We start from the raw sequence: 108,602 nt of genomic DNA, 5'->3' as shown, positions 1-108,602 counted from the left end.
CTTCGTGTATGTGCTGTCCGCGCCGGTGTTCATCATCGAGCATCTCGGGCTCGGTAGCGGCGGCTTCATCTGGCTGTTCGGCCCTGCGGTGGCCGGGATGATGATCGGCTCGCTGCTCTCCGAGCGTGTCGCAGGCCGGTGGTCACAGGTCCGGACCGTGGCGACCGGCTTCGGGCTGATGTTCGTCGCGGTTGCGCTTAACCTGGCAGTTTCCGCGATGCTGCCCGCGGGCGTGCCGCAATCGGTGCTGCCGATCGGCCTGTTCGCCTGCGGCATGTCGATCGCCATGCCGGCGATGAGCCTGCTGGCCCTGGACCTGTTCCCGGCTCGCCGTGGCATGGCTTCGAGCTGCCAGAGCTTCATGCAGATCGGCCTGAACGCAGTGACGGCGGGGATGACCGCGCCCTTGCTATGGTCGAGCACCCTGAGTCTTGCCGGTGGAATGGCCGTGTTCGCCGCCTGCGGACTGCTCACCTGGGTCGTCTGGAGACGCCTGCCGGCGGCCCTGCGCTGATCGTGGCGGACCTGCTCAGCACTGCTCCCAGGGCAGGCCGTCGTGGCGCCAGCCATTGACCGAGTTGCGATGGTGCTGGGTGTCGAGTTCGCCCTCGAAGCCATACAGGACGTTGTAAACGATGGAGAAGCCGGACTCGAGCAGCGCCTTGCCAGCGACCTCCGAGCGGTTTCCGGAACGGCAGATCAGCACCAGCGGCCGGTGTCCGCCATTGCCCGCGAGCTTCTTCACTTCGCCGATGAAGTTCGGGTTCACCTCCCAGTCCGGGCCATCGTTCCACGATACGTGGATGGCACCGACCGGATGGCCCACGAACAGGTATTCGATCTCGCTACGGACATCGATCAGCAGGGCGTCGGGATTCGACTGGAGCAGTTCGAACGCCTCGGTCGGGGTGATGTGCTTCATGCGCTGTCTCCTTCTTGTTTGGCGCGGAATTATATTCGGATTAGCCGATGCCTTCCGCTCCCTGCCCTTGCCGCCGTGTAGTGGTTGGCCCTGATGTCTGTGCGCCAGCGATTCGACTAATCTTGCGCGACATTTTTCCAATCAACATCCCGCTGTCCAGTTCGCCGCCGGGGCCGGACGGTGCGATGCGGCGCCGGCGCATGCCGGCCATGTCCGGTGCAAGGAAACCCGACGCTATGCTTGAAGTGGATGGGCTGGTCAAAGCCTTCGGCGGCTTTCGTGCGGTCGACGGCTGTTCCCTGAGGGTCAGGAAAGGCGAGATTCTCGGCCTGATCGGCCCGAATGGTGCTGGCAAGACGACGCTGTTCAACCTGGTCGCCGGCGCCTTGCAGCCGAGCGGCGGCGCGATCCGCTTCCTCGGTGAGGACATCACCGCCTTGTCGACCGATGCGCGCTTTCACAAGGGGCTGGTGCGCACCTTTCAGATCCCGCACGAATTTCACAACCTCACCGCGCGGGAGAACCTCATGATGGTGCCGCCGCAGCAGCCAGGCGAGAACCTGTTCGCGAACTGGTTTTCGGCTGGCAAGGTGCGTGCGGCGGAAGAGGCGGTGCGCAGGAAGGCTGACGAGACCCTCGCCTTTCTGGAGCTGGAGCACGTCGCCGACGAGCGTGCCGGCAATCTTTCGGGGGGGCAGAAGAAGCTGCTCGAGCTTGGTCGAACCATGATGACCGATGCAAAGCTGGTGTTGCTCGACGAGCCCGCAGCCGGCGTCAACCGTACGCTGCTGCGCAAGCTCGAGGAAAAGATCCTCATCCTCAACCGCGAGCGCGGCTATACCTTCATCCTGATCGAGCACGACATGGAGATGATCGAGAAGTTGTGCCATCCGGTGGTGTGCATGGCCGAGGGCAAGGTGCTGATCGAGGGCGACTTCCTGCGTGTGCGCTCGGACGCCCGGGTGCTCGAGGCCTACCTTGGCGAAACGCCGACCGCGATCGAGCGCGAGGCCGCCGAGCACGATCCCCAGGTCGAGGCGCTGCGTGAGCAGGAACTGCACAGGGAGGATCTGTGATGGCGCTGCTCGACATGAAGGAAGTGCGTGGCGGCTACGGCGACGCCGACATCCTGCACGGGGTGTCGATGACAGTGGGCGCGCGCGAGATCGTGGTGATCGTCGGCCCTAACGGCGCCGGCAAATCCACCGCGATGAAGTCCGTGTTCGGGCTGCTCGCCATCCGTGGCGGCAGCATCGTGTTCGACGGCGAGGACATCACCGGCTGGGCGCCCGACCGCATCGTGCAGCGCGGCATCTGCTACGTACCGCAGGTGGACAACGTGTTCCGCGAGATGACGGTGCACGAGAACTTCGAGATGGGCGCCTTCCTGCGCCGTGGCGATCTCTCTGCGGCCTACGACCGCGTGTATGGGCTTTTCCCCGACCTGAAGGCCAAGCGACGCAATCTCGCCGGCGATCTCTCCGGAGGCCAGCGCCAGATGGTGGCGATGGGCCGCGCGCTGATGCTCGATCCCAAACTCCTCCTCCTCGACGAGCCGACCGCAGGCCTGTCGCCCAAATACATGGAACAGATCTTCCAGATCACCCGCGACGTGCGCGACGCCGGTGTTTCCATCCTGCTCGTCGAGCAGCACGCCAAGCAGGCGCTCGCCTTCTGCGACCGCGGCTATGTGCTCGCCACTGGCGCCAATCGCCACGAGGGCACGGGCCAGGCCCTGCTCGCCGATCGCGAGGTGGCCGAAATGTTCCTCGGCGGCTAAGGGAGCCCGGCACACATGAGTTTCATGGATTTCCTCAACTTCCATCTCGTGCCCGGTGTCGTGCTCGGCTCGATCTACGCGGTGGGTGCGATCGGCATCACGCTGGTGTTCGGCATCCTGCGCTTCGCCCACTTCGCCCATGGCGACATGGCCACGCTCGGTGCCTTCGTCGCGCTTGCGCTCGTCACCGCCGGGATGACGCCGTGGTCCGCGCTGCCGATCGCGATGGCGGTCGTCGCGGTGGTCGCGATCGTGATCGACAAGCTGTTCTACGACTACCTCAAGGCGCGGCCCAAGATCATGACCGTGATGGCCTCGCTCGGTGTCGCGCTGATGCTGCGCGCGGTGGTGCAGGTCGTCTTCGGCGTCGATCCGCGCACCTACGCCAGCGGCATCGTTCGTCCGGACGACTACTTCGGCATCCTGTTGCGCGACCGCGAGCTGTACACGCTCGCCGCGGTGGTGCTGATCGTCGTGGGGCTCACGCTGTTCCTGCGTCATTCGCGCTGGGGCAAGGCGATGCGCGCGATGTCGGACAACCCCGATCTGGCAAGGCTTTCGGGCGTCGATAACCGCAAGGTCACGATGCTGACCTGGGCGATCGTCGGCGCCTTGTGTGCGGCCTCGGGCTTCATGCTGGGGATCAACAACGAACTGCAGTCGATGATGGGCTGGCAGGTGCTGCTGCCGATGTTTGCTGCCGCCATCCTCGGCGGGGTCGGACGGGTCGAGGGTGCGGTGCTCGGCGGCCTGATCGTGGGTGTCGCCGAGGAGATGTCGATCTTCATTCTGCCGGCGCAGTACAAGGCGGCCACTGCCTTTGCCCTGCTGCTGCTGATCCTGCTCGTCCGCCCGCGTGGCCTGCTCAACGGGAAGGTACTCTGATGGATCTGCTCGGACTCGCCAACTACGCGGTCTTCATGGCCATCCTGATCGGCATCTATGCGCTGCTCGCGCTCGGGCTGAACATCCAGTGGGGCTTCACCGGCCTTTTCAACGCCGGCATCGCAGGCTTCTTCGCGATCGGTGCCTACACCTCGGCCATCCTCACCAGCCTGCCTGCGAGCGGACGACTGGGCGGCTACGAGCTGCCGCTGCTGGTCGGCTGGGCGGCGTCCATGGCGGCCGCGGCAGCGATCGCGTGGCCGATCGGCAAGGTCTGCCTGCGCTTCCGCTCCGACTACCTCGCCATCGCAACCATCGGCATCGCGGAGATCATCCGCCTGGTGATCCGCACCGAAGGCTGGCTCACCGGCGGCGTGCGTGGCGTGACCGGCATCCCGCGCCCTTTCGGCGACCTCGACTACATGCCGTCGCAGGTCGCCTACCTCGCGATCGTGGCCACCCTGGTGCTGATTGCCTACCTGCTCGTGGAGCGTCAGGTGAAGGCGCCGTGGGGACGCATGATGCGTGCGATCCGCGACAACGAACTCGCCGCCGCGGCGATGGGCAAGCAGGTCGAGGCGCGCCGGCTGCAGGCCTTCGTATTCGGCTCCGCGCTGATGGGGTTGGCGGGTGCACTGTTCGTGCACTTCAACCGCTCGGTCACGCCCGAGGCGATCGATCCGATGATTGCGACCTTCCTGATCTGGATCATGCTGATCCTCGGTGGCTCGGGCAACAACCGCGGCGCGATCCTCGGCGCAGCGGTGATCTGGATCATCTGGTCGGTGTCCGAACTGCTCACCGATCGTCTGCCCACCGAGATCGCGGTGCAGGCCAAGTACGCGCGCGTGTTCATCATCGGCCTTACGCTGCAGCTGGTGCTGCGCTTCCGCCCGGAGGGCATCCTGCCCGAGCGCCGGGTGGGTTCGCCGCCGCATCGCTGAGGGCTCGTAGCGCGGACACGGGAGAATCCGGCAAGGGCCCGCAGGGCCCGACTCAACCATCAGGTGCTTCGGCACATTCAGGAGGTGACAAGGTGAAGAAGAAGACAATCGCAGGTGTGGTGGGTGCGGTGCTGGGCGCCGCGGTCGTTGCGGCTCCGGCCCATGCGCAGGACGTCAAGATCGGCCTGATGGCGGCGATCTCCGGGCCGATCGCGGCGCTTGCGCCGCCGATGGCAGCCGCTTCGAAGCTGGCGGTGGCGCATGTCAACGAACAGGGCGGCATCCTCAAGGGCGGCAAGCTCGAAGCCGTGCTCGGCGACAGTGCCTGCAACCCGCAGAACGCGACCGATGCAGCCACCAAGGCGGTCAACATCGACCGTGTGGTCGCCATCGTCGGCCCGGCCTGCTCCGGTGCGGTGCTCGCTACGGCCAACTCGGTCGCCATCCCGGCCGGCGTGCTGATGATCACGCCCTCGGGGACCTCTCCCGAGATCACCAAGCTCGCTGACAAGGATCTCGTCTATCGCACCCTCCCGTCCGACGACTACCAGGGCCGGGCGCTGGCGCGCACGCTCAAGGCGCGCGGCATCGACAAGGTCGCGGTCGCCTACCTGAACAACGACTACGGCAAGGGCCTGGCCGAGTCCTTCAAGGCGGAGTACGAAGCCAATGGCGGCACCATCGCCGGCTACTCGGGGCATGAGGAGGGTAAGGCCTCGTACCGTTCCGAGCTGGCCGCGCTCTCCCGCGGCGGCGCCGATACGCTGATCATCTTCGACTACGGTGACGGCACCGGCCTGACGATCCTGCGCCAGGCGCTGGAGAACAACTTCTTCAAGACCTTCGTCGGCGCCGACGGCATGAAGTCCGAAGGCCTGGTGAAGGCGATCGGTGCGCAGAACCTCGAGGGTTACTTCGTCTCCGCCCCGGTGGGTGAGGCCTCGGCATCGCTGGACAATTTCAATGCCGCGTTCAAGGCGGCTGGCGAGAACACCGATGCGGTGTTCGCCACCACCTCATACGACGCAGCCTTCCTTGTCGCACTGGCGATCGAGAAGGCGGGCGGGGACAAGGCGAAGCTGTCGGAGTCGCTGCGCGCAGTGGCGAGTGCGCCGGGTGAGCCGATCATGGCGGGGGAGTGGGCCAAGGCCAAGCAGCTGATCGCTGAAGGCAAGGACATCGACTACAAGGGTGCCGGGGGCGACCACGAGTTCGATGCAGCCGGTGACGTGCCGGGCAGCTATGCCTTCTTCAAGGTCAGCGGCAGCGGCTACGAGGCGATCGGCGACATGCAGTGATGGAGAGTGTGCGTGGCCGGCCGCGTGCCGGCCTGCCGCTGTAACTCGAAGGGCCGGACAGGACGCTTCCTGTCCGGCCCTTCTTGCTTTGATGATGCGCCGCCGCCGCGTGCCTCGGCGCATTGCAAACGCTCACGCTTCGGGCATTGCAAATCCGGCGGCCATGGCGGATCCTCGGGGCATGCCGCGCGCGCCGCGGATCGGCCCTGTCGCCGCAGTCCGGTGGTTGTATTGCGCGCTCATGGTGCGGTGCTCGGGAGGGACGGACATGAAACGCTTCATTGCCTGGCTTTGTGGCCTGCTGTCGGCGATCGGCATCACCGCCTGCGACTACATCAACATGCGCGAACTGCAGCCCGGGGTGTCGACCGCTGCCGAGGTGCGCGAACGCTTTGGTCCGCCGCACATGGAGTGGCGCAACGAGGATGGATCCCTGACCTGGGAGTTCAGCCGTCAGCCCGAGGGGATCGAATGCTTCATGATCACCATCGGCTCGGACCAGATCCTGCGCAGCATCGACCAGGTACTGAACGAGCAGACCTTTGCCAGGGTCGAAAAGGGCATGGATCCCGATCAGGTCCGGCGACTGCTCGGCAAACCTGCGTCCAGCCAGTTCTTCGCCGTCAAGCAGGAAACCGTTTGGGACTGGAAGTACTCGCACGGATTCGCCGGCACCAACGAGCCCGAATATTTCACCGTGTCGTTCAACGTCGATGGCCGCGTGACGGGGACCGGGCGATACACCCTTCACCGCGGCCGTTGATACGGAGGCGGTCATGACGTATCCGATTTCGCATCGCTGGCGGCTTTTGGCGGCTGCGCTACTGGTGCTCGCAGCCTTGCAGCTTCAGGGTTGTGCCAGCTTCGAGCCGCCACGGCCCTTCGCCACCGAAGCCGAGGCCCTGGCTGCGCGGGGGGAGCCGACCCGGCGCTGGAGCAACGATGACGGCACCACGACGCTGGAGTATTCCACCCAGCCGAATGGCCGCAGTTGCCTGATGGTACACGTCGATCAGGGCGGCATCGTATTGCGCCAGTGGGACGCGCTGGCGCCGGATAACCTGGCGCGTGTGGAGCGTGGAATGGACAAGGAGCAAGTCTCCCGCCTGCTCGGCGCCCACCGTTCGGAGCAGCGCTTCAGAAACTCGGGCGAAGAGGTCTGGGACTGGAATGTGCGCAATGACGGCCCGGGCGTCGCAACCTTGTTCAACGTTCACTTCATCGATGACAAGGTGGTCCGTACCAGCCAGACCTACGTCTATCCGCGCGAGGGCCCGGGATGGGGCGCTTGGGGAGCCTATCCTCCCTACCCCTGGGGCTGGGGGCCGGGTTTCTGGGGCTATCCGCGCCCCTTCGCGCACCCTTGGTTCTGGTAGGGCCACCCCGCTTTCCCCGTGTCCGGATTGCGTTCGGTGCGGAGGCGGCAGCGTGGGGACTGCGGCGCGTCAGCCCGGTGCGTCCAGCAGCCGTTGCTGGAAAGCCTCGGCGGGCTCCGGGCGGCCGAAGAAGTAGCCCTGGAATCGGTCGCACCCGGCGTCGGCAAGGAACGCGAACTGCGCGGGCTGCTCGACGCCTTCGGCGATCACGATCAGATCCAGGGTCCGGCCGAGCGCGATGACGGTACGTGCGATCGCCGCATCGTTGGGGTCCGTCATGACGTCGCGCACGAAGGACTGATCGATCTTCAGATTCGTCAGCGGCAGGCGTTTGAGGTAGGTCAGAGAAGAATAGCCCGTTCCAAAGTCGTCGAGCGCGAAGCCGACCCCGAGCGCCTTCAGCGCCTCCATGCGCGTGATCGCCGATTCCACGTCTTCGAGCAGCAGGCTCTCGGTCAGCTCGAGCTTGAGGCGTCCGCGCGGGATGTTCGCGTGGCGTACGACGCTGGACACCATGTCGGCGAAGCCCTCGTGGCGGAACTGGCGGGCGCTGACGTTGACCGCGATCTCGATCGGCGGCAGACGTGGATCGCTCGCCCATGCGGCCAGTTGCGCGCATGCGGTTTCCAGCACCCAGGCGCCGAGCGCGATGATGAGGCCGCTTTCTTCCGCGATGGGGATGAACTCTGCAGGCGAGATGGGGCCGCGCTGGGGATGCGTCCAGCGTAGCAGCGCCTCGGCGCCGACGATCCGGCCGGAAGCGTCGACCTGGGGCTGGTAGTGCAGCGCGAGGCTCCCGCCCGGCAGTGCTGCCCGTAGCTCGGTTTCGAGCTGGGTACGCTCGGAGAGCGCCTGCTCCATCTCTGGGCCGAAGAAGTGCATGCAATTCCGGCCAGTCGCCTTGCTCCGATACATGGCCATGTCGGCATGCTTGAGCAGTGCATCGGCGCTGTCGGGGGCGCTACCGAACAGGGTTACGCCGATGCTGGCGGAGATCCGCGTCTCGAAATGGCCCGAGCGGTACGCGTGCTCCACGGCGAGCAGGATCTTGTGGCCGATGGCCTCGGCTTGCGCCCGTGCTTCCTCGGGGTCCGTGCCCAGGTCCTCGAGCACCACGACGAACTCATCCCCGCCCAGGCGTGCCACGGTGTCGCACTTGCGTGTGCTGCGGGCGAGGCGCTCCGCGATCTCGCGCAGCAGTTCGTCGCCGTGGTCGTGGCCCAGGGTGTCGTTCAGGGTCTTGAAGTTGTCGAGGTCGAGCAGCAATAGCGCGCAGTGCGTGCCCCGACGTTGGCTGCTCGAGATGGCGTGATTCACCCGGTCCATCATCAGGCGCCGGTTGGGCAGATGGGTCAGCGGGTCGTAGTAGGCGAGCGCGTGGATGCGCTGCTCCGCTGTGCGCAGCTCCTCAACCTGGGCTTGCAGACGGATCGACTGCTGGTCGAGTGAAGCCTGGTTGTTGGCGAGCCGGGCACGCATGTCGCCAAGTACGCGATCGAGTTGTGCGATCTCTTCGATGTGCGTGGATAGCGGGGGTGTCGGCGAAAAGTCCAGTTTGCCGATACGCTTGCCGGTGGCGGCGAGTGCTTCGAGCGGTGCGGCGATGCGGCGCGACACGCGCTGCGCCACGGCCGCAGCAAGGATCATCAGCACGGTAAGGGCGAGTGCCGTGCCGAGCAGCACGCGTGACCAGGGCGCAGCGAACTCGGCGGCGGGCGCCAGGGTGAGCACCCACAGGCGCTGTTCTCCAAGACGATGCTCGTGCATGGCGGCGAGCCATGACTCGCCGCCACTGTCAATGCGCCGCTCCGAGTACGCGGTGCGTCCGGCTTGCCGCCACGCGACCAGCGCCTTGTTCACGCTGTCTAGACCGAGTGCACTCGCCGGCAGGAGCAGGCTGCCGAGCCATTCGTCCGAGGAAACGCCCTCGGGGCGCCGGGGCAGGCCGAGCACCCGCTCGTCGCTGGTGAGGATCAGGGCCAGCCCGCTCTGTCCGACGCGCGCCTGCTGCGTGGAGATCGACAGGTCGCGCAGCATGATGTCCAGGCCGAGGATCGCCTGCGTCCCGTCGCCAAGCTGGAAGCGCCGCGAGGTGGTCACCCCCGGGTCTCCCGTGGTGAAGAAAGTGTAGGGGGTTGTCCAGTGCGCCGCGCCGTCCGCGTTCGATTTTGCGCCGAGGTACCAGGGACGGGTGCGGGCATCGTAGTCGAAGCGCTCCAGCGCCTCGCTGCGCTCGCCTTCCGGCGTCTCTTCGATGATCAGGTGCATGTCGCCCCAGTTCGCCCGATTCGTGACCCGGCTGCGCCAGCTGCCATCCGGCAGGCGGATCAGCATCCAGCCCCTGCCGTCTTCGGTGCCGAGCACGACCGAGCTGAGGTTCGGAACATGGGTCAGCAACGCCTTGAAGCGACGCTCGATCTTGAGCGGGTCGTCGAGTTCGGGCGGCAGATCCGCGATCCAGCTCGTCGACGGTGCGAGCAGGGCGGCAGGGAACGAAACCGTCTGCTGCAGGGCATTGCGCACGCCATCGGCCACCCGGGTGAATTCCTTGGAGGCGAGAGTGTCGTGCAGGGGCTGCAGGCCGAAGATCGCGAACCCGAGCGCAAGCGCTACCACCGCGCTGCCGACGAGCATCATCAGGCGGGTGAAGAGGACGCTGCGAAGTGTGGTGCGTTGCTGCATCTCGAGGGTGGGTGTTCCGGGTGCGGTCGTGGCGCTCTATGCTGCCAGTTGAGCGTCGCGTGGTGTGTGACATTCGTCATTGCGGACGGCAGAACGAACAGTGCGGATCCGCGCTGACAGCGTGCCCGTGCGGTGATGGCGCTCGTCCGGACGAGGCCTGGGGCGTCTCCGTGTGGCGAGATTTCCTCGCCATTCTGCCTTGGCAGCGTTTTGCGCAGGGACTAGAATCCAGGGCTTGCCGAGGAGCGCTGCGACCCACCGAACCTGTGCGGGCCAGGCTCGGCAACCGATCAACGGCGCTCACAAACCTTCAGCCGGTTTGTGGCGCCGTTCGCTTTTGTGCGTGGCGTTGCCCGGCGACCGTCGAACGACCGAGGACCCAGCCATGCAATCCGATCGCAGTACCGAACTTCGCCAGCTTCTCGCCGACCGCATCCTGATCCTCGACGGCGCGATGGGCACGATGATCCAGCAGGAAAAGCTGGGCGAGGCGGACTACCGCGGCGATCGCTTCCTCGACCATCCGAAGGATCTCAAGGGCAACAACGACCTGCTGGTGCTCACGCGCCCGGACGTGATCGTCGGCATCCACCGCGCCTATCTCGAGGCCGGCGCGGACATCATCGAGACCAACACCTTCAACGCCACCCGCGTGTCGCAGGCGGAGTACGGGCTTGAGGCGCTGGCCTACGAACTCAACGTCGAGGGCGCGCGCCTGGTGCGCGAGCTGTGCGACGAGTACACCGCGAACAACCCCGCCAAGCCGCGCTACTGCGCCGGCGTGCTCGGACCGACCTCGCGCACGCTGTCGATCTCGCCCGACGTGAATGATCCCGGCTTCCGCAACATCAGCTTCGATGCGCTCGCCGACGACTACTACGACTCGGCCAAGGGGCTGCTCGAGGGCGGTGCCGACATCCTGCTGATCGAGACCGTGTTCGACACGCTCAACGCCAAGGCCGCGGTGTTCGCGATCGAAAAGCTGTTCGACGAGATTGAGAAAAGCGGCGGCCAGCGCGTGCCGGTGATGATCTCCGGGACGATCACCGATGCCTCCGGCCGAACGCTGTCGGGCCAGACCGCGGAGGCGTTCTGGAATTCACTCAGCCACGCGCAGCCGATCAGCTTCGGCCTCAACTGCGCGCTCGGCGCCGACCAGCTGCGCCAGTACGTCGAGGAACTGTCCAACGCCTGCGACACCCACGTGTCCGCCCACCCCAACGCCGGCCTGCCCAACCCGCTGTCGCCCACCGGCTACGACGAAACGCCCGAGCACCTCGCCAGCCAGATTCGCGAGTGGGCGCAGAGTGGCCTGGTGAACATCGTCGGCGGCTGCTGCGGCACCACGCCGGCGCACATCGCGGCGATCGCCGAAGCCGTTGCGGGCCTCGCGCCGCGCGTCGTGCCCACCATCGAGAAGAAGCTGCGCCTGTCGGGCCTCGAGCCCTTCAACGTCGGCGGCGACGCGCTGTTCGTCAATGTGGGCGAGCGCACCAACGTCACTGGTTCCAAGGCCTTCGCGCGCATGATCCTCGAGGGCCGCTTCGACGACGCGCTCGCGGTGGCGCGCCAGCAGGTCGAGAACGGCGCCCAGGTCATCGACATCAACATGGACGAGGCGATGCTCGATTCGGTCGCCGCCATGGAGCGGTTCTGCAAGCTCATCGCTACCGAGCCCGACATCTCGCGCGTGCCGATCATGCTCGACTCGTCGAAGTGGTCGGTTATCGAGACCGGCCTCAAGTGCATCCAGGGCAAGGGCGTGGTCAACTCGATCTCGATGAAGGAGGGCGAAACCGAGTTCCTGCGTCAGGCCCGCCTTGCGCGCCGCTATGGCGCGGCGGTGATCGTGATGGCCTTCGACGAGCAGGGCCAGGCCGATACCTTCCGCCGCAAGACCGAGATCTGCGAGCGCGCCTACAAGCTGCTCACCAAGCCGGTGGCCGAAGGCGGCGCCGGCTTCCCGGCCGAAGACATCATCTTCGACCCCAACATCTTCGCCATCGCCACCGGCATCGAGGAGCACGACAACTACGCGGTCGATTTCATCAACGCCGTGGCTTGGATCAAGGAGAACCTGCCTTACGCCAAGACCTCGGGCGGGGTGTCGAACGTGTCATTCAGCTTCCGCGGCAACGACCCGGTGCGCGAGGCGATCCACACCGTGTTCCTGTATCACGCGATCAAGGCCGGCCTGTCGATGGGCATCGTCAACGCCGGCCAGCTCGGCGTGTATGACGAGCTCGCGCCCGAGCTGCGCGACAAGGTCGAGGACGTGGTGATGAACCGCCGTCCGGGCGCGGGCGAGGCGCTGGTCGAGTTCGCGCAGACGGTGAAGGGACAGGCCAAGGAGTCCGCGCAGGATCTGGCTTGGCGCGAGTGGCCGGTCGAGGAGCGTCTGAGCCACGCGCTGGTCAAGGGCATCACCGAGTTCGTTGTCGCCGATACCGAGGAGGTGCGTGCCAGGCTCGAGGCCGAGGGCAGGCCGCCGCTGGCGGTCATCGAAGGCCCGCTGATGGCGGGCATGAGCGTGGTCGGTGACCTCTTCGGCGCGGGCAAGATGTTCCTGCCGCAGGTGGTGAAGTCGGCGCGCGTGATGAAGCAGGCCGTCGCCCACCTCATCCCCTACATCGAGGCGGAAAAGCTGCGCACCGGCGCCACCAGCAAGGGCCGCATCATCATGGCCACGGTCAAGGGCGACGTGCACGACATCGGCAAGAACATCGTCGGCGTGGTGCTCGGCTGCAACGGCTACGAGGTGATCGACCTCGGCGTGATGGTGCCTGCGGCAAAGATCCTCGAGGCGGCGAAGGAACACGGCGCGCAGGCCATCGGTCTTTCGGGCCTCATCACGCCGTCGCTGGAGGAGATGGCCCACGTTGCCGCCGAGATGAAGCGCCAGGGCTTCGAGGTGCCGCTGCTCATCGGCGGCGCCACCACCAGCCGCAACCACACCGCGATCAAGATCGCGCCGCACTACGACCAGCCTGTCGTGTACGTGCCCGACGCTTCGCGCGCGGTAGGCGTGGTCACCGCGCTGCTGTCGGAGGGGCAGAGCGAAGCCTTCAAGGCCGAGGTCGCCGCCGACTACGAGAAGATCCGTGCCCTGCATGCCGGCAAGAAGGGCATGCAGCTGGTGAGTGTCGAGGCGGCGCGCGCCAACGCCTTCCGTACCGATTGGACGGCCGAGCGCGTGGCCGCGTGCAGCACTGCCCACCAGGCCGGATTCACGCCCTACCAGCCCCCGCGACCCAACATGCTCGGCGTGCAGGCGATCGATGTCGAGCTGGGCGAGCTGGTGAGCTACATCGACTGGGGCCCCTTCTTCCAGACCTGGGACCTCGCCGGCCGCTTCCCCGCCATCCTCGACGACGAAGTGGTGGGCGAGACCGCGCGCAACGTGTTTGCCGACGGCAAGGCGATGCTGGACAGGATCGTCGCCGAGAACTGGCTGCAGGCCAAGGCGGTGTTCGGCCTGTTCCCGGCCAATGCGGTCGGCGACGACATCGAGATCTACACCGGCGAGGACCGCAAGCACCTGGCCATGGTCTGGCACGGCCTGCGCCAGCAGCACGAGCGCCCGGCGGGCAAGCCGCACTGGTGCCTGACGGACTTCGTCGCGCCCAAGGAATCGGGCGTGCCGGACTGGATCGGCGCCTTCGCGGTGACCGCCGGCCTGGGCATCGAGGCCAAGCTCGCCGAGTTCGAGGCGGCGCACGACGATTACCACGCGATCATGCTCAAGAGCCTGGCCGACCGCCTGGCCGAGGCCTGCGCCGAATGGCTGCACGAGCGCGTGCGACGCGAGTGCTGGGGCTACGCCGCCGACGAGGCGCTCGACAACGAGGCGCTGATCGCCGAGCGCTACCGCGGCATCCGCCCGGCGCCGGGCTACCCGGCCTGCCCGGATCACACGGTCAAGGGGGCGTTGTTCGAGCTCCTCGATGCGCGGCACAATGCGGGCATGGATCTAACCGAGAGCTATGCGATGACGCCGGCTGCGGCGGTGAGCGGTTTCTACTTCGCCCACCCCGAAAGCCAGTACTTCGCCATCCCGAAGATCGGCCGCGACCAGCTCGAGGACTGGGCCCGTCGCACCGGCATGGAGGTGGATGAAGCGGCGCGCTGGCTCGCTCCGCTGCTGTGACCGGGGCGACCCGGGGCACACCGTCGAGGACGGTGGTCGCCGCCCGGGTCGCGATCCTGTGGACGCTGTTTCAGCTGTGGGTGGCGTCGCCGCTGCCGGTGGCGCTCGGCGTCGGCCAGTTCGCCGTGGGGCAGACGCGCTCGATCCATCTGGCCTTCGCGCTGCTGCTGTGCTTCCTGCTCGTGCCCGCGACGTGGCGCGGGCCGGCGCGGGTGGTGCGCCTGATCGACCCGATGCTCGGCGTGCTCGCCGCTTTCTGTGCGGGCTATGCCTTCATCTTCTACGCCCAGCTTTCCACTCGGCCAGGTGATCCGTGGGCGATCGACGTCGCCATCGCGCTCGCCGGGCTGCTGCTGCTGTTCGAGGCCGCGCGCCGCCTGCTCGGCTGGCCGCTCGTGATCTTCCTGCTCGGGCTGCTCGCCTATGTCCTGCTCGGCCCGCTCGCGCCTGACCTGATCGCGCACAAGGGCGCCTCGCTTGCGCACATGATGGACCGGCTGTGGCTGGGAACGGACGCGGTGTTCGGTGTTGCGCTCGGCATCTCGGCGGAGTTCATCTTCCTCTTCGTGCTGTTCGGCGCGCTGCTCGAGAGCGGGGGCGGCGGGGCGTATTTCGTGCGCAGTGCGCTTGCGCTCGTCGGGCACATGCGCGGCGGGCCGGCGAAGGCGGCGGTCGGCGTGTCTGCGGCGACGGGGCTGTTCTCCGGGGCGTCGGTGATCAACGTGGTGTCGACCGGCCCGCTCACCATCCCGCTCATCAAGCGCATCGGCTATGCCCCCGACAAGGCCGCGGCGATCGAGGTGGCGTCCTCGGTCAATGGCCAGGTGATGCCGCCGGTGATGGGCGCAGCGGCTTTCCTGATGGTGGAGTACGTGGGCATCCCCTACACCGATGTGCTGCGCCATGCCCTGATCTCGGCGCTGGTCGCCTATGTCGGGCTGCTGATCATCGTGCACTTCGAGGCGGTGAAGGCGGGCATCGAGGGCCTGCCCCGCGAGCCGGTTCGCTGGCAGGCGTCGCTGCGCCGCCTTCTGCGCGGCCTGGTAGGCATGACGGCGGTGCTGGCGCTGCTCGCGGCGCTGGTGCCGTTGGCCAGGGTGTGGGTGCCGGCGGCGGGGCCGCTGGTGGTGGGGGGCTTGCTGGTGCTGGCCTATCTGCTGCTGCTGCGCTTCGGTGCGGCGAGCGCGCTGGAGGACCCCGGGGCGGGGCTGGTCTCGGAGCTGCGCACGCGGCCGGGTGAAGTACTGCGGGCCGGCCTGTACTTCCTGCTCCCGGTCGGGCTGCTGGTGTGGAACCTGATGGTTGAGCACGACGCGCCCGCATTCGCGGTGTTCTGGGCACTCGTGTTCCTCGCCTTCATCGTGCTCACGCAGCGTCCGCTGCTGGTCTGGCTGCGCGGCCAGCCCCGCGCGGCGCTGCGGCCAGCGTGGCGGCAGGGCGTCGAGGACCTGGCGAACGGCGTGCATGCGGGTGCGCGCGGCATGCTGGTGGTGGCGGTGGCGACCGCTGCGGCCGGGGTGGTGGTCGGGGTCGGGTCGCTGACGGGCATCGGGCTGGTGATGACCGAGGTCGTCGGCGTGCTCGCGGGCGGCTCCATGCTGGCGATGCTCGCGCTGGTGGCGCTGGTCTGCCTGATCCTGGGCATGGGTCTTCCGACCACCGCGAACTACATCGTCGTGTCCGCGCTGATGGCGCCGGTGATCGTGACCCTGGGCGCAGAATACGGCCACCCGGTGCCGCTCATCGCCGCGCATCTGTTCGTGTTCTATTTCGGCCTGCTTGCCGACGTGCTGCCGCCGGGCGGGCTTGCCTCGCATGCCGCGGCGAGCATCGCGGGCGCCAATCCGCTGCAGACCGGCGTGCGCGCGTTTCGCTACTCGATGCGCATGGCGGTGCTGCCCTTCATGTTCGTGTTCAACCCGCAGTTGCTGCTGATCGGCGTCGATCATCCGCTGCATGCGGTGCTGACCGTCGCGGCCGCCACCGCGGGGGGCTTCGTGTTCATCTGCTTCAACCAGGCCTGGCTGCTGATGAAGACCACGCTTCCGGAGCGCCTGACCCTGCTCGTGGCCTCGTTCATGCTGTTCAACCCGGCGATGTTCGTGAATCCGTTCTGGCCTCCCCACCAGCGCGTCGACGGCGAGGCAATGACGGCCGCGATCGAGGCGGCGCCAGCGGGCGAGCAATTGCGACTCGTCTTCGTGCGTGTGCGTGAGGCGACGCCCGGGGAGCGGGTGGTGATGCTGCCCATCGCGGCGGGTGCGCGCTGGTCATTGCGCTTCGAGGCGATCGGCATGCGGCTGGTCACCGAGGCCTCGGGTGCGCGCGTGGCGGAGGTGAGCTTCGGCAGCACTGCGGAGCGAATCGGGGTGCTGGCTGGCGATCGCCTGGTTGCGCTCGAACGCGACCGGCATGGGCCTTCGGCGCAGTGGCTGTACCTGCCCGCGCTCGCCTTCGTGGCCTGGGTGTGGCGGCGACAGTGCGTGCGCCGGCGGGCTGCGTGAGCGCACCGCAGGGCCTGTCGGGGCCTGGCAGCAAGGTTGGCGCGGGCGGTGACCGTGCCGGGACAGCGTGCGGTACCGGGTGTATCATGAGCCGTCACTAATATTTCCCTGGGGCACACATGGCAACCCTCGAACTGACCTCCGACAACTTCAACGAAACCGTCGAGAAGAATCCGATCGTCTTTCTGGACTTCTGGGCGGCTTGGTGCGGTCCCTGTCGCAACTTCGCGCCGACCTACGAGGCTGCGTCCGACGCCCATCCCGACATCGTCTTCGCCAAGATCGACACCGAGGCGCAGCAGGAACTCGCAGCCGCCTTCCAGATCCGCTCCATCCCCACCATTGCGGTGATCCGCGAGGGCGTGATGGTGTTCCGCGAGTCGGGTGCGTTGCCGGCGAGCGCGCTGACCCAGGTGATCGAGGGGGTGCGTGGCCTCGACATGGATCAGGTCCGTGCCGAGATCGCCCAGCAGCAGGCGGGCCAACAGGCCGGCTGATCCGGTGCGCGCCGGCCAGTGCGCCGGCGGAGTTTGTACCAACGCGGATGTCGACGGCATGCGCGTTTGAAGGTCAGCCCATTTTCCCGGCCGCTTCGTGGATCGCCTGCATGGCCGGGTGCGACAGACGGCGTTCGGTGGTGATTGCGTACACCTGGGTGGTGACGCCGGTGACCTCACCCAGCGCCTGCACGCCGTACTGCTGGCAGACGTAGTCGGCGATCATCGTTGGCGCTGCGAAGGCGCCTGCACTGGCCTGGCCAAAGGCCTTCATCAGTGCGCTGTCGTCGAATTCGGCCACGATCGAAGGCTGCACGCCATGTGCATCGAACCACTGCAGCAGTCCGGCGCGATGGGTGACGTCCTCGCCCGGCAGCAGGAAAGGCGCGCCGTCGAGGGTGGCGGGAAAGCCGTTGGCGAGGCGGGCAGCCAGCGCCGGTGCGGCGAACATCGTCAGCGCGCTCTCGCCGAGCAGGGTGCTGTGGCCGCGCACGCTGACGGTGGGCGGGATCGGCCGGTCGGCGATGATGAGGTCGAGCCGGCGCACCGCGAGCTCGGCCAGCAGCTCGGCGAGCGGCGCCTCGCGGCATACCAGGCGGCCGGGGCGTTCGGTGTGCAGCGCGGGTTCGATCAGCCGATGCACCACGGATTTGGGCATCGCGTCGGGAATGCCGATGCGGAAGGGCAGGCTACGGCGCAAGCTGTCCTCGCGCACGCTTTCGAGGATGTGGTCGCCGAGCGCGAAGATGCGCTCGGCGTCGCCGAGGATCCGCTCGCCGGCCTCGGTCAGCACTAGGCGGCGCCCGCTGCGCCGGAACAGGGTCACGCCGAGCGCACCCTCGAAGGTAGCGAGTTGGGCGCTGATCGAATGCGGCGCCAGTCCCAGCAGGCGTCCAGCTTCCGCGATGGTGCCTGCACGGGCGACCGTCCAGAAGTAGCGCAGGTGCTTGAAGTTGAGTTCGCTGGTCGCCATGGCGCTTGGTTCCGTCGAAAAAATCGATTTCTAGACTAATCGTAGTCGACTTTTTAAAGGATAGCTGCTGCCGTAGTCTGCACCTGTCGCCGCAACGCACCCCCACCAGGACGGTGGCGGCCGACGAGACCGCATACAAAAGGAGACCACGCCATGCGCCACTACGAAACCGACAGCACCCCGGCGGCTGCCCGTCTGCTCGCCCTCACCGTGCTCGCCGACGGCGGGCTGGACCGCGACGAGGTCGAGGCCATGATGCACACCGACCTTGCGCGTCGGCTCGGCATCGGCAGCGTCGAGTTCGAACGCATCCTGCGCGAGTACTGCGAAGACCTGCTGGCGAGCGCCCACCACATGGACGGCCTGCGCCTGAAGCTGGCCGACGAGGTTCTCGACCTCCTGCTGGAGGACATCACCGACCCAGCGCTGCAGCAGGCCATGCTGCGCGCGATGCAGGAGATCGTCAGCGCCGACGGTGTGGAAACCTCGACCGAGGTCGAAGTGCTGGCGAGGGCACTCGAGAAGTGGAGCAGGCGCCCGCACGCGCGGGCGCTCAACTGATGGATCGCTGGCGGCCAGGTTCGGGACTAGGGCGTGACCGCCAGCCCTGCGGCAAGGGAGGTCAAGATGGACAGCAGCGGGATCAAGCAGGAGCGGGAGCGCGACAACCACCTCGGCGAGCGCGTCGACGACCCGCTGATCGATCGCCTGCACTGGATCATCCGGCAGGCGATCCGCGTGCTCGCGGTGCTGATGGTGGCGGTGATCCTGTGGACGGTCGCCGACGTCGTGCTCGTGCTCCACGAAAAGCTGTCCGCCCCGCCCTTCCTGCTGCTCGACCTCAACGACATCTTCGTGGTCTTCGCGGCCTTCCTGGCCGTGCTGATCGCGATCGAGATCTTCGTCAATATCACGCTCTACCTGCGCGATGACGTCATCCACGTCAAGCTGGTGATCGCCACCGCACTGATGGCGATCGCGCGCAAGGTGATCGTCCTCGACCTCAGCACACTGGAGCCCATGTATCTGTTCGCGATCGGCGTCATCGTGCTCGCGCTCGGCGTAACCTACTGGCTGGTTTCTGCGCGGCCTGCCGAGTAGGCGGTTGTGGACGGGGCCGAAAGCCCCGATCCGCTAGAGGATGAAGCGGCTGACCTGTTCCTGCATGCGCGCTGACATTTCCATCAGCCGTCCCGTTGCCGCAGAGGTTTCCTTCGTGACGTTGTGTATGTCGTCGGCACTTTCGGCGATCCCCTCCACGCTGCGGGCGACCTCGGTCGAGGCCGTAGACTGCTCGCTCAGGGCGAGATCGATGTCGTGGATGAGTTCGGCGACCCGACGCGCGATCTCCAGCAACGATTCGATGCTCTGCCCGGCTTCGTTGGCATGCTCTACGCTACGGCCGACTGCGGATACGCCCTCATCGATTCGTGTGACGACCTGTGTGGTGGAGTGCTGGATCGAATCCACCATGGAGGTGATCTCCCCGGTGGACTGAGCGGTTCGTTCCGCGAGCTTGCGGACCTCATCCGCCACGACGGCGAAGCCGCGCCCCTGCTCGCCCGCGCGTGCAGCCTCGATTGCCGCATTGAGTGCGAGCAGGTTGGTCTGGTCGGCGATCTCCTTGATCACGTTCACGATCTCGGAAATCTTTCGCGATTCGTCGGCGAGATTGCGGATGCCTTCGGATGCGGTGTTGACGACCACCGAAACCCGGTCGATCTCCTGCTCGAGCTTTTTCAGTACGCTGCGCCCCGTGCGCGCTTTCGCATCCGATTCCTCGGCCGCCTTCGAGGCTTCGCCCGTGCGCGTGGAGACTTCGTTGATCGAGACGGTCAGCTCTTCGATACTCGCCGCGATGCTGGACGCCGCGTTGCTCTGCGCGTCTGCGCTTCGCTCGAGCTGCCCGATCCCGTCGCCCAGGTCTTTCGCAGCATCGCCAAGGGTCGAGGAGGAGGTGCGCGTCTGGCCGATCGTGTCGCGCAGCGAACTGCGCATGGATTCGACCGCCTGGAGCAACTGGCCGATTTCGTCGCGGGTCCGCGCGATCGCCGGCCCGGATGCGGGGACCAGGCGCCCCTCCGCGATATCGTTGGCGGCCGAAACCACGTGCCGAAGCCGCCCGCTGATTCGCCCCGCCAGCAAGATCGACAGCAGTGCCGCAAGAATGCTGCCGGCCACCAGCGCGATGATCGCGATCTGTTTGGCCTGCTCGGCTGCAGCCGTGCTCGCGTCACGGATCTGCTTGCCGCGTTCGTTCTGCTGCTTGACCAGTGCGGATGTGGCGTTGGCCACCTGGGTGCCTGCGGCGAGCCATTCCTCCTTCTGGAGCCGGTCGGCTTCGAACCTGTTCCCCTGACGCACAAGATCCACCGCCTTCGTGACCGAGTTCTCGTACGCAGTGGTCGCAGCGATGAATGCCTCCAGCAGGGAAGCTTCTTCTGCCGTGCTGACGAAGCCCCGGTACTCGGCAATCTTCTCCGACAAGGTCGCGGCAATGCTCTGGAGCGATTTTTCGGTCTTCTCCCTTTCGGTGTCGGACTCCGCGAGCATGAACTCGAGGCTGCGAATTCGATAGCGCATCCGTGTTTCGCTGAGCGTTCCAGCCAGCGCGAGCGCGGGCATCGTTTGCGCCGTGATCTCGGTCGTGCGCTGCTGGAGCCTGTCGATCTGAACGTAGCAGACCAGAATCGCCAGAATCAGCAAGCTGCCAGATACGAAGAAGTTCACCACGAGCTTCGCTCGCAGGCTGAGGTTGTCGAACCAGTTCATCTCGGTCTCCAGGGGGCTGGTTTTTTAATGTTCGTATAAACAGTGAACCTGGTTTAACGACTGAACGCCCTCGGCCTTGAGAGAATTTGACCACGGTCCGTCGGCATGGCGCCCGCCCGTAGAATGCGATTGTTCTATTCGAACAGGGCGCCCACGCTCTGGCCGCTGTGAATGCGCTCGATTGCGGCGGCGAAGAGTGGGGCGACGTTCAGCACGGTGAGCTTGTCGAAGCGCTTCTCTACCGGCAGGCTCACGGTATTGGTGACTACGATCGAATCGATCGCGGCCTCGCGCAGGCGCTCGATCGCCGGCCCGCACAGCACGCCGTGGGTGGCTGCGGCGTGGATGCTGCGTACGCCGGCCGCGCGGAGCGTGTCCACCGAGGATACCAGCGTGCCGGCGGTGGCAATCTCGTCCTCGAAGATCACGATGTCGCGACCTGCAACTTCGCCGACCACGTAGCCCTGCTTCACCTGCGTGTCCGACACCCGGCGCTTGTCGATGATCGCCATCGGAATGCCGAGCCGTTCCGAGAAGCGGCCGGTGCGCTTGGCGCCACCGGCGTCCGTGGCGACCGCCACCATGTTCGACAGGTCGTAATTGCTGCGGAAATGTTCGGCGATGATGGAGACGGCGGTCAGGTGATCGACCGGTACGCTGAAGAAGCCATGCACCTGGTCGGCGTGCAGGTCCATGGTAAGCACGCGGTTCGCGCCTGCGGTCTGCAGCAGGTCTGCGATCAGCCGGCCGGTGATCGAGATGCGCGGCGCGTCCTTCTTGTCCGAGCGCGCGTAGGAATAGTAGGGGATGACTGCGGTGATGCGCAGCGCGGAGGCGCTGCGCAGGGCGTCGAGTGTAACCAGCAACTCCATGATGTGTTCGCTCACCGGCTCGGTGAAGGACTGCACGACGAAGACGTCACGCTCGCGTACGTTCTCGTGGATCTGCACGCGCAGGTTGTCGTTCGAGAAGCGCGAGATATCGATCTGTCCAGGGCGCAAGCCCAGGCGTTGGCTGATGTCGCAGGCAAGGTCGCGGCTGGCGTTGCAGGCGAAGATCTGAAGGCCATGCTTGATCATCGGGGCGTGTCTCCTGTGCTCGGGGGCTGCATGCGGAAGGGAGGGCGTGCGCCGCTCGCGCGCAGTCCTCATGCTACGGGAAGTTTTCGCGTGCAGGCGTGTCCTGACCGCTTGCGCGGCAAGGTTTTTTCCCACATCTTTCCGGTCTGAGGGCGGACCGGCGAGATGACGCACAAAAGAATGCGCCGCGGCCTCCATCGCCACACCGGGAGACGTGCATGGGGGATCTGGGTAAGGCGTTCGGGCGCCTGCGCGGCGATTTCTTCGGCGGCCTGACGGCTGGGGTGGTCGCGTTGCCGCTGGCGCTCGCCTTCGGTGTGGCCTCCGGGGCTGGCGCTGCGGCGGGGCTGTACGGTGCGATCGTGCTCGGTCTGGTTGCGGCCCTGTGCGGCGGCACGCGCACGCAGATCTCGGGGCCAACCGGGCCGATGACGGTCGTGTTCGCGTCCGCGCTGCTGGCGGTGGGGGGCAACATCGGCCTGGCCATGGCCGCGGTCCTCGTCGGCGGTCTGGTCCAGATCGCGCTTGGTCTGCTGCGTGCAGGCGGCATGGTCCGCTTCATCCCCTACCCGGTGGTTTCCGGCTTCATGAGCGGCGTGGGCGTCATCATCGTGCTGCTGCAGACCGCGCCGCTGCTCGGGGCGACGCCGCAATCCTCGCCCCTGGGTGCCGCACTCGCGCTGCCGGATGTGATCGCGGCGTTCAACGGGCAGGCGCTGCTGCTCGGCTTCCTCACCCTGCTGGTGGTCTTTCGCATGCCGATGGCGGTGAGCCGGATCGTGCCGGCGCCTCTGGTGGCGCTCATCGCCATGACGGCGCTATCGGTCGCCGCCGGTTTCACCGTGCCGGTGATTGGAGACATCCCCGCCGGGCTGCCCGATCTCATGCTTCCCTCTGTTTCGCTGGAGACGTGGACGACCGTGCTGGTGCTCGGCATCACTCTCGGCATGCTGGGTGCGATCGACAGCTTGCTCACTTCGCTCGTGGCCGACTCGATCACGCGCACCCGCCACCAGTCCAATCGAGAACTGATCGGGCAGGGACTGGGCAATCTGCTGTGCGCCTTCGTCGGTGGCCTGCCGGGGGCAGGGGCGACCATGCGTACCGTGGTCAACATCAAGTCCGGTGGCCGTGGGCGCGCATCGGGGGTGATGCATTCACTCTTCCTGCTCGCGCTGCTGTTGGGGCTGGGGCCGCTCGCGAGCGAGATCCCGCTCGCGGTGCTGGCGGGCATCCTGATCAAGGTCGGCATCGATATCCTCGACTACCGCCTGCTGCGCCTGCTGCGCACCGCCCCGCGCACAGACGTGGCGGTGATGCTTGCGGTGTTCGTGCTCACCGTGCTGGTGGACCTGATCGTGGCGGTCGGGGTGGGGGTGGTGTTGTCGATGGCGCTGATCATTCATCAGCTCGTTCGCCAGGCCCGCTTCAATGTGCGTCCGCTGCCGCATGCCGAACGCGTGCTCGAGGGGGACGGTGGCGCGGACCTGGAGAGCGGTATCCGGGTGATCGAGATCGACGGTGCGTTCTTTTTCGGGTCGGCGAGCCAGTTGCTTGACCGTGTGGATCAGGTCATCGGAACCCGCATTGCGCTCTTCGACTGCAGTCGGGTGCCCTTCATGGATCTGTCGGCGCAGTTTGCGCTCGAGGAGATGATCGAGCGTCTGCGCGCGCAGGACATCGAGACGCTGGTGGTGGTGCCCACGGCCATTCTCCCGCAGCTGCAACGCCTGCGCGCGCCCTGCCTGCCGGTGGCGATCCTGCGCGACGATCTGCCCAGTGCGCTCGCCGAGGCGCGACAGCGCGTGGCGGCTCAGGCCGGATAGCGCAGAAAGGGGGCGCGGGCCTGCTCCCACGCCGCTTCGTCGGCGCGCGCTGCTTCGTCCAGTGCTTCCGCGGGTGCGTGCGGATCGTCCACCCATTCGCGCAGTAGCGGCGAGCCGTTGATCAGGTCGATTGCGAGCCGGTCGAACTCGTACTCGTAGCCGAAGTCGCGCCACAGCGGATATTCGGGCCACAGGCGGCGGATGGCCTTGAACGCAAGCGCCTGTACCCGCCAGGGGCGGAAGGTGGCGTGGTCGTAGTGCGCGGCATCCTCGACGTGGATCTGCACGCCTGCGCACAGCTTGCCCGCATGCTTGTGGAAGGTGGGCTCGAACCAGCAAGTGCGCAGCAGGCAGCCTTTCAGCCAGTTCGGGGCGAGGGCGCGCATCTCGGCGATGAGCGCGCGCGCGTCGAGGTCCGGGGCGCCGAAGAGCTCCAGCGGGCGGGTGGTGCCGCGGCCTTCGGACAGTGTCGTGCCCTCCAGCATCACCGTGCCTGCGTAGGCGCGCGCCATCCACAGGTTGGGCGCGTTGGGGCTGGGGTTGATCCAGGTCCGCTCGCCCAGCGGCCAGCCATGTCCGGGCGCGACGCCCGGCTGCCAGCCCTCCATGTCGATCACATGCAGGTCCACATCCAGCCCAAGCGTGGCCACGAACCAGTGTGCGAGTTCGCCCATGGTCAGGCCGTGGCGCATCGGCAGCGGGCCGGCACCGACGAAACTCTCCCAGCCTTCGCGCAGCAGCGTGCCCTCGACCGGCCTTCCGGCGGGGTTGGGGCGGTCGAGGACCCACACCGACTTGCCATGCAGCGCCGCCTCTTCCAGCACGTAGCGCAGCGTGGTGATGAAGGTGTAGATGCGGCAGCCCAGATCCTGCAGGTCGACCAGCAGCACGTCGAAGCTGTCCATCATCGCCGCGGTGGGGCGGCGCACCTCGCCGTACAGGCTGAACACCGGGATGCCGAGCAGCGGGTCGGTGTAGTCGGGCGACTCCACCATGTTGTCCTGCTTGTCACCACGCAGGCCGTGCTGGGGACCGAACGCCGCAGACAGGCGGATGTCCGGCAGGGTGGCGAGCGCATCGAGGGAGTGGGTCAGGTCGCGCGTGACCGAGGCCGGGTGCGCAAGCAGCGCGACCCGGCGTCCGGCCAGCGGGCGGCGCAGGGCAGGCTCGGCGAGGAGACGGTCGAGGCCGAAGCGGACAGGGGGGGCCATGCCTTCAATCCGCCTTGTCTGCGCCGACCGTCAGGCTCAGGACGAACGTATCCCGGGCGTGGAAGTCGGGCTGGTCGGCGGTGTGACGCAGCGCCCAGTACTCGAGCGGGCCGTCCCGGCGCTCGATCACCGCGGCGAGGCCAACTTGCAGGTCGCTGCCATCGCCTGTGTCCGGCAGCAGCGCTGCCGGGACATGGGCTTCGAGCAGCAGCGTTCCATCGTCCTGCGTGCAGTGGATCTCCGGTGGGGTGGCGGGGCGGTAGGCCTCATCGCGCTCGCGCGGTGCCCGGAACCCATATACCGCCCACTGTCCCGAGGGCGAGAAGTTGTACTCGCGGTAGGCGGACTCGCCGGGTCGGCCGAGGAACGCCTCGAAGCAGGTGTGCTCCCACAACGCCTCGGCTGCGGCGGGGCGACGCGGTGCCGGGATGACGAGCTGATCGAGGGCGCCGCCTTCGATACGGAACTCGAAGACGGCGCCGCCTTCCGGTAGCGCGTACATCGTCGCCAACAGACGTCCCACCGGACCCTGGCCGGGCGTGCCAGCATCCGGACTGGTGGGGTGCGGGCGCAGGCCGACGGTGATGACGGGGACGCGGGGACGTTCGGTAAGGGGCTGGATCACGATCTGGGCTGGCAACGGAGGGCTGACGATGGGGGCGGGTACGGCTGCCGGACGGGGTGGGGCGCGCACGCGGCATGGGAGGTGCGATGTTAACCGGTTCGGGCGGCCGCGCCCATGGTGCCGCCGCTCGGGCGCGCCGCGCTGCGTGCTGGCCTGGGTGTCCCGCGCGAGGGATTTCCCCGCTTGAGCCCCTGCACCCGGCATCGCACACTGCGGTGCCATGCGTGCACCTCCGCTTCTCCTCATCGTCCTCGCCCAGCTCTTCGGTACTTCGCTGTGGTTCTCCGCGAACGCCGCCGGCGAGGATCTCCTGCGCACCTGGGGGCTGCAGCCAGCCGACATTGGCCGGCTGACGATCGCGGTGCAACTCGGCTTCATCGCCGGCACGCTCGGCTTTTCACTCAGCGGGCTGGCCGACCGCTTTGCGGCGAGCCGTATCTTCGCCGTCTGTGCGGTCGCGGGGGCGATGGCCAACGCCGGCTTTGCCTTGCTTGCCCAGGGCTTGGGCGAGGGCCTGGTATGGCGTTTTGCGGTGGGACTTGCGCTCGCCGGAGTGTATCCGCTCGGAATGAAGCTGGTGGTGAGCTGGGTACCTCAGCAGGCGGGGGCTGCGCTGGCGTGGCTGGTCGGCATGTTGACCCTGGGCACGGCGCTGCCGCACGGCGTGCACATGCTCGATTCCGGTTGGGGCTGGCAAGCCACGCTGCTGGTGTCCTCGCTCCTCGCGCTGCTGGCGGCGGGAATGATCTTCTCGCTCGGGGACGGCCCGCATCTCCCCCGCCGTGCCGGTGCGCCGAAGCTGCGCCTGGGTGAAGGGCTGTACGCGCTGCGGGTACCGGACTTCCGTGCTTCTGCCTGCGGCTACTTCGGGCATCAGTGGGAGTTGTACGCCTTCTGGACGCTGGTGCCGCTGCTGGTGAGCGCAGCGCGGGGGGGCGAGGCCGGGGCGCCTTCCGGGCCGGCCTTCGCGGTGATCGGCATCGGTGCCGTCGGCTGCGTGCTCGGTGGCTGGCTCAGCCGGCGCATCGGCAGCGCGCGGGTGGCCGCGGTGGCACTGGCGGTGTCGGCGCTGTGTTGCGCGTTGTATCCCTTTGCCACCGCCTGGCCGCCGCTGGCGCTGGCGGGACTGATGCTGCTGTGGGGCGCAAGCGTGGTGGCCGATTCGCCGCACTTCTCCGCCCTTTCCGCGCGCGCGTGCCCACAGGAAAGCGTGGGCAGCGCGCTCGCCTTCCAGAACGCGATCGGATTCGCGATCACCATGGCCTCGATCGAGCTCACCACCGGGCTGTGGCCGCTGATCGGCGAGCGCGTGGCGTGGGTGCTGCTGCCCGGACCCTTGCTCGGCCTGCTGGCCTTGCGCCCGCTGTTGCGGTCATCGTAGCTCCGCGTGCGGCTCCGGAAGCCGATCCCGCGTCGATGGCGGGCTGCAGCGCGTCCAGCACGGGCATAACGATCTGCTTCGTAGCGATCTGCGTCTTATCCCTGCTCGCCGAAGTCGTTAAACTCGCGGTCCTTGTCCAGTTTGAGCCGGAGCGATCCATGACTGTCCAGCGCGTCCTCACCGGGATCACCACCTCGGGCACACCCCACCTTGGCAACTACGCCGGTGCCATCCGTCCGGCGGTCGCTGCCAGCCGCCAGCCGGGGGTGGAGAGCTTCTACTTCCTGGCCGACTACCACGCGCTGATCAAGACCACCGACCCGCTGCGCGTGCAGCGCTCGACGCTGGAGATCGCCGCCACCTGGATCGCCGCCGGGCTGGACACCGATCGCGTGTGGTTCTATCGCCAGTCCGACATCCCCGAGATCCCCGAGCTCACCTGGCTGCTCACCTGCGTTTGCGGCAAGGGCCTGCTCAACCGCGCCCATGCCTACAAGGCGGCGGTGGACCGCAACACCGCCGAGGGCGTCGACCCGGACGCCGGCGTAAACATGGGCCTGTACATGTACCCCGTGCTGATGGCGGCCGACATCCTGATGTTCAAGGCGCACTCGGTGCCGGTCGGACGCGACCAGATCCAGCACATCGAGATGGCACGCGACATGGCGGGCAGCTTCAATCACCTGTACGGCGAGCATTTCGTGCTGCCCGAGGCCGCCATTGACGCCTCGGTCGCCACCCTGCCCGGGCTGGACGGCCGCAAGATGAGCAAGAGCTACGACAACACCATCCCGCTGTTCGCGCCCACCGCCGATCTGAAGAAGCTGATCTTCTCGATCGTCACCGACTCCCGGGCGCCCGGCGAGCCCAAGGACGCCGACGGCTCGGCGCTGTTCCAGCTCTACCAGGCCTTTTCCACCGCAGAGGAGACGCGCACGATGCGCACTGCCTTCGAGCAAGGGATTGCCTGGGGTGAAGCCAAGCAGGCGCTGTTCGACAGGATCGAGGCCACGGTCGCGCCGATGCGCACGCGCTACGAGGCCCTGATTGCCGAGCCCGAGCGCATCGAGAAGCTGTTGCACGAAGGGGCCGCCAAGGCTCGCGCGATCGCCACGCCCTTCCTTGGCGAGTTGCGCCATGCCGTCGGCCTGCGTCGGCTCTCCACAGTCGCCGGCGCGGCGAAGGCGGAAAAGGCTAAGGCTGCACTGCCGCAGTTCAAGCAGTACCGTGAGGCGGACGGGCGTTTCCACTTCAAGCTCGTCGACGCCGATGGCCGCCTGCTGCTGCAGGGCGAGGGCTTCGCCTCGCCGCGCGAGGCGGGTGCGGTGGTGGCCGCGCTCAAGGCGGGCGACGCCTTCGAGATGAAGGAGGCGGCGCTGTGGCTGGCAGGTGCGCAGGTCGCGGCGCTTGCGGACGGCGTGGACGAGGCGGCGCTGCGCGCGGCGCTGGCGGCGTTCGCCGACGGAGGCGCGTAGCGGGTCGTGCAGTTCCGCGTACGGGAAACCCGTTTGCCGGGCGTCCGACTCACCGGGCGCCCAGCTTTGGCATCGGCGCCCGGCTTCGTTACCATCGGCGGTTCGTGTGCCGCTCCGCGCAAGGGGCGTGGCACAGTCTTCATCGCATTCGTCGAGGAGTCCCACTCATGATCGTCTTCGTCACCGGCGCCTCTGCCGGCTTCGGCGCCGCCATCGCGCGCAGCTTCGTCCAGGGAGGGCACCGCGTGGTCGCCACCGCCCGCCGCAAGGATCGACTGGATGCGCTCGCCGCCGAGCTCGGCGACGCGCTGCTGGCGGTGGAGCTCGATGTGCGTGACGCTGATGCGGTCGCTGCCGTGCCGGCGGCGTTGCCGGCGGGTTTCGCCGAGGTGGATGTGCTGGTCAACAACGCCGGGCTCGCGCTCGGCCTCGAGCCGGCGCACCAGGCCTCGCTGGACGACTGGCACACCATGATCGATACCAACTGCACGGGGTTGGTGCAGGTGACGCGGGCCTTCCTGCCCGGCATGGTGGCGCGCAATCGTGGTCACATCTTCAACCTCGGCTCCATCGCCGGGCGCTGGCCCTACCCGGGTGGCAACGTGTACGGCGCGACCAAGGCCTTCGTGCGCCAGTTCAGCCTCAACCTGCGCGCGGACCTGATCGGTACCGCGCTGCGCGTGACCGACGTGGAGCCGGGCTTGTGCGGCGGCACCGAGTTCTCCAACGTGCGCTTTCACGGCGACGACGACAAGGCGGCGAAAGTCTATGCCGACGTGCAGCCGCTGACCGCCGAGGACATCGCCGACTCGGTGTACTGGATCGCCACCCGGCCGGCGCACGTCAATATCAACACCATCGAGCTGATGCCGGTGGCGCAGGCCTTCGGTGCGCTGCCGGTGCACCGCGGCTGAGAGTCGGGGCAGGGGCGGGGTGTCGAAAGGGGCGCCCCGTGCTCAGGGGTGGAAGGGCCAGAACAGCGGGATCAGTGCGCTGCACAGTAGCCAGGTGAGAAGGTTCATCGGCAGGCCCAGGCGCGCGAAATCGGTGAAACGGTAGTTGCCTGCGCTGTACACCAGGGTGTTGGTCTGGTAGCCGATCGGGGTTGCGAAGCTGCAACTGGCGGCGAACATCACACCGACGACGAAGGGGCGCGGGTCCACGCCCATCTGCTGCGCCAGCCCGATCGCCACCGGGGTGAAGAGCACCGCGATCGCGTTGTTGCTCAGCGCTTCGGTCGCGATCGAGGTGATCAGGATCATCAGTGAGAGCATCATCCACGGCGACAGCCCGTCGCCGAACTGTGCGAGTTGCCCGGCAAGCATCTGGTCCAGTCCCGAGTTGCGCATCGCGATGCTGATCGCGAGCATGCCGAAGATCAGCACCAGGATCGGCCACTCGATCGATTTGTAGGCTTCATCGCTGGTGACGCAACCGGTGGCGATCACCACCGCGGCACCGATCAGCGCGAGGCCCTCGATCGGCATCACGTTCAGCGCGGCGAGCAGCATCACGCCGGCGAGGGTGGCCAGCGCGATCGGCGCCTTGTGGCGGCGGCTCGCCATCTGGCGGCCCTCGGTGATCGCGAACAGGTCGCCGTTGTCGCAGAAGCGCTTGATCTGCGCAGGCGTGCCTTCCACCAGCAGCACGTCGCCGCTCAGGAGCTGGAAATCGTCGCCGATCTGCGCGAACGAGGCGTCGCGGCGGTGCACGGCGACAAGATGGATGCCGTAGCGCGCAAGCAGATCCAGGTCGCGGATCGGGCGCTGAATGTAGCGCGAGGTCTGGCCGACGATGGCCTCGACCATCACCACGCCATGGCGGCGCAGCGTCTCGATGTCGTGCCCCGCGTCGGCCTGTAGCCCGACGGCGTCGGTGCAGCGCAGCGCGATCATTGCGTCGCTACGGCTGTGTACCACAACGCGGTCGCCGACCGCGATCCGGGTCTCAGGCGCCGGATCCTTCAGCTCCATGTCGTTGCGCACCAGGTTCAGTACCTTGATGGTTCCATTGGACAGGCGCGCTTCGCGCAACGTCTTGCCGGCCAGGTGTGAGCCCTCGGGTACGAAGAGCTCGGTCATGAACCAGCGCTCTGCGCTGCCGAACTGCTGGCTCAGGGTTTCGCGCACCGGGAGCACGCGCGGGGCCAACACCAGCATGAAGACGCTGCCCACGAGTGCGATCAGGATCGCGGGCAGGCTGATCTCGAACATCGAGAACGGCGCCAGCCCCTGCTCGCGCGCTACGCCGTCGACCAGGATGTTGGTCGAGGTGCCGACCATGGTGATCAGCCCGCCAAGGATGGTGGCGTAGGAGAGCGGGATCAGCAGGCGCGAGGGCGCGAGGCCCTGGCGGGCCGCTACAGCGATCACCGCAGGGATCATCACCATCACCACCGGTGTGTTGTTGATGAAGGGCGACACCGCCACGCAGGCCACGATCAGGGCCAGCAGCAGCCGGCGCTCTCCACCGCCCGCTGCCGCCGCCAGCCACTCGCCGAGCTGGTCGACGCAGCCGGTTCGCGACAGCGCCGCGCTGAGGATGAACAGGCAGGCGATCGTGATCGGCGCACTGTTGGAGAACACGCCGAGCACTTCTTTCGTCCCCAGCACGCCCGCGGCGAGCAGCACCGCGACCGCAGTCATCACTGCCACGTCGGGCTTCACCCATTCGCGCACGAAGGCTGCGAACAGGGCGACGAGGACGAGGCCGACAAGAAGCGGGGCGTGGATCTCCGGGATCAGCATGAGACGGGGAGAGGTTTGCAGAAGACGCAGCTTATCCCGGCCTTTATGCTTCACAAAGACTAAATTGCGCAGAGGTTATTCAAAAAGGTAATTTGAAGGCAGTTGCGCGCTCGACGTGAAACCCAGGGCCTAGCGCCGTGCAGCGGCCAGCCGCGCCTGTGCGGTGCGGTCCAGCTCGGCGGCGCGCTCGCGCAGGAAGCCCAGGAAGGCTCCGGCGAGCGGGGTGAGCTGCTTGCCCGCCGGGTACACCACCTGCCACTGTGTCTGCAGGGGGGTCTCGTTCACGCGCAGGACGGCGATGCCTTCGTCTGCAGCATGGGCAAGGGCGTGGGCGGATAGCAGGGAGAGCCCGAGCCCGCCGGCCACCGCCTGTTTCACCGCCTCGTTGCTGCCGAGTTCCAGACGGGGGCGTAGCACGAGGCCGTGCGCTGCGAAAAACTGCTCTGCGGCCTGGCGCGTGCCCGAGCCGTGCTCACGCAGCACGAATTCTTCTGCTGCGAGCGCCTCGATTGGAAGCCGCTCGCGGCTCGCCAGCGGATGATCGGCGGCCGCGACGACGACGAGGGGATTGGACAGGAAGGGCGTGGCGACCACCGGTGGCGCCTGGGGCGGGCGGCTCATGATGTACAGGTCGTCGAGGTTGTCGGTCAGGCGGCGGATCACCGCGTCGCGGTTGAGAACCACGAGCGAGACCTCGACGGCCGGTCGTTCGCGGCGGAAGTCCCCGAGCAGGCGCGGGATGAAGGTCTCCGCGGTGCTCACCACCGCCAGGCGCAGGCGCCCGACCACGTCACCGCGCAAGCCGGCGAGGCGTTCGTCGAGGGTCTCGAGCTCCTGCTCCAGGCGTTCCGCGGTTTCCACCACGAGCTTGCCTGCGGCCGTCAGGTGCAGGCGCCGGCCTATGCGCTCGAACAGCGGCAGCCTGACCTGGTCGGCGAGTTGGCGCAGCTGCGCGGACAGGGTGGGCTGGGCAAGGTGCAACCGCTGCGCCGCGCGGGAGACGGTGCCTTCGCGCGACACGGTGAGCAGCAGGCGCAGCTGATGGAAGGTGAGACGCATCGATGGAGAGGTAAAAGCGTAGATATAGAGAAAAGTCTATTTACATTGCAACAATAAATCATTTTTCTGCATGTGTGCGCTGCGGCAGAATCTACGCGTCCGGTCGTAAAGGCCCCGTCGCAAGAACCTCCCCGCAAGGAATCTCACATGGTCGATGCAGTTCCCTTCTTCTTTGCCCTCGGTGCCGTCGCCTCCCTGGCCCGCTCCGGGCTGCGCCTGCCTGCAGCGGTCTTCGAAACCCTGTCGATCTATCTGCTGCTGGCGATCGGTCTGAAGGGGGGCGTGGAGATTGCGCGCTCGGAGAGCGCGACCCTGTGGCTGGATGCCCTGCTCGCGATCGGGCTGGGCGCGGTAATTCCGCTGTTCGTGTTCCCGCTCTTTCGCATGCGCTTCTCGCGTGCGGATGCGGCGTCGCTGTCTGCGCACTACGGCTCTGTGAGTATCGTGACCTTTGCGGTTGGCGCAGCAGTGCTGGCCGGACGCGGGGTCGAGGTCGAGGGGCATCTCGCCCTGCTCGCCGCGCTGATGGAAGCGCCAGCCCTGATCGTCGCCACCCTGATCGCCCGCTGGGGCGTGAAATCCGCGGATGGCAGTTCCACCGCGGGCGCGCTCGTGCATGAGGTGTTCGCAAACAAGAGCGTGGTGCTGCTTGGCGGCGGCATCCTGATCGGCTGGATCGCCGGGCCACAGGGGCTGGAGCCGCTGTCGCCGCTGTTCGTCGATCTGTTCAAGGGCGCGCTGTGCCTGTTCCTGCTCGAGATGGGCCTGATCGCGGCCGACCGATTGCCCGACCTGCGTCGCGCTGGTTTCTTCCTGGTGGCCTGCGGGCTTGCACTGCCGCCGGTGCTCGCGCTCGGAGGCTGGGCCGTGGCGCAGGCAATGGGCCTGGGGGTGGGCGGAACGGTGCTGATGATGACGCTCGCCGGCAGCGCTTCCTACATCGCGGCGCCGACCGCGATGCGCATCGCCGTGCCCGAGGCCAATCCCGCACTCGGGGTGGCCGCGGCGCTTGCGGTCACCTTCCCCTTCAATCTGCTGCTCGGGATTCCGCTATACCTGTGGTGGGCGCAGAAGATGGCGGGGGTTTGAGCAATGCGCCCGGGTCGCGCTCGCCGGATGGCGGCGCGGCCTGCGCCGCTGAGCCTTCGGCGTCTGCGCCCTCGTGCGCCAGATCGACGCCAGCCGGGAGCGTCGGCGGTGTCCCGGTTCGATCCTCGGAGTCCTCTGCGCTGAATGCGGCCGCGGCCTGGGCTGCGCCGGGCGCTGGAGCGGCTTCCGGGGCCAGAATCGTCTGTGGCTCCTCGGTATCGCCGTCGGCCGTGAGCGCTTCGTCCGGGGAGGCGTCCTGCGCGGTGCGCGGGCCCTGATCCTCGACCTTGTCTTCAACTGCTTCGGGGTCCTGAGCGCTCCCGGCGTTCTCGTCCGGTGTGACCATCTCGAGCACCTCCGGCGAGGTGCGCATCATCGGCGTGAACTGCGCGGGTTCGTCGACGATCTCGTCGGTGGTGCGACGCGAAAGGATGATCGCGAAGATCGCCAGCGGCACGAACGCCAGGCCCAGGTGCAGCGGTAGCGCGATGGCGCCGAAATGGCCCATCAGTGCGCCCGCGATGGCCGGGCCGGCCGCCGCGCCCACGCCGTGCAGGAACAGCACGCCGGTATTGCCGGCCAGGATCTCGTCCTGGTGCAGGTGGTCGACGAGGTGGGCCACCACGATGGGATAGACCGCGAATGCAGCGCCGCCGAACAGGAAGAGTCCGGCCAGGGTCACGTATTCGATGTGGCCGAGGAGTGCGACCAGGGTGCCGGACACCACGGCGCCGGCTGCTGCGACGCCGAGCACCAGGCGGCGGTCGCCGGAGTCCGAGAAGCGGCCCATCGGCCACTGCAGCACGGCGCCGCCGATGATTGCGGTGGTCATTAGTAGGCCGATGCCGGCCGCGTCCAGGCCGATGCGCTCGCCGAACACCGGCGTCAGGCTCCAGAACGCGCCCATCGACAGGCCGGACGAGAGTGCGCCGACGAAGGCGGCAGGGGCCGCACGCCAGATCATGCGCAGATTCAGGCGCGGGCGGCTGCCGATCTGTGGCTGTGGAAAGCGCGTCATCGTGACCGGCAGCAGCGACAGGCAGACGAACACCGCGGCGATCGCGAACAGGGTGAAGTTCTGCGGTGAATCCAGGCGCAGCATCTGCTGCGCAGCCGCCAGCGCAGCGAGGTTCACCACCATGTAGATGGCGAACACCTGGCCACGGCGCTCGGGCGCGGTCTGATCGTTGAGCCAGCTCTCGATGACGGCGTAGAAGCCCACCAGGCCCACGCCGGTGAATACCCGCAGGCCCATCCAGAACCAGGCATCCACGACCACCGCATGGAGCAGGATGCAACTCGCGACCGTGGCGCCGAAGAATGCGAAGGCGCGGATGTGGCCCATGCGCCGGATCAGCCGCGGCGCGACGAAGGTGCCGAGGAAGAAGCCGAGGAAGTAGGTCGAGCCGATGAGGCCGAGGGTGTTGTCCGAGAAGCCTTCCAGGCTGCCGCGCAGGGAGACCACGGTGTTGAGCAGCCCGGAGCCGAGCAGCAGGAGGGCGATGCCGGTGAGCAGGGCGCCGATGGGGACCAGGGTGCGGAGCATGGGCATTGCGGACACGACTGTCCGCCCCGTGTGGGGGCGGTCGCTGCGCCCGTGGAAGGATCGTCGGTGTCTGAATTCTAACAGGCGCGCCCAAACATGCCCCTGCGCGGGCCGTTTCAGCGTGGCCGGCGGGGGTGGGCGCAAGTCCGGTGCGCGGGATTGTGCGGGTGTTGCGGCGCCGCATACCTTGCCAAGTGGCGGGGGTCTTGCAAGAATTGTGCGCGGCGCCAATCACGCGCCGTCTGCTTTACCCGGACCGACGCGGGGACGACCCCGCCCGCCATGCGCATGCACGCGGCGAACGTCGGCCTTTTTTTGCGGGACGACCCGCTGGATGAGGGTGTGCGCGAGAGATGCGTCCGCCCGAAGGGTTTCCCCTTGTCTGCCAAACCCAAGCTTCGCTCCTTCCCGGATCGCCTGCGCCAGATCGCAATGTTCGAGCTCGGCGGCCTGGTGCTGATCACGCCGCCCTTCGCCTGGGCAAGCGGGGTCCCGCTGACCGACTCCATCGGCTTGCTGGCACTGCTGGCCCTGGTCGCCGCGATCTGGAACGGCTGCTACAACACCAGCTTCGACTGGGTGGAAGGTCGACTTACGGGTCGCACCGCCGACCGTCGTCCGTTGCGGCTGCGCGTACTGCATGCGGTCGGTTTCGAGTCGGGTCTGCTGGTGATGACCCTGCCGGTCATCGTCGCGTGGACAGGCATGGGCTGGGTCGATGCGCTCATCGCGGACATCGCGCTGGCGATCACCTACACCTTCTACGCTTTCGTATTCAACCTCGGCTATGACCGCTTCTTCCCGATCCAGCCGGTCCGGGACAGGCTGCCGGACCCGGTGTCGGCGGAGCGCTGAGAAATGGCTCCATCGAACGGTCTGGATACGCTCGGCGCCGTTGCCGGAGCAGACCTCAGCAGGCTGAACACCTTCGGCCTGCGCGCGCGCGCCACGTGCCTGGTCAAGGTGCGCAGTGTCGCCGACGTGCGCGCGGCCATCGCCACGCCGCAGTGGCGTACGGGGCGCCGACTGGTGCTGGGGGGGGGCAGCAATCTGGTGTTCACCGGCGATTTCGACGGCACGGTGCTCAAGGTCGAGATCCCTGGTCGACGCCTGCTGCGCGTCGATGACGAGGGTTGGACGATCGAGGCCGGGGGCGGCGAGTGCTGGCACGACTTCGTGCGCTGGACGCTGGACCAGGGCTGGCCGGGCCTGGAAAACCTGTCGCTGATCCCGGGTACGGTCGGCGCCGCGCCGATCCAGAACATCGGCGCCTACGGCCTGGAGTTGGCCGATCGCTTCGAGTCGCTCGATGCGGTCGATCTCGATACGGGTGCCCTGCGGATGTTCGACCTGGCGGCCTGCGGGTTCGGCTATCGGGACAGCGTGTTCAAGCGCAATCCGGGTAGGTGGCTGGTGAGTACGGTGCGCTTTCGCCTGCCGCGGCCATGGCAGCCGCTCACCCGCTACGCAGACCTCGCGCTCGAGCTTGCGGCGCGCGGTTGCAGCGCACCTGAGGCCCGGGCCGTCTCGGACGCGGTGATCGCGGTCCGGCGCCGCAAGCTGCCGGACCCCGCCGACATCGGCAATGCCGGCAGCTTTTTCAAGAACCCGGTGGTCGACGCAGAACGATGCGCCCGGCTGCTGGCCGCCCACCCGGGCATGCCACACTACCCCCAGGCCGCCGGGCAGGAGAAGCTCGCTGCTGGCTGGCTGATCGAGCAGGCTGGCTGGAAGGGGCGAAGCCTAGGGCCGGTAGGCAGCTATTCCCACCAAGCTCTGGTGCTGGTGAACCACGGTGGCGCCACGGGGGGCGATGTGCAGCGTCTGGCGCAGGCCATCATGGCCGATGTGGAAGCACGCTTCGGCGTGTGCCTCGAGCCCGAACCCGTCTTCGTCTGAAAGGGCGTGTTGTCGCCAGTCCCGGCTCCCGCCCGCTACTTTCCCGCTCGTATAGATGATGCCCAAAAACGAATCCGCCGCTCGACTCTCCGCCCTCGGTGCCTCCCCTTCTCTCTCTCCCCCAGCCTCTGCGCCCGTGCTCGCAGCGTTGCGTGCTGAGTTCGGCACCGAAGTGCTCTCCGGTGCCGAGGTCGACCCCCGACACCGCACGGACTGGAGCGCCTTGCCGGGTGGCGAGCCGCTGGCCGTGCTGCGCCCGCGCAGCACGGACGAGCTTGCACGCATGCTTGCGCTGTGTAACGCGCATGGTCAGGCCGTGGTGGCGCAGGGTGGGCTCTCGGGGCTGGTGGGGGGGGCGGTGCCGTGCGGGGGCGAGGTCGTGATCTCGCTCGAGCGCATGAACCGGATTGAAGCGATCGACGTGGATTCCGGCACGGTGACCGTGCAGGCGGGCGCGGTACTGCAGACGGTGCAGGATGCGTGCCGTGACGCAGGTGCGCTGCTCGCCATCGACCTCGGTGCGCGCGGTTCGTGCCAGATCGGTGGCAACGTGGCGACCAACGCCGGCGGCAATCGCGTGATCCGCTACGGCAATACGCGTGACTCGGTGCTGGGGCTGGAGGTCGTGCTGGCGGATGGCACCGTGCTCGACATGATGAACCGCATGGTCAAGAACAACGCCGGTATCGACCTGAAGCACCTCTTCATCGGCAGCGAGGGGCTGCTCGGTGTCGTCACGCGTGCGGTGCTGAAGCTGCAGCCCTTGCCGCGCGCCACCTGCACCGCGCTGGTGGCGGTGCCCGACTTCGATGCGGCGCTACGCTTTCTGCGCCATGCGCAGCAGAGTCTGTCCGGGCAGGTGAGCGCGTTCGAGATCATGTGGCGCGACTACTTCGAGGCCGCGCTTGCTGCGACGGGTAGCCGGCGACCGCTCGGGGACGACCACCCGGTCCTGGTGCTGATCGACATGCAGGGTGGCCAGCCGCAGACGGACACGCGACGTTTCGAGGCAATGCTGGAAGAGGCGCTGGCGGAGGGGTTCCTGCTCGATGCGGCGCTGGCGCAGTCGGTGGCCGATGCCGAGGCGCTGTGGGCGATCCGCGATGGAATCGCCGAGATCGTGCGCGACTACGCGCCGACGCTGAACTTCGACGTCTCGGTGCCGGTGGCGGAGATCGGCGCCTGCGCACAGGCCGTGCGCGAGAACCTGCAGGCCGGCTGGCCGGCGCTGCCCGCGCTGTTCTTCGGTCATGTGGGCGATGGCAACCTGCATGTGCTGGTGGGCCGTGTGCCTGCGGACGCAGCGACACGGCATGCGATCGAGGAAGCGGTCTATGGCGTAGTGCGCCGCCGCCGCGGATCGGTGTCTGCCGAGCATGGCATCGGCGTGCTCAAGCGCGACTGGCTGCACTATTCGCGCAACGAGGCCGAACTGGTTCTGATGCGCAGCCTCAAGGCGACGCTGGACCCGAAGGGTATCCTCAACCCGGGCAAGATGCTGTGAGCGCGATCGGGGCTAGATGACCTGGCGGGGGTGCTCGATCACTATCTGATAGACGAGGCTCTTGATCTGCATGCGGTCGGTGGGTGACAGATCACGGAAATCGACGCCATATTGGTACTCGACGTCGTCCTCGCCCTCCGCCGCGCCTTCCTGAACGTTGCGGATGTCCGCCGCCACGTCGATGACCGACTCCACATCATGGAGCTTCGTCTCGAAGCGCAGCCGCACCAGCCCGCCCTCCTCGCCGAGCGGGACGAGGCTGTGGATCAGGGCGCCGGTGGCGCTGAGGTTGAGCAGGGTTCCCTGAGCCATTTCGCCGCCGTCTCCCTTCCCGACCTGGGCGGGAATGCTGGTGCGCACCCGCATCGCCTTGCGGATCAGCGTGCCCTGGGCCTTGGTCGGAAAGCTCAGGTGCAGGTAATCGAAAGGCAGCTTGCACGCGCGCAGTACCGAGGCTCGGAAGGCGAAGGCGCTTTGGCGCGAGAAGGCGCGCACGATGACCAGGTCGTTCTCGATCAGTGCGATCCGGTTCCGCCCCGCGGCCGGTGCCGTCACCATCAGGCTGACGCCTTCCAGGTAGCCCAGTACGCGCACGAAGGCGCGCTGCATCCCGGTCGAGGCGGAGCACTCGATCTGCAGCCGGTCGCCAACCGCCAGGCGCATGTCTTCAAAGCTGAAACTGCTGCTCGCTTCTTGTCCTTTTTCGATTGTTTGCTCGGTCATCGTAGTCGCGCTGCAGAAAGGAGTGCGGGAAAGGTCAGAGGTTTGCCGCGCCTCGCATTGAATCGGTCGAGGCCCGAATGCGCAAGTGCATATTGCGCATTTCGGATACTGCGGGCGGATAGCGGCTGGAAAAGCCGGACACCTGGAGCGTCCGGGCGATCTGAATGTGCATTGCGGTGATGTATGATCCGCGCTCTTCTTTCGTGCCCGCTCTCCGCCTGGCGCCGATTCGCATTGTTTGGTGCGTCGGCTGGAGACGCTGCGCAGGACGGCATTTTTGGGCAGTTGAACGATCACCCTGGACCGCAGGTACCGCATGAGCACGGCTCCCTATCCCCTGTTCCTCGCATGCGCCGCTGTGCTGGCGGGAATGCCGATGGCGACCCAGGCCGCGAACTGGTACGACAACGCCGTCACCTACGTCCGCGGCACCGAGTTTACCGAGCCAGGCAACCGGCGCGAGGTGCGCAAGGACATCGTGCAGTTCACCCATGCGAGTGGCTACGCGCTCGGACAGAATTTTCTCAGCCTCAAGGCCCTTCGCTCCGACGCGACCGACCCGAAGAAAGGGCACAGCCGTGGCGCGACCGAGGTATATCTCGCCTACCGTCACCAACTCCACCTGGGCAAGGCGTTCGAGCGCAGCTTCGCGTTCGGGCCGGTGAAGGAGGTGGCCCTGAGCGCTGGCTTCGACCTCAACACCAAGGACACCGCGTTTTCGCCGCGCAAACGCTTCGTCGTGGTCGGCCCCACCTTCAAGTTCGACGTGCCCGGCTACCTTGACCTGAGCCTGATGGTGGGCAAGGAGTGGAACCGCTGCCGGCTCGACGCGCCGGTCTGTCCGAAGCGCGAGATCGGCTTCGATCCGCAGTGGGTGGTCAATCTGGTGTGGGGTATTCCGTTCCGGGCCGGCTCGGTGCCGCTGCAGTTCGAAGGCTTCCTCGCCATCAACGGCGAGAAGGGGCGTGACTACGCCGGCACCCGCACCGGCACCGAGACCCTCATGCGTACTGCGCTGATGATTGATGTCGGGCAGATGGCCTGGGGCCGGAAGAAGTCCCTGCTCGTCGGCATCGGCTATGAATACTGGCGCAACAAGTTCGGCAATCAGACGTATCCCGATGGGCGCCCGCTTCCGGGTATCGACACCGACGCGCCGACGCTGCAGGTCGCCTGGCATTTCTGAACGCCGATGTCCGTGTCTGGCGCCGCTCCGTCTTGCCCGGCCTGCCCGGTGTGTCTGGACCCCGCGCCGCGACCCTTCATCACGGTGGGTGGGCGTGACTACTGGCGCTGCGAGATCTGCGAGGCAACCTTCCTCGTGCCTGCGCAGCGACCGGCGCAGGCCGATGAGCGGGCGGAGTACCTGCTGCATGCGAACGATCTTCAGGACATCGGCTACCGGCGCTTCCTGTTCCGTCTGGCCGAGCCCTTGCTGGTGCGCCTGCCGCCGGCTTGTGACGGACTTGACTACGGCTGCGGGCCTGGGCCTGCGCTGGCGACCATGCTGCGCGAAGCGGGGCATCGGGTGGCGCTCTATGACCCCTTCTTCGCACCTGATGCAGCCGTGCTCATGCGCCGCTACGACTTCATTACCTGCACCGAGGTGGCCGAGCACTTCCATGATCCTGCGACCGAGTTCAGCCGCTTTGACCGCATGCTGCACCCCGGGGGCTGGCTGGCGCTGATGACCTGCTTCCAGACCGACGATGCGCGCTTCGCGAACTGGCACTACCGGCGCGACCCGACCCACGTGGTGTTTTACCGCGAGGCCACCTTCCGCCACATCGCCCGCCTGCTCGGCTGGCAGTGCGAGATTCCGTGCAAGGATGTGGTGCTGATGCAGAAACCCGGCGCGGCGCATGCAGTTTAGGCGCGTTGCGCCGCTACGGTATGGGTGGGCGCTTACTCCGGAACGCAGATCTTCCCTTTCGAGGCGGCCGCCAGCGTCTTCACGCTCAGCAGCGCCACGACTGCGGTGAGCACCGCGAGCAACAGCCAGGCGAGCGAGGTGTAGAAGCCCCGCCCGCTGCGCACGCCCATCTCGAAGCTCGCCAGCGTCATCGCCGCGAGCGGGAAGGAGTAGGCCCAGCCCGAGATCGCGAACGGCAGGCGGAGGAAGCGCAGCGCGTTGCTTGCCAGCAGCAGGGTGAGGAAGAGCGCGGTGAAATAGAGCACGCGGGCAAAGACGTCGAGGCCGTCGATCAGCGCCACGTAGGCGAGGAAGCCGGCAGCCGGCGGCGCGATGAGGATGAACAGCGTCGGCGCGAGGCGGGCCGGCAGTGGCTCGTTGAAGAACAGGCGGTGCAGGATGATGGTCATCAGCACCAGCCAGAAGACCACTCCGATGCTGAAGAAGAACCAGCTCACATCCACTGGTGCGAAGCCCACGCCAGCGATCGGCACCAGGATGTTGCCCACCACCGGGATGAACCAGGCCGGGTTGGCGTGCTCGAGCTTGTAGCGAGGGTGGTGGATCCAACTGCTCATCGCGGCGAGCGTGAACGCAAGGTGCAGCGCCGCCCCGAGGCCCCAGATCCACGCGGCCGTACCCGGCATGTCGCGCCCCCAGGCCACGGAGAGCAGGATCAGGCCGATGGATATGGCGGGGAAGAAATTCAGTTTCACCGGATGCATCCAGTCGGCTCGCACCGCCTGAGGGCGGCGCAGTAGCTTGCTCGCATACACCGCGAGCAGGAACAGGAAGATGCCTGAAGCGAGCAGGCGCAGCAGGTCGCCGATGGCTTCGGGGGCGCCCGATACGTGGTGGGCCTTGATCCAGGCGAGAGCGAGTCCGGCGAGGCCCATCACGATCGAGAACAGGGCGACCGGAAAATGCGTCAGCCGGTCAAGGGGCTCGGCGGCTGCAGATGTGGATGGTGCGGGCGCAGCGGGGGCGGACGGAATGGCGGACGGAACAGGGGCGTTCATCGTGAGGCTCCGGCTAGCGAAGTTCGGGGTAGGTCTTCCTGAGTTGGCCGTCGGCGAAGAATGCGCCGAGCGGAAGCAGCGCTCCGATCAGCAGCATTGCACCGAGCGAAGGCTTGAGCGCGCCGCGAACGAGTGCTGCGATGGTGCTGATCGCCAGTGACAGGAACAGCACGCCGTGTACGGGGCCGAGGAGCTTTACGCCGATCGGCTGGTCCAGCATGTACTTCACCGGCACCGCGACGAAGACGAGCATGAGCAGGGCGATGCCGTCGGCGAAGGCCAGACGGTGAATCAGTTTGCGATGCGTGGACACGGGTACTCCTGTTACGGAAATGGGTGCCGCGCTATCGCCGGCGGTGTGGTTCCATTGGAACGTCCGTCAGCTGGCGCGGCCTGGGGTGGGGGCGGTGGATCACGACTCGCCGAACCTCGCGGTGCGGATGGAGACGCAAACCTTGCGCTGGGCCGACTATGTTGTCGGCTTCCTGCGCGCTTCCACACGCAAGCCGCGTGCCAGCAGTTGAGGTTTTCCTGGGCGGCGCTCGCACACGATGGTGTGGCTGGGGTTTTGCGTGGCAGGGCCTGGCAGGCAGTAATGGCAGTCTGCCGAAGGCAGACAAATTTGACGTAGCCATGACGCAGTCTGACGCAATGCGTGGCAGTTGTTTGCTGCGATCCTGGCTGAGGCGCTGAAAACCGGCCACGTTTTCACGGGTTTCGTGGCACCCAAATTGCTTCACTCCGGACATGAACGACAACCGCACTCGACCCCTCGTTTTCCGGGCCACCGGATTGATCTCCCTCGCATGTGTCGGGATGCTCGCCGCGGCCGGTGCCGTGGCGAGCGGGCCGGTGCCCGCCGAGAGACTCGCACGCGCGAAGTACTGCATGACCTGTCATGGCGTGGGCGGCACCATCATCGGACCTGGCTACCGCCAGATTGCGGCGCGTCGGGCTGGCGAGCCAGATGCGGAGTCGTTCATCGCTGCGCGCATTCTGAGCGGGAGCGCGGGGCAATGGGGCAGTGCGGCCATGCCGCCCAACGCGGTGAGCGAGGACGAGGCCCGGTTGCTGGCGCGCTGGATCCTCTCCATGGCGCCATCGGACGCAGCGGCGCAGGACGAGGAGCGGCGCGATGAAAGCGCCCGCTGATCGCCCGGCCGACCGCCCCAAGGCGCAGCAGGGCGCCGTGCAGCGCACGCTGCGCAACTTCGCCCAGATGCTACCGGCGATGCTGGGTACGCTGCTGCTGAGCAGCCTGATCCTAGCCTGGTTGCCGCATACCGGGCTGCTGTCCTGGTTCGGACGTCACGCGGTGCTCGACGTGCTGCTCGGGGCCAGCGTCGGCAGCGTCGCGATGGGGCATCCGGTCGCGGGTTACCTGCTGGGCGGCGAACTGCTCGATGCCGGTGTCGGGCGGCCCGCGGTGACGGCGCTGGTTGTGGCGTGGGTGACCGTGGGCGTTGCCCACGTGCCTGCCGAATCGCTCGCGCTGGGCAAGGGCTTCGCGTTGCGGCGCCATGCGCTGAGCTTCGTGTTCGCGCTCGCGATCGCGGGGCTCGCCGAGCTGCACGCCCGCAGCATGCGCACCGCCCTGCTTGCGGTGGTGCTGTATGCGCGAGCGATCAAGCTGCCCTTGTTGCCACTGCTGGCGCATTATTTTGGCATGTCTTACATGCTGGTGCTGTCGGCGCTGATCGCCCTCTTCGCTCTGCTGGGCGGGCTGGTGATGGAGCGCATCGCACTGGCTTCGGAGCACGAATGAACGCGATCTCCCTTTCTCCCCTGGATCGGCTGCCGGTCCATGCGCGCGCGGTGGTGCGCGAGCTGTCCGGCGGCAACGAGTTCGCCAGCCGGCTCGCGGCGATGGGCATGGTGCTGGGCGCATCGGTCGAGGTGATGCAGAACAGCGGCCGCGGCCCGATGCTGGTGCGCGTGCGCGACACCCGGCTTGCGCTCGGTCGGGGCGAGGCCAACAAGGTCCTGGTCGAGGCGTGCCCGACATGAGCTCAGCGGCAAGCGGACGCGAGCGCGTGCTCATCGGCCTCGCCGGACAGCCCAATGTCGGCAAGACGACGGTGTTCAACCTGCTCACCGGGCTCGAGCAGCACGTCGGCAACTGGGCCGGCAAGACCGTGGAGCGCGCCGAGGGCACCGTCCGCCACGAGGGCGTCGAGGCCACGCTGGTGGACCTGCCCGGCACCTACAGCCTCACCGCCAATTCTCCCGAGGAACGCGTCGCGCGTGATTTCCTGATCTTCGAGAAGCCCGACGTGGTGATGGTGATCGCCGACGCCTCGGCGCTCGAGCGCAGCCTCTATCTGCTCGCCGAGCTGCTCGCGCTCGGGCTCGATACGCCGATCGTGCTCGGACTCAACATGACCGACGTCGCCGCCTCGCAGGGCATCGACATCGACCCCGGGGTGTTCGCGGCGGCGCTCGGCCTGCCGGTGGTGCCGCTGGTTGCGCGGCGGGCGCAAGGCGTGGCGGTGCTCGTCGGCACCGCGTTGCGTCTGGCCGTTGACCCATCGGCATGCAAGCCGGTGCGTCCGGAGATCGCCGCGCCGCACCGCGAGGTGCTCGCCGCGGTGCATGCACTGCTTGAGGGGCACGTGCCCGCCCCCTATCCGGCGCACTGGGTGGCGATGAAGCTGCTCGAGGGCGACGGTGAGCTCATCGACCTGGCACGCCAGCGGGCGCCCGAGCCGGTGTGGGCGCAGATCGAGGCCCTGCTCGGAGAGCACGAGGACGCGGTGCTCGGCATCGCCGCGGGGCGCTACGAGTGGATCGAGCGCATGGCGCGCGCCGCGGTGCGACGCCCCCGCCTCGGCCAGGTGAGCCTGACCGACCGGCTCGACCGCATCGCCCTGCATCCCGTGTGGGGCCTGGTGCTGCTGATGGGCGTGTTCGCGCTCATCTTCGGGCTCACCTTCGAGCTCGCCGGGCCGGTGCAGGACTGGCTCGAGGGCGGGCTGATCGAGCCGCTCGGCGTCTGGCTGGGCGAGCGCCTGGCGAACGCACCGCCCTGGGTCTCGGGCCTGCTCGTCGACGGGGTGCTCGGCGGCGCCGGTACGGTGATCACCTTCGTGCCGCTGCTGGCGGTGTTCTTCGCCGCGCTCGCGCTGCTCGAGGACACCGGCTATTTCGCCCGCGCGGCCTACGTCATGGACCGCTACATGCACCGCATGGGCCTGCACGGCAAGAGCTTCCTCCCGCTGTGCCTGGGTTTCGGCTGCAACGTGCCGGCGGTGATGGGCGCGCGCGTGATCGACTCGCCCAGCGGCCGCCTGCTCACCATCCTGCTTGCGCCGCTGGTGCCGTGCAGCGCGCGCCTGCTGGTGCTCGCGTTTCTCGCACCGGTGTTCTTCGGCGATGTGGCGCTGGCGGTGACGCTCGCCTTCATCGGTGTGAACCTGCTGCTGGTGGCGGTGGCGGGGAGCCTCTTCAACCGCTCCCTGTTCCGCGGCAAGCGCGTGTTCTTCATCATGGAGATGCCGCTCTATCACGTGCCCAGTGTGCGTACCATCGTGCGCTTCGTGCGCCGGCACGTGATCGCCTTCCTGCGCAATGCGGGCAGCCTGATCCTGATCTTCTCGGTGGTGCTGTGGGCGCTCGCCTACTTCCCCGGTGAGGGGCTGGAACAGAGCTGGCTCGGCCGCTTCGGCCAGGGCATCGCGCCGGTGAGTGAGCTGCTCGGCCTCGACTGGCGGCTCATCGTCGCGCTGCTGGCGAGCTTCGTCGCCAAGGAGAACGCCATCGCCGCACTTGGCATCCTGTACGGTATCGAGGGCGAAGGCCAGGCGCTGGCCGAGGTGCTCTCGGCGAGCATCCCGGTGGGTTCGGCGCTGGCCTTCCTCACCGCGACCATGTTGTTCATCCCCTGCGTGGCCACGCTGGTCGTGATGCGTACCGAAACGGGCAGCTGGCGCTGGCCGATGGTGAGCGTGGCACTACACCTCGCGTTGTCGATCGCGGGCGCAATGGCGGTGTATTGGGGGTGGATGGCGCTGGCCGCGGCCTGAAGGCCGGGCCGGTCCCACGGCGGGGCTGGTGTCCTGCCGGTTCAGACGGTCCGGTGGTGCTCAGCCCACATGCGAGCGCGCCCAGCGCACGATGTCGGCGGCGGCCATGGCGCCCGCCTGGCGGGCGATCTCTCGGCCGCCACGGAACAAGGCCAGTGTCGGGATGCTGCGGATGCCATGGCGTGCGGCGATGGCCTGGTGGGCTTCGGTATCCAGCTTGGCAACGCGGAACTGTGGCTCGAGCATGCTCGCCGCCTGCGCGAAGGCGGGCGCCATCATGCGGCAGGGGCCGCACCAGGGTGCCCAGAAATCCACCAGCACCGGGATGTCGTTGCGGCCGATGTGGCGGTCGAAGTGGGGGCCGTCGAGCTCGAGGGGCTGGGCGGTGAAGAGCGGTTGCCTGCACTGGCCGCATGCTGGGTTTTCGCCCAGGCGCGCGGCAGGAACGCGGTTGACCGCGTGGCAGTGCGGGCAGACGAGGTGCAGGGCTTCGGACATGACAGGCGCTCCGTAAAAGTCAGCCTTTGCTCATATCGGTGCGGGGCGCCGCAAGTTCAAGCCGTCCCGTTCTTGTTTGCCTTTGCGGGCCGCTGGGGAGGCGTGCCCACGCCATCCTGCTCCATCTGCATGCGCAGGTCATGTGCGTGCGCACGTGCCCGCCTGAAGACGGCGTCGGCCTCCTCCGGGTCGAAGTCGCTCGCATAGCGCTTCTTCACCCCCTGCTCGTTGAGCAGCAGGTGGATCGACGGTGCTACGCCGCGCTCGGTGAGGCTGCTCTTCGTGCATTCCAGCGCACAGCCGTCGAGCGCCAGGATGGGGCGGCCCGAGCGTGCAATCTTGACCAGCGCGGGCACGTTGCCGCCGACGCCGGCGATGCACGACATCTCCGCCTCGCCTTCATGGTCCAGGCGCAGGGCGACGTGGTTCGCCATCTGCGCGGCGCTGGAGCAGCCCGAGCAGGCGTAGACGAGCGGAAGGTTCTTCTTGCGGCCGGCCATGCGGCAGTCCTCGCGGAGAAGTTGGATGCGGTGGAAGTGTACGCCCACCGGCTGTGGGTACCAAGCCTGGGGATGGCCCACAAGGCGCAGGCAGGCAGCATGCGACGCGGGGGTTACAATTCGACCATCATCTGCTCATCCATTCCTATCCGTGCCCTCAAGACGAAAGCTCTATCGCGGGCGAAACCCTGCACGTGCCCAGAGCATCGCCGAGCTGCGCGCCATGGCGGAACATCGGCTGCCGAACTTCTGCCTCGAGTATGTCGAGGGCGGCGCCGACGACGAGCTCACGCTGGCGCGCAATCGCAGCGCGCTCGATGAGGTTTTGCTCTTGCCGCGTACGCTGGTCGATGTGTCGCAGCGCTCCCTCGCAGTGCCGCTGTTCGATGTGGACATCGCACTGCCCGCGATCATCGCGCCGACCGGTTTCAACGGGCTGCTGACGCACGCAGGCGACCGCGTGCTGGCCGAGGCGGCGAAGGTGGCCGGCATTCCGTTCTGTCAGAGCATGGTATCGACGGTGGCGCTGGAGGAGATCGCCGAGATCGGCGTGCGCCACTGGATGCAGATCTACCCTTTCAAGGACCGCGACAACCTTGCTGCGGTAGTGAAGCGGGCCGAGCTCGCTGGCTGCGAGGCGATCGTGCTTACCACCGACGCTTCGGTGTTCGGTAACCGCGAGTGGGACCGGCGCAACTACCGAGCGCCGATGAAACTCAGCTGGGGCAACGTGTTCGATGTGGCCCGGCATCCAGCCTGGGTTTGGGATGTGCTCGTGCCGCACGGCATGCCGCGCTTTCGCAACCTGGGCGACTTCCTGCCGCCCGGCATGGACAGCGCGAAGAACGCCGCAGCCTTCCTCGCCGCGCAGATGGATACCTCGCTCACCTGGGAGGACGTGTGCTGGCTGCGCGCCCTGTGGCCGCGCAAGCTGCTGGTGAAGGGCGTACTGCTGCCTGAGGATGCGCTGCGGGCGAAGGAGGCGGGCGCGGACGGTGTGGTGGTGAGCAACCATGGCGGCCGGCAGCTCGATGGTGCCCCGGCGCCGATCGAGACACTAGCTGCGGTGCGTCAGGCGGTGGGCGCGGAGATGACGGTGATCGTGGACAGCGGTTTCCGGCGCGGCAGCGATTTCGTCAAGGCGCGCGCGCTCGGCGCGGATGCGGCGATGTCAGGGCGTGCGACGCTCTACGGACTGGCTGCGGCGGGCTCGGCCGGTGCTGCGCGGGGGCTGGACATCCTGCGCAGCGAGATGGAGCGCACGCTCGGTTTGATCGGCTGTGCGCGCATGCGTGAGGTGGACGCGCGCTTCGTCGGCCGCGGCTGACGTCCGTGGGAGCGGCCATGGCCGCGAAAACTGCCGCAAGAGGGTGGATGTCCGCAGGCAAGCCCGCGCCCACGGTGAAATCGGCCGTCGGCTCCCGCGGACAGTTGCCTGCACTGGCGCGTGGGTGCGATGGCGAGTCTCAGACGCCCCAGACCACCGGGGCTTCCTCGTGCAGCGACGCTTCCATCATGTTCAGCAAGGGCCAGGCGCGCTGGGCGAGCCCGACGGGTGCGGCCATGCCCGCGTGACCGGCTTCCTTCTCCGTCTGCTCGTGGTCGGGGTTGCGCTGGCGTTCGAGCTCGGCCTCACGGGCGCGGTCTTCCTCGATCGCGGCCTTGAGCCGTGCGATGGCGTCGGGCAGTTGCTGGGCGGTGATGATGCCCTGGGCGTCGAGCGGATCCTTGCCGACGATCTTGATGAGTTTCTTCGCAGCATCGCCGAACATGATGACGTCTGCGCTGGCGTGGGACTTGAAAGTAACGAGCATATCGATCTCCCTTGGGCTCAGAGGCCCTTGACGGCGTAGATGCCGGGCGCGTTGCGCCAGTAGCCCTTGTAATCCATGCCGCAGCCGAACAGGAAGCGGTCCGCGATGTCGAGGCCGGAAAAGTCCGCGCGCATGCCCGGGGCGGCCTTGCGCTCGTGCAGCTTGTGCACCAGCACCGCGGACAGCACCTCGGCGGCGCCTTCTTCCTTCAGGTGTTCGATGATGGCCTTGAGCGTGTGGCCTTCATCGAGGATGTCGTCGAGCACCAGCACGGTGCGTCCGCGCAGGTCCTGCGTGGGGCGTACCCGCCAGTCGAGCAGTGTGCCCTGCAGCGCGTGGCCGTAGCGGGTGGCGTGCAGGTAGGCGACCTCGAGCGGGAAGGGCAGGCGCGGCAGGATGCGGCCGGCGAGGATGAGGCCGCCGTTCATTACCGCATAGACGAGCGGGTTGGTGCCGGCCAGGCGCGCGGTGATCTCCACGGCCATGCGGTCGAGGGCGGCTTCGACGGTGCCTGCATCGGCGAGGCAGTCGGCTTCGTCGAGGGCGCGGCGGATTTCTTCGAGGTCGAGAGACATGGGCTGAATCCTGCAGGCGTTCGAGCTGCGTTCAATTCGGCCCCGCATTTTAGCCGTTTGCAGCGTCGGGGTGCTTGTGCGCCATGCGACGGCGCGGTAAAAGAAGGCGCATCATCGCTGCCGCCCGGAAACCGCCATGCCCATCCACGAAATCCGCCATCCGCTCGTGCGCCACAAGATCGGCCTGATGCGCGAAGGCGACATCAGCACCAAGAAATTCCGCGAGCTCACCGCCGAGCTCGCCCGTCTGCTGGCCTACGAGGCGTGCCAGGACTTCCCGCTCGAGGCGGTCGAGATCCAGGGCTGGGCCGGGCCGGTCGAGATCGAGCAGATCAAGGGCAAGAAGGTCACCGTGGTGCCCATTCTGCGTGCCGGCCTGGGCATGCTGGACGGCGTGCTCGACATGGTGCCGAGCGCCAAGGTAAGCGTGGTCGGTATCGCACGCAACGAGGAAACCCTGCAGCCCGCGCCCTACTTCGAGAAATTCGTCGGCCAGCTGAATGAGCGCATGGCGCTGATTATCGACCCCATGCTCGCCACCGGCGGCTCCATGGTGGCCACCGTAGACATGCTCAAGCGCAAGGGCTGCACCCACGTGCGCGCGCTGGTGCTGGTGGCGGCGCCCGAGGGCATCGCACTGATGAACGAGAAGCACCCCGACGTCGACATCTACACCGCAAGCATCGACAGCCACCTCAACGAGCACGGCTACATCATCCCCGGCCTGGGCGACGCGGGCGACAAGATCTTCGGCACGCGGCACAACTGAGGCTGTGGCGACGGCAGGCGCGTGTGCGGCTGCCGCCACCGCATCATCACCGTTTCATCGATAACGACAACCATGCCGGCTGCGCGGCACCCCGGCCGCGTGCGTCCGGCGGAGAACCCTCATGCGTGAAATTCCCATCCAGTCTGCCGAGCCCCTGTGGCGGCAGGTCATTTCCGGCGCCCAGATCCTGTTCGTCGCCTTCGGTGCGCTGGTGCTGGTGCCGCTGCTCACCGGGCTGAATCCCGCGCTCGCATTGCTCGGCGCGGGGGTCGGTACGCTGCTGTTCCAGTTCATTACCGGGCGTCAGGTGCCGATCTTCCTCGGCTCCAGCTTCGCCTTCATCGCGCCGATCATCTTCAGCATCCAGACTTGGGGCATCCCCGCCACCATGGGCGCGCTCGCTTGCGTATCGCTGATGTATTTCGTCTTTGCCGGCCTGGTGTGGAAGCATGGTGCCGACATCGTGCACCGCTACATGCCGCCGGTGGTGGTGGGGCCGATTATCATGATCATCGGTCTATCCCTCGCCGCCGTGGGCGTCAACATGGCGATGGGGCGCAGTGGCGACGGCAAGATCGAGCTCGTGCCCTACGCCACTGCGCTTATCGTGGCAGGGATCTCCTTCGGGACCACGGTGCTGGTTGCGGTGTTCGCGCGCGGCTTCCTGAAGCTGGTGCCCATCCTGTGCGGGGTGGGGGCGGGCTACCTGGCGGCGATCCTGTTCGGACTGGTCGATTTCGCTGCGGTGGGGGCGGCGCCCTGGTTCGTGATGCCGCAGTTCGTCACCCCGAGCTTCGAGCTTGCCGCGGTGCTGTTCATGCTGCCCGTGGCGCTGGCGCCGGCGATCGAGCACGTCGGCGACGTGCTCGCGATCGGCGGCGTGACTGGAAAGGACTACACCGAGAAGCCCGGTCTGCACCGCACCCTGGCGGGCGACGGAGCCGGCGTGCTGTTCGCGGGGCTGATCGGCGGCCCCCCGATCACCACCTACTCGGAAGTGACCGGCGCGGTCACGCTGACCAAGAACTTCAACCCGGCGATCATGACCTGGGCGGCGGTGCTGGCGGTGATCCTCGCCTTCTTTGGCAAGTTCAACGCGCTGCTGGCCTCCATTCCGGTGCCGGTGATGGGGGGGATCATGATGCTGATGTTCGGCTCGGTGGCGAGCGTGGGCCTGAACACGCTGATCAAGGCGCGCGTGGATCTGGAAGAGCCGCGCAACCTGGTGATCGTGTCTTCGGTGCTGGTGATGGGGATCGGCGGTCTGGCGCTGAACTTCGACGGCATGACGCTGCAGGGCGTCAGCCTGTGCGGCGTCGTCGCGGTGTTGCTGAACCTGATCCTGCCGAAGGCTCGAGCCGGCGTCTGATCAGCGCCAGCAGCCCGCGCAACAACGGCACCGCGGCGGGCAGCAGGGCGGACAGTTGGCCGCCGCGCACCTGGCGCACCAGCAGCCAGCCCACCCAGGCGCGCTTGGCCAGGCGCAGCGTGAACCGCGGCCGCACCAGCAGCACGGTGATCAAGGCCACCGATAGCACCGGAATGCGCTCCTTGGCCCATGCGAGGTGCTCGCGCAGGCCATCGGCGCGATCTAGGGCGCCGTCGATGCCGTCGAGCCGGCGCGAAAGATCCTCGCGCTGCGCGTCGGCACGCAGTTGAAGCTTCTGCTTGCGCAGCGCGAGGTCGAGGTGGCGGGTGTCCATGCGTGGGCGTGGAGCTCAGTCCGGTTTCCGGAGGGCGGCGCGGTCGCGTGCGAGTTCGGCGAGGCTGGCAGAGAACAGCTTCGTGCCTGCGCGGAAGGCACGCGCCGCGTTGCTCGCGGCCAGCAGCCCGCCGCCGATGCAGATCGCAGTGGAAATACCGAGCGCGAGCAGGCGGTGATCCTCCCAGAACAGCACGGTCAGGAAGATCATCACGAACACCAGTCCGAAGCCGAGCAACAGCCCGGCCAGCACGGTGTTCAGCGCCAAGCCGGTGAGACGGAGCTTCTCTTCCTGCAACTCGACCGCGAGCAGTTCGAGCCGCGTCTGCGCCGTCTGCAGGCCGGCGTCGAGGATGCCGTGCAGGCTGTCGGCCAGGCGCGGCCGAGGTCCGTCGCTCATCGACTCAGCGGCGGCTGACCAGCAGACCCAGTAGGAAGGCGACGCCGGCGGCGACCCCGACCGACTGCCAGGGGTTCTCGTGCACATAGTCGTCGGTGGCCCGCACGGCCTTCTTGCCGGAGTCGACGAGGGCGGCTTCGGCGTCGCTCAGGCGATCCTTGGCAACTGCGACGCGGGTGTTGATGCGCGCGCGCAGATCGTCGAGCTTGCCGCCTTGCTGGTCGGCAGTGAGCTTGAGGAGTTCTTCTGCGTCCGAAATCAGTAGCTTGAGGTCGTCGACGAGTTTGTCCTTCGAGGGTTGGGCGGTCGTGCTCATGTTGAGTCTCCTGTGTTGCATTGAAAGAGGCGCTGAGGCTTGAACAAAGGCTACGCTCTGCATCGACCGAAGGCAATGCAGGCGGCGTAAGCACTTGCGACGCGTCTTTGACAAGACCTAGCGGGAATTGATCCCGCTCCAGGCGGTCCATGACCATGCTTGGCACAATCGCGCCATGTTTGCCCTGCAGGCAGGCCCGCCATGCCAACCCGCTGGGGCCATTCAATCCATTTCACCCGAACGAACTCAAGGAACGCCCGCCATGATCCGCAAGCTTGTCGCCGTACTCGGCTTCGGCCTCCTCATGAATGCAAACGCCACCGAGGGCATCGATACCGAAGCCTTCTTCGCGGCGAAGATGACCGGTCTGGATGGCGCGCCGGTCGACATGGCGCAGTTCCGCGGCCGTCCGCTCATCGTCAATTTCTGGGCGCGCTGGTGCGGGCCGTGCCGCGATGAGATCCCGGAGCTCGTGCGGCTGCGCGAGGCACAGGGCGAGGACGGCATCGAGGTGGTCGGGGTCTCGGTGGAGGCCGAGGACAAGCTCGAGAGCGTGCGCGACTTTGCCAAGGCCTATGACATGAGCTACCCGGTGGCGGTGGCGGGCAAGGATGGGATCCCGCTCATGAAGGCGCTGGGCAACGCGCAGGCGGGCCTGCCCTTCACCGTATATATCGGCCGCGACGGCAAGCCGGTGGGCAGCAAGATGGGCGTGGTGCGACGGGCGGACCTGGAGGCTTCCGCCGCGTTGCTGTTGCAGTGACGAAAAAGCCGGCCGCGAAAACGGGTTTCGCGGCCGGCCTGGGGTGCGCGAGGCGCGCTTGCGCCCGGTCGGGGCTTACTCGAAAAGTCCCTTGTCGAGCATCACCGGCAATTCGGCGCTGACCTCGTCGAAGCGCAGGATGCGCACACCCTTGTGCTCCTTGAGGAAATCGGCCGCGTCCTCTTCGGTTTCCAGCGGTACGAACTCGTGCCCCATGGGGCCGAGTACGTCCGAGCCGACGACGTAGTACGCAGCCTTGGCGTCGATCGAGGTGAGGCCGTAGTACTCGGTCACGGCGATGCGCTCGATCTGGTCGCGGCTGTGGCCGGCGGCATACTTGCCAGGGTCATGCCAGAACTTGAACATGTCCTTGGCACCGTCGAAGAAGTGCGCATGCCCGTCCTTGTAGACGATGGTCGCGATCCAGTTGGGGTACTTCGCGGTGAGCATGCCGCACACCGGGCACAGATCCTTCTCGCCCGGCTTGGGCAGATCCGCCGCGGGGGCCTGGGCGAGCGCGAGGCTCGTCCAGGCCGCGAACACGAGAGCGAGCAGGGTCTTCATGACTTGTTCTGCTTCTCCATCATCTTCCGCCGGCGCTCGGCGCGGTTCTTGCGGATGCGGCTGACGTCGGCCGACATGTCGGTGTAGGCGGCGAGCAGCGCGCCGTCGAAGTCGGTGATCTCGCCGCCGTTGGCCGCCTGCGAGGCCTTGGCCGCGTCGGCAGAGCCGTAGGCGACCTTGCTGCGTGCGGTCATCACGCCGGGCAGCTTGCTGCCGACCAGGAAGCTGGCTTTCTCGACCTCGACCAGCGGTTTGGTGTCACCTTCAACGGCGTTGTCGCCTACCCAGATCGCCTTCGGGTCGCGGTCGATGTTCAGCGACAGGCTGATCGCCGAGCAATGCAGGGAACAGGTGCCGTCTGCGAGGTCGTCCGCGTAGTGCACGACCATCCGAGAGTGGTGGTACTGCTTGCGGTCCATGCCGCAGTACGGGCATTTGGGATACTTGGCGATGTCGTCGGCCTGGGGCTGGGCATCGGGCGCCGTCTTGGGGATGAACTGGGCCGGGGTGCCGTCGGCGGGACAGTTTGTCTGCGCGCTGGCCTTGCTGGCTGCGGCCATGCCGATGCTGGCCAGGACGGACATCTTCAGGGCTTCTCTGCGATCCATGTTGCACTCCTCGAGTGTGCCGGTGCATGCCGGCGGTATTGGAAAATGGGCGCCGCGCGGAGGATCGTCCCTCCGAATGGCTGAAACAGCCTTGACCTTTGTCTACTCATGTGCAGAAAGGATGCGAGAAAGCTGATTGAGGAGCAGTTTCTCGTCTGCTTCGCCGATGATCTTGCCGGCGATGCGCCCGTCCTTGTCGATGAAGTAGGTGATCGGCAGGCCCTGGACACCGTACTGACGGGTGATGCGCGAGTCGGGGTCGAGCACGCTCGAGTAGCTGACGCCAAGCTTTTCGATGAAGGTCGCGGCGGTTGCGCGGTCCTGTGCGACGTTGATGGCGATCACGGCCAGGCCGCTGTCCGCATGCTCGCGCTGCAGGGCATCCACGCGCTGCATGTGGCTGGCGCAGTAACGGCACCAGTCCGCCCAGAAATCGAGGATGACCGGACGCCCTGCGTAGTCCTCGGGGAACTTGCGCACGCTGCCGTCGAGGTCGACGGCTTCGAAGCGCGGGGCAGGGCTGCCCGTTCCGGGGCCGGCGTCGGGGCCGCCGCAGGCGGTGAGCAGGGTGCAGGCAAGCATGGCAAGCAGGCGCGTCATCGGCATGGACGTCACTCGAGCAGGATCAGGTTGGAGCGCAGCACCATGAAGCTCGCCACCGCCAGGAAGATGGCGAAGCCCGCTGCGGCGATTCCGGCCAGGCGTGCGCTCGCCCCGGGAGCCAGCTCGGAAAGGCTGGGTCGATGCGCGAACAGTGTGAGCACGCCGGCCGACAGGCCGGCTGCGGCCGCGGCGAACAGTGGCACGTAGAGCGCATAGCCCTGGTAATCGTACTCGGGCTTGAGGATGCAGAACGGGCAGTGGTGGTTGGGGTGCTCGTAGATGTACAGCGATATGAACGCGACCACGCCCATCAGTGCCACGAAGAAGGCGGCGATCGAGCTCGCCCCCACCGCGAGTCCGCTCCAGATCCGGCGACCGGCGCTCTTCCAGTGCCAGAAGGCGATCGCGGTGGCAAGCGAGAGTACGGCATAGAACAGGATCATCGCGCTGCGTGGCGCCATGGCGCTGACCTCGCTGGCCACGGTGTCGGCCTCTTCCGAGAACATGCTGCCACAGCACGAGGTGATGACATCGGCCTCGAGGTTGATGAAGTAGTTGAACTGCAGCCACAGCACCACCGCCGCAAGCGGGGCGTAGGCGAGCAGCATCGTGTACTTGATGCGGATGAGCGGATAGTCGCGCGCGGCGTTGTCCAGCCGGTTGACGGCCAGCCAGGTCGAGGCGACGAAGAACAGCGTCAGTTGCGCGTACAGCGCCGGAAAACCGTACTCGTTGGCGTTCAGCGCGCCCACCGCGCACATTGCACCCACGAACATCACCGACATCTTGTCGGCGTTGAAGACGAACAGCAGGGTGGCGAGCAACTGCAGGCCGCAGACCAGAGCCACCAGCATCGAGAACAGGTAGGTCATGCGCTCGAGCCGGAGCTGGCGTTCGCTGCCGCTGCCGATGTCCCAGTGGCGGATCAGGTTGACGGCGAAGGGTGAGGCAGCCACCAGCATGGCCAGGCTCAGGCTGGCGGCCATCAGCAGGGCGATGATGGCGGGCTGGAAGATCATGCGGCCGCCTTGTCGTGCACGTCGATGAGCGCACCGTCGCGCAGTGAATACACGCGGTCCACCACATCGGACTCGACCACCAGCGGGTCGTGGCTGGTGAGGATCACGGTGCGGCCGGCTGCGGCGAGGCGCTGCAGGATGACGAGGAATTCGGCCGAGAGCTTGCTGTCGAGGTTGGCCGTGGGCTCGTCTGCGATCAGGATCTCGGGGTCGTTGATCAGCGCGCGGCAGATCGCCACGCGCTGCTGCTCGCCGCCGGAGAGCCATTCCACCTTCGCGTCGCGCCGGTGGGAGAGCTGCATGTCTGCGAGCAGCGCCTCGGCGCGTTCGAGCAGACGGGCGCGCGGCGTGCCGCTGGGGTAGCCGGGCAGGATGATGTTTTCGATTGCCGTCAGGCCCCGCACCAGGTTGAACTGCTGGAAGATGAAGCCGAAGGTGCTGCGCCGGATCTCGGTCAGGAAGCGCTCGGGCAGGCCTGAGATGTCTTCGCCCTTGAGCCGCACCCGGCCCTCGGTGGGCCGCGCGAGGCAGCCGAGAATGGTGAGCAGCGTGGTCTTGCCCGAGCCGGACGGACCCTTGAGCACATTGACCTGCGCCGGCGGGATGTCGATGTCGATGCCCTTCAGCGCCCAGAATTCGTTGTGCTGGCCCTGATTGAAGGCCTTGCGGATGTTGGCGAGTTCGAGCATGGTCTCAGCCCCGCATCACGGTGTCGGGATCGGTGGTCGCAGCGCGCCAGATCGGCACGAGCGTCGCCGCGGTGTAGGGCAGCACCGTGAACAGGAACAGCGTCGCCACCTGCAGGCCGTCGATCTTTGGTGTCAGCGAGAAGCTCGGATACAGCACCGCCCACCCCTTGAGGACCGGCTGCAGCAAGCCGAAGTTTCCATGGAACACGTGTACGTAGGCGGCGATGTAGCCGATCAGGAAGGCGAGCACGGAGATCAGGAAGCCCTCCCAGAACTTCATCGCGATCACGTCGCCGGTTTCCCAGCCGATGGCCTTGAGGATGCCGATCTCGCGCTTCTCCTCGGCGGACAGTCCCGCGGCCTTCTCCCACGCGAAGATGCCGAAGGCGAGGATGGCGGCGGATAGCAGCGCCAGCATCATGCCCTCGCGCCAGTCGAAGATCGAGGCATAGGTGCGCAGCACCTCCTCACGCAGGATGGGGCGTGAATCCGGGAGCTTCTCCATCAGCTTGAGACCGACGTTGCGCACCTCGTTCGGGTTCGCCACCCACAGCGCGATGTCGGTGTAGTGGCCCTCGGGGTAGGAGAAGAAGCGGCGGAAGTCGGCCTCGTTGAGCAGCACCAGGTCGGCGCTGACGAGTTCCGACTCGTGCGGCAGCACATCGTTGATGATGAAGGTGTGCAGTTCGCCCGAATACGAGCGGAAGGAGATGCCGTTGCCGGCGGCCAGCCCGCGAGAGCGCTCCAGCGCAGGGCCGACGATGATCTCGCCCTCGGCGATCTCGCGGTCGGTCGCCACCATGAAGGTGTAGTTCGCCTTCATCACGCTGTCGTAGTAGTAGCCCCACAGCCGCCCTTCGATCTTCTGCACCCCGCGCAGGCGGCCGACGTCGTCGAGGTAGCCAGGCGGAATCAGATCGTGGCGACCGGCGATCAGGCGCTGCAGCACGATCTCGGGCGTGCCCGCGAGCACACGCGTGGCCTCGTTGCGCAGCGCATGGGTGTACAGGGCTACCGAGGCGAGCACGAACACCAGCAAGGTATAGACGAACAGCAGGCCCAGGCTCCGGGACTTGCGCCGGGCCAGCGAGCTGGCGGTGAAGTCAATCAGATGACGCTGCTTCTCGATCCAGGGGTTCATTGCGACTCAGCAGATTCTTCGGTGGCGGGAGCAGGGAGCCCGAGGGGAAGTGCTCCAGCGCCACGGGGTGATCCTGAAAGGCCGAGTGCAGATCGGCCTGTGTAAGGTGGCGCGTGTAGCGCGCTTCGGTGAACAGCGCGATGTCCGAGAGGCGCAGTCGCTCGACCAGCGCTTCGGTTTGCTGCAGCGCAGGCTCATGTGCCGCGCGCTGTCGCGCGGCGTCGAGGAAGGTGCCGCCGAAGAGGGCGGCGGCAACGAACACCGTGCCGAGCACCCGGTTCGACGGTCTGCTCATGCCAGGAGGCGCGCCGCACCCAGGCCGAGCGCGAGCAGCAGGCCGCTGAGGTTCGCGGCGGCGATGGTGTTGCGGATGGGTGGCACCAGCCGCTGCGGCGTCATCGCATGGGCGAGTAGCTGGCGCGCCGCGTTGACCGAGAACACCAGCGGCAGCAGGGCGATGGCCGCGGTCCACGGGAGCTGTCCGCCGGCGAGCGCCCCGGCCAGCCACAGGTAGGCGAAGGCGACCAGTAGCACATAGCCGCGGCTGGCAACACGCGGGCCGAGGCGCACGACCAGGGTGCGCTTGCCCGCCTGTGCGTCGGCACGCATGTCGGGGAACTGGTTGATGTAAAGGATGGCTGCCACGAGCAGCGCGAAGGGCAGGCCGGCGACCAGCGGCAATATGGAAAACTCGCCGCGCTGTACGAAATCGGTGCCCAGCACCACCAGCAGCCAGCCCGCGGTGATCGCCCCTTCTCCCATGCCGCGCGACATCAGCTTCAGCGGCGGCGCGGAATACGCCCAGGCAACGAGAAGCCCGGCCAGGCCGATCGCGACGAGGCCGGGGCCGGACAGGATGGTCAGCCACAGGCCTCCCGGGATCACCGCAGCGAGCAGCAGATAGCCGAAGCGGCGCATCTCCGCGAGGCTCAGGTAGCCGTTCTGGATGAAGCGGCTGCCACCGGTATAGGGATGCAGCAGTTCGGTGTTGAAGCCATCGGTGCCGTTGAGCGCGTCAAAATAGTCGTTGATGACGTTCGCCCCCGCGTGGGCGACGAGTGCGAACAGGATCGTGACCAGTGCCTTCGCCAGGTTGATGTCCAGCCCGCTGGCGGCTGCAGTCCCCAGCCCGATGAGCGAGCCGGCCAGCGTCACCGTCAGGAATGCGGGCCGGGTGGCTGCGAAGTAGCGCGCAAACCCGTTGGGGAACGGGTTGCGGAGGCTTTCGTCGCAGGGTTTGTCGACGTTCATGCTGGCGGGCGCCGACGATCAGGGCAGATCGCCGCGGCGGAAGACGAGATAGCCTGCGCCGGCACTGATGATGCCGAGCGCTGCCGGGTAGAGCACCGCGAAGTAGCGGTATCCCACCTCGCCGAACAGGTCGAGGATCACGTACGCGGAGGGGCCGAGCACGATCAGGTGCGGATCGAACATCGACAGCGCTGCGGTGCGGAACACCTGCAGCGGGTTCGCCAGGGCGATCGTGACCGCGATATCGGGGGAAACGCGCTCCTGGATCATCACGCCAAGCAGGATCAGATCGAGGAAGAGCAGGAAGATCAGCCAGGCGAGGAAGGCGGCGCCCTGTGCGACGTCGGTGGTGCGTGCAATCGACGAGATCAGCATGCCGAAGCCGAGGAAGCACATCGCCATCGCCGCGATCAGTGCGGTGTAGTAGGCGAACATACCCCACGGCACCTCGATCCCCTGAATCGTTGCCCAGCCCACCGCGAGCAGCATGGCAGCGAACACCGGCAGGAAGATGACGATGTAGCGGCCGACGAACTTGCCCCAGAACCACGCCCACAGGGACACCGGCAGCGAGAGCAGGTACTCGAACACGCCCGCCTCGCGGTCGCCGGCCACGGAGCGTACCGTGGTGATGAGCACGAAGATCGGCAGGATCGCCATGGTGAGCTGGATGTAGGTGACCAGCAGGCGCGACAGGCCAATGAAGCCGAGCACGCGCGACTCCGTGAGGCCGAACAGGAACAGCAGTGCGACGATGCCGCCGAACACCAGCGTGTAGATCTGGAACCAGCGTGCGCGCAGCGATTCCACGATGTCCAGACGGGCGGTGAGCCAGAACTGTTTCATTTGTCTTATCTTCCCTTCGCCAGCGTCTGCTGTCGCATTTCTTCGTAGGTCACGCTTTCGCCCTCGCTCATACCGCCCGCTGCGCCGTAGTTGTAGCCCATGGGCGAGGTGCGCGTGATGTAGCGCACCTGGCGCGGATCGTGCCAGGTCATCTCGTCACGGCTCTTGCTGTTGTAGTCGGCGACCCACATGCGGGTGGAGGGGTCGTCCATCCACGGGAAGCGATCGCGCTTCTCTTCCAGCCAGAAGACGAGGCAGCCGACGTCGTCGAACTTGAACACGGTGTCCTTGGGGCCGCCGCGCAATTCGGCTGCGAAGCGGCGGTCCGAGATCGCCATGTTGCAGCGCACGCAGGTGTCGCGGTCCCAGATGATGGATTTCATGCCTTCCGGCCATTTGCCGTCGTCACGGCAACCCGACAGGGCAGCGGCGAGGGGCGTGAGCAAAAGCCCCCCCTTCGCCAGACTTCCCATGAACTGGCGTCGATGTTGGTCGCACATGGTCAGTGGGGCCTTTCTGTCATTTCCAGCTTGGTGACCAGGCCGGAGTATCGGGAAACGACGCCGAGGAAGCGCAGACGGTCGGCGCCGGCGATCTCGCCATTCCATGCCGTTGCTGCGGGGTCGAAGCTGAACTTCCAGCTTTCGAGCGCCTTGGCGATGGCCGGATCGGCCTGCTTGAGCAGGATCTGGCAGTCGAGGCGGCTATGCAGTGCGCCCATGTCGGCCACCTTGTCGTCAAGCACGACGCGTCCGGTGTCCATCTCGATCACGCGGTTCACGAGGGCGGAGACTTCGTCCAGACGGTGACTGGAGATGATCATGGTCGCGTTCTGCACCCGCTCGGCGAGCAGGTCGAAGAAGATCTTGCGCGCCTCGGGATCGAGGTTGGCTGCGGGCTCGTCCATGATCAGGAGTCGGGCATCGCGGCCGAGCGCGATTGCGATCAACAGCTTCTGCTTCATGCCGCCCGAAAGCCGGACGAACTGGCGTGATCGAATGGTGTCGATCTCCAAGCCCAGTCGCTTGGCAATGTCGTCGATGCGCCTGGGATCGGAGCCGCACAGGCCGGCAGCGAAATCGATCAGTTGGCCGACCGGCATCTTCAGCGGCGGGGGCAACTGGGGGACGAAGCCGACCTCGGCCAGCACGTCGGCACGTGCCTTGCGCGGGTTGATGCCATTGATGGTCACAACGCCGTCGTGCACATACTCCCCGAGCAGGCAGCGGATCAGTGTGGTCTTGCCTGCGCCGTTTGAGCCAATGAGGGCAATGCGCTCGCCCAGTTCTACATCGAGCGAGATGCCGTTGAGGACGCGCGCACCACGAAAGGTTTTGATGACGTTATCTAGTCGGATCATGAATCGACTCTGTTGTGCTTTGCGGGGTTGGGGGTCTGGTCGTCATTATCTCAGAGCAGCTTGGAAAGTCCCTTGACTTCGAAGCTCAGCGAGCCAGTGGGGCAGGCGTCCACGCACAGGCCGCAGCGCGTGCAGTCGGGACCCAGCGGCACCTCGGGCTCGATCGCGCGGCCCTTGATGACGGTGTCGAGCACGTGCGGCACCAGGCAGACCTTGCGGCAGTCGCCTTCGTGGAAGCAGCCCTCGAGCTTGTACTTGATGCGCACCGGCGAAATGATGCCGACCACGCCATAGGTAAGGCCGATCGGGCAGGCGTAGCGACACCATGCACGGCGCGAGAAGAAGATCTCGAAGATCAGCAGGGCCACGACCCACAGGATTGACAGCCCCACGCCGTAGATCAGCGCGCGTGACAGGATACCCGTGGGCGAAATCGCTTCGAACACGGTGTACCCGGTGACGACGGCGAGCGCGGCGAAGATGATCCAGAACACGGTGCGTAGGCGACGATCCATGGGCTGGTCGGTCACGAGCTTCTTCCTGGCGAGCCAGAGGTGGATCTTCTCGGCCCATTCCGCAACCAGGTGATAGGGGCAGACCCAGGAACAGAAGGTTCGGCCGCCCAGCAGCGCCCACAGCAGCAGCACGGTGGCGGTACCGATCAGCAGGTTGGTGATGATGTGCTTGTGCGCCAGCATCACCTGCAGGGCAGAGTTCAGGTCCGCCATGTGGAAGCCGACGAAACGGGATGCGGTCAGCGCGCCCTCGAGCACCTGGATGTCGAGCCAGTAGGAGAATACGAACAGCAGGTTGGCGAAGATCAGCGTGGCCCAGCGCCGGTTGCGCCACTTGTGACTGGGCTTCTCGTGCGCACGGATGTGCTTGAGTTCGGCGATCTCGTCGCGGTTGTTCTTCTTGTAGAAGTGGATCTTCTGTGCCGCAGGGGAGATTTCCTTGGGCTTGTCGGGTTCCTTGCCGAACATCACCTTGATCTGGTCGATGTAGCGGCGTGTCAGCAGTTTGCTCATGATTGCCACACCTCGCGGGCGATGATGGTGATGGAGGCGGGCTCGGTCGGGCAGATCATCTCGCACACGCCGCATCCCACGCAGTTCTCATGCACGATCGGCCGAGCACGCGTGGTGCCATCGGGGCCGGTGAATTTCTCCAGCGAGATCGCGCCGGCGATCGGACATTCGCGCATGCACAGATCGCACAGCTCGAGGTCGTAGGGGTGGTCGGCGATCGGGATGGGCTTCCAGCGGTCAACCTTGATGTAGCGCATCGTGCCCTTGAAGTCGGGGCCGCGCGCCTGCCCCTTGAAGCCTTCGCCCTTCATCGCGAGGCAGGACTCGGGACGCGTCAGCCGCGCCACGCCCATGCGCTCGGTGAGGTTGAGCGTGGGCTCCGGGTCGTTCATCTTGGCGATCAGGGTGGGCTTTTGCGACAGCGCAGCACCCTCGCGCACTTCAAGGAAGTCCGGCTTATGGTATGTGAGCGAGCCGGTGGGGCAGGCGAGGATGCACTGGACCGCATCGCAGGAGAAATCGCAGGCCTGTTCGCGCGCATCGATATAGGGGGCGCCAACGCCAAAGCCGTCCACCAGGTCGGCGAGCTTGATCGCATTCACCGGGCAGACCTGCACGCACTGGCCGCACTTGATACAGGAAGAGAGGAATTCCTTCTCGTCCAGCGCGCCGGGCGGGCGCAGTCGGTTGGTGCGTGCATAGACCAGCGGCAGGTAGCCGGACAGGCCGGCGCCCAGCACGCCGCCGGTGAGCAGGATCGTGCGCAGTACCTTGCGCCGACCCTGGCGCTTGCGCTCCTTGGAGACGGGCGGGGCAGCCTTGGCGGTTTCGGCCTTGGGGCTGGCCTTGGGTTCAGGAGGGGGGGTTTGGTTTTCGCTCATGATGCGCTCCCTGGGGTGCGCCGTTCTGGCTTCCTGTACAGTGGCTTGTCGTCCTTCGCCTGCAGATCGGGTGTGGAGAAGGGGGCAAGGCGTTCGAGGAAGTCGAGCAGCTCGAGGACGGGCGAAGTCTTGAAGAAGCGGGCGTTCGGGATCTCCATCCAGATCCGGTCCGCATAGGCATATTCTTCATGCGGGGTGTCACCGTAGCCGTCCTCGTTACGGTCGAACCCCTGATAGGTGTCGAAGTAGTTTCCGGCCCACTTGTTCTTGGGGCCTTCGCCGCGGCCGCGGCCGGCCTGGAACACGTCGGTCAGGTTGCCTTCGAAGACGTTGCCGTACATCTCGTTTCCACCCAACTCGCTGGTCAGATAGACCGCGACGCCGTTGTAGGCAAAGCGGTTGTTCTTGAAGCGAATGGTGGTGTCGGGCTGGAAGGGCGAGAGATCGGAGCCGACGCCGATGGCGCAGTAGATGATCTCGTTGTCTTCGAGGAAGATGTCCGAGGATTCCTTGAAGCCCAGACCCATGCCGGTGGCGCCGGTCGCGTGCGAAATGATGTTGCCGCGCGCACCGCCGCCTTCCATGTACATGAAGTACACGCCGACCGCGTTGTCGTAGAAGCGGTTGTACTCGACGATGTTGTCGTTGGCGAACATGAAGTGGATCGAGTAGCGGCTGCGCCGGCCCTCGTTGCCGCGGTAGACGTTGCGGTGCGAATACCAGGCCACCATGTCGCGGGTATCCGTGACGAGATTGTTCTCGATCAGGTTGTCGTGGCTGTACCAGAGGCGGATGCCGTCGCCACGCACGCCGAGCTCGAAGTCCTTCGAGCGCACCTTGCTGTTGCGCAGGATGTTGTGGTCGGCCTGCTTGAGGTCGACGCCGAACAGACAGTCGGCGATGTTGAGGCCTTCCATCAGGTTGCCGTGGCCGCGCACGTTCAGGCAGGCGTCGTCTGAATCGTGGGACTCGCCTGATCCGGTGATGGTGAGGTTGCGCAGCGTGGCTTCGTTGGTCTCGAGCACGAACACCGTGCCCTTGTCGCCGCCGTCGATGACCACTTCGCCATCTCCGGCGGCTTCAATGACCATCCGCTTCTTCAGGTGGACCGGCCCGGAGTAATGTCCGGCGGGCACCTTGAGCACACCGCCTTCAGGGGTCTTTTCGACCAGTTCCTGGAAGGGCTGCAGGCCGTGGATGCGCGGGTCGCGCATGTAGAGCGGGATGAGCTGGACCGGCTTATGTACATCCACCCGCGGCGCGGTGGAAAAATCCGCGCCGCCCCCGGGGCCGCGGCCCCGGGGTTCGTCGTCACCCTCCTGGGCCTGCGCGGCCGGAAGGGCAAGCATCACTGCTGCAGCCAGCAATGTCAGCTTGTGCAAGATCGTCACGTGCGTTCATCCCCGTCAGGCGGAAGCCTGTTCGCGCTCTTCGCGCAATTGCTTGCGGCGCAGCAGCAGGGCGAGCATCAGGCACACGAACACCACCATCAGCAGGGCATAGCCCCAATGCGGATAGGAATAGGTGGAGAACTGCGCCACCTTGCCTTCGCCGAACACCGTGGGCATGAAGGGCTTGACCGTGAAAGCGCCCCAAGGATGGAGGTTGTGGCCGAAGAACCAGAGCCAGCCGGAATACTCGATCAGATAGAAGATCGGTAGAAGGCCGGGGATGAGCGCCAGCAGCAATTCGAAACCGCGAATCTTCATCACACCGAAGATAACTACGCCCATCGCGGCGATCATGCCGAAGATCGCAACCTTGGAGATCACCTCGACGTTCTTGCCCCATGCGGCAATGCGCTCGGGATCGTTGAAGAAGGTCGCGGACTCGTCCATGTAGTGCTTGACGTGGGCAGCGAGATTGCCCATGACAAACTGGTCCACGATCATCCAGGCGGACAGTGCGCCGAAGCCGACGATCATGACGCCGAGACGGGCCTTCTTCTGAGGTACGGCGAAGGCGACCAGCATCACGGCGAAGAAGGCGATGAAGAACTTGGAGAGCTTGGTTTCCACCGGGCCGCCCGTGGCGATCGGGTACATGCCCACGTAGTGGTTGATTGTGTTCATCTCATGAACGCAGTCGAGCGCGGTCGCCTTGCCGCTGAGCGTGGTCTGCTCGGCCAGGATCGGGTTGTAGCGGCCGGTGCCTTCGCCCATGTCCTCGGCCATCGTTTCCTCGGCCAGGCGGGAGGTCTTGGGCGGCGTGGAGCAGCCGTTATGTACGCCGTCAAAATGGAAGTGGATGCGGATGCCATCGGGGAAGGCATCTTCCGGGTAGTTCGGGGCGGTGAGGGAAACCCACCAGATCGGCGCGAAATAGGCAACGACCATCGCTACCAGGGCTACCAGCGTGAGGCCGGCAATCAGGCCGTTCTTGTTTTGTGTTGCAGACATTTCAAGCTCCGGTCGCAAGAGGGGTTGGGGATGCCGTTGCACGCGGCGGAAAAATGCGCACGCGCAACGGCAAGCGGTTGCCCGCTAAAGGATCACTTCGCTTCGCACATCGAGCCGGGCATCTTCAGGCTGGACTGATAGGCCGAGATTGCCACCAGCTGGTCATCGTTATAGGGCTTGATCACCTTGACCATGTCCGGGTTCGCGTTGCGGCGGTGGCCGTCACGGATCTCGGTCATCTGGCGCAGCAGGTACTTGTAGTGCTGGCCGGCGATCACGGGATAGAACTTTTCCTTGTCGCCTTCGCCGTTCGGGCCGTGGCATTCCTGGCAGTCCTTCTCGTACATCTCCTTGCCCTTGGAGATCTGGATGGCGGAGTCGGCGCCTTCGTACTTGCCGTGCTCGGTCGGGATGCACAGGCTCTCGATGTAGGCAGAAACGTCGGCCAGTTCCTGCGGGTCGACCAGAGTCACTGCGAACGGATACATGGTCGGGTTGTCGCGCAGGCCGGCACGGATGTCGGCCATCTGCTTGATCAGCACGGTGGTGTGCTGGCCGGCAAGCTGCGGGAAGGTACCGTCGGGACGGCCCGCGCCGGACGGGAGGTGACAGGCGCCGCAGATTTCATAGGCTTCCTCGCCGTTGACGATGTCGCCTTTCAGGTGCAGGGCTTCCATCTTTTCGCCTTCCTGGGCGTTCCAGACGTAGCCCTCGCCTTCGATGCCGGTCTTCTTCGGAGCCGGGGGGCCGGCGAAGGCGACGCTGGCGGAGAGGAGCGCGGCGAGCAGAACGGAGATCTTCATGGTGTAGTCCTTTTCGGTTGCTGGGCGAAGGGGGTTCGCCCGGGGTGTCGTCGTGCCTGCTCGGTTAGTCGACTGGGCAGGCAGCGGCGATCTTACTGCAGAGTCTCGAGCCAAGCTGCGATGGCCTTGATCTCTTCGTCATTGACGAGGTGCATTACGCCCTTCATCGCGGCGGTTTGACCGTTGTTGCGGGCGCCGCTCTTGATGTCCTTCATCTGCTGCTCGGCGTAAGCAGCGTTCTGCCCGGCGAGTTTGGGATAGGTCGGGATCAAGGGCTTCTTGGCGTCGGCGCCGTGACAGGCGTTACAGGTCTTTTCCATGTACAGCTTGGCGCCATCTAGGGCGGCCGAGGCCGGGGCGGCGATGAAGGCCGATGCGAGCAGTGCAGCGATCAGTTTCATGGTTTTCCTTCCTTCTCAGAATATCGGGGAGCTTGCCTGTGGCTTCGCTCCCCGACATGGACCTACTTGATTTTCAGTTCAGACCAGAGAGACGCTATTACTTCGCGCCTTTCTGCTCCAGGAAGGTCTTGGCGCGCAGGCCGATGTCGGCCGCCTTGACCTGGTACTGCCACACTTGCTCGGCCCACAGGTTCGCCTGCTCCCAGTCCTGCTTGGCGGCTGCGGCCTCGTGCTTGGCCTTGGCTTCCGGCATCTTGCCAAGCTGGTCGGTCGCGTCTTCCATCAGCGCGACGACTTCCGGATAGGCCTTGTAGTTCACCGAGGTGATGTAGCCGACGACCTGGTCGAGCACCGCCTGGGTGTCCGCAACCTTCTTCAAGGTGTTCTTGTAGTCGGTTTCGGTGTAGTTGGCGGCAGCCAGGGTCGCGCCCTCTTCAGCCACCCAGCCCTTCGGCTTGACCAGCAGGTAACCCTGCATCTCGAGGTGCAGCGCCGAGCAGAACTCGGTGCAGTAGTACGGATACACACCTTCCTTGTCGGCGGTGAACTTCACCGAGACGGTCTTGCCCGGCTCGACGGACGCATGCACGTTGTAGGTCGAGACGGTGAAGCCGTGGGTCTCGTCCTGCGCGCGCTCGAGGTTGGTCAGATACACCGTAACCTCGTCACCCTGTTCGACCTCGATGGTTTCCGGGGTGATGTGCGAGCGGATCAGCGTGCCATACACCGACACCTTGTTACCTTCGCGGACGGTCTTCTCTTCACCCGCACGCACCTTGCCTTCGTGGACACTGTCGGTACGGGTGTTGGTGCCGACCTTGTAGCGGATCGCGGGTTTCAGCTTGTCGGCCTGAATCGCGACCACATAGTGCGGCTCGCCCAGCGGCAGCGGCATGTCGTACAGCAACTGCATCTTGTCGTTGCTGATGTCGATCAGCTGGTGGTTCTGCGGGTGCAGCGGACCGACCGGGTTGAAGCGGTCGATCGACAGCTTGTTGAGCGCCACCAGATACTTGCCCTTCGGCTTGGTGGTGTCCCCTTCCATCGTCATCAGGTGGCCGATGTTGTAGTGGATGGAGATCTTGTCGAGCAGCTTGCCGTTGCAGAAGTCCCACTTGGCAACCATGGAGTCGACGTACAGCGAGGTGTAGGCGACGCACTCCTTCGAGTCGAACTGGGTGTGCAGCGGGCCAAGGCCGACCTGCACTTGCGTGTGCAGGGTGTCCTTCATGCTGATGACCGGGATGCCGTACGGATCGGTGGACTCGAAGCGCTTGTTCTTGACCGCGTCCATGATCTTGTCGAACGAGTACACCGACACGTGGGTGTCGAGCTTGCCCGACACGACGATGTATTTGCCGTCCGGAGTCACGTCAACGCCGTGCGGGCTCTTCGGCTCGGGGATCAGGAAGAGGATGCCTTCCTTGATCGCCGTTTCCATCGTGATCACGCGGTGGTTGTTGATGACCTGGACCTTGCTGTCGTCCTTGGCGATCTCGGCAGCGCGCTTCCAGTTGACTACGTGCATGTAGTCGGTGTCCTTGGCGGAGCAACCGGCTTCATACGGGGGACGACCCTTCTCGATGCCACCGACGTACCGCTCGGTGCAGAAGCTGTTGGTGAAGGACCAGCCGTCCGAGCCCAGCTTGCCGAAGTCGGAAAGGTCCTGCGAATACGGCGGCAGTTCGAGCGAGAAGGACTCTTCGGGCTTGATCTTGCCGTGCTCGCGGTCGAACTTCCAGTAGGTGACGGCACCGCGGTACTTCTCGTTGAACTGCTCGAGCGGATAGAACTTCTGGTTCTCGAGCGGCGAGGCGTACTGGGCGGCCTCGATGATGTAGTCGGTGTTCGGGGTGACGAAGGCACCGCCGTGGGCCGACTTCATGATCGGGTTGACGACGATCTGCTTGGTTTCGAAGTCACGCAGGTCGATGACGGCGATACGCGGGTTCGACTTGTCGTTGATGAACACGAACTGGCCGTCGTACTCGCCATTGGTTTCGGAGATCGCCGGGTGGTGCGTGTCGCCCCAGGTGATGTCCTTGCCGTCGATCCGGCCCTGGGCGAGCACCTTCTTGGACTCCTCGTCGTAGCCGTAGCCTTGCCAGGGTTCAGGTGTGAACACGCCGATGTACTTGAGGATACGCATCGAGGGGATGCCATATACGAGCATCTGGCCCGACTGGCCGCCCGAACTGAGCGCGATGAATTCGTCGCGACCGCCGGTAGGGGTGTAGGTCTTGGCTGCCGCCAGCAGATCCTGCTGGGTCAGGTTGCGACGCTTCATGACGTCCTGCAGCGACTCGGCGGCAAACGATGCGCCGGCGCCGAGGCCGAGTCCCGCCGCGATGAGCAGGGCCGTGGTCTTAACTGCCAGAGTTTTCATTTTGGGTACTCCCTAGGAAACAACTTAATCGAGCTACCTTCACCCTGATGGCCTTGCGAGCCACCGCTTTTTCCTCGTCCCCGGGTGGCTGTTCCGAGAGCCGCTCAGGGGTGAGTGCTACATGCTCCTGCTTCGTCCGGATATGAAGTTTCCGGTTTTTCATCGCCCTTTGCGGAAAGGCGATGCTGTGGTGCAGACAAATTATCGGGCGCGCGGAATTTCCAAAGCTTGATATTGATCAATAGTGCGAGCCCTAAGGGGTGCGACTTGGATAAGTCTGGACTTAGTCAAAGAATTACAGGGCAAGAAAATAATACAATGCTTATCCAGAATTGACTTGATGCAGAGCAAGAATGCCCTCTGGGCGAAAATATGATCCTGAAACCCCTGTGTATGTCTGGCGCGACCGGGTGGATTCATGTTCGAATCCGGGCTTTGTCTGCTCTCTGGCTCGGCCCCGGACCCAAGAATAATGAGCTCTGATTACCGCAACTCTCCGCTCGATGACAGTTTTGGCCGGTACAAGGTCAGTGCACAGGAGCGCAAGCAGCGTATCCGGGACGTGTTCAACCGGGTGGCGAGCCGGTACGACCTGATGAACGATCTGATGAGCTTCGGCATCCACCGAGCCTGGAAGCGCAGCTTCGTGGCTCGCCTGCCGGAGCGGGGGTTGTTCGTGGACCTGGCGGGCGGTACTGGTGACGTGGCGGCGCTGCTCGCACGCCGGAACGACCGCCGTGTCGTCGTGCTCGACCCCTCCATCCCCATGATGTGCGAGGGCCGGACCCGGAAAGACGCGGAGGGTGTGGAATGGGTCGCGGGCGAGGCCGAGTGCCTGCCTTTTGCCGACGCCTCGATCGACGTGCTCACCGTGTCCTTCGGCCTGCGCAACACGACCCGGCTCGATGCCGCCATTGCGGAGGTGGTGCGCGTCCTCAGGCCGGGCGGCACCTTCGCCTGCCTGGAGTTCTCCCGTCCGGTCAAGTGGTTCCGGCACCTCTATGACCCGTACTCGTTCCACGTCATTCCGCGCCTGGGAGCCTGGGTGGCGAAGAATCCGGCCGCCTACGAGTATCTCGTCGAATCGATCCGCAACTTCCCCGACCAGCAGCGCTTTGCAGCCATGCTGCAAGGGGCTGGCCTGGAGTCGGTGAGTTGGCGCAATCTGAGCCTCGGCATCGCCTGCATCCATCAGGGGCGCAAGCCGCCCCAGTGGTCGGGAGAGCGCTAAGCGTTCGCAGAAAGGGGAGGGTCCGAGTCATGGCAAGAGTTCGCAATCGTATTGCTGGGGCGCGTGACGCGTTTCGCAACCTGGGTAGTGCCGCGCTGCTCACGCTTGCAAGCGTCATTTCTTGCCTGCCGTCCGCGATGGCGCAGGAGGTGTGGCGCGAACCGGCCACCGGCATGGAGTTCGTGCGCGTGCCGGCGGGGTGCTTCGACATGGGCGACACCTTCGGCGATGGCGAGACCAATGAGTTGCCGGTGCACAAGGTGTGCATGAGTGCGTACTGGATCGGTCGCCACGAGGTGACGCAGGCGCAGTGGACGTCGTTGATGGACTACAACCTGTCCGTTTTTGCGACTTCGCCGCAGCACCCGGTGGACAGCGTCAACCAGATCGACATCGAGACCTTCGTCCGCAAACTCGGCGAGCACCATCCGGGCAAGGTGTTCCGCCTGCCGACCGAGGCCGAGTGGGAATATGCCTGCCGCGCCGCCGGCAAGGCCGAGAAGTTTGGCGGCGAGGCGCCGCCCGAGGGCGCCAATACCGCCGAGTATGCGGATGAGCATGGCGAGGGCAGTGTCGCGGTGGGCGCCTTCGCGCCGAATGCACTCGGCTTGCACGACATGAGCGGAAACCTGTGGGAGTGGGTGTCGGACGTCTATGCTGCCGACGCCTACGAGCAGCATGCGGCGGAGAATCCGCACTATCAGGCCGCCGGGCCGGCCCGGATGCTGCGCGGTGGAGGTTGGTCCCATCCCGGCGCCTTTGCCCGCTGCAGCAAGCGGCACATGCATTGCCGGCCCAGTGCCCGCTTCGACTTTGTCGGCTTCCGCCTCGTGCTCGAAGAGCAGGGGGCTGCCGCGTCTGATTGAATGCCGGCCCGTCCTGCGGGCCGATGTCTCACTTGAAGGTGGATGTTCATGAATACACAGAAGTTCGTCGGTCTTGCGCTCGGCCTGGGTCTTGCCGCGGCGCTGCCCTCCCATGCACAGCAGATCCTGCCGTCCCCGCCCATCCCGCCGGTGTTCGAGGGGCAGCAGGAACCGGGCGAGCCGAAGATCGGCAAGGGGCTGATGCTCGCACATGAAGGGCGCTATTTCATGACGCCCTGCCGCGACCGCAGCTACCTGAACGTGGAGGATGTCTCGACCGAGCAGGCGGTGATCGGTGCGCTGAAGGACTTCGGCCTCGCTCCGGGGCGCAACCTCTATGTGGAACTGCTGGCCGTCCAGCGTGGCGGCCTGCTTGAGGTTTCCGGCATCAACTTCGTTCACACGACGGCGCGCTGCCTTGGCGACACCGAGCATGCCGAGATCTGGCGTGCGGTCGGCCTGCAGTCCGACTGGGAAGCGGTGGCCGGGGGCGGCACCTTGCTCATCCACCGCGCCGGCGAGCCTGAGTCGCGGGTCCTCTACGGCGAGGCCGAACGCGACGGCGAGCGCCATCGCATCGGAGGCGCGGGTACGGCCCTGGAGATCGAGCCGGGCATCTGCCGCCTCGAGGACGGCAGTACGATGACCGGCTGGAAGGCCTCGTTGCGGCTCAGGACCGGCGAAACCTTGCAAGGTTGCGCCTGGGAGCGCTAAGCGGCGCAAGGGCGTGGGCGAAAAGGTCGTCCGCGCTCGAGGCGCGGGTTGGGGGCTGGTGCGGTAGGCTAGAGCGCCCAGTCGTAGTCGACCGTCAGCGGCGCGTGGTCCGAGAAGCGCTCCGACTTGTAGACCTGCGCGTTGCGTGCGGCTGCAGCCAGCCCTGGCGTGGCGATCTGGTAGTCCAGTCGCCAGCCCACGTTCTTCGCCCACGCCTGGCCACGGTTCGACCACCACGTGTAGCAGGCGTCGGTCGCCTCAGGATGCAGGCGGCGATAGACGTCGATCCAGCCCTGCTCGTCGAACAGGCGGCTCAGCCACGCGCGCTCCTCGGGCAGGAAGCCGGAGTTCTTCTGGTTCGACTTCCAGTTCTTCAGGTCGGCCTCGCGGTGGGCGATGTTCCAGTCGCCGCATACCACGACCTCCTGTCCGCTCTGGTAGAGCATGTCCATGTGCGGCAGGAAGCGGTCCATGAAGTGGAACTTCACCTGCTGGCGCTCCTCCGAGCTGGAGCCCGAGGGTAGATAGAGCGAGATCACCGACAGCTTGCCAAAGTTCAGCTGCAGGAAGCGGCCCTCGGCGTCGATGTCGGCGATGCCCAGGCCCTCGACTACGCGGTCGGGTTCCCGCCGGCTGTAGATGCCGACCCCGCTATACCCCTTCTTTTCTGCGTGGTGGAACCAGCCTTTCATGCCGTCCGGCGAGCGCATGGTCTCGTCCAGGTCGTTCGCTTGCGCCTTGAGCTCCTGCACACAGAGGAAGTCGGCCTGCTGCGCGGGCAGCCAGTCGAGCAGGCCCTTGCGGCAGGCAGAACGGATGCCGTTGAGGTTGAGGGAGATGATGCGTAACATGGACAGCCTCCAGTTCAAGCTGCTTGGCAGCCCAGAAAGCCGTGGATTTTAGCCGGGATTTCATCGCCCTCGCCTGCCGCAAGGGTGTGCTGCGCTTCGGCGCCTTCGTGACCAAGGCGGGGCGCAACTCGCCGTACTTCTTCAATGCGGGCCTGTTCGACGACGGCGCCTCGTTCCGCGAACTGTGCGGCTACTATGCGCGCACGATCCGCGCCTCGGGCGTGGGCTTCGACATGCTGTTCGGGCCGGCGTACAAGGGGATTCCGCTCGTGGTCGGCACTGCGATCCGCCTCGCCGAGGACGGGGTGGACCTGCCCTTCGCCTTCAATCGCAAGGAAGCCAAGGACCACGGCGAGGGCGGCACACTGATCGGCGCACCGCTCAAGGGCCGGGTGCTGATCCTTGACGACGTGATCTCGGCCGGCACTTCGGTCCGCGAATCGGTGGAGTTGATCCGCGCCGCTGGCGCCGCGCCTGCGGGGGTGGTGATCGCGCTGGACCGCATGGAGCGTGGCAAGGGCAGCCTGTCGGCGGTGCAGGAAGTGAAGGAGAGCTTCGGCATCCCGGTGATCGCGGTTGCCACGCTAGAGGATCTCATCGGTTATCTTGCCAACAGCCCTGACCTCGCTGCGAACCTCGAGGCGGTGAAAGCCTATCGGGAGCAATATGGAATCTCCTCAAGCTAGCGCGCAGATCGCACGGGCCTGCACTTTCGCCGCTCTGGTCGCCCTTTCGTCCATGTCCGGGCAGGCGGTCGCACAGCCGGTCTCGAAGAGCATCTACTGTTGTGACGTTGGTGGTCAGCCGGTGTGCGGCGACATCCTGCCGGCGGCGTGCTACGGACGTGCGTACCGCGAGATGAGCCCCTCCGGGGTGGTACGGCGTATCGTCGCCGCGCCGCTGACGCGAGAGGAGATCGCGGCGCGTGCTGCGGCGGAGCGCCAGCGCCGCGTCGATGAGGCCGAGCGCCAGCGCCAGCTGCGCCTGGACCAGGCCCTGCTCGAAACCTACCGTAACCTCGAAGATCTCGATTTCCGGCGTGATCGAGAGCTGCGCGAGCTCGACCAGAGCATCCGTCAGCTGCGCGAGCGTGAGAGTGAGCTGATCGCCCGCCAGCATCAGCTCATCGATGAGGCAACGCGCACCAACCAGAGCGATGTGGCTGCCGGGTTGGAAGACGACATCCGTCTGCTCGACAGTGAGATTGCCGCCCAGTCCTCGGTGATCTCGGCAAAGCTTCGAGACCGTAGCGCGGTGGTCGAGCGCTTCGAGGAGCATCGTGCCCGCTTCATCGAGCTCACCGAGGGGGGCAACCCCGAGGCGCGCGCCGCCATCCTCGAGCGCCGCTGAGCGGCATCGCATGGGAGCGGACTGCGCCGCCCGGCTGCGGGGGATGAGAGGCGTCGAACCCTCAATCGAACGGAGTCCCGCATGACCCAAGCCCGGACGCTGGATGCAGTCGCGGCCCTTCTCTCCTGCGCGCAGCGCATCCTCTTCGTCACTGGCGCCGGCATTTCGGTGGATTCCGGGCTGCCGACCTATCGCGGCATCGGCGGCCTGTACCACGATCGTCTCACTAGCGAGGGGCTTACCATTGAAGAGGCGCTGTCGGGCGAGATGATGGCCACGCGGCCCGAGATCGCCTGGCGCTACATTGCCGAGATCGAGGCCAGCTGCCGCGGCGCGCAGCCCAATGCTGCACATCGTCTGATCGCCGCGCTTGAGCAGGAAAAGCGGATGGTCTGCGTGTTGACGCAGAACGTGGACGGGCTGCATCGCGCCGCCGGATCGCACAACGTCATCGAGATACATGGGACCGTGCATCGCCTGCAGTGCATGGCCTGCCACCATGGGCGCACGCTGCCGGACTATGCCGGGCTCGCGCTGCCGCCCGAGTGTCCGCAGTGCGGCAGCGTCATGCGCCCGGCAGTCGTGTTGTTTGGCGAGCCCCTGCCGACGCGGGCGGTGGAGCGGATCGAGGCGGTGCTGGCGCAGGGCGTGGATGCGGTGCTGTCCGTGGGGACGAGCAGCGTCTTCCCGTACATTGCCGGTCCGGTCGTATGGGCTGCGCAGCGGGGCGTTCCAACGGTGGAGATCAACCCCGGCGAAACACCGGTGAGCGCTCTGGTAACACATCGGCTACGCATGTGCGCAGCCGAGGCGCTGCCCGAACTCTGGTTCCGCATGCACCCTCGCGACCCCGCCGAGGACTGAAACAAGCCTGACGGGGGTGATGGACCCGCGGGGTTGCAAGACCCCAGCAGGCCGCATGCGCTTACAGAAGAACGCGCTCGATGCCGCCGTTGTTGGCCTTGGCGACGTATTCCGGCAGCCAGTTCTCGCCTAACAGATGCTTTGCGAGCTCGACCACGATGTAGTCGGGCTCGATGCCGCCGGCGTCATCGGCGTAGCGATGCATGCCCTGCAGGCAGCTTGGGCAGGACGTGAGCATCTTGATCTTCGCATTCGGATCGTCTTCGCGCAGTTTTGCGGCACCCTTCTCGATCTCCTCCTGCTTCCGGAAGCGGACCTGGGTGGAGATGTCCGGACGCGCCACGGCCAGTGTGCCGGATTCGCCGCAGCACCGGTCTGAGAGGTCCACGCGCGTACCCATCAGCGTGTTGGCCACCTTGATGCCGGAATGCACCTTCATCGGGGTATGGCAGGGCTCGTGGTACATGTACTTCACGCCCTGCGCGCCCTCGAGCTTGACGCCCTTTTCCATCAGATACTCGTGGATGTCGAGCAGGCGGCAGCCGGGGAAGATCTTCTCGAATTCGTACTTCTGCAACTGGTCCATGCAGGTGCCGCAGGACACGATCACGGTCTTGATGTCGAGGTAGTTCAGTGTGTTGGCGACACGGTGGAAGAGGACGCGGTTGTCGGTGGTGATCTTCTGCCCCTTTTCGTCCTCGCCGGCAGCCGTCTGCGGATAGCCGCAGCACAGGTAGCCCGGCGGCAGCACGGTCTGTGCGCCGACGTGGTAGAGCATGGCCTGGGTCGCGAGGCCGACCTGGCTGAACAGGCGCTCCGAGCCGCAGCCGGGGAAGTAGAACACCGCCTCAGACTCGCCGTTGGCCTTGTGCGGGTCCCGGATTACAGGGATGACCTTGTCGTCTTCAATATCGAGCAGCGCGCGGCTGGTCTTCTTGGGCAGGTTGCCCGGCATGGGCTTGTTGATGAAGTGGATCACCTGGGCCTTGATCGGCGCCTTGCCGAGCGTGGCCGGCGGCGCCTTCACCTGCGGCTGGATGAGGCCGAACTTCCGGCCCATCTCGTAGCCGAGTCGCTGCGCCTTGTAGCCCCACTCGATCATGCCGGTGCGGATAGCCTTGATCGTGGTCGGATCCTTGATGGTCAGGAAGGCCATCGCCGCGGCCTTGCCGGGGTTGAAGGATTTCTTGCCCTGTTTGCGCAGCAGGTTGCGCATCTTCACCGTGACGTCGCCGAAGTCGATGTCCACCGGACAGGGCTTCTCGCACTTGTGGCAGATCGTGCAGTGGTCCGCGACGTCCTCGAACTCTGCCCAGTGCGCGAGCGAAACGCCGCGGCGGGTCTGCTCCTCGTACAGGAAGGCTTCGATCAGCAGCGAGGTGGAGAGAATCTTGTTGCGCGGGGAATACAGCAGGTTGGCGCGTGGCACGTGCGTGGAGCACACCGGCTTGCACTTGCCGCAGCGCAGGCAGTCCTTGATGTCGTGGGCGATCTCGCCGACGTCGGTCTGCTCCATGATGAGTGACTCGTGGCCCATCAGGTTGAAGCTGGGGGTGTAGGCGTTTTCGAGGTTGGCCTTCCAGGCGCCGCCGCGCATGAGCTTGCCGCGGTTGAAGCGGCCCTCGGGGTCGACCTTTTCCTTGTAACGCCAGAAGTTCGCCATCTCGTCGTCGGTGAGATAGTCGAGCTTGGTGATGCCGATGCCATGCTCGCCGGAGATCACGCCGTCCAGGCTGCGCGCGAGCGCCATGATGCGGTCGACCGTTCGGTTGGCGGTCTGCAGCATCTCGTAGTGGTCTGAGTTGACCGGGAGGTTGGTGTGCACGTTGCCGTCGCCGGCGTGCATGTGCAGGGCGACAAAGACGCGTCCGCGCAGGACTTCCTTGTGGAGGTCCTGGATGCGCGCGAGCACTGGCGCGAACAGGTTGCCATCGAAGATGTTGCGCAACTGCGGGCGCAGCTCGGTTTTCCACGACACGCGGATCGAATAGTCCTGCAGGCGGTGGAACAGGACCGGGTCGGCCGTGCGGTTGGAGAGCTCGCCGGCCGTGATGCCGAGCTCAGCGAACTGCGCTTCGGCCGCGGCCAGCGGCAGGTCGAGATTGTCGAGCAGCCACTGCCAGCGGCGTCGCACCGCGGCGACCTGCTCGAGCGCAGCCTGGCGGCGGTCGCCGATGAGCTCCTCGCGGTCGACCTCGGCGTCGCCGGAATCGACCGGCAGCTCGCCCTGCAGGAACTCGGCGAGGCGATCACAGAGTGCGATCTTGTTCTGCAGCGAGAGCTCGATGTTGATGCGCTCGATGCCGTCGCAGTATTCCCCCATGCGTGGCAGCGGGATGACCACATCCTCGTTGATCTTGAAGGCGTTGGTGTGGCGCGAGATCGCCGCGGTGCGGCTGCGCTCGAGCCAGAAGCGCTTGCGCTGTTCGGGGCTCACGGCGATGAAGCCCTCCGAGCCGCGCGCGTTGGTCATGCGCACCACGTCGGAGGCCGCCTGCATGACTGCGTTTTCGTCATGGCCGACGATGTCGCCGATCAGCACCATCTTGGGGCGGCCGTGGCGCTTGGCCTTGGTGGCATAGCCCACCGCCTTAACGTAGCGCTCATCGAGGTGCTCGAGGCCCGCGAGCTGAACGCCCGCAGCGTGGCCTGCGCCGCCCGGCTTGAAGTAGTCGGTGATCTCGACGATGGCCGGCACCGCCTCGCGTACCTGGCCGAAGAACTCCAGGCACACCGTGCGCGTGACCGGCGGCATCTTGTGCAGCACCCAGCGCGCGGCGACGATGAGGCCGTCGGTGCCTTCCTTCTGCACGCCCGGCACACCGCCGAGGAACTTGTCGGTGACGTCCTTGCCCAGCCCGACCTTGCGGCAGGCGGCGCCTGGCATGGCAATGACTTCCTCGCCGAGCGGTGCGTTGCTGAGGCCGTCGAAGCGGCGCAGCCGGAAGCGCACCGTCTCCTGCTCGTGGATCTTGCCGAAGTTGTGATCGAGGCGCTCAACCTCGAGCCAGTTGCCGTCGGGCGTGACCATCTTCCACCACGCCAGGTTGTCGAGCGCGGTGCCCCATAGGACGGCCTTCTTGCCACCGGCGTTCATGGCGATGTTGCCGCCGATGCAGGAGGCGCTGGCCGAGGTCGGGTCGACTGCGAACACGCGCCCGGCCAGGCTGGCAGCTTCGGACACGCGCTCGGTGACCACGCCGGCGCCGGTGCGGATAGTGGGGTAGGGCTCGGACATCGGCCCGTCCACGCCTTGCAGCACGGTGGCTTCGACCGGGCTCATTGCGAGCAGCTTTTCGGTGTTGATCACCGCAGAGCTGGCGTCGAGCGGGATCGCGCCGCCGGTGTAGCCGGTGCCGCCGCCGCGCGGGATGATGGTGAGGCCGAGCGCGATGCACTCGCGCACCAGCGGTGCCATCTCTTCCTCGGTATCGGGGTAGAGGACGACGAAGGGGTATTCGACCCGCCAGTCCGTGGCGTCGGTGACGTGCGAGACGCGGGCGTGGCCGTCGAAGCAGATGTTGTCGCGCCGGGTGTGCCGTGCCAGCGCCTTCAGCACCATCTTGCGCCGGCGCGCGGTGTCGTCGAACCAGCGCTCGAAGTCGGAGACGGCCTCGCGGGCGCGCGCGATCAGCAGCGCGACCAGGTCATTGCCCTGACGGCGTTTTTCGACCTCGTTCAGGCGATGGTCAAGCGCACCGATGAGCGCCTCACGCCGTTCGCGCGAGGTGAGCAGGTCGTCCTCGAGGTAGGGGTTGCGGCGCACCACCCAAATGTCGCCCAGCACCTCATACAGCATGCGTGCCGAGCGGCCGGTCACGCGCTCGCCGCGCAGCTCGTCCAGCGCCGCCCAGGCTTCATTGCCGAGCAGCCGAATGACGATCTCGCGATCGGAGAACGAGGTGTAGTTGTACGGGATCTCTCGCAGGCGTTGGCTCATTTGGCTATCCGGGGACTGCTGCTGGAAAGCGTTTCATTCTAACGAACCGCAGTGCACCATGCAGCAAAAAACAAGACCTTAAGCGCGTCAGGGATTAGGCGTGGCGCGGGTTTTGCGATGCCAGGCGGTCATCGCTCCCCGGGTTCCACATGTCCTGCGCCGCACGCGGCGGAGAGCGCGATCTCGATGCGCCAGCCCGGGTCGACTAGTCCGGCGACCTTTACGCAGGCGCGCGCCGGAGCGCTTCCGGAGGGGATCCAGGCGTCCCAGAGGGCGTTCATGGCGCCATAGTCGGCGAAGTCGGTGAGGTAGATCGTGGCCATCAGGATGCGGTTCGGCGCGCTCCCGAGCAGGCGCAGCTGGCGTTCGATGCTGGCGAGGACTTCGCTGGTCTGGGTGCGGATGTCGGTGCCGCTGCTGGCAGGAACCTCGACGAGGTGAATGACTCCGGCATGGACGACTGCGTCGGCGTAGCGGGCGGTGACGCCGTAGCGTTCGATGTCTGACATGGGAAGTGCGTCTCGCGTGTGGAGGGGTACGGCTCAGTATAGGCCGTCTCCGCGGATCAGGCTGCGGCTAACCCCCCAGCAGCCATGCGATCGCCGCGTACCGCAGGCTCTTGCCGAGTGCCATCCAGCACAGGCAGGCGACCCAGTTCAGGCGTAGAACGCCAGCGGCCGCGCACAGGGCGTCGCCTATCAGCGGCACCCAGGACAGCAGCAGGCTGGCGCTGCCCCATCGGCGCACCTGCGCCAGTCGGGGCGGGACTTCCTTGCGTGGCAGCAGTCGTCCAAGCAGGTAGGTGCTCATGCCCCCCGCGGTGTTGGCGATGGTTGCCGTCAGCAGCGCTGTCGCTGCCAGCCCGGGTTGCAAGGCGACGATGCCCGCGAACACCGCCTCCGAACCACCCGGCAGGAGCGTGGCGGCAAGGAAGGCCGAAACGGCGAGGGTGGAGAGGGTCGTGAGCTCACTCAAGGAGGGGCTCCAAGGATACTGTGGCGATAGAGATATGAATATGGAATTGACTACGAGGCTGCGGAAAATGCAAAATGCATGCACGCGACATGCGTGACCCTATCGAGGAGGATGAAGCCATGAAGAGAGTCTTTGGTGTTGCAGGCCTGATGCTGACCCTGGTAGCCGCAGTGCCGGATTCGGCCTGGGCCAATCCGCAGCACGAGCGCATGCGGCAGTGCAACGCGCAGGCACGTGAGCAGGCGCTCAAGGGCGATGCACGCAAGGCGTTCATGAGCACCTGCCTGCGTGGGCAAAAGGATGCGATCAACGGCGGTGAAGAGGAGGCGGGCGAGCGGGAGAAAGCGCTTGCACCGGTGGGCGAAGCGCCGACACAGACGGGTGCGAGCCTTGCAGCGCCCGACGAAAAGACGCGCCGCAAGGCCTGCAACCAGACGGCCACCGAGCGCTCGCTCAAGGGGGCCGAGCGCAAGGCCTTCATGGCCGAGTGCGTAAAGGTTTGAGCGTGTCCGCGAAGCGCCTGGTGCCCTTTGGCAGCCAGGTGCTGCACCGACAGGCTTTCGCTCATTCGAAATCGAAGAATACGATCTCGCGCTCGTCGCCCTCTTCGCACGCGAAGCCACAGCCGATCCGGCCTTGGCCCGTAAGCAACAGACGATCCTGGCGGACTAGGCGCTCGACCTGTCCTTCCACGGCAACATAGGTCCCATTCGTGCTCTCGTCGAACAGGATGAAGCCCTCATGACGGCGTTCGATGCGGGCGTGTTGTCGCGAAGCACGTGGGTCGCCGATTACGATGTCATTGCCAAGTTCGCGCCCGAGCAAGACCACCGGCCGGATTTCCTCGACGTGGACGACGCCGTTCCGGTGCCGCAGTTGAAGTCGTTCATTGCGCTGTGCCAGCGGTTGGCGGACGGCTTCTGCTTTGCCATGGCCGATCTCATGCACCGTCACGTCGAGCCGGCTTGTGTCGAGCCCGGCTACGGGCCTGCTTGCTACCAGATGACGCGCTGCACTCCCGAGCCGTGCAATTGCCTGTGCCGAGGCGAGCGCCTGCTCCGCCTCGCATTGATTCGCGATACGCAACGCCTGGACGACGCCTTCGCCACTGGGCTTGCCCATTTCAGTCGAGAGTGCGCCGACATGCACGCCCAAGCGAGCAGGGTGCTTTCTTCCGCGCAGCGGTGGAAGGTTGCGGATGCGGTCGAGCGCGTCGACGGCGGCCTGAATGGCCGCGTTGGCATCGTCGAAGCGTGCGAGGGTCCGCTCTCGGGTGGCCTCGATGAGTCGCCCCCCATGTGCGCTGATCGCACGCTCGATACGATGTGCGCAACGCGCCGCTGCGCGATCGGCTTCATCATCGCCGACCCGCGTCGTGAGCGTTTCATCGCTCCCGTGCAGGGCGGCAAGGATACAGATGTTCATGCGATCGGACATCGGCACTCTATTACGTCGGCCTGTCGGGCCGGGTCAGGATCTGTGAAGGGAGCTTCCATGTGCGTCGGTGGCTGCGTGGTGCATGAACCTACGCCTCGCTCTGGCCCGGCCGGAGCAGGCTGATCGTCGCGGACTGTGGTGCGACAGGCAGTTCTGGCGGGTCGAACGCGGTGTCTCCCTCCTCGACGATCGTCTGCTGCGTCAGCCCGACGAAGTCGAACAGACGCCGATCGGCGAGGTGGGAAGGCACGACGTTCTTCAGTGCGGTGGCGAGCGACTCGATGCGCCCCGGGTAGTCCCGTGCCCAACCCTGGAGCATGTTCTTGATCTGCTTGCGCTGCGCGTTCTCCTGCGAGCCGCACAGGTTGCAAGGGATGATGGGGAAATCCATCGTGCGTGCGAAGCGCGCGATCTCGGCTTCGGTGCAGTAGGCGAGCGGGCGGATCACCACGTGGTTGCCGTCGTCACTCACGAGCTTCGGGGGCATGGCCTTGATCTTGCCGCCGAAAAACATGTTCAGGAACAGGGTCTCGAGCATGTCGTCGCGATGGTGCCCGAGCGCGATGCGGGTGGCACCGAGCTCCTTCGCCGTACGGTAGATGATGCCGCGGCGCAGGCGCGAGCACAGCGAGCAAGTGGTCTTGCCCTCGGGGATCTTGTCCTTGACGATCGAATAGGTGTCTTCGGTGACAATGCGGTACTCGACCCCGATCGATTCGAAGTAGGCCGGGAGCACATGGTCGGGGAAGCCGGGTTGCTTCTGGTCGAGGTTCATCGCCACGATGCGGAAGTCGACCGGGGCCCGCTCACGCAGTGCGAGCAGGCAGGACAGCAGGGTGTAGGAGTCCTTGCCGCCGGAAACGCACACCATGACGGTGTCGCCGTCGCCGATCATGTTGAAGTCGCCGATCGCCTCGCCGACCCCGCGCTCGAGCTTCTTCTTCAGGCGCAGAAAGGTGTTGGAAAAACGTTCGTCGCCGGTGTTGTCGGGGGCGGGTCGGTTCTCTGCGGGGGCGTACGCGGCAGTCACGGTGCAAGGGCCTGTCTGGAAGTCAATGCGGGATTATCCCAGAAAGCACGGTGCGCTACCCGATCACAAATGCACGCTGCGCCCCCCGTCGACCGCGATGATCTGCCCGGTGACGTAAGGGGCGTCGAGCATCAGAAATCGTACCGTGCGCGCAATGTCGGCAGGCGATCCCACGCGCTTGAGCAGGGTGTGTGCGATGATCCGTTCGCGCTCCTCGGGGGGAAACTGCCCGTCTTCCGGCCAGTCGATCGGCCCCGGCGCCACGCCATTGACGCGGACCTCGGGCGCGAGCTCGACGGCCAGCGATCGGGTGAGCGTGGCGAGCCCCCCCTTGGCAACGTTATAGACCGTATAGCCGGTGAGCGGCCAGTCGGCGTGGATGTCCACGATGTTTACGATGGCGCCTCCGGCGCGGCGCAAGGCGGGCGCCAGGGCCTGAGACAGGAACAGCGGCCCCATGAGGTTGGAGCCCACGAGCTCGTCCCACGCCGCGCGGTCGATGCCGCCGATCGGCGTCGGGAAGAAGCTTGATGCGTTGTTCACTAGGCCGTCCAGCCCTTCGCCGCGTGCCAGCACCTGGGCAGCGATATCCTCGGCGGCGCCGAAGCGGGCGAGGTCGCCGCGGACGGTGAAGGCCGAGTCGGCCCGGAGCGCGTTGAGCGAGGCTGCGAGCGCCTCGGCCTCGCCGGCGCTGCTGCGATAGTGCAGGACTACGCGCGCGCCCGCTGCGTGCAGGCAACGTGCGATTTCCGCGCCCACACGGCGTGCCGCGCCGGTGATGAGGATCCGCGGTGCGTGCGTGGAGCCGGAGGGGGAGGAGTGCTGCGTGTCGTTCATGCGCTTGCCCTGATGTGGTTCGCTCGGTCGGCTGCGCCCGGGAAGCTGCCGGTACAATCTCCGGCTTTCTTCGACCCTGGATCGCCGATCATGTCTGCATTGCCCCAGCCCTCCGCCGATGCGCTCATGCAGAGCGCGCGCCTGCTCGAACGCATCGAGGCCGAGATCGAGACGGCCGGCGGCTGGATTCCGTTCTCGCGCTACATGGAGCTCGCGCTCTATGCGCCCGGTCTCGGTTATTACAGCGGCGGCGCGCGAAAGTTCGGTCCTGGCGGCGATTTCATCACTGCCCCTGAGCTTACGCCCCTTTTTGGTCAGGCGCTTGCGGCCCAGGTGGAGCAGGTGATGTGCGCGAGCGAGGCAGAGGTGATCGAGGTCGGCGCCGGCACCGGCCTGCTCGCCGCCGACCTGCTGCTCGAACTCGAACACCGCGGCCGTGCGCCGGAGCGCTACGGCATCCTCGAGCTTTCGGGGGAGTTGCGCGCGCGCCAGTTCGACACCCTTGCTGCGAAGGCGCCCCATCTGGCGGGCCGCGTGCACTGGCTGGACGCGTTGCCTGACACCTTCTGCGGCGTGGTGGTGGCGAACGAGGTGCTGGACGTGATGCCGGTGCATCTGATCGTTTCGCGCGCCGATGGGCTGTTCGAGCGCGGGGTCGCCATGGCCCAGGATGATGCGGGCGTCCGACGCCTGTGCTGGGCTGACACGCCGGCGCAGGGTGCAGTCGCCGAGGCGGCAGGCGCACTCGCGCTGCCCGCGCCGCAACAGGGTGAATACGTGACTGAGCTGAACCTCGCGGGTGGCGCGTGGGTCAGCGCGTGGGCCCAGCGTCTGGTGCGTGGCGCCATGATCCTGATCGATTACGGCTATCCGCGCGCCGAGTACTACCTACCCTCGCGCGCGAGCGGCACCCTGCTCTGCTATTACCGCCACCACGCCCATGGCGACCCCTTCCTGTGGCCGGGGCTGAACGATATCACCGCGTTCGTGGATTTCACTGCGGTGGCGGAGGCGGGCTTTGCTGCCGGCCTGGATGTGCAGGGCTATACCACGCAGGCACAGTTCCTCTTCAACTGCGGCGTGCTCGACTGCCTCGCCCGCCGTGGCCCGCAGGAAAGTGCGGACTACATCCGCGCCGCGCGCGCGGTGCAGCGCCTGACCACGCCGCAGGAGATGGGCGAACTGTTCAAGGTGCTGGCGCTGTCGCGCGGAATCGATACGCCGCTGCTGGGCTTTGCGCGCGGAGACCGGCTGCACACCCTGTGAGCCGCCTTCCAGGGCTCAGAGCGTGCGCTCCTCCAGCCAGGCTGCGATGCGCATCGCGACCAGTTCCCAGTCGTGCTCGAGCATCATGCCGTGGCCGACGTTGGGGAAGATCTCCGCCTGACGCGCATAGGTCAGCGCGGTCATGTGCACCTGGTCGGGCGGGATCAGGGCGTCGTGCTCGGCACCCAGGATCAGCATCGGTGGGCGGTGCATGCGCGCCGGCTGCGGCAGGTTGAATAGCGACATGTCCCAGATCGCGCGGTGGGACTCGGGCTGACTGAGACGGTAGTAGCGCTGCAGCTGGTCGGCTGCGACCGGCTGGTGGAACAGTGCTTCGCGCAGGCTCTCGATGTCTACCTCGTTGCCCGCCATGATCCGGTTGAGGTCCGACAGCAGGTTGGGGCGCTTGAACATCAGCCCCACCGCCGAGCTCATCAGGCCCTGAGGCGGCACCGAGGACATCAGCACCACGGCCGGAGCGTCGTGCTGCTCGAGGTACTTCTGTACCACCAGACCTCCCATCGAGTGTCCGACCAGGATTGGCGGGGCGGGCAGGCTGGCTGCAACTTCGGCGACGTCGCGCACGTAGTCGTCGATGGAATAGGTGTCCAGCAGTTCTCGGCTACGGCTCCTGCCGTGTCCGGACAGCGAAACCGCATAGGCAGCCCAGCCTTGACGTGCGAACCAGGGCAGGAAGTGCTCTTCCCAGCACCAGGCCGAGACATAGGCGCCGTGCACGAAGAGCAGGGGATGGTCGTGGGTCGGTCGTTCGGGTGCGTGACACAGCACCTCGAGTTCGCCGAAGCGGGTGTTGTTCATTGGGGATCCTTGTTCCGCGCCTTCACGGCTGCCACACGTGCGGCGTGCAGTGCGTGCGGAATGTCTTTCTTGTCGGGACAGCTTGCGACGATTGTAGCGGCGTCGACGTTGCGTACGGCGCTCAGCGCTGTGCGCCAGTGTGACAAAGGTCGCCAGATGCCGCGATCTTCTCCGCCGCGACCGGCATGATCGCAGGCTGCGGCCTGGAGCATGAGCTCGAAGCGCTCCGGGCGTCGCAGCCCGTCGCAGCGCTCGATCAGCTTCACCATGGTTTCGGGGCGCAGCGCCTCGGCGAGCGCGAGGATGCCGTGTTCGCGCGCCACCATCTCGGCGAGCTCGCGGCATTCGGCGGGCGCCTTCAGGCGGGTGGAGACCTCGCGGGCGCGTCGGGCACTCGCCGCCTCGTGGCCATAGTGGTGGGGGAGAACATGGGCCGGCGTGTCGGTCTTGCCCAGGTCGTGGAGCAGACAGGCCCAGCGCACGGGTAGCGGTTGCTCCCCCCTGGCCGCAGTGTCGACGACGAGCAGCACATGTTCGCCGCTGTCGATCTCGGGGTGGTGCTTCTCGGGCTGGGGCACACCGAAAAGCCGATCGAGTTCGGGCAGGATCGCGGCGAGCGCGCCGCAGTCGCGCAGTACACGGATCATGCGCGAGGGCCGCTCCTCCATCAGCCCGCGGGCGAATTCCTGCCACACGCGTTCGGGGACCAGGTGGTCCACCTCACCTGCGTCGACCATGTACCGCATCAACGCCATGGTTTCGGGGGCGACATCGAAGGCGGTAAAGCGTGCGGCGAAGCGTGCCACCCGCAGGATTCGCAGCGGGTCTTCGGCGAAGGCGGGGGAGACGTGGCGGAACACGCGTGCAGCGAGATCGCGCTGGCCACCGCAGGGGTCGATCAGCGTGCCGTCTTCCGCGCGTGCGATTGCGTTGATGGTAAGGTCGCGGCGGAGCAGGTCGTCCTCCAGCGTGACCTCGGGAGAGGCGTGGCAGACGAAGCCGGTGTATCCATGGCCCGACTTGCGCTCGGTGCGTGCGAGCGCGTATTCCTCATTCGTTCGTGGGTGCAGAAAGACCGGAAAGTCGCGCCCGACCGGGCGGAACCCGCGTGCGATCATTTCCTCGGGGGTGCTGCCGACCACGACCCAGTCGCGATCCTTGACCGGCAGCCCCAGCAGGGCGTCGCGCACCGCCCCGCCAACGACATATGCCTGCATCAGCCGTAAAGATCCTCTTCCGGGATGGACTCGGTCTCGGCGCGCGCAGCCACGGCCCAGTCCTGCATGTGCGGATTGGCCAGCAGGGTGGCGAGGTACTGACCGGCCTCGCCCTCGGGCTTCACGCCATAGGTCTGGAAGCGGAAGGCGACCGGGGCGAAGGCTGCGTCGGCGAGGCTGAAGCGGCCGAACAGATAGGGGCCGTCGTTGCCAAAGCGTGCCCGGCAGTCGGTCCAGATTGCGATGATGCGCGCAATGTCGGCATCCACTTCGGGGCTGTGGCCGAAGCCGGTGTAGTCCTTGCGCACGTTCATCGGCATGCGGCTGCGCAGATTCTGGAAGCCAGCGTGCATCTCCGCGGTCACCGCGCGGGCGATGGCGCGCGCGGCAGCGTCCTCGGGTAACAGCGCAGGATTCTTCTCGGCGAGGTATTCGCCGATGGCGAGGGAGTCCCATACCGTGAAGCCATGGTCGTTCAGGCAGGGCACCTTGCCCGAAGGCGAGTGCGACAGGATGCGTTCGCGGCTGCCGGGGATGAACAGCGGGATGCGGATCTCCTCGAAGTTGAAGCCGCCCTCACGCGCGGCCAGCCATGCGCGCAGGGACCAGGACGAGTAGTTTTTGTTGCCGATGATGAGCTTCATCGCGGGCTCCGGGGCTGATGTGGGTGGAATTTCAGCGCCGCGCGTGGCGGCGGAACGGGTAGTAGAAGGCGCGCGGCCCGGCATCGCCCAGCCAGCCGGGTGCCACCGCCTCGAGTGGGGTGGCCGCAAGGCCGTAGGGCAAGGGATCGCCGTGGGCGACGTTGTCCACCCGCATCGACCGCACGTTGTCGCGGCTCATCAGCGGCTGGGGGGCGAGCTCCATCAGGCGCGCCTGCATCATCGCGATGTTCTCGGGCAGCGGGATCACCTTGCGGCGCTTGCCGACCGTGAGTTCGGACACGTACTCGACCAGCTGGCGCAGGGTATAGACGGTGGGGCCGGCGAGATCGAAGGTCTTGCCGGTGGCGTCGGGACGGACCAGGCTCTGCCAGACGGCTTCGGCCACATCTTCCACGTAGACCGGTTGGAAGCGGGCGCTGGCGCCGGCGAGGGGGATTACCGGGAACATGCGCACCAGGTCTGCGAACAGGTTGAGGAAGCTGTCCCCGCGACCGAAGACCACCGAGGGGCGCAGGATGGTCCACTCGGTCTCGGGTGTCGAGGTGCGGATGGCGGTTTCGCCCGCAGCCTTGGAGCGCTGGTATTCGGAGGGGCCGCCCGAGTCCGCGCCGAGCGCGCTGATGTGCACCAGGCGCGGCACGCGTGCGGCGCGACAGGCCGCCACGATCTTCTGCGGCAGCTCGACGTGCGCACGCGCGAAGTCCGGGCCGAAGGGCGTGCCGGGGCGCGAGTGCAGCACGCCGACCGTGTTGACCACGGCGTCTGCGCCAGCCACCAGTGCGGAAAGGGTTGCGGGGTCGTGCACGTCGGCTTCGACCACCTCGGCGTTGGGCAGCAGCAGCACATGACCGGCACGGCTGCGGCGGCGGGTAGGAAGGATGACCTTTACGCCTGCTTCGCACAGGCGGTTGGCAATGGCGCTACCGATAAAGCCGGAGCCGCCGATGAGGACGATGCGTTTCGGATTCATGGTTCGACTCGGAGGGTTTCTCGTTATTGATGCGGCGATGCCGCAGGGCTGGAGCTTACTCGCTGGCGGGCGCGGGCGCGATGGTCCCCAGGCGAGCCGTGAGCGATTGTGGCCGTTTTTCCATCATTGCGGCATAGATCACCGCGTTTGCGAGCACCTTCTTGACGTAATCGCGGGTTTCGTCGAATGGGATGGTCTCGGCGTAGATCGCGCCCTCGAGCGGGCCGCTGTCGCGCCAACGCCGCGCGCGTCCCGGCCCTGCGTTGTACCCCGCGCTCGCCAGCACCGGGTGGCTATCCAATCCTTCCAGAATCAGACGCATGTAGCTGGTGCCGAGCAGGACGTTGGTGCGGGGATCGTTGAGCATGCGTGGATGGTAGCCGTTCAGGCCGATCTTGCCCGCGACCCACTTACCCGTGGCCGGCATGACCTGCATCAGCCCCTGGGCGCCCGCACTGGAGCGTGCGGGGACGACGAAGCGGCTCTCCTGGCGCATCAGCCCATATACCCACGCCAGATCCAGCCCCTGTGTGCGCACCTGCGGCTCTACAACCTCACGGTAGGGGGTCAGGAAGCGCAGCTCGAAGTGGCTGCGTGGATTGGCGAGTTCGGCGGTGTTGATGGCGCGATCGTAGAGCTCGTTGCGCAAAGCCAAGTGCGCGGCGGCCAGGCGGAAGAACTCGTCGCGGTCGCGCACGGCCCAGATCCACTCGCGTACGGCCTCGGTGCGCAGATCGAGGCGGTAGAGGGCCAGCGCCCGCTGCAACCCCGGGTCGCGCTCTGCGGCCTCCAGCGCGGCGCGCGGCAACGGCGGGCTGGCCGGTGGCGGCAGGAAGGCTTGGCCGAGCGCCTCGCTGGCGAGCATGCCGTAGAAGTCAGGTTCTCCGGCGATGCGCTGGAAGAGCGCCTCAGCGGCCTCGCGCTCGCCGCGCGCGGCATGGGCCCGGCCCAGCCAGTAGATCCATTCGGGGCGCTCGCGCTCCTGCGCGGGGAGGGCCTCGATGCTTGCGCGTACGCGGCGCCAGTCCTGCACGCGCAATGCGGCGCGCACGCGCCAGGCGCGCTGCTCGGGCGTTGTGGTGACGTCACCGGCAGCGGTGAAGAAGTCGACCGCCTCGGGTAGCCGGCTTTGCGCGGCATGCAGGCCCATCACCACGTGGATGTAGTTCCTCTCCTCCGCGCTGAGGCGGTCCTGGATGCGCAGCAGGCGTGTCTGCGCTGCGCTTACATCCTCGCGGGCCAGACGCACCAGCGCGGCGAGTGCCACTTCGCGGCCGGCGCGCGTGACCGCGAAGTTGGGCGGCAGGCGATCCAGCCAGGGGGCGGGCGAGCGCACAGCCTGGTCGAGGGCAGCGTGGGTAGGCGCCCGTCCGGTGGGAAGCAGGGCGAGGCTGGCGAAGGCGGCCTCGGGGGTGCGCGAGTCGATCTGGCGGCGGATGCGCCACCACACGCCGTCTTCATCCACTGCGCCGCTGCTGGCGGCGCTGCGCAGTGCGGGGGCGCAGGCGTCGTGGGCCGTGAGGCGTTCATGCCACTGCTGCGCGACCTCGCCGGGCACGCTGGTGTCGCCGCTCATCAGCCGTGCCGTCCATGCGCTGCAGTGCAACTCGTCGTCGGCGTTCACCAGCCCGTCGTAGCGCTGCAGGAAGCCCTGCCAGTCGCCCTCCTTGGCCAGCCGTTTCAGCCAGTCTGCCCGCAGCCTGTCCGCGAGCACCGTGCCGGCCTCGCGCGCGAGGAATGCCTCCAGTTCGGCCTGCGGCGGAAGTTCCGGCCGGGCAAGCAGGTGCACCAGGTGCCAGTAACGCGGATAGGCGTCGAGCACGTGCGGATCGCGCACCGCGGCCAACTGCGAGAGTTGCTCGCGGTCGCCCTTGCGCAGGGCCTCGCGAGCGGCGACGATACGTTCGTCCCCTGCGGGCGCCACCGGCTGCGCGTGCGCGCTGGTGGCATGGATCAGGCCTGCGGTCAGCAGGCTTGTGAAGAAGCGGGTGGTGAAAGACGTCTTTTTCATGTTCTTCCGGGGCGGCTGCATTTCCCCGATGAATCCTGCAGTACGAATCTTCTGGTTTGCGGCATGACCCACGAGCACCCCCCCATCCCCGACGGGCAGGGCGACGCCCACGAGGCGGCACTGCGCAAGCGCCTGCGTGAACGCGCGCTCACGCACCGGCAGGCGATGCCTGCAGAGCGCCGGGCGCAGCTTACCCTGCGTATCGCCCGGCACCTTGACGAACTCGTCGCACGCCTGCAGCCCGATACCCTAGGTTTCTGCTGGCCCTATCGCGCTGAGCCGGATCTGCGTGACTGGGTGCAGGGCTGGCTGGCAGCGCGGCCGGGGCGTGTCGCGTCGCTTCCGGTGGTGTTGGAACGCCATGCGCCCATGACGTTCCGTGCATGGACGCCCGGCGTGCCGATGCCGCTCGATCGTCACGGTATTCCGCACCCCGCCGATGGTGTCGAGGTGCAGCCGGAACTGGTGCTGGTCCCGCTCAACGCCTTTGACGATCACGGCTACCGGATCGGCTATGGCGGGGGGTATTTCGACCGCACGCTCGCGCTGATGCGCACAGTAGCGGTCGGTGTGGGTTTCGAGGCCGGGCGTGTGCCGGACACCTTTCCGCAGCCGCACGACCGCCCCATGCAGTGGCTGGTGACGGAGGCGGGTGCGTTCGAGGCACGCCCCCGGAATCAGCTGGCCGACAGGAACATGCGGTAGGCTGGGTTCTCGCTTTCCGGCGTAAAGTCGTAACCCAGGCGCTGCAGGAAGTCGTCGAAGGCGGCCTTGTCCTGCGGCGGTACCTGCATACCGACCAGCACGCGACCGAAGTCGGAGCCATGGTTACGATAGTGAAACAGGGAGATGTTCCAGTCCGAGCGAAGGGTGGACAGGAAATTCATCAGCGCGCCGGGGCGCTCCGGGAACACGAAGCGGTACACCACCTCGTTTTCCGCCTGGGGCGCTCGCCCGCCCACCATGTAGCGCACGTGGCTCTTGGCGAGTTCGTCGTCGGTGAGGTCGATTGCGGGCAGTTCATGACGCGCGAGCATTTCGACCAGGCGTGCGACCTCGTTGCGGTTGTGCACGGTGACGCCAACGAAGATGTGCGCCTGCTGCGTGTCGGCGTAGCGGTAGTTGAATTCGGTGATGTTGCGGTTGCCGAGCACGCTGATGAACTTCCTGAACGAGCCGGGCTTCTCCGGAATGGTCACCGCCAGCACGGCTTCACGTTGTTCACCAAGCTCGGCGCGCTCGGCGACGAAGCGGAGGCGGTCGAAGTTCATGTTCGCGCCCGAGGCGACCGCGACCAGACTCTTTTCGCGTAACTTGTGCTGGCGGGCGTACTCTTTCGCTCCGGCGATGGCAAGTGCGCCCGAGGGCTCGAGGATGGCGCGCGTGTCCTCGAACACGTCCTTGATCGCGGCGCAGATCGCGTCGTTGTCGACCAGGATGACCTCGTCCACATACTGCTGGCACAGGCGGAAGGTTTCGTTGCCCACCCGGCGCACGGCCGTGCCGTCGGCGAAGATCCCGACCTGATCGAGTTCCACCGGTTGGCCGGCAGCAAGCGAGACTGCCATCGCGTTCGCGTCTACGGTTTCGACCCCGATGATCCGGGTTTCCGGGCGCAGGCGCTTGATGTAGGCCGCGACCCCCGCGATCAGCCCGCCCCCGCCGATTGCACAGAAGACCGCATGGATCGGCTGGGAGTGCGCGCGCAGGATCTCCATGCCGATGGTGCCTTGGCCTGCGATCACGTCGGGGTCGTCGAAGGGATGGACGAAAGTGAGCCGCTCGGACTTCTCGAGTTCCTTCGCGTGTGCGTAGGCGTCGGAATAGGATTCACCGGCCAGAACGACCTCGCCGCCGCGTGCCCGGACCGCGTCCACCTTGATCTGTGGTGTCGTGCTGGGCATCACGATCACGGCGCGTACACCGAGCCGGGCGGCAGAGAGTGCCACGCCTTGCGCGTGGTTGCCGGCCGAAGCGCAGATCACGCCACGTTTCAGCGCCTGCGGCGAGAGGTTCGCCATCTTGTTGTAGGCGCCGCGGATCTTGAAGCTGAATACCGGCTGCATGTCCTCACGCTTGAGGAAAATGCGGTTGTGCGCGCGCGCGGACAGATTGCTCGCGAGCTCAAGCGGCGTTTCGACGGCGACGTCGTACACCCGTGCGTTGAGGATGCGTTCGAGGTAATCGTTGGGGGTGTTCATGGCGGTGCCGGTGCGCTGCTGCAAAGCGGCCGAGCGTAACAGTCGCGTGCCGCCGGCGGCAAGTGCATGCTGGGCAAGCGTTCGGGGCAGGGGTATGCCCAAGCGTTTGCGCGTATGGACGCGCGAGGAGTTGGCGACTAACGGTGATGGCGACCGTGAAGGCGAGCCGGACCGTTGGCCTGTGCCACGCAGCCGCTCATGGATATCCGCCCCCGGCGCTCCGGATGTCGTCCTCACTCGCTCGGAGCGCGCGCGACTGGCGCTCGATGAACTCCTGCGTGGAGTCGATGCCGCGCAGGCGCAGGATGGTGGAGCGAACCGCAGCTTCGAGCAGCACGGCGAGGTTGCGCCCGGCGGCCACCGGGAGCACGACGCGGGCGATCTTCACGCCGAGAATGTCCTGGGTCTCCTGCTGTAGCGGAAGACGGCTCGGATCTCCCGGACCGGGCTGGCGGCGGTCGAGGTGGCAAATCAGGCGCAGGCGCATCTTGCGGCGGCAGGCGGTCTCGCCGAAGATCGTGCGGATGTCGAGGAGCCCCAGACCACGTACCTCGATGAAATCCTGCAGCATCTCGGGGCTTCGCCCCTCGAGTACAGTGGGCGCGATGCGCGAGAATTCGACCACGTCGTCCGCGACGAGGCCGTGGCCGCGTGAGATGAGCTCCAGGCCGAGCTCGGATTTGCCGGCCCCCGAGTCGCCGGTGATCAGCACGCCGAGCCCCAACACATCCATGAACACGCCATGGAGCGAGACCTTCTCGGCGAGCTCGCGCGAGAGATAGAGGCGGAGCTGGTCGATCACGCCCGCCGAAGGGTGGCGCGCGGTGAACAGCGCTACGTCGTGGGCCTCGCAGATGCCGTGCAGGATGTTGGGCACCTCGCAGCCGTCGGCGACGATGATGGCTGGCGGGTGCGCCGACAGGATCTCGTTGAGATGGTGAGCGACCTTCTCGTTGGAGTGGCGTTGCGCCCAGGCCAGTTCGGCGCTGCCGAGCACCTGCAGTCGGGTGGGGTGGATCAGATTGAGGTGGCCGACCAGATCAGCCGGCCAGATGCGCTCTTCGCCCACGCTGAGGCGGGCCTCGAGCGGCCCGCTGACGTGGATCAGGCTGAGACTGTCGCGATGGGTCTCATACAGCCGGGTCAGGCTGGTCTGCCGCATGGGCGCCCCAGTTCATGAACATCTGGTGGATGTGTGCCGCATCCGGCGCATTCAGCAGCGCTTCGCGGAATGCGCGATCGCTGAACATCTGCGCAAGTTCGGAGAGCAACTGCAGGTGTGTCTCGTTGGCCTGTTCGGGCACGAGCAGTACGAACAGCATGCTGACCGGGCGGCCGTCCGGCGCATCGAACTGGACTGGCGTGGCCAGGCGCAGGAAGGCGCCCGCTGCATCCTTGAGGCCCTTGATGCGGCCGTGCGGGATCGCGATGCCCTGCCCGAGGCCGGTGGAGCCCAGGCGTTCGCGGGTGAACAGGCTGTCGAAAACGGTGCTGCGACCGATGCCCTGGTTGTTCTCGAAAAGCAGGCCGGCCTGCTCGAAGACGCGCTTCTTGCTGCTGGCGTCGAGGTCGACCACCACATTGGGAAGTGGCAGGAGTTGGGATATCAGGCTCATTCGCAGGTGTGCAAACACGACGCCCCGGTCTTCCAGGTCGCCGGGGCGACTGTCGTTCCGGGGCGGGCGCCGCAGGCGTCGTCAAAACGCGCGCATTATAACCACAACCGCGCCCCGGTCATGGGGCTGTAACGAAAGGCTCAGTCCTCGGGGGTCTGGTGCTTCAGCGACTCGTGGTTGTGCTCGGCCATCTTCTGCTTGTATTTCTGCACCTGGCGGTCGAGCTTGTCGGTCATCGAGTCGATGGCGGCGTACAGGTCGGCATCGTCGCTTTCAACGAAGATGTCCTTGCCGCGCACGTGCAGGGTCACTTCGGCCTTCTGCTTGAGCTTCTCGACGGAGAGGATTACCGCAACGCTGGTGACGTTGTCGAAGTGGCGGATGACGCGATCGAGCTTGGAGGTGACGTAGTCGCGGATGGCCGGGGTAACTTCGACATGATGCCCGGTGATGTTGAGATTCATGGTGACTCCTGTGGTTGTCAGATGGATTTGCGCATGCTGACCGGCGGGATATTGAGGGATTCGCGATACTTGGCGATGGTGCGCCGTGCGACCACGATACCCTGCTGGCCTAGAATCTCGGCAATCTTGGCGTCGGACAGCGGTTTCTTGCTGTCTTCGGCTTCCACCAACTGGCGAATCAGCGCGCGAATCGCCGTGGAAGAGGCCGCCCCACCGGTGTCGGTGGCGACATGACTGCCGAAGAAATACTTGAGCTCGAACACGCCGCGCGGTGTCGCCATGTACTTTTGCGTGGTCACGCGCGAAATGGTCGACTCGTGCAGTTCAAGCTGGTCGGCGATCTCCCGCAGCGTGAGCGGGCGCATGGCCACAGGGCCATGATCGAAGAACTGCCGCTGCTGGTCAACGATGGCCTGGGAAACGCGGAGGATGGTGTCGAAGCGTTGCTGCACGTTGCGGATCAGCCAGCGTGCCTCCTGCAACTGGCCGCCCAGTCCGCCGCCCTGGCCGCGGTTCTGCTGCAGCAGGCTGGCGTACAGGCGGTTGATGCGCAGGCGCGGCATGGCGTCCTGGTTGAGACTGACCGACCAGCGCCCGCGCACCTTGCGTACGACCACGTCGGGCAGCACATAGCGTGTCTCGCTGGTGGAATAGCGCGAGCCGGGGTGCGGGTCGAGGCTGCAGATCAGTGCGTGCGCCGCGCGCAGCGCTTCGTCGTCCGAGCCAGTGAGCTTCTTCAGTTTGGCGAAGTTGCGTTCGGCGAGCAGTTCCAGGTGCTTGGTGGCGACCTCGAGGGCGAGTGCTCGCGTCGCGCACTCTGGCAGTGTGCGCAACTGCAGCGCGAGACATTCCTGCGGCGAGCGCGCGCCGATGCCCGCTGGTTCGAGGTTCTGCACATGGTGCAGGGCAATGCTCAGGTCTTCGAGTTCGATGCCCGATTCGGGCGGCAGCAGTTCGAGTAGTTCCTCAAGCGGCTGGTGCAGATAGCCGTCATCGTCCAGCGCCTCGACGATGAATCGCACCAGCGCGCGGTCGTGATCCGACAGCGGCGACAGGGCGATCTGCTGATCGAGGTGGTCGCGCAGCGAGATGCCGGCGGCCTGAAACTCTTGATAATCGATGTCCTCATCGTCCTCGCTGCGGCTGGAGGCCCCGGTGCCCACGCTGGACCAGTCGATGCTCTCATCCTCGCTGCTGCCCTCTCCGCCTTCGTGCTGCAGAGCCTCGCTGCCGGATTCGGCGGGGCCTTCGCCCTGCGGTGCTTCCTGGTGGGATTGTTCGCTGGGCGTGCTTGCGGCGGCGGGCAGGAACTCGCCTTCGCCCTCCTCGCGCTCGAGCATCGGGTTTTCCAGCAGGAAGCGCTCGATCTCCTGATTCAGCTCGATCGTCGATAGCTGCAGCAGCTTGATCGACTGCTGCAGTTGCGGCGTCAGTGTGAGGTGCTGCGAGAGCTTGAGCTGGAGGCTGGGCTTCATGGCGTGAGCAGGGGCGCGCAGTCAGAGCCGGAAGTGCTCGCCAAGGTAGACCTGGCGCACCTGCTCGTTCTCGATGATCTCGGTCGGTGCGCCACTGGCGAGCACACGGCCTTCGCTGATGATGTAGGCGCGATCGCAGATACCGAGCGTCTCGCGTACGTTGTGGTCGGTGATCAGCACGCCGATGCCGCGCTCCTTCAGGAAGCGGATGATCTTCTGGATGTCGATGACCGCGATCGGGTCCACGCCGGCGAAGGGTTCGTCGAGCAGGATCAGGCGCGGATCGGTGGCCAGCGCCCGGGCGATCTCGCAGCGGCGGCGCTCGCCGCCCGACAGCGAGATCGCGGTGCTGTCGCGCAGGTGGTGGATGCCGAGTTCGATCAGCAGCTCTTCGAGCCGCTCGCCGACCTTGCGCTTGTCCAGCCCCTGCAGCTCGAGCACCGCCTGGATGTTCTCGGCCACGGTGAGCTTGCGGAAGACGCTCATCTCCTGCGGGAGGTAGGAAAGGCCCAGGCGTGCGCGGGCGTGGATCGGCAGATGGGTCAGATCCTTCCCGTCCAGGGTGATCTGCCCGCCGTCCGCGCGCACGAGGCCGACGATCATGTAGAAGCAGGTGGTCTTGCCTGCGCCGTTGGGTCCGAGCAGGCCGACGACCTCGCCCGAGCCGACCTCGAAGCCAACGTCGTGCACCACGGTGCGCGCCTTGTAGCGCTTTTGCAGTCCGGCGACCTTAAGCAGACTCATCGTGGGGCTCTTTCAGCAGCTTGCGGATCAGTTCGGGTGCAAAACCCCGGGTTTGCAGGAAGCGCGCCTGGCGGGCCCATTCACGGGTTTCGGTGGGCGGCGTGGAAAATCGGCCGCGCAGCACGCTGCGAGCACGGTCGAGCTCCGATTCTACGCACTCGGTCGCGAGCGCAGCGTCGATCAGATCACGGTCGATTCCGCGCAGTGTGAGCTCCCTGCGCAGCCGTGTCTCGCCGAAGCGGGCCGACTTGCTGCGCACGAAGACTTCGGCATAGCGGCTGTCGGACTGCAGGCCGAGTTCGCCCATGCGCGCGATCACGGCCTGGATCTCGTCGTGCTCGCCATGCGAGGCGAGCTTGCGCGCCAACTCGGCACGCGAGTGGTCGCGGCGGGCGAGGTGGCGAAGCGCGCGCTCGCGCAGGCTCGGCTCGCCCATGTGCGCGGCTCCGCTCAGGCCTCGGCAGGGGCGGAAGCCGGGCTGGCAGGCGCCATCTCGGGCAGGCCGACCGCGGCGCGGACCTTGTTCTCGATCTCGCGTGCGAGCGCGGGATTGTTGCGCAGGAACTCGCGCGAGTTGTCCTTGCCCTGGCCGATCTTGTCGCCGTTGTATGCGTACCAGGCGCCGGACTTGTCGACGATCTTGCGCTCCACGCCGAGGTCGATGATCTCGCCCTCGCGTGAGATGCCCTCGCCGTAGAGGATGTCGAAGTGCGCTTCCTTGAATGGTGGCGAGACCTTGTTCTTGACCACCTTGACGCGGGTCTCGGACCCGACCACTTCGTCGCCCTTCTTGATCGTACCGGTGCGGCGGATGTCCATGCGCACCGAGGCATAGAACTTGAGCGCGTTGCCGCCGGTAGTCGTCTCCGGGCTGCCGAACATCACACCGATCTTCATGCGGATCTGGTTGATGAAGATGACCAGGGTATTGGTGCGCTTGATGTTTGCGGTGAGTTTGCGCAGCGCTTGCGACATCAGGCGGGCCTGCAGGCCGGGGAGCTGGTCGCCCATCTCGCCTTCGATCTCGGCCTTGGGCGTGAGCGCGGCGACCGAGTCGACCACCACGATGTCCACGCCGCCCGAGCGCACCAGCATGTCGGCGATTTCCAGCGCCTGCTCGCCGGTGTCGGGCTGCGAGATCAGCAGATCTTCGATGTTGACGCCGAGCTTCTCGGCGTAGCCGACGTCGAGCGCGTGCTCGGCGTCGATGAAGGCTGCGGTGCCCCCGAGCTTCTGCATCTCGGCGATGACCTGCAGCGTGAGCGTGGTCTTGCCGGAAGATTCGGGGCCGTAGATTTCGACCACCCGACCGCGCGGCAGGCCGCCGAGGCCGAGTGCGATGTCGAGCCCGAGGGACCCGGTGGAGACGGTCTGGATATCGCGCTCGACGTTGCCGTCGCCCATGCGCATGATCGAGCCCTTGCCGAACTGCTTCTCGATCTGCGAGAGCGCTGCGGCGAGAGCCTTGGCCTTGTTGTCGTCCATTGGAGTGCGTCCTGTCTGGTTGAGCGAATTATGGCACAAAGATTGCAGGCCTGCGGTCTGCCGTGCCGCCGCCATCAGTGTAAGGCCTGTATGGGAGTACAGTAAATACGTGAAGCCCTGGACGGCTGCAAGCAGTTGGAGGCAGGCCGTGATTCAATCGGCGGGCGAGGCGAGCTCAACGATACCCTGCAGGGCGCGCAGAACGGTTTGCCGACGCACGGCGTAGCGGTCGCCCGCGAAACGCAGGGTGAGCGCGCGCGCCGGCACGCTGCGCGTGGCCCACGCCAGGCACACCAGGCCGACGGGCTTGTCGGGGGTGCCGCCGCTCGGTCCGGCGATGCCGGAGACCGCCACCGCGATGTCTGCCAGGCTGCGTTCGAGTGCGCCGGCCACCATCTCGAGCGCCGTGGCCTCGCTTACGGCACCGTGTGCGGTGAGGGTGGCTGGGGACACGCCCAGCATGTCGATCTTGGCAGCGTTGGAATAGGTCACGAAGCCGCGGTCGAACCAGGCGGAGCTGCCGCTGATGGCCGTGACGGCTTCGGCGATCCAGCCCCCAGTGCAGGACTCGGCCGTGGCCATGCACCACCCGCGCCCCGCAAGTGCCGCACCGGCTGCACGCGCCAGCGTATCGAGCTCGCTGTCGTTCATGGGCTCAGGCGCCGAAGAGGGCGACCAGCGCGGCCACCGCGAGCAGTGTGTACCCTGCGGCGAAGAGGTCGTCGAGCATGACCCCGAACCCGCCTTTGAAGCTGCGGTCCGCCCAGCGCACCGGCGGCGGCTTGAGAATGTCGAAGGCGCGGAACAGCCCGACGGCCACCGCCTGCCATGCGAGGGTGCCGGGGACGAACATCAGCACCAGCCAGGTGGCCACCATCTCATCCCACACGATGCCGCCATGGTCCGGTACGCCCAGGGCCTTGCCGGTGCGCTCGGCTGCAAGCACGCCTGCGACGAAGAAGCTCGCGAGCAGCGCGAGGAAGACGAACTCGGACACCGGTGTGCGGAGGAGCGGGTAGAGAAGCCAGGCGAGCAGGGTGCCGGCCGTCCCCGGGGCCCAGGGCGACAGGCCGGAGCCGAAGCCCAGGGAGATGAAGTGGGCTGGGTGGCTCATCATCAGGCGGAGGGTGGGGCGCATCGGGGCGGATTCTCTCGGGTCGGGTGTGGGCAGGAGGGTCAGCGGAAGTGATCGTAGCCGCTGCGCGTCAGGTGCACCAGCGTGCCATCGTGTTCGCGCAGCTTCAGGGTTCCGGCTTCGGGATTCAGCGTGCCGATGCGGTGCAGCGGCAAGTGGAGCGCCTGCGACAGCGCCTCGACCTGGCCGCGTCGTTCGGGCGGGGCGCTGAAGAGCAGCTCGTAATCGTCGCCGCCGGCGAGCAGGCAGCGGTGCCAGGTCGCCTCGGGGGTCGCGGTGGCGCGCAGCGCCGCGGTGGGAAGCGCCTCGGCTTCGAGGATGGCGCCGACCTGCGAGCCGTCCAGGATGTGGCCGAGGTCGCCGAGCAGCCCGTCTGAAACATCCAGCATTGCGGAGGCGATCCCGCGCAGCGCTTTTCCGAGCCCCACGCGCGGCTGCGGACGCTGCAGCGCCTGCAGGCAGCGTGTGCGTGCGGCCCCGGCCAGGGTCGCTTCGCCCCGCAGGGCGGCCAGGCCGAGTGCGGCCAGGCCGGGCTGGCCAGACACCCAGAGTTCGTCGCCAGCTTGCGCGCCGGTGCGGGTGATGGCTGATCCGGGCGGGACCACGCCGGCGATGGTAACCGACAGCGTGAGCGGCCCGCGGGTGGTGTCGCCACCGGCGAGGTCAACGCCGAAGCGCTCCGCACACGCGAAGAAGCCCTCGGCGAAGGCCGCGATCCAGTCTTCGTCCGGCGCCGGCAGCGCGAGCGCGAGGAACGCCCAGCGCGGCTCTGCGCCCATGGCGGCGAGGTCGGACACATTGACCGCCAGGGCCTTCCAGCCCAGGTCGCAGGCGTCGGTGTCGGCGAAGAAGTGCGTGCCGGCGACCAGCATGTCGGTCGAGACGGCGAGCTGCATGCCTGCGCGGGGCTGCAGCAGGGCGGCGTCGTCGCCGACGGCGAGCACGGTGTGGCGGGGCGTGCGGGTGAAGTGGCGTCGGATCAGGTCGAATTCGGAGGGCATCGTGATGCGGGCCGGCGTGCGCGCGGAACGCCGGGGGGCGGGGCGGGCGCCTACTTTAACGCAGTCGCTGTATGTGCGAAGCCCCCGGCGCATCGGTATGCGGCGGAGGCTTCGGGGTGGGTGCCCGGCGGCTACGGCCGCGGGGCGGATGCGCGGACTCAGCGTCGTCCGGTGAGCTTCGCCTTCAGCGCGTCCCAGTCGACGGCGTCCAGAGTGTTCTTGACCAGCAGGCCGAGGTCGGTGTCGCCCTCCATGCGCAGGCGGCGGCTGAAGAACAGGGTGTCCGGGTCTTCCTCGCGTAGCGCCAGCGCCATGAAGTCGCGGGTGGTCGCGGAGATGATCAGCGCCGGCTTGGTGCCGGGCGTGGTCGTGACGCGGCGGAAACCTCTCTCGCCCAGCGTGAAATCGAGCGTGAGGCCGGCGTCGAGCACCCGCATCTGCAGGTGGTGTCCGGTGAGCGGCGCCAGCGTCTCGCGCGGCAGAATGCGACCGAGCGCGAGGTTCAGGGCCAGCGTCAGCACGTGGGTGGGCGGTTGCTGGGGCAGGCGCGACACCAGCTTCGCGAGCGTGGCGGGCACCTTGAAGTCCGGGACGCGGAAGTTCTCCAGGCGCTCACCGATGCGCTGGCGGAGGCTGCCGGGCAGGAGCTCGGCGGGCAGGAGCTCGGCGGGCAGGGGCGGGCGGGGAAGCGAGGGCAGGGCGGGCATGTTCGGGCTCCGTTGCAGGGCTGGGCAGGCTGAGTCAGGCGGCGACGTATTGTTCCACCCCGGCGCGGCCATGCCAGAACCCGTTGCAGGGCTCCTCGACCATCCATTCGCGGCTTGCGGCGAGTGCGTCGGCGGGCGCGCGCTTGCCGTCGACCGCAGCGCGAAAGATTTCGACGATGCTGCGCGTGTTCGCGCCCTGCGGGCTGATGCGCAGCACTTCGGCGTTCTGCCCCACTGCGGGCAGGTCGCCGAGCAGGTTGTGCACCCGCGCCGATTGCGTCTGCACGCCGTTCAGGGTCAGGAAGGATTCGCCTTCGCGTGTGCGCAGGGTAATGCCGTCCATGATCGACAGGCAGCGGAACTCGCAGGTGTCCTTCTGCAGGTTGAAGTGGCGTGCGGTGAAGCAGCGCGCCGAGTGCGCCAGCGGCAGGCGGCCGTAGGCGAAGACTTCGGTCTCGACCGGCTCAGCGAGCGCTGCGCGCACTTCGGCGAGGGCTGCGCCTGACATTTCGGGGGCGACCGCCCAGCGTGTGGCGCCGGAGTCGATCATCAGCTGCAGCGTGCCGGGGTTGAAGATGTTCAGCGTGGGGCCGGCGATCCAGTTTCGCACGCCGGCTTCGACGAGCAGGCGCACCGCGCCCATGTCGTTGGCTTCGACGCGGAAGCCGGGGTCGCCTTCGGCGCTCTGGCGCACGATGCGGCGCAGCACCTTGAGGTCGGACTCGGACTCGATCAGACCCTGGGTGCTCATCACCACTTCCTTGCCAGCAGCGGAAAGCACCTTGCCGACTTCAATCCAGTCCTCCAGGCGCAGTTCATGGCGGCGCGAGCACACGGTCTCGCCGAGATAGACGCTGTCGACCGGCGCTTCGGCCATGTCGGCGTAGAAATCGAGCACGCTCTGGTGCGGCCAGTAGTAGAGCAGGGGGCCGAGGGCGAGTTTCATGAGGGGTGTTCTCGTTGGGGTAGGGGCGGGGCTCACTTCCACGGGCGGTAGTAGGCGCCCAGGGTGTGGCTCTGGCCTTCGGAGACCTTGTTGAGTTCGGCCATCCAGGCGGGCAGAACGCTGAAGTTCTCCGCGCCTCCGGTCTTGAGCTTGTCGAGCGCGGCGCGCCATACCTTGGTCACCTGGGCGACATAGGCAGGGCTGCGCTGGCGGCCCTCGATCTTGATCGCGCGGATGCCGATGCGGGCAAGTTCGGGCAACAGCTCGAGGGTGTTCAGGCTCGTCGGCTCTTCAAGTGCGTAGTAGGTTTCGTCGTTGACCTCGAAGCGGCCCTTGCACAGCGTCGGGTAGCCTGCGCGCTCACCTTCGGCGAAGCGGTCGATCAGGATGCCGTTGAGGCGGGTTTCCATCCCGCGCGGGGTGTCCTCCCAGCGCACGTGCTTGCCCGGCGAGCAGGCGCCATTGCAGTTCGGGGACTCGCCCGTGGCATAGGCCGATAGCGCGCAGCGGCCCTCGACCATCACGCACAGTCCGCCGAAACCGAAGATCTCGATCTCGACCGGGGTGTTGGCGACCACGCTCTCGACCTGGGCCATCGACAGCACGCGCGGCAGCACTGCGCGCTGGATGCCGAAGCGCTCGTGGTAGTAATTGATCGCCTCGTAGCTGGTGGCCGAGCCTTGTACCGACAGGTGCAGGCGCACGTGCGGGTGGGTCTTGGCCGCATAGGCCATCAGCCCGGGGTCGGCGAGAATCAGTGCGTCGAGTCCGAACTCGGCTGCGCGGTCCACTGCCTGGGTCCAGCTCGACCAGTTGCTGGTTTGCGGGTAGGTGTTGAGGGCCAGCAGCACCTTCTTGCCACGAGCGTGGGCGTATGCGATGCCTTCACGCATCTGCGGCGGATCGAAGTTGAGGCCGGTGAAGTTGCGCGCGTTGGTGGCATCCTTGAAGCCGAGGTACACGCAGTCGGCACCGTGGTCGACGGCGGTCTTGAGGGCCGGCAGACTGCCTGCGGGGCAGACGAGCTCGATCGGGGAAGACGCGGTCATGGCAGGCGGATTTCCAAGGGAAAAAACGCCGCAACCATATACGAGGCTGGCCGCTCGCGCGTTGATTACCGTCAAACGCGGGGCGGCCGGCTGGATTTGTTGCCCGTCGCGGGGGGCGCCGTTCAGCGCGGGGTGTGGTAGGTCCCCGCTGCCGCGTGGTGCCCGCCCATGTGCGGGCGATGGTGTTGCTTCGGCCCGAGCAGGCCGCCTGCCAGCATGCCGAGCGCGCTCGCGGCCAGGCCGTACAACTGAGGTTCGATGTCGCCTTCGGGGACGAACAGTTCGAACAGGATCCAGGTCGAGAGACCGAGGATGATTGCCAGCGCCGCGCCGAGGTTGTTGGCGCGCTTCCAGAACAGCCCGGCCGCCAGCGGTACGAAGGCGCCGGCCAGGGTCACGCGGTAGGCGTTCTCGACCATCTCGTGGATCGATGATTCGGTGCTCGTCGCGTACCAGGTGACGAGTGCGGTGAACACGATCACGGTGATGCGTGTGCTGAGCAGGAAGGCGCGGTCGCTCATGCCGGGGATGAAGCCGCGCAGTACGTTCTCCGAGAAGGTCACCGAGGGTGCGAGCAGGGTGCCGGATGCGGTGCTCATGATCACCGAGAGCAGCGCGCCGAAGAAGATCACCTGCGCGTAGAAGGGCATGTACTGCAGGATCAGCGTCGGCAGGATGAGCTGCGAGTCCTGCTCCATCAGGCGCTCGACCATGGCGGGGTCGATGATGTTGGCGGTGTAGGCAAGGAACAGCGGCACGGCGGCGAAGAAGAAGTAGCTCGCCCCGCCGAGCGTGGTGCCCCACACCGCGACGGCTTCGTTCTTGGAGGAGTTCACGCGCTGGAACACGTCCTGCTGCGGAATCGAGCCCAGCGCCATGGTGGCGAAGGCGGCGATCCACGCAATCATGTCGACCATGTCGAGGGAGGGCAGGAAGTCGAACTTGCCCTCGGCCGCGGCCTTGGAAAGCACGTTGTCGAAGCCGCCTGCCATGTCGCCCGCCATCCAGGTGACCCAGACGAGGCCGATGACGATCACGATCATCTGCACGAAGGTGGTCATCGCGACCGACCACATGCCGCCGAACAGGGTGTAGACCAGCACCACGCCAGCGCCGATCAGCATGCCCTGGTTCATGCTCACCAGGTCGCTCGACAGCACGTTGAACACGAGGCCGAGGGCTGTGATCTGCGCCGCCACCCAGCCGAGATAGGACAGCACGATGCAGATCGAGAGCACCAGTTCGGTCGTGCGGTTGTAACGCACGCGGAAGAAATCGCCCAGCGTGAGCAGGTTCATGCGGTACAGCGGGCGGGCGAAGACGAGGCCGAACAGCACCAGGCACACCGAGGCACCGAGCGGGTCGGAGATCAGGCCACGGAAGCCTTCCTCCAGAAAGGTCGCCGAGATGCCAAGCACCGTCTCGGCGCCGAACCAGGTGGCGAACACCATCGCGAGCACGACGAACATCGGCAGGTTGCGGCCTGCGGTGATGTAGTCACGTGCGTTGTGCACCCGGGTGGCGGCATACAGGCCGATGGCGATGGAAACGACGAGATAAGCGACGACAAGCCAGAGCAGCATGATTAGGCCCTTCGTGATGGCGCATCCGCGCGCGATGAGCTGGGTGACGAGCGAAAGGAGGGCGGAGTTTAGCAACAGAATGCTGCTGCGGGGGCAGCGAATTCTCCTCCAAAGGCTTGATCCTAAAAACCTCACTTGAATCCGTGTTCCCCCCGGCACGCACCCGGTCCGCGAGCTCCAGCGCATGATTTTTCAGCCGCCTGAGCCGCGACTTCAGCCTGCTGCGATGCCGAGCCCCGTCTTTTCACGGCACGGAGCCTCAGCCAGTCGTTTTCCGGAGCCCGTTCTACGCCATTTTCCTGCTCCCGCGCATGCGCCGTCCTTTCGCCGCCGCGAGATGATCTCGAGTCGGGGAGTTCGGCCGCCGGATTCGCGTCATGGCGAAGCCACCGCGCTCAGCCACGCCTGCACCGCCGCGAACACCTTTACGTGCGCCGCCACACCGCGCCCGAGGTCCAGCACCAGGCGACGGGCGTGTTCGACGAACTTCGCCGCCCGGTACATGACTTCCTGCAGCACCGTCTTGATGCGCCGGCGCTTGGCCGGGTGGCGGATCGGCGAGAGCTCGCTGGTCAGCCCCAGTTGCCCGATCAGGCGCAGGCAGTTGTAGGCGAACGCGGCCAGATGCACGACCGCGTCGTTGGTGTCGAACTTGCTCGAGGTCCAGATCGGTCTTGATCTCCGAGTGGAACTGCCCGTGGGTGCCGTGGTGCTTGTAGAGCTCGATCACGTCGACCATCGCCCCATCGAGGCTGCTCCACCAGCCTTCGATCTCGATCTCGGGCACCCGCAGTCGTTGGTCCTTCTTGTCGATCGTGCGCTCGGTCACCCGCACCACCAGGCGCAGCGTGCGCTTGGCCTTCTTCCAGGCCCGCTCGATCTGCAGGTCCAGCAGCCCCACGCGCTTGCCCGGGCGGATCTCCTCGAAGGCCCCGGCCGCCTCGGCCCGCGCCACCCAGGCGGTCTTGTCCTGACGGTGCGGATTCCACTTGGTGATGAAGTCGAACGAGCGCCCGAGCCCCGCCCAGCGCTCGCGCTCGTCGGCCAGCGCGAACAGCAGCCGGGCGCTGTCGAAGCCGCTGTCGGCGCGCCACAGTACCTTCGCGTCGGCGGCGCACACTCGGCGCAGGCGCGGGAAGGCGCGCTCGAAGAAATACTCGGTCTCTAGCGCCGAATGGTGCGAGCCCGCGCGCAGCTCCAGACCGAGGTGCCAGCCCTCGTTGCTCAGACTGAGCAGCCCCACTATCGATTTGACCAGGTCCGAGGTACGCATACCCTGCGACACCGGCAGCCTCGGGTCGATCACCGCCTCCACCTGCGCCATCTTGCAGCACTGCCCGATCAGCGCTAGGCCCGAGTAGGAGGTCAGGTTTGAGCTTGGCGGACTGCTTGACTTCGAAGTGCGGCATGGTCGGTTGGGTGAAGACCGGAAAACAGAGTTATACAATTACATCAATGCTTTAAAGCGCATTGTGGCTGTTCGAGTACGGATTCAGGTCTATGACAATCTCGCCGTCGGGTCGACGCCATTTCCCCGCCGCTTTCGATACGGTCAGGCCCTCGGGGAATCTGGGCGTGACCGGGCTGGGTGAAGGACATCGGCACGCTGCGCCGTTTGATGGCGCGCGGCCTGGACAAGATTCGCGCGCATGCGCTGCTCAATTTCGCCGCGTACGGCCTGACGCGATTGGGCAATTTGCTGGCGCCGTAATTCGTTGGCGCTCGCGCGCCATTTGGACTGCGGCATTGGATTCGAAACGACGTCTTTGCAGCGACGGGAGCACTGCCGGATTGCGGCAGCAGAATCGGCTGGAAAAGCGGCTGGAATCGTCATCGGGGCGGCTCGGACCGGATCTTTTCGGCGTCGAGTTTTTCCAGCCGGGCTGGAAACCGAAGGTGAAGAGGGAATTTCCAACACCCTGTTAACGGCCATCGTCGGCCCGGGTACCCGATCGCGCGTAAGAAACCGCCGTTCGACGACATCACGCCCCACGGTTCGTCCCTTCCTCGAGCGCCTTCCTGAGGTCGTCATCGGTCAGCACAGCCTCGTTGGGGGCGACCGTCTCACTGCTCGGCAACGCGAAATGAAGCTTTTCCATGTCCTTCTTCGCGGGATTTCGCGGAGCGAGCGGCGAGGTCGTGTCGACAGGGGTCGGAGCATCCGCGGCTGTTTAGGTCGGCGCGGAAGGCGCGAGTTCCGCGCGGCTTACCCCCGATTTTCCGCACCCCTTTCGGCCGGCGCTTGACGAGCCGCTGCGTCAGTCCGCTTCCAACGAAGCGGCGACGAGCGGTAACGGCAGAGCTGTTTGACGCGATAACTTGTTTGTCATAAACTTTCGCCCGTTTCTCGCTCCCGCGATACTCGCATCGGCGTTGTCTGTGCCGTTGCCGTTTGCCGTCCCGCCACCGGATGCGAGTGCGATCTTTATTACTGGCCGAGGCACTGGATGAGAAGGACGCTTTACGTTACGGCGCTTACAAGCCTGCTGTGGCCATTCGCCGTCGCACAGGCGAAGTGCGAGGTTCCGCCTTACGAAGAGTTCGAACCCCGGCCCGTTCTCCGAAGAGATTCCGGCCTCACCGCCGTCGAACTGAGCCTGCCACCCGTGGCGACGGTCCGCATCCCGGCGGGATTCTTCAAATGGGGAATACAGCCGGACGGAAGCGTCGCATTCGGCAAGCACCCGAACGGTATCAGCGGCGGAATCGGCTACGAGACGAGGGAGACGGTATCGGTGCACAAAGAGGGCCTCTCGCCGGCCGATTTCGTGCTCTCGATCTTCCACGGCCTCGACGAGACGGGCTGCGCGTATCTCGAAGGCTTCGGATTGCGTGAGGAAGATTATCGGTTGCACGCATCTCTTGGGTCAGCAGCGGAGCTTTTTGCGTTCGGAAAGGGTGACCGGCACCACTTCTATCTAGTGCGCAGGGACAGGCCCGACTTCGTACTGAACGCGCTGTTCAGGGGCATCGACCGCTCGGAGTTCGAAGCCATCCTGTCCACCCTCAAACTCGTCTCGGAGTAGCAATGGATCCAATTACACAGGAAGAAAAAGCGGAAATGCGCGAAGTGCTGGTGCGCTTCTATGGCCCGATCGCTTCGAGGTGGAACATCACGGTTGGTACGTACGATGTTCTGGGTTGGATGGTCACCGAGAGCGCGCGATGCACGAAAGCCATGAACCTCGTCCCGCGCCCTTGGGACTTGTCGAGTCCGATGAAATGGGCGCAACGCCAGGTGCGACAGGCCTTTCTGCGCTACCTCGGAACTCCCGAAGGACGTCATTACGTTGCTTGCATGAAGATGTCGGCGATCAAGTTCCGTGCGGCCTTCGATATGGCAGCGCACGGCATTTAGTGCCTCTTTTGAATTTTGAGTGGGTAATGCGGGATCCGGAATGCCGGGCCGTTTTCGGTCTGTGGTGCGCGGGCAACTCATCGAGGATCCTGAGCAAGCCGGGCAAGGTGTGGCTGCCCGAGTGCGCGTTGCCCGCCTTGACCTCGACGCCCATCACCCGCCGCAGCCCGGCCATCAGGTAAGTGTGATAACTGTGCGAGGGTCGGCCCGGCCTCAATGGGTTGTACGACACCACGGCCCCTTCCTGCTTGCCGTAGAGCGGCTTGATTGTCGTGTCGATGTCCAGAATCCACGGCACATCGAGCAAGGGGCCAGTGCTCTCGTGCAGGTGGCCGTCGAGCCAACCGACGCCTTGGATCGCCAACAGCGCCCGCCGCAGCGCGTCCTCGCTGATTACCTTGTTCATCCCCAAGAGCCCCGGATTGACCCTGTCGCAGCGTATCGTCGTGACGTGCGAGTAGCGCCGGTGCCCCGACAGGATCGACAGCATCCAGGTGCCGAGCACATCGGCCTTGCTCGGCGCGTTCGGGCTCGAGTACGACAGCGGGCAGCGATCCTGCCAGCCCGACCACAGGCCGGTCA

The 108,602-nt window shown here is 66.4% G+C and carries 109 protein-coding genes, 2 pseudogenes and 1 riboswitch (1 of these 112 running past the window's edge); of the genes and pseudogenes, 43 read left to right on the top strand and 68 right to left on the bottom strand.

What is annotated here, in order from left to right; genetic code table 11:
- Positions 1-514, top strand: the end of a protein-coding gene (locus tag ACNKW1_RS07075; RefSeq protein WP_418363898.1) for a multidrug effflux MFS transporter. The gene continues 683 nt to the left of window position 1, outside the view; 514 of the gene's 1,197 nt are visible here — the last part of the coding sequence; its start codon lies beyond the left edge, outside the window; the stop codon is at positions 512-514.
- A 15-nt stretch (positions 515-529) separates the two neighbouring features.
- Here ACNKW1_RS07075 and ACNKW1_RS07070 read toward each other — a convergent pair whose 3' ends face one another.
- Positions 530-922 (bottom strand): rhodanese-like domain-containing protein, encoded by a 393-nt coding sequence (locus ACNKW1_RS07070; RefSeq protein ID WP_418363897.1) that lies wholly within the window; start codon positions 920-922, stop codon positions 530-532.
- Positions 923-1,158: 236 nt separating this feature from the next.
- Here ACNKW1_RS07070 and ACNKW1_RS07065 point away from each other — a divergent pair, with 236 nt between their 5' ends.
- The 7 genes from ACNKW1_RS07065 (at position 1,159) to ACNKW1_RS07035 (ending at position 7,205) form a co-directional block, all read left to right on the top strand.
- Positions 1,159-1,998, top strand: coding sequence for an ABC transporter ATP-binding protein (locus tag ACNKW1_RS07065; RefSeq protein WP_418363896.1), 840 nt, complete (start codon positions 1,159-1,161; stop codon positions 1,996-1,998).
- Complete coding sequence (locus ACNKW1_RS07060; protein ID WP_418363895.1) at positions 1,998-2,702, top strand: ABC transporter ATP-binding protein; 705 nt, start codon at positions 1,998-2,000, stop codon at positions 2,700-2,702. Before ACNKW1_RS07065 ends, ACNKW1_RS07060 begins: the two co-directional genes overlap by 1 nt.
- A 15-nt stretch (positions 2,703-2,717) precedes the next feature.
- The gene (locus tag ACNKW1_RS07055) at positions 2,718-3,587 is read left to right on the top strand and encodes a branched-chain amino acid ABC transporter permease (RefSeq protein ID WP_418363894.1); all 870 of its coding nucleotides are present in this window, start codon (positions 2,718-2,720) and stop codon (positions 3,585-3,587) included.
- Complete coding sequence (locus ACNKW1_RS07050) at positions 3,587-4,531, top strand: branched-chain amino acid ABC transporter permease (RefSeq protein WP_418363893.1); 945 nt, start codon at positions 3,587-3,589, stop codon at positions 4,529-4,531. Before ACNKW1_RS07055 ends, ACNKW1_RS07050 begins: the two co-directional genes overlap by 1 nt.
- Before the next feature lie 92 nt (positions 4,532-4,623).
- Entirely contained in the window at positions 4,624-5,829 is a 1,206-nt protein-coding gene (locus tag ACNKW1_RS07045; protein ID WP_418363892.1) for an ABC transporter substrate-binding protein, read from the top strand.
- 268 nt (positions 5,830-6,097) lie between these two features.
- Positions 6,098-6,592: an outer membrane protein assembly factor BamE domain-containing protein gene (gene bamE, locus ACNKW1_RS07040; protein ID WP_418363891.1), complete on the top strand. Its 495-nt coding sequence runs from the start codon at positions 6,098-6,100 to the stop codon at positions 6,590-6,592.
- Positions 6,593-6,605: 13 nt separating this feature from the next.
- Positions 6,606-7,205: a hypothetical protein gene (locus ACNKW1_RS07035; RefSeq protein WP_418363890.1), complete on the top strand. Its 600-nt coding sequence runs from the start codon at positions 6,606-6,608 to the stop codon at positions 7,203-7,205.
- Positions 7,206-7,274: 69 nt separating this feature from the next.
- Here ACNKW1_RS07035 and ACNKW1_RS07030 read toward each other — a convergent pair whose 3' ends face one another.
- The gene (locus ACNKW1_RS07030) at positions 7,275-9,887 is read right to left on the bottom strand and encodes an EAL domain-containing protein (RefSeq protein WP_418363889.1); all 2,613 of its coding nucleotides are present in this window, start codon (positions 9,885-9,887) and stop codon (positions 7,275-7,277) included.
- A gap of 234 nt (positions 9,888-10,121) precedes the next feature.
- Positions 10,122-10,196, top strand: a riboswitch (S-adenosyl-L-homocysteine riboswitch).
- Between the two features lie 76 nt (positions 10,197-10,272).
- Between ACNKW1_RS07030 and metH the strand changes: the two genes are divergently transcribed.
- From metH to trxA, 3 genes are all read left to right on the top strand, one after another.
- Positions 10,273-14,034 (top strand): methionine synthase, encoded by a 3,762-nt coding sequence (gene metH / locus ACNKW1_RS07025; protein ID WP_418363888.1) that lies wholly within the window; start codon positions 10,273-10,275, stop codon positions 14,032-14,034.
- A 32-nt stretch (positions 14,035-14,066) separates the two neighbouring features.
- Entirely contained in the window at positions 14,067-16,538 is a 2,472-nt protein-coding gene (locus tag ACNKW1_RS07020) for a TRAP transporter fused permease subunit (protein ID WP_418363887.1), read from the top strand.
- 119 nt (positions 16,539-16,657) lie between these two features.
- A complete protein-coding gene (gene trxA, locus ACNKW1_RS07015) occupies positions 16,658-17,035 on the top strand; it encodes a thioredoxin (RefSeq protein WP_418363886.1) in 378 nt (125 codons plus the stop codon).
- A gap of 73 nt (positions 17,036-17,108) precedes the next feature.
- Here the strand turns inward: trxA and ACNKW1_RS07010 are convergent, their stop codons facing one another.
- A complete protein-coding gene (locus ACNKW1_RS07010; RefSeq protein WP_418363885.1) occupies positions 17,109-18,008 on the bottom strand; it encodes a LysR family transcriptional regulator in 900 nt (299 codons plus the stop codon).
- A 153-nt stretch (positions 18,009-18,161) separates the two neighbouring features.
- Here ACNKW1_RS07010 and ACNKW1_RS07005 point away from each other — a divergent pair, with 153 nt between their 5' ends.
- Together ACNKW1_RS07005 and ACNKW1_RS07000 are read left to right on the top strand one after the other, a co-directional pair.
- Positions 18,162-18,569: a TerB family tellurite resistance protein gene (locus tag ACNKW1_RS07005; protein ID WP_418363884.1), complete on the top strand. Its 408-nt coding sequence runs from the start codon at positions 18,162-18,164 to the stop codon at positions 18,567-18,569.
- A 66-nt stretch (positions 18,570-18,635) separates the two neighbouring features.
- A complete protein-coding gene (locus ACNKW1_RS07000; RefSeq protein ID WP_418364088.1) occupies positions 18,636-19,109 on the top strand; it encodes a phosphate-starvation-inducible PsiE family protein in 474 nt (157 codons plus the stop codon).
- A gap of 33 nt (positions 19,110-19,142) precedes the next feature.
- Here the strand turns inward: ACNKW1_RS07000 and ACNKW1_RS06995 are convergent, their stop codons facing one another.
- Both ACNKW1_RS06995 and ACNKW1_RS06990 read right to left on the bottom strand, forming a co-directional pair.
- The gene (locus tag ACNKW1_RS06995) at positions 19,143-20,780 is read right to left on the bottom strand and encodes a methyl-accepting chemotaxis protein (RefSeq protein ID WP_418363883.1); all 1,638 of its coding nucleotides are present in this window, start codon (positions 20,778-20,780) and stop codon (positions 19,143-19,145) included.
- A gap of 134 nt (positions 20,781-20,914) precedes the next feature.
- On the bottom strand, positions 20,915-21,859 hold the full coding sequence (locus tag ACNKW1_RS06990) for a ribose-phosphate diphosphokinase (RefSeq protein ID WP_418363882.1): 945 nt from the start codon (positions 21,857-21,859) through the stop codon (positions 20,915-20,917).
- A gap of 218 nt (positions 21,860-22,077) precedes the next feature.
- Here ACNKW1_RS06990 and ACNKW1_RS06985 point away from each other — a divergent pair, with 218 nt between their 5' ends.
- On the top strand, positions 22,078-23,685 hold the full coding sequence (locus tag ACNKW1_RS06985) for a SulP family inorganic anion transporter (RefSeq protein ID WP_418363881.1): 1,608 nt from the start codon (positions 22,078-22,080) through the stop codon (positions 23,683-23,685).
- Here the strand turns inward: ACNKW1_RS06985 and ACNKW1_RS06980 are convergent.
- The gene (locus tag ACNKW1_RS06980) at positions 23,673-24,896 is read right to left on the bottom strand and encodes an exo-beta-N-acetylmuramidase NamZ domain-containing protein (protein ID WP_418363880.1); all 1,224 of its coding nucleotides are present in this window, start codon (positions 24,894-24,896) and stop codon (positions 23,673-23,675) included. The two genes, ACNKW1_RS06985 and ACNKW1_RS06980, sit on opposite strands and share 13 nt — an antisense overlap.
- Positions 24,897-24,900: 4 nt before the next feature.
- Entirely contained in the window at positions 24,901-25,521 is a 621-nt protein-coding gene (locus ACNKW1_RS06975) for a DOMON-like domain-containing protein (RefSeq protein WP_418363879.1), read from the bottom strand.
- Positions 25,522-25,741: 220 nt separating this feature from the next.
- Here ACNKW1_RS06975 and ACNKW1_RS06970 point away from each other — a divergent pair, with 220 nt between their 5' ends.
- The 3 genes from ACNKW1_RS06970 (at position 25,742) to ydfG (ending at position 29,291) form a co-directional block, all read left to right on the top strand.
- Positions 25,742-26,902 carry an MFS transporter gene (locus ACNKW1_RS06970; protein WP_418363878.1) on the top strand — a complete coding sequence of 387 codons (1,161 nt, stop codon included), beginning with the start codon at positions 25,742-25,744 and terminating at the stop codon, positions 26,900-26,902.
- Between the two features lie 158 nt (positions 26,903-27,060).
- Complete coding sequence (locus tag ACNKW1_RS06965; protein ID WP_418363877.1) at positions 27,061-28,377, top strand: tryptophan--tRNA ligase; 1,317 nt, start codon at positions 27,061-27,063, stop codon at positions 28,375-28,377.
- Positions 28,378-28,544: 167 nt separating this feature from the next.
- A complete protein-coding gene (gene ydfG, locus ACNKW1_RS06960) occupies positions 28,545-29,291 on the top strand; it encodes a bifunctional NADP-dependent 3-hydroxy acid dehydrogenase/3-hydroxypropionate dehydrogenase YdfG (RefSeq protein WP_418363876.1) in 747 nt (248 codons plus the stop codon).
- A 42-nt stretch (positions 29,292-29,333) separates the two neighbouring features.
- Here the strand turns inward: ydfG and ACNKW1_RS06955 are convergent, their stop codons facing one another.
- Together ACNKW1_RS06955 and ACNKW1_RS06950 are read right to left on the bottom strand one after the other, a co-directional pair.
- A complete protein-coding gene (locus tag ACNKW1_RS06955; protein ID WP_418363875.1) occupies positions 29,334-31,124 on the bottom strand; it encodes an SLC13 family permease in 1,791 nt (596 codons plus the stop codon).
- Positions 31,125-31,253: 129 nt separating this feature from the next.
- Positions 31,254-32,183, bottom strand: coding sequence for a LysR family transcriptional regulator (locus ACNKW1_RS06950; protein ID WP_418363874.1), 930 nt, complete (start codon positions 32,181-32,183; stop codon positions 31,254-31,256).
- Between the two features lie 147 nt (positions 32,184-32,330).
- On the opposite strand from ACNKW1_RS06950, the gene ACNKW1_RS06945 reads away from it, so the two are divergent.
- Entirely contained in the window at positions 32,331-33,272 is a 942-nt protein-coding gene (locus tag ACNKW1_RS06945; protein ID WP_418363873.1) for a sodium-dependent bicarbonate transport family permease, read from the top strand.
- Here ACNKW1_RS06945 and ACNKW1_RS06940 read toward each other — a convergent pair.
- Positions 33,211-34,818, bottom strand: coding sequence for an MFS transporter (locus ACNKW1_RS06940; RefSeq protein ID WP_418363872.1), 1,608 nt, complete (start codon positions 34,816-34,818; stop codon positions 33,211-33,213). The genes ACNKW1_RS06945 and ACNKW1_RS06940 overlap by 62 nt on opposite strands.
- A 378-nt stretch (positions 34,819-35,196) precedes the next feature.
- Between ACNKW1_RS06940 and ACNKW1_RS06935 the strand changes: the two genes are divergently transcribed.
- The 3 genes from ACNKW1_RS06935 (at position 35,197) to ACNKW1_RS06925 (ending at position 38,221) form a co-directional block, all read left to right on the top strand.
- Positions 35,197-35,673, top strand: a complete 477-nt coding sequence (locus ACNKW1_RS06935) for a PACE efflux transporter (RefSeq protein ID WP_418363871.1) — start codon at positions 35,197-35,199, stop codon at positions 35,671-35,673.
- Positions 35,674-35,676: 3 nt separating this feature from the next.
- A complete protein-coding gene (gene murB / locus ACNKW1_RS06930; protein WP_418363870.1) occupies positions 35,677-36,717 on the top strand; it encodes a UDP-N-acetylmuramate dehydrogenase in 1,041 nt (346 codons plus the stop codon).
- A 136-nt stretch (positions 36,718-36,853) separates the two neighbouring features.
- Positions 36,854-38,221, top strand: coding sequence for an FAD-binding oxidoreductase (locus ACNKW1_RS06925; protein ID WP_418363869.1), 1,368 nt, complete (start codon positions 36,854-36,856; stop codon positions 38,219-38,221).
- A gap of 12 nt (positions 38,222-38,233) precedes the next feature.
- Here the strand turns inward: ACNKW1_RS06925 and ACNKW1_RS06920 are convergent, their stop codons facing one another.
- On the bottom strand, positions 38,234-38,944 hold the full coding sequence (locus ACNKW1_RS06920; RefSeq protein WP_418363868.1) for a flagellar brake protein: 711 nt from the start codon (positions 38,942-38,944) through the stop codon (positions 38,234-38,236).
- Positions 38,945-39,260: 316 nt separating this feature from the next.
- Between ACNKW1_RS06920 and ACNKW1_RS06915 the strand changes: the two genes are divergently transcribed.
- Both ACNKW1_RS06915 and ACNKW1_RS06910 read left to right on the top strand, forming a co-directional pair.
- Positions 39,261-40,130, top strand: coding sequence for a hypothetical protein (locus ACNKW1_RS06915; RefSeq protein WP_418363867.1), 870 nt, complete (start codon positions 39,261-39,263; stop codon positions 40,128-40,130).
- 6 nt (positions 40,131-40,136) lie between these two features.
- Complete coding sequence (locus tag ACNKW1_RS06910) at positions 40,137-40,817, top strand: class I SAM-dependent methyltransferase (protein WP_418363866.1); 681 nt, start codon at positions 40,137-40,139, stop codon at positions 40,815-40,817.
- Positions 40,818-40,849: 32 nt separating this feature from the next.
- Here the strand turns inward: ACNKW1_RS06910 and ACNKW1_RS06905 are convergent, their stop codons facing one another.
- On the bottom strand, positions 40,850-41,875 hold the full coding sequence (locus ACNKW1_RS06905) for an SLAC1 anion channel family protein (RefSeq protein WP_418363865.1): 1,026 nt from the start codon (positions 41,873-41,875) through the stop codon (positions 40,850-40,852).
- A gap of 13 nt (positions 41,876-41,888) precedes the next feature.
- Positions 41,889-42,188, bottom strand: coding sequence for a DUF3817 domain-containing protein (locus ACNKW1_RS06900; RefSeq protein ID WP_418363864.1), 300 nt, complete (start codon positions 42,186-42,188; stop codon positions 41,889-41,891).
- Between the two features lie 434 nt (positions 42,189-42,622).
- On the opposite strand from ACNKW1_RS06900, the gene ACNKW1_RS06895 reads away from it, so the two are divergent.
- The 4 genes from ACNKW1_RS06895 to feoB are packed head-to-tail and all read left to right on the top strand — an operon-like array spanning position 42,623 to position 45,897.
- On the top strand, positions 42,623-43,027 hold the full coding sequence (locus ACNKW1_RS06895) for a c-type cytochrome (protein ID WP_418363863.1): 405 nt from the start codon (positions 42,623-42,625) through the stop codon (positions 43,025-43,027).
- Positions 43,011-43,640: a hypothetical protein gene (locus tag ACNKW1_RS06890; protein WP_418363862.1), complete on the top strand. Its 630-nt coding sequence runs from the start codon at positions 43,011-43,013 to the stop codon at positions 43,638-43,640. Before ACNKW1_RS06895 ends, ACNKW1_RS06890 begins: the two co-directional genes overlap by 17 nt.
- Positions 43,637-43,882 carry a FeoA family protein gene (locus ACNKW1_RS06885; protein WP_418363861.1) on the top strand — a complete coding sequence of 82 codons (246 nt, stop codon included), beginning with the start codon at positions 43,637-43,639 and terminating at the stop codon, positions 43,880-43,882. Before ACNKW1_RS06890 ends, ACNKW1_RS06885 begins: the two co-directional genes overlap by 4 nt.
- Entirely contained in the window at positions 43,879-45,897 is a 2,019-nt protein-coding gene (gene feoB, locus ACNKW1_RS06880; protein WP_418363860.1) for a ferrous iron transport protein B, read from the top strand. The genes ACNKW1_RS06885 and feoB overlap by 4 nt, the downstream gene beginning before the upstream one ends.
- A 60-nt stretch (positions 45,898-45,957) precedes the next feature.
- Here the strand turns inward: feoB and trxC are convergent, their stop codons facing one another.
- Positions 45,958-46,395, bottom strand: a complete 438-nt coding sequence (gene trxC, locus ACNKW1_RS06875) for a thioredoxin TrxC (protein ID WP_418363859.1) — start codon at positions 46,393-46,395, stop codon at positions 45,958-45,960.
- Positions 46,396-46,451: 56 nt separating this feature from the next.
- Positions 46,452-46,895, bottom strand: coding sequence for a putative zinc-binding protein (locus tag ACNKW1_RS06870; RefSeq protein ID WP_418363858.1), 444 nt, complete (start codon positions 46,893-46,895; stop codon positions 46,452-46,454).
- Positions 46,896-47,118: 223 nt separating this feature from the next.
- Here ACNKW1_RS06870 and ACNKW1_RS06865 point away from each other — a divergent pair, with 223 nt between their 5' ends.
- Entirely contained in the window at positions 47,119-48,222 is a 1,104-nt protein-coding gene (locus tag ACNKW1_RS06865; protein ID WP_418363857.1) for an alpha-hydroxy acid oxidase, read from the top strand.
- A 139-nt stretch (positions 48,223-48,361) separates the two neighbouring features.
- Here the strand turns inward: ACNKW1_RS06865 and ACNKW1_RS06860 are convergent, their stop codons facing one another.
- Together ACNKW1_RS06860 and ACNKW1_RS06855 are read right to left on the bottom strand one after the other, a co-directional pair.
- Complete coding sequence (locus ACNKW1_RS06860) at positions 48,362-48,709, bottom strand: DUF1840 domain-containing protein (protein ID WP_418363856.1); 348 nt, start codon at positions 48,707-48,709, stop codon at positions 48,362-48,364.
- A gap of 17 nt (positions 48,710-48,726) precedes the next feature.
- Entirely contained in the window at positions 48,727-49,284 is a 558-nt protein-coding gene (locus ACNKW1_RS06855) for a hypoxanthine-guanine phosphoribosyltransferase (protein WP_418363855.1), read from the bottom strand.
- A 136-nt stretch (positions 49,285-49,420) separates the two neighbouring features.
- On the opposite strand from ACNKW1_RS06855, the gene upp reads away from it, so the two are divergent.
- Positions 49,421-50,053, top strand: a complete 633-nt coding sequence (gene upp, locus ACNKW1_RS06850; protein WP_418363854.1) for a uracil phosphoribosyltransferase — start codon at positions 49,421-49,423, stop codon at positions 50,051-50,053.
- A 121-nt stretch (positions 50,054-50,174) separates the two neighbouring features.
- Positions 50,175-51,422, top strand: coding sequence for a uracil-xanthine permease family protein (locus tag ACNKW1_RS06845; RefSeq protein ID WP_418363853.1), 1,248 nt, complete (start codon positions 50,175-50,177; stop codon positions 51,420-51,422).
- Here the strand turns inward: ACNKW1_RS06845 and ACNKW1_RS06840 are convergent.
- From ACNKW1_RS06840 to ACNKW1_RS06830, 3 genes are read right to left on the bottom strand one after another with little or no spacing between them, the layout of a single operon-like run.
- On the bottom strand, positions 51,355-51,756 hold the full coding sequence (locus tag ACNKW1_RS06840) for a YqjK-like family protein (protein WP_418363852.1): 402 nt from the start codon (positions 51,754-51,756) through the stop codon (positions 51,355-51,357). The two genes, ACNKW1_RS06845 and ACNKW1_RS06840, sit on opposite strands and share 68 nt — an antisense overlap.
- A gap of 15 nt (positions 51,757-51,771) precedes the next feature.
- A complete protein-coding gene (locus ACNKW1_RS06835; RefSeq protein ID WP_418363851.1) occupies positions 51,772-52,155 on the bottom strand; it encodes a phage holin family protein in 384 nt (127 codons plus the stop codon).
- A gap of 4 nt (positions 52,156-52,159) precedes the next feature.
- The gene (locus tag ACNKW1_RS06830; RefSeq protein ID WP_418363850.1) at positions 52,160-52,471 is read right to left on the bottom strand and encodes a DUF883 family protein; all 312 of its coding nucleotides are present in this window, start codon (positions 52,469-52,471) and stop codon (positions 52,160-52,162) included.
- Between the two features lie 262 nt (positions 52,472-52,733).
- Between ACNKW1_RS06830 and ACNKW1_RS06825 the strand changes: the two genes are divergently transcribed.
- Complete coding sequence (locus tag ACNKW1_RS06825) at positions 52,734-53,234, top strand: TlpA family protein disulfide reductase (RefSeq protein ID WP_418363849.1); 501 nt, start codon at positions 52,734-52,736, stop codon at positions 53,232-53,234.
- Between the two features lie 75 nt (positions 53,235-53,309).
- Here ACNKW1_RS06825 and ACNKW1_RS06820 read toward each other — a convergent pair whose 3' ends face one another.
- The 18 genes from ACNKW1_RS06820 to nosZ all read right to left on the bottom strand — a co-directional run bounded on the left by ACNKW1_RS06820 (position 53,310) and on the right by nosZ (position 69,213).
- Positions 53,310-53,798 (bottom strand): nitrous oxide reductase accessory protein NosL, encoded by a 489-nt coding sequence (locus ACNKW1_RS06820; protein ID WP_418363848.1) that lies wholly within the window; start codon positions 53,796-53,798, stop codon positions 53,310-53,312.
- Positions 53,795-54,406, bottom strand: coding sequence for a nitrous oxide reductase accessory protein NosL (locus tag ACNKW1_RS06815; protein ID WP_418363847.1), 612 nt, complete (start codon positions 54,404-54,406; stop codon positions 53,795-53,797). Before ACNKW1_RS06815 ends, ACNKW1_RS06820 begins: the two co-directional genes overlap by 4 nt.
- Positions 54,407-54,508: 102 nt before the next feature.
- Complete coding sequence (locus ACNKW1_RS06810; RefSeq protein ID WP_418363846.1) at positions 54,509-55,012, bottom strand: TlpA family protein disulfide reductase; 504 nt, start codon at positions 55,010-55,012, stop codon at positions 54,509-54,511.
- A 5-nt stretch (positions 55,013-55,017) separates the two neighbouring features.
- The gene (locus tag ACNKW1_RS06805; RefSeq protein WP_418363845.1) at positions 55,018-56,028 is read right to left on the bottom strand and encodes a hypothetical protein; all 1,011 of its coding nucleotides are present in this window, start codon (positions 56,026-56,028) and stop codon (positions 55,018-55,020) included.
- Entirely contained in the window at positions 56,025-56,717 is a 693-nt protein-coding gene (locus tag ACNKW1_RS06800; RefSeq protein WP_418363844.1) for an ABC transporter ATP-binding protein, read from the bottom strand. The genes ACNKW1_RS06805 and ACNKW1_RS06800 overlap by 4 nt, the downstream gene beginning before the upstream one ends.
- A gap of 4 nt (positions 56,718-56,721) precedes the next feature.
- Entirely contained in the window at positions 56,722-57,858 is a 1,137-nt protein-coding gene (locus ACNKW1_RS06795) for an ABC transporter permease (protein WP_418363843.1), read from the bottom strand.
- Positions 57,821-58,153 (bottom strand): hypothetical protein, encoded by a 333-nt coding sequence (locus ACNKW1_RS06790; RefSeq protein ID WP_418363842.1) that lies wholly within the window; start codon positions 58,151-58,153, stop codon positions 57,821-57,823. Before ACNKW1_RS06790 ends, ACNKW1_RS06795 begins: the two co-directional genes overlap by 38 nt.
- Positions 58,150-59,109 carry a prenyltransferase gene (locus ACNKW1_RS06785; RefSeq protein WP_418363841.1) on the bottom strand — a complete coding sequence of 320 codons (960 nt, stop codon included), beginning with the start codon at positions 59,107-59,109 and terminating at the stop codon, positions 58,150-58,152. The genes ACNKW1_RS06790 and ACNKW1_RS06785 overlap by 4 nt, the downstream gene beginning before the upstream one ends.
- 18 nt (positions 59,110-59,127) lie before the next feature.
- Entirely contained in the window at positions 59,128-59,955 is an 828-nt protein-coding gene (locus ACNKW1_RS06780) for an ABC transporter permease (RefSeq protein WP_418363840.1), read from the bottom strand.
- Positions 59,956-59,960: 5 nt separating this feature from the next.
- Positions 59,961-60,338, bottom strand: coding sequence for a hypothetical protein (locus ACNKW1_RS06775; RefSeq protein WP_418363839.1), 378 nt, complete (start codon positions 60,336-60,338; stop codon positions 59,961-59,963).
- 119 nt (positions 60,339-60,457) lie between these two features.
- Positions 60,458-61,315 carry an ABC transporter ATP-binding protein gene (locus ACNKW1_RS06770; RefSeq protein WP_418363838.1) on the bottom strand — a complete coding sequence of 286 codons (858 nt, stop codon included), beginning with the start codon at positions 61,313-61,315 and terminating at the stop codon, positions 60,458-60,460.
- Positions 61,316-61,365: 50 nt separating this feature from the next.
- The gene (locus ACNKW1_RS06765; protein ID WP_418363837.1) at positions 61,366-62,343 is read right to left on the bottom strand and encodes a NapH/MauN family ferredoxin-type protein; all 978 of its coding nucleotides are present in this window, start codon (positions 62,341-62,343) and stop codon (positions 61,366-61,368) included.
- Positions 62,340-63,224, bottom strand: coding sequence for a 4Fe-4S dicluster domain-containing protein (locus ACNKW1_RS06760; RefSeq protein ID WP_418363836.1), 885 nt, complete (start codon positions 63,222-63,224; stop codon positions 62,340-62,342). The genes ACNKW1_RS06765 and ACNKW1_RS06760 overlap by 4 nt, the downstream gene beginning before the upstream one ends.
- Positions 63,221-64,615 carry a nitrous oxide reductase family maturation protein NosD gene (gene nosD, locus ACNKW1_RS06755; protein ID WP_418363835.1) on the bottom strand — a complete coding sequence of 465 codons (1,395 nt, stop codon included), beginning with the start codon at positions 64,613-64,615 and terminating at the stop codon, positions 63,221-63,223. Before nosD ends, ACNKW1_RS06760 begins: the two co-directional genes overlap by 4 nt.
- A 15-nt stretch (positions 64,616-64,630) precedes the next feature.
- Positions 64,631-65,623 (bottom strand): hypothetical protein, encoded by a 993-nt coding sequence (locus ACNKW1_RS06750; RefSeq protein WP_418363834.1) that lies wholly within the window; start codon positions 65,621-65,623, stop codon positions 64,631-64,633.
- A 92-nt stretch (positions 65,624-65,715) separates the two neighbouring features.
- Positions 65,716-66,426 carry a c-type cytochrome gene (locus ACNKW1_RS06745; RefSeq protein WP_418363833.1) on the bottom strand — a complete coding sequence of 237 codons (711 nt, stop codon included), beginning with the start codon at positions 66,424-66,426 and terminating at the stop codon, positions 65,716-65,718.
- Positions 66,427-66,518: 92 nt separating this feature from the next.
- Positions 66,519-66,827 (bottom strand): c-type cytochrome, encoded by a 309-nt coding sequence (locus ACNKW1_RS06740; protein WP_418363832.1) that lies wholly within the window; start codon positions 66,825-66,827, stop codon positions 66,519-66,521.
- A gap of 97 nt (positions 66,828-66,924) precedes the next feature.
- A complete protein-coding gene (nosZ, locus tag ACNKW1_RS06735; protein ID WP_418363831.1) occupies positions 66,925-69,213 on the bottom strand; it encodes a Sec-dependent nitrous-oxide reductase in 2,289 nt (762 codons plus the stop codon).
- A 472-nt stretch (positions 69,214-69,685) separates the two neighbouring features.
- Between nosZ and ACNKW1_RS06730 the strand changes: the two genes are divergently transcribed.
- Genes ACNKW1_RS06730 through ACNKW1_RS06720 form a run of 3 tightly spaced genes read left to right on the top strand, consistent with a single transcriptional unit; the run spans position 69,686 to position 72,024 of the window.
- On the top strand, positions 69,686-70,444 hold the full coding sequence (locus ACNKW1_RS06730) for a class I SAM-dependent methyltransferase (protein WP_418363830.1): 759 nt from the start codon (positions 69,686-69,688) through the stop codon (positions 70,442-70,444).
- A 29-nt stretch (positions 70,445-70,473) separates the two neighbouring features.
- On the top strand, positions 70,474-71,310 hold the full coding sequence (locus tag ACNKW1_RS06725; RefSeq protein WP_418363829.1) for a formylglycine-generating enzyme family protein: 837 nt from the start codon (positions 70,474-70,476) through the stop codon (positions 71,308-71,310).
- 48 nt (positions 71,311-71,358) lie between these two features.
- Positions 71,359-72,024: a hypothetical protein gene (locus ACNKW1_RS06720; protein WP_418363828.1), complete on the top strand. Its 666-nt coding sequence runs from the start codon at positions 71,359-71,361 to the stop codon at positions 72,022-72,024.
- A gap of 68 nt (positions 72,025-72,092) precedes the next feature.
- Here ACNKW1_RS06720 and ACNKW1_RS06715 read toward each other — a convergent pair whose 3' ends face one another.
- Positions 72,093-72,875 (bottom strand): exodeoxyribonuclease III, encoded by a 783-nt coding sequence (locus ACNKW1_RS06715; RefSeq protein ID WP_418363827.1) that lies wholly within the window; start codon positions 72,873-72,875, stop codon positions 72,093-72,095.
- 41 nt (positions 72,876-72,916) lie between these two features.
- Here ACNKW1_RS06715 and pyrE point away from each other — a divergent pair, with 41 nt between their 5' ends.
- The 3 genes from pyrE to ACNKW1_RS06700 all read left to right on the top strand — a co-directional run bounded on the left by pyrE (position 72,917) and on the right by ACNKW1_RS06700 (position 75,089).
- The gene (gene pyrE, locus ACNKW1_RS06710; RefSeq protein WP_418363826.1) at positions 72,917-73,561 is read left to right on the top strand and encodes an orotate phosphoribosyltransferase; all 645 of its coding nucleotides are present in this window, start codon (positions 72,917-72,919) and stop codon (positions 73,559-73,561) included.
- Positions 73,542-74,225 carry a hypothetical protein gene (locus ACNKW1_RS06705; RefSeq protein ID WP_418363825.1) on the top strand — a complete coding sequence of 228 codons (684 nt, stop codon included), beginning with the start codon at positions 73,542-73,544 and terminating at the stop codon, positions 74,223-74,225. Before pyrE ends, ACNKW1_RS06705 begins: the two co-directional genes overlap by 20 nt.
- An 81-nt stretch (positions 74,226-74,306) precedes the next feature.
- Positions 74,307-75,089, top strand: a complete 783-nt coding sequence (locus ACNKW1_RS06700) for an NAD-dependent deacylase (RefSeq protein ID WP_418363824.1) — start codon at positions 74,307-74,309, stop codon at positions 75,087-75,089.
- 61 nt (positions 75,090-75,150) lie between these two features.
- Here ACNKW1_RS06700 and ACNKW1_RS06695 read toward each other — a convergent pair whose 3' ends face one another.
- The 3 genes from ACNKW1_RS06695 to ACNKW1_RS06685 all read right to left on the bottom strand — a co-directional run bounded on the left by ACNKW1_RS06695 (position 75,151) and on the right by ACNKW1_RS06685 (position 80,004).
- Positions 75,151-79,029 carry a DUF3683 domain-containing protein gene (locus tag ACNKW1_RS06695; protein WP_418363823.1) on the bottom strand — a complete coding sequence of 1,293 codons (3,879 nt, stop codon included), beginning with the start codon at positions 79,027-79,029 and terminating at the stop codon, positions 75,151-75,153.
- 128 nt (positions 79,030-79,157) lie between these two features.
- Positions 79,158-79,538 (bottom strand): RidA family protein, encoded by a 381-nt coding sequence (locus ACNKW1_RS06690; protein WP_418363822.1) that lies wholly within the window; start codon positions 79,536-79,538, stop codon positions 79,158-79,160.
- Positions 79,539-79,605: 67 nt separating this feature from the next.
- Positions 79,606-80,004 (bottom strand): YqaA family protein, encoded by a 399-nt coding sequence (locus ACNKW1_RS06685; protein WP_418363821.1) that lies wholly within the window; start codon positions 80,002-80,004, stop codon positions 79,606-79,608.
- Between the two features lie 119 nt (positions 80,005-80,123).
- On the opposite strand from ACNKW1_RS06685, the gene ACNKW1_RS06680 reads away from it, so the two are divergent.
- A complete protein-coding gene (locus ACNKW1_RS06680; protein ID WP_418363820.1) occupies positions 80,124-80,507 on the top strand; it encodes a PsiF family protein in 384 nt (127 codons plus the stop codon).
- Positions 80,508-80,568: 61 nt separating this feature from the next.
- Here ACNKW1_RS06680 and ACNKW1_RS06675 read toward each other — a convergent pair whose 3' ends face one another.
- The 3 genes from ACNKW1_RS06675 to ACNKW1_RS06665 form a co-directional block, all read right to left on the bottom strand.
- Positions 80,569-81,429 carry an FHA domain-containing protein gene (locus ACNKW1_RS06675; protein ID WP_418363819.1) on the bottom strand — a complete coding sequence of 287 codons (861 nt, stop codon included), beginning with the start codon at positions 81,427-81,429 and terminating at the stop codon, positions 80,569-80,571.
- 100 nt (positions 81,430-81,529) lie between these two features.
- Complete coding sequence (ttcA, locus tag ACNKW1_RS06670) at positions 81,530-82,471, bottom strand: tRNA 2-thiocytidine(32) synthetase TtcA (protein ID WP_418363818.1); 942 nt, start codon at positions 82,469-82,471, stop codon at positions 81,530-81,532.
- Positions 82,472-82,534: 63 nt separating this feature from the next.
- Entirely contained in the window at positions 82,535-83,308 is a 774-nt protein-coding gene (locus ACNKW1_RS06665) for a pteridine reductase (RefSeq protein ID WP_418363817.1), read from the bottom strand.
- Positions 83,309-83,398: 90 nt separating this feature from the next.
- Here ACNKW1_RS06665 and ACNKW1_RS06660 point away from each other — a divergent pair, with 90 nt between their 5' ends.
- Entirely contained in the window at positions 83,399-84,574 is a 1,176-nt protein-coding gene (locus ACNKW1_RS06660) for a class I SAM-dependent methyltransferase (RefSeq protein WP_418363816.1), read from the top strand.
- Between the two features lie 15 nt (positions 84,575-84,589).
- Here the strand turns inward: ACNKW1_RS06660 and ACNKW1_RS06655 are convergent, their stop codons facing one another.
- From ACNKW1_RS06655 to ACNKW1_RS06635, 5 genes are read right to left on the bottom strand one after another with little or no spacing between them, the layout of a single operon-like run.
- The gene (locus tag ACNKW1_RS06655) at positions 84,590-85,393 is read right to left on the bottom strand and encodes an alpha/beta hydrolase (RefSeq protein WP_418363815.1); all 804 of its coding nucleotides are present in this window, start codon (positions 85,391-85,393) and stop codon (positions 84,590-84,592) included.
- Positions 85,390-86,610: a multifunctional CCA addition/repair protein gene (locus ACNKW1_RS06650; RefSeq protein ID WP_418363814.1), complete on the bottom strand. Its 1,221-nt coding sequence runs from the start codon at positions 86,608-86,610 to the stop codon at positions 85,390-85,392. The genes ACNKW1_RS06655 and ACNKW1_RS06650 overlap by 4 nt, the downstream gene beginning before the upstream one ends.
- Positions 86,610-87,254, bottom strand: a complete 645-nt coding sequence (locus tag ACNKW1_RS06645) for a glutathione S-transferase family protein (RefSeq protein WP_418363813.1) — start codon at positions 87,252-87,254, stop codon at positions 86,610-86,612. The genes ACNKW1_RS06650 and ACNKW1_RS06645 overlap by 1 nt, the downstream gene beginning before the upstream one ends.
- Before the next feature lie 31 nt (positions 87,255-87,285).
- The gene (locus tag ACNKW1_RS06640; protein WP_418363812.1) at positions 87,286-88,245 is read right to left on the bottom strand and encodes a complex I NDUFA9 subunit family protein; all 960 of its coding nucleotides are present in this window, start codon (positions 88,243-88,245) and stop codon (positions 87,286-87,288) included.
- A 55-nt stretch (positions 88,246-88,300) separates the two neighbouring features.
- Positions 88,301-90,256 carry a transglycosylase SLT domain-containing protein gene (locus ACNKW1_RS06635; protein ID WP_418363811.1) on the bottom strand — a complete coding sequence of 652 codons (1,956 nt, stop codon included), beginning with the start codon at positions 90,254-90,256 and terminating at the stop codon, positions 88,301-88,303.
- Positions 90,257-90,319: 63 nt separating this feature from the next.
- On the opposite strand from ACNKW1_RS06635, the gene ACNKW1_RS06630 reads away from it, so the two are divergent.
- Positions 90,320-90,961, top strand: a complete 642-nt coding sequence (locus ACNKW1_RS06630) for a 5-formyltetrahydrofolate cyclo-ligase (protein WP_418363810.1) — start codon at positions 90,320-90,322, stop codon at positions 90,959-90,961.
- Here the strand turns inward: ACNKW1_RS06630 and ilvA are convergent.
- From ilvA to ACNKW1_RS06545, 17 genes and pseudogenes are all read right to left on the bottom strand, one after another.
- Positions 90,934-92,457, bottom strand: coding sequence for a threonine ammonia-lyase, biosynthetic (gene ilvA, locus ACNKW1_RS06625; RefSeq protein WP_418363809.1), 1,524 nt, complete (start codon positions 92,455-92,457; stop codon positions 90,934-90,936). The genes ACNKW1_RS06630 and ilvA overlap by 28 nt on opposite strands.
- A gap of 196 nt (positions 92,458-92,653) precedes the next feature.
- A complete protein-coding gene (gene hprK, locus ACNKW1_RS06620) occupies positions 92,654-93,619 on the bottom strand; it encodes an HPr(Ser) kinase/phosphatase (RefSeq protein ID WP_418363808.1) in 966 nt (321 codons plus the stop codon).
- Complete coding sequence (gene ptsN / locus ACNKW1_RS06615; RefSeq protein WP_418363807.1) at positions 93,588-94,073, bottom strand: PTS IIA-like nitrogen regulatory protein PtsN; 486 nt, start codon at positions 94,071-94,073, stop codon at positions 93,588-93,590. The genes hprK and ptsN overlap by 32 nt, the downstream gene beginning before the upstream one ends.
- A 140-nt stretch (positions 94,074-94,213) precedes the next feature.
- Positions 94,214-94,537, bottom strand: a complete 324-nt coding sequence (gene hpf, locus ACNKW1_RS06610; protein WP_418363806.1) for a ribosome hibernation-promoting factor, HPF/YfiA family — start codon at positions 94,535-94,537, stop codon at positions 94,214-94,216.
- A gap of 17 nt (positions 94,538-94,554) precedes the next feature.
- A complete protein-coding gene (locus ACNKW1_RS06605; protein ID WP_418363805.1) occupies positions 94,555-96,012 on the bottom strand; it encodes an RNA polymerase factor sigma-54 in 1,458 nt (485 codons plus the stop codon).
- 21 nt (positions 96,013-96,033) lie between these two features.
- The gene (gene lptB, locus ACNKW1_RS06600) at positions 96,034-96,756 is read right to left on the bottom strand and encodes an LPS export ABC transporter ATP-binding protein (protein ID WP_418363804.1); all 723 of its coding nucleotides are present in this window, start codon (positions 96,754-96,756) and stop codon (positions 96,034-96,036) included.
- The gene (locus tag ACNKW1_RS06595) at positions 96,743-97,192 is read right to left on the bottom strand and encodes a regulatory protein RecX (protein ID WP_418363803.1); all 450 of its coding nucleotides are present in this window, start codon (positions 97,190-97,192) and stop codon (positions 96,743-96,745) included. Before ACNKW1_RS06595 ends, lptB begins: the two co-directional genes overlap by 14 nt.
- A 14-nt stretch (positions 97,193-97,206) precedes the next feature.
- Complete coding sequence (gene recA / locus ACNKW1_RS06590; RefSeq protein ID WP_418363802.1) at positions 97,207-98,241, bottom strand: recombinase RecA; 1,035 nt, start codon at positions 98,239-98,241, stop codon at positions 97,207-97,209.
- 153 nt (positions 98,242-98,394) lie between these two features.
- Entirely contained in the window at positions 98,395-98,892 is a 498-nt protein-coding gene (locus tag ACNKW1_RS06585; RefSeq protein WP_418363801.1) for a CinA family protein, read from the bottom strand.
- Positions 98,893-98,896: 4 nt separating this feature from the next.
- Positions 98,897-99,379: a phosphatidylglycerophosphatase A gene (locus tag ACNKW1_RS06580; protein WP_418363800.1), complete on the bottom strand. Its 483-nt coding sequence runs from the start codon at positions 99,377-99,379 to the stop codon at positions 98,897-98,899.
- A 38-nt stretch (positions 99,380-99,417) separates the two neighbouring features.
- Complete coding sequence (thiL, locus tag ACNKW1_RS06575) at positions 99,418-100,377, bottom strand: thiamine-phosphate kinase (RefSeq protein ID WP_418363799.1); 960 nt, start codon at positions 100,375-100,377, stop codon at positions 99,418-99,420.
- Positions 100,378-100,535: 158 nt separating this feature from the next.
- The gene (gene ubiT / locus ACNKW1_RS06570; RefSeq protein ID WP_418363798.1) at positions 100,536-101,084 is read right to left on the bottom strand and encodes a ubiquinone anaerobic biosynthesis accessory factor UbiT; all 549 of its coding nucleotides are present in this window, start codon (positions 101,082-101,084) and stop codon (positions 100,536-100,538) included.
- Positions 101,085-101,118: 34 nt separating this feature from the next.
- Positions 101,119-102,030, bottom strand: a complete 912-nt coding sequence (locus ACNKW1_RS06565; RefSeq protein WP_418363797.1) for a U32 family peptidase — start codon at positions 102,028-102,030, stop codon at positions 101,119-101,121.
- Between the two features lie 32 nt (positions 102,031-102,062).
- Complete coding sequence (gene ubiU, locus ACNKW1_RS06560) at positions 102,063-103,079, bottom strand: ubiquinone anaerobic biosynthesis protein UbiU (protein WP_418363796.1); 1,017 nt, start codon at positions 103,077-103,079, stop codon at positions 102,063-102,065.
- Positions 103,080-103,201: 122 nt separating this feature from the next.
- Positions 103,202-104,662 carry a sodium:solute symporter family protein gene (locus ACNKW1_RS06555; protein ID WP_418363795.1) on the bottom strand — a complete coding sequence of 487 codons (1,461 nt, stop codon included), beginning with the start codon at positions 104,660-104,662 and terminating at the stop codon, positions 103,202-103,204.
- A gap of 375 nt (positions 104,663-105,037) precedes the next feature.
- Positions 105,038-106,071: pseudogene (locus ACNKW1_RS06550) on the bottom strand (IS1380 family transposase).
- A gap of 51 nt (positions 106,072-106,122) precedes the next feature.
- Complete coding sequence (locus ACNKW1_RS06545; RefSeq protein ID WP_418364087.1) at positions 106,123-106,218, bottom strand: hypothetical protein; 96 nt, start codon at positions 106,216-106,218, stop codon at positions 106,123-106,125.
- A 32-nt stretch (positions 106,219-106,250) separates the two neighbouring features.
- On the opposite strand from ACNKW1_RS06545, the gene ACNKW1_RS06540 reads away from it, so the two are divergent.
- The 3 genes from ACNKW1_RS06540 to ACNKW1_RS06530 all read left to right on the top strand — a co-directional run bounded on the left by ACNKW1_RS06540 (position 106,251) and on the right by ACNKW1_RS06530 (position 108,020).
- Positions 106,251-106,373, top strand: a complete 123-nt coding sequence (locus ACNKW1_RS06540) for a hypothetical protein (protein ID WP_418363794.1) — start codon at positions 106,251-106,253, stop codon at positions 106,371-106,373.
- 736 nt (positions 106,374-107,109) lie between these two features.
- Positions 107,110-107,688: a hypothetical protein gene (locus ACNKW1_RS06535; protein ID WP_418363793.1), complete on the top strand. Its 579-nt coding sequence runs from the start codon at positions 107,110-107,112 to the stop codon at positions 107,686-107,688.
- 2 nt (positions 107,689-107,690) lie between these two features.
- Entirely contained in the window at positions 107,691-108,020 is a 330-nt protein-coding gene (locus tag ACNKW1_RS06530) for a hypothetical protein (protein WP_418363792.1), read from the top strand.
- Here the strand turns inward: ACNKW1_RS06530 and ACNKW1_RS06525 are convergent.
- A pseudogene (locus ACNKW1_RS06525) lies at positions 107,977-108,602 on the bottom strand (hypothetical protein); the annotation flags it as partial. The gene ACNKW1_RS06530 and the pseudogene ACNKW1_RS06525 sit on opposite strands and share 44 nt — an antisense overlap.

The sequence above is a fragment of the Thauera sp. WH-2 genome, from assembly GCF_048321015.1.
GTDB lineage: Bacteria > Pseudomonadota > Gammaproteobacteria > Burkholderiales > Rhodocyclaceae > Thauera.
The sequence above is the reverse complement of the archived record's forward strand: the minus strand, read 5'-3'. Positions and strand labels throughout refer to the sequence as shown.

What these genes read in the sequence shown, in the direction of transcription:
- hprK (WP_418363808.1), bottom strand. Translation starts at nt 93,619, where the DNA reads ATGCGGCAGACCAGCCTGACCCGGCTGTATGAGACCCATCGCGACAGT.
- ACNKW1_RS06530 (WP_418363792.1), top strand. Translation starts at nt 107,691, where the DNA reads ATGGATCCAATTACACAGGAAGAAAAAGCGGAAATGCGCGAAGTGCTG.
- ACNKW1_RS06695 (WP_418363823.1), bottom strand. Translation starts at nt 79,029, where the DNA reads ATGAGCCAACGCCTGCGAGAGATCCCGTACAACTACACCTCGTTCTCC.
- metH (WP_418363888.1), top strand. Translation starts at nt 10,273, where the DNA reads ATGCAATCCGATCGCAGTACCGAACTTCGCCAGCTTCTCGCCGACCGC.
- ACNKW1_RS06955 (WP_418363875.1), bottom strand. Translation starts at nt 31,124, where the DNA reads ATGCTGATCCCGGAGATCCACGCCCCGCTTCTTGTCGGCCTCGTCCTC.
- ACNKW1_RS06980 (WP_418363880.1), bottom strand. Translation starts at nt 24,896, where the DNA reads ATGGCCCCCCCTGTCCGCTTCGGCCTCGACCGTCTCCTCGCCGAGCCT.
- ACNKW1_RS06800 (WP_418363844.1), bottom strand. Translation starts at nt 56,717, where the DNA reads ATGCTCGAACTCGCCAACATCCGCAAGGCCTTCAATCAGGGCCAGCAC.
- ACNKW1_RS06915 (WP_418363867.1), top strand. Translation starts at nt 39,261, where the DNA reads ATGAGCACGGCTCCCTATCCCCTGTTCCTCGCATGCGCCGCTGTGCTG.
- ACNKW1_RS06645 (WP_418363813.1), bottom strand. Translation starts at nt 87,254, where the DNA reads ATGAAGCTCATCATCGGCAACAAAAACTACTCGTCCTGGTCCCTGCGC.
- ACNKW1_RS06845 (WP_418363853.1), top strand. Translation starts at nt 50,175, where the DNA reads ATGCGTGAAATTCCCATCCAGTCTGCCGAGCCCCTGTGGCGGCAGGTC.
- ACNKW1_RS06920 (WP_418363868.1), bottom strand. Translation starts at nt 38,944, where the DNA reads ATGACCGAGCAAACAATCGAAAAAGGACAAGAAGCGAGCAGCAGTTTC.
- ACNKW1_RS06535 (WP_418363793.1), top strand. Translation starts at nt 107,110, where the DNA reads ATGAGAAGGACGCTTTACGTTACGGCGCTTACAAGCCTGCTGTGGCCA.
- ubiT (WP_418363798.1), bottom strand. Translation starts at nt 101,084, where the DNA reads ATGCCCGCCCTGCCCTCGCTTCCCCGCCCGCCCCTGCCCGCCGAGCTC.
- ACNKW1_RS06835 (WP_418363851.1), bottom strand. Translation starts at nt 52,155, where the DNA reads ATGAGCGACGGACCTCGGCCGCGCCTGGCCGACAGCCTGCACGGCATC.
- ACNKW1_RS06825 (WP_418363849.1), top strand. Translation starts at nt 52,734, where the DNA reads ATGATCCGCAAGCTTGTCGCCGTACTCGGCTTCGGCCTCCTCATGAAT.
- ACNKW1_RS06945 (WP_418363873.1), top strand. Translation starts at nt 32,331, where the DNA reads ATGGTCGATGCAGTTCCCTTCTTCTTTGCCCTCGGTGCCGTCGCCTCC.
- ACNKW1_RS06680 (WP_418363820.1), top strand. Translation starts at nt 80,124, where the DNA reads ATGAAGAGAGTCTTTGGTGTTGCAGGCCTGATGCTGACCCTGGTAGCC.
- ACNKW1_RS06760 (WP_418363836.1), bottom strand. Translation starts at nt 63,224, where the DNA reads ATGAGCGAAAACCAAACCCCCCCTCCTGAACCCAAGGCCAGCCCCAAG.
- ACNKW1_RS06870 (WP_418363858.1), bottom strand. Translation starts at nt 46,895, where the DNA reads ATGGCCGGCCGCAAGAAGAACCTTCCGCTCGTCTACGCCTGCTCGGGC.
- ACNKW1_RS06770 (WP_418363838.1), bottom strand. Translation starts at nt 61,315, where the DNA reads ATGATCCGACTAGATAACGTCATCAAAACCTTTCGTGGTGCGCGCGTC.
- ilvA (WP_418363809.1), bottom strand. Translation starts at nt 92,457, where the DNA reads ATGAACACCCCCAACGATTACCTCGAACGCATCCTCAACGCACGGGTG.
- ACNKW1_RS06795 (WP_418363843.1), bottom strand. Translation starts at nt 57,858, where the DNA reads ATGAACCCCTGGATCGAGAAGCAGCGTCATCTGATTGACTTCACCGCC.
- ACNKW1_RS06730 (WP_418363830.1), top strand. Translation starts at nt 69,686, where the DNA reads ATGAGCTCTGATTACCGCAACTCTCCGCTCGATGACAGTTTTGGCCGG.
- ACNKW1_RS06595 (WP_418363803.1), bottom strand. Translation starts at nt 97,192, where the DNA reads ATGGGCGAGCCGAGCCTGCGCGAGCGCGCGCTTCGCCACCTCGCCCGC.
- feoB (WP_418363860.1), top strand. Translation starts at nt 43,879, where the DNA reads ATGAGCTCAGCGGCAAGCGGACGCGAGCGCGTGCTCATCGGCCTCGCC.
- ACNKW1_RS06635 (WP_418363811.1), bottom strand. Translation starts at nt 90,256, where the DNA reads ATGAAAAAGACGTCTTTCACCACCCGCTTCTTCACAAGCCTGCTGACC.
- ubiU (WP_418363796.1), bottom strand. Translation starts at nt 103,079, where the DNA reads ATGACCGCGTCTTCCCCGATCGAGCTCGTCTGCCCCGCAGGCAGTCTG.
- ACNKW1_RS06815 (WP_418363847.1), bottom strand. Translation starts at nt 54,406, where the DNA reads ATGGATCGCAGAGAAGCCCTGAAGATGTCCGTCCTGGCCAGCATCGGC.
- trxA (WP_418363886.1), top strand. Translation starts at nt 16,658, where the DNA reads ATGGCAACCCTCGAACTGACCTCCGACAACTTCAACGAAACCGTCGAG.
- ACNKW1_RS06580 (WP_418363800.1), bottom strand. Translation starts at nt 99,379, where the DNA reads ATGCGCCCCACCCTCCGCCTGATGATGAGCCACCCAGCCCACTTCATC.
- ACNKW1_RS06655 (WP_418363815.1), bottom strand. Translation starts at nt 85,393, where the DNA reads ATGAACAACACCCGCTTCGGCGAACTCGAGGTGCTGTGTCACGCACCC.
- ACNKW1_RS07060 (WP_418363895.1), top strand. Translation starts at nt 1,998, where the DNA reads ATGGCGCTGCTCGACATGAAGGAAGTGCGTGGCGGCTACGGCGACGCC.
- upp (WP_418363854.1), top strand. Translation starts at nt 49,421, where the DNA reads ATGCCCATCCACGAAATCCGCCATCCGCTCGTGCGCCACAAGATCGGC.
- ACNKW1_RS07055 (WP_418363894.1), top strand. Translation starts at nt 2,718, where the DNA reads ATGAGTTTCATGGATTTCCTCAACTTCCATCTCGTGCCCGGTGTCGTG.
- ACNKW1_RS06605 (WP_418363805.1), bottom strand. Translation starts at nt 96,012, where the DNA reads ATGAAGCCCAGCCTCCAGCTCAAGCTCTCGCAGCACCTCACACTGACG.
- ACNKW1_RS06840 (WP_418363852.1), bottom strand. Translation starts at nt 51,756, where the DNA reads ATGGACACCCGCCACCTCGACCTCGCGCTGCGCAAGCAGAAGCTTCAA.
- ACNKW1_RS06990 (WP_418363882.1), bottom strand. Translation starts at nt 21,859, where the DNA reads ATGATCAAGCATGGCCTTCAGATCTTCGCCTGCAACGCCAGCCGCGAC.
- ACNKW1_RS06565 (WP_418363797.1), bottom strand. Translation starts at nt 102,030, where the DNA reads ATGAAACTCGCCCTCGGCCCCCTGCTCTACTACTGGCCGCACCAGAGC.
- ACNKW1_RS06910 (WP_418363866.1), top strand. Translation starts at nt 40,137, where the DNA reads ATGTCCGTGTCTGGCGCCGCTCCGTCTTGCCCGGCCTGCCCGGTGTGT.
- ACNKW1_RS06780 (WP_418363840.1), bottom strand. Translation starts at nt 59,955, where the DNA reads ATGAAACAGTTCTGGCTCACCGCCCGTCTGGACATCGTGGAATCGCTG.
- ACNKW1_RS07010 (WP_418363885.1), bottom strand. Translation starts at nt 18,008, where the DNA reads ATGGCGACCAGCGAACTCAACTTCAAGCACCTGCGCTACTTCTGGACG.
- ACNKW1_RS06855 (WP_418363855.1), bottom strand. Translation starts at nt 49,284, where the DNA reads ATGTCTCTCGACCTCGAAGAAATCCGCCGCGCCCTCGACGAAGCCGAC.
- ACNKW1_RS06675 (WP_418363819.1), bottom strand. Translation starts at nt 81,429, where the DNA reads ATGAACATCTGTATCCTTGCCGCCCTGCACGGGAGCGATGAAACGCTC.
- thiL (WP_418363799.1), bottom strand. Translation starts at nt 100,377, where the DNA reads ATGCCCTCCGAATTCGACCTGATCCGACGCCACTTCACCCGCACGCCC.
- ACNKW1_RS06720 (WP_418363828.1), top strand. Translation starts at nt 71,359, where the DNA reads ATGAATACACAGAAGTTCGTCGGTCTTGCGCTCGGCCTGGGTCTTGCC.
- ACNKW1_RS06640 (WP_418363812.1), bottom strand. Translation starts at nt 88,245, where the DNA reads ATGAATCCGAAACGCATCGTCCTCATCGGCGGCTCCGGCTTTATCGGT.
- ACNKW1_RS06985 (WP_418363881.1), top strand. Translation starts at nt 22,078, where the DNA reads ATGGGGGATCTGGGTAAGGCGTTCGGGCGCCTGCGCGGCGATTTCTTC.
- ACNKW1_RS06965 (WP_418363877.1), top strand. Translation starts at nt 27,061, where the DNA reads ATGACTGTCCAGCGCGTCCTCACCGGGATCACCACCTCGGGCACACCC.
- murB (WP_418363870.1), top strand. Translation starts at nt 35,677, where the DNA reads ATGGCTCCATCGAACGGTCTGGATACGCTCGGCGCCGTTGCCGGAGCA.
- recA (WP_418363802.1), bottom strand. Translation starts at nt 98,241, where the DNA reads ATGGACGACAACAAGGCCAAGGCTCTCGCCGCAGCGCTCTCGCAGATC.
- ACNKW1_RS06860 (WP_418363856.1), bottom strand. Translation starts at nt 48,709, where the DNA reads ATGCTCGTTACTTTCAAGTCCCACGCCAGCGCAGACGTCATCATGTTC.
- ACNKW1_RS06895 (WP_418363863.1), top strand. Translation starts at nt 42,623, where the DNA reads ATGAACGACAACCGCACTCGACCCCTCGTTTTCCGGGCCACCGGATTG.
- ACNKW1_RS06660 (WP_418363816.1), top strand. Translation starts at nt 83,399, where the DNA reads ATGTCTGCATTGCCCCAGCCCTCCGCCGATGCGCTCATGCAGAGCGCG.
- ACNKW1_RS06555 (WP_418363795.1), bottom strand. Translation starts at nt 104,662, where the DNA reads ATGCTGCTCTGGCTTGTCGTCGCTTATCTCGTCGTTTCCATCGCCATC.
- ACNKW1_RS07070 (WP_418363897.1), bottom strand. Translation starts at nt 922, where the DNA reads ATGAAGCACATCACCCCGACCGAGGCGTTCGAACTGCTCCAGTCGAAT.
- bamE (WP_418363891.1), top strand. Translation starts at nt 6,098, where the DNA reads ATGAAACGCTTCATTGCCTGGCTTTGTGGCCTGCTGTCGGCGATCGGC.
- ydfG (WP_418363876.1), top strand. Translation starts at nt 28,545, where the DNA reads ATGATCGTCTTCGTCACCGGCGCCTCTGCCGGCTTCGGCGCCGCCATC.
- ACNKW1_RS06970 (WP_418363878.1), top strand. Translation starts at nt 25,742, where the DNA reads ATGCGTGCACCTCCGCTTCTCCTCATCGTCCTCGCCCAGCTCTTCGGT.
- ACNKW1_RS06585 (WP_418363801.1), bottom strand. Translation starts at nt 98,892, where the DNA reads ATGAACGACAGCGAGCTCGATACGCTGGCGCGTGCAGCCGGTGCGGCA.
- ACNKW1_RS06885 (WP_418363861.1), top strand. Translation starts at nt 43,637, where the DNA reads ATGAACGCGATCTCCCTTTCTCCCCTGGATCGGCTGCCGGTCCATGCG.
- ACNKW1_RS06905 (WP_418363865.1), bottom strand. Translation starts at nt 41,875, where the DNA reads ATGAACGCCCCTGTTCCGTCCGCCATTCCGTCCGCCCCCGCTGCGCCC.
- ACNKW1_RS06775 (WP_418363839.1), bottom strand. Translation starts at nt 60,338, where the DNA reads ATGAAATCCATCATCTGGGACCGCGACACCTGCGTGCGCTGCAACATG.
- ACNKW1_RS06790 (WP_418363842.1), bottom strand. Translation starts at nt 58,153, where the DNA reads ATGAGCAGACCGTCGAACCGGGTGCTCGGCACGGTGTTCGTTGCCGCC.
- ACNKW1_RS07050 (WP_418363893.1), top strand. Translation starts at nt 3,587, where the DNA reads ATGGATCTGCTCGGACTCGCCAACTACGCGGTCTTCATGGCCATCCTG.
- ACNKW1_RS06700 (WP_418363824.1), top strand. Translation starts at nt 74,307, where the DNA reads ATGACCCAAGCCCGGACGCTGGATGCAGTCGCGGCCCTTCTCTCCTGC.
- hpf (WP_418363806.1), bottom strand. Translation starts at nt 94,537, where the DNA reads ATGAATCTCAACATCACCGGGCATCATGTCGAAGTTACCCCGGCCATC.
- ACNKW1_RS06705 (WP_418363825.1), top strand. Translation starts at nt 73,542, where the DNA reads ATGGAATCTCCTCAAGCTAGCGCGCAGATCGCACGGGCCTGCACTTTC.
- ACNKW1_RS06745 (WP_418363833.1), bottom strand. Translation starts at nt 66,426, where the DNA reads ATGAAGATCTCCGTTCTGCTCGCCGCGCTCCTCTCCGCCAGCGTCGCC.
- ACNKW1_RS06765 (WP_418363837.1), bottom strand. Translation starts at nt 62,343, where the DNA reads ATGAGCAAACTGCTGACACGCCGCTACATCGACCAGATCAAGGTGATG.
- ACNKW1_RS06690 (WP_418363822.1), bottom strand. Translation starts at nt 79,538, where the DNA reads ATGTCAGACATCGAACGCTACGGCGTCACCGCCCGCTACGCCGACGCA.
- ACNKW1_RS06785 (WP_418363841.1), bottom strand. Translation starts at nt 59,109, where the DNA reads ATGAACGTCGACAAACCCTGCGACGAAAGCCTCCGCAACCCGTTCCCC.
- trxC (WP_418363859.1), bottom strand. Translation starts at nt 46,395, where the DNA reads ATGTCCGAAGCCCTGCACCTCGTCTGCCCGCACTGCCACGCGGTCAAC.
- ACNKW1_RS06890 (WP_418363862.1), top strand. Translation starts at nt 43,011, where the DNA reads ATGAAAGCGCCCGCTGATCGCCCGGCCGACCGCCCCAAGGCGCAGCAG.
- ptsN (WP_418363807.1), bottom strand. Translation starts at nt 94,073, where the DNA reads ATGAGCCTGATATCCCAACTCCTGCCACTTCCCAATGTGGTGGTCGAC.
- ACNKW1_RS06940 (WP_418363872.1), bottom strand. Translation starts at nt 34,818, where the DNA reads ATGCTCCGCACCCTGGTCCCCATCGGCGCCCTGCTCACCGGCATCGCC.
- nosZ (WP_418363831.1), bottom strand. Translation starts at nt 69,213, where the DNA reads ATGAAAACTCTGGCAGTTAAGACCACGGCCCTGCTCATCGCGGCGGGA.
- ACNKW1_RS06725 (WP_418363829.1), top strand. Translation starts at nt 70,474, where the DNA reads ATGGCAAGAGTTCGCAATCGTATTGCTGGGGCGCGTGACGCGTTTCGC.
- ACNKW1_RS06830 (WP_418363850.1), bottom strand. Translation starts at nt 52,471, where the DNA reads ATGAGCACGACCGCCCAACCCTCGAAGGACAAACTCGTCGACGACCTC.
- ACNKW1_RS06865 (WP_418363857.1), top strand. Translation starts at nt 47,119, where the DNA reads ATGGCGGAACATCGGCTGCCGAACTTCTGCCTCGAGTATGTCGAGGGC.
- ACNKW1_RS07000 (WP_418364088.1), top strand. Translation starts at nt 18,636, where the DNA reads ATGGACAGCAGCGGGATCAAGCAGGAGCGGGAGCGCGACAACCACCTC.
- ACNKW1_RS06630 (WP_418363810.1), top strand. Translation starts at nt 90,320, where the DNA reads ATGACCCACGAGCACCCCCCCATCCCCGACGGGCAGGGCGACGCCCAC.
- ACNKW1_RS06995 (WP_418363883.1), bottom strand. Translation starts at nt 20,780, where the DNA reads ATGAACTGGTTCGACAACCTCAGCCTGCGAGCGAAGCTCGTGGTGAAC.
- ACNKW1_RS06950 (WP_418363874.1), bottom strand. Translation starts at nt 32,183, where the DNA reads ATGCGTCTCACCTTCCATCAGCTGCGCCTGCTGCTCACCGTGTCGCGC.
- ACNKW1_RS06750 (WP_418363834.1), bottom strand. Translation starts at nt 65,623, where the DNA reads ATGTCTGCAACACAAAACAAGAACGGCCTGATTGCCGGCCTCACGCTG.
- ACNKW1_RS07030 (WP_418363889.1), bottom strand. Translation starts at nt 9,887, where the DNA reads ATGCAGCAACGCACCACACTTCGCAGCGTCCTCTTCACCCGCCTGATG.
- ACNKW1_RS07065 (WP_418363896.1), top strand. Translation starts at nt 1,159, where the DNA reads ATGCTTGAAGTGGATGGGCTGGTCAAAGCCTTCGGCGGCTTTCGTGCG.
- ACNKW1_RS07005 (WP_418363884.1), top strand. Translation starts at nt 18,162, where the DNA reads ATGCGCCACTACGAAACCGACAGCACCCCGGCGGCTGCCCGTCTGCTC.
- ACNKW1_RS06665 (WP_418363817.1), bottom strand. Translation starts at nt 83,308, where the DNA reads ATGAACGACACGCAGCACTCCTCCCCCTCCGGCTCCACGCACGCACCG.
- ACNKW1_RS06650 (WP_418363814.1), bottom strand. Translation starts at nt 86,610, where the DNA reads ATGCAGGCATATGTCGTTGGCGGGGCGGTGCGCGACGCCCTGCTGGGG.
- lptB (WP_418363804.1), bottom strand. Translation starts at nt 96,756, where the DNA reads ATGAGTCTGCTTAAGGTCGCCGGACTGCAAAAGCGCTACAAGGCGCGC.
- ACNKW1_RS07035 (WP_418363890.1), top strand. Translation starts at nt 6,606, where the DNA reads ATGACGTATCCGATTTCGCATCGCTGGCGGCTTTTGGCGGCTGCGCTA.
- ACNKW1_RS06740 (WP_418363832.1), bottom strand. Translation starts at nt 66,827, where the DNA reads ATGAAACTGATCGCTGCACTGCTCGCATCGGCCTTCATCGCCGCCCCG.
- ACNKW1_RS06820 (WP_418363848.1), bottom strand. Translation starts at nt 53,798, where the DNA reads ATGAAGACCCTGCTCGCTCTCGTGTTCGCGGCCTGGACGAGCCTCGCG.
- ACNKW1_RS06805 (WP_418363845.1), bottom strand. Translation starts at nt 56,028, where the DNA reads ATGATCTTCCAGCCCGCCATCATCGCCCTGCTGATGGCCGCCAGCCTG.
- ACNKW1_RS06810 (WP_418363846.1), bottom strand. Translation starts at nt 55,012, where the DNA reads ATGCCGATGACGCGCCTGCTTGCCATGCTTGCCTGCACCCTGCTCACC.
- ACNKW1_RS06715 (WP_418363827.1), bottom strand. Translation starts at nt 72,875, where the DNA reads ATGTTACGCATCATCTCCCTCAACCTCAACGGCATCCGTTCTGCCTGC.